Source organism: Pseudomonas sp. LLC-1, from assembly GCF_002992185.1.
GTDB classification, from domain to species: Bacteria; Pseudomonadota; Gammaproteobacteria; order Pseudomonadales; family Pseudomonadaceae; genus Aquipseudomonas; species Aquipseudomonas monteilii.
In genome coordinates, this window is record NZ_LUVY01000012.1 from 339,281 (window position 1) to 451,827 (window position 112,547).

The following is a 112,547-nucleotide window of genomic DNA, read 5'->3' on the forward strand; positions in this document are numbered from 1 at the left end:
ACCTGGGATTGTGGGTAATAGCGCTTGAGAAAATCGGCCCCCACCCGCAGGGCCCCGGAGCCGCCTACCGACTGCAGGGTAACGATGCGCTCGCTGGTTTGCCGGTCGGGTTCACCGAACAAGTAGGCCTGCACCGCGCTGCGAAATGCCGGATGGCCATCCATGGGCAGGTAAAGGTTGGCTGACGGGGCCAGGGCATCGAGTTGCGCCTTGGCGGCCTGCACGGTATCGAGCACGGGCACTTGCCCGGCTTCGTCATAATAGAAACCAATGCTGAGGTTGACCTTTTCGCTACGCGCATCGGCGTGGAAGTCATCCATCAACGACAGAATGGGGTCGCCCGGGTAGGCTTCGACCTGTTCGAACATCGGGGTTACCTCGGTAATCAGTTGGAGAAAGTGGGGTGCAGGAACTGCCAGGGGCTGCTGTCGCTGCCGCGTGGCACACTGACCTCGATCAACACGGGCTTGTCGGCGGCGAAGGCGCGCTCCAGCACCGGCCGCAGGCGGGCGGGGCTGTCCACTCGGTGCGCCTCGACGCCGAACGACTCGGCAAACTTGATGAAGTCGGGGTTGACCAGTTCGGAGCCCAGCAGGCGCCCGCCAAAGCTTTCCTGCTGGTCGCGGTACACGTTGCCAAAGGCGTTGTTGTTGAACACGATGGTGACCAGGTTGAGCTGGTACTGCACAGCCGTGGCCAGCTCTTGGGCGGCGAACATGAAACCGCCGTCTCCGCAGATCGACACCACCGCCTTGTCCGGGTGGGCTGCCTTCACGCCCAATGCCGTCGGGAAACCGAAGCCCAGGGTGCCCTGATGGCCCGAGGTAACGAGGGTGCGTGGCTTGTATACCGGGAAACCGAAGATCGAGGTGAAACCGACTTGGGAAATTTCCTCGACGAAGAAGCCATCGCGTGGCAGTACATCGCGAATCACCCGCAGGTAGTCCAGTTGCGGTTGCACACACTGGATAGCCTGCTCCGCAGCCGCCTTGGCTTCGGCCAGTTCGGCGTCACGACGCTTGGGCGCGCCCTGCTTGAGCACGGCTTCGGCCAGCGCGGCAGAGGCTTCGGCGGCATCGGCCACCAGGTTGACATCCGCCGGTATGCGCCGCACTTCTGCCGGGTCGATGTCGATCCGGATCAGCTTCAGCCCGGCCGGGCGATGGCGCCAGCGAATATCCAGCAGCTCGAAGCGTGAGCCGATGACGACGGCGACATCGGTCTTTGGCCACAGCCGCGCGCCAGCCGCCACGGTGAAACCCAGCGGATGGTCATCGGCCACTACGCCGCGCCCGCCACGGAAGCTGACCACTGGCGCGCCCAGCACCTCGGCTAACTGGTTGACCTCGGCGCTCGCGTCCAGCGCACCGGAGCCTACGAAGATCATCGGGTTGGCGGCCTGGCTCAGCAGCTTTGCCGCCACGCTCACTGCATCGCTGTCCACCGGCGGGGTTGGCTGCAGGGCCAGCGGCGGCTGAATCTGCACCGCAGCAGGACGGGTGAAGAAGTCCCACGACGCTTGCAGTGAGACCACACCAGGCCGCCCCGATTGCATGTGCTGGAATGCTTCGGCAACGCGCCAGGACGCCTCGGCAGGTTGTTCGATATGTGCAGCCCATTTGCCGATGCCTTGCAGCACTTCCAGTTGCCGTGGCAGTTCATGCAACTGACCGCGGCCACGGTCCTTGAACGGGCTCATCACGTCGCCGGTCAGTGCCAGCACCGGGGCATTGCAGCCGTGCGCAGTGAGCATCGCCGCGCTGGCGTTGAGGATGCCAGGGCCGGGTACCACAGCGAACACACCGGGGCGCCCGGAGGAGCGGGCATAACCGAAGGCCATATAGGCGCTGGTTTGCTCATGACGTGCACCGAAGATACGCAAGCTGTCGCTGTTGCGGGCCAAGGCGTCGGTCAGGCCATAGATTTGCGCACCGGGCAGGGCGAACACGGTGTCGACGTTGTGGGCTTTCAGGCTGGCGACGAGGGCATCGCCACCGGTCAGCGTCTGCACGGGTGTTGGGTGGTTTTTCATTGGGGTACCTTTCAGGCGTTGCTGGAAACGGGGTGAATGGCAGCGGGGCTGTTTTTGACTTTTTGATACGTGATGGCCATGACCAACAGCCAGCAGGGGATGAGCAGGACGGAAATGCGCATGCCCGGAATGAAGGCGATGATCAGCAACAGGCCGGCAATGAAGGCGATGCACAGGTAGTTGGTCAGCGGGTACAGCGGCGAGTGATAGGCGGTCGGTTGCCCGGCCTCGCGTTTGGCCTTGCGGAATTTCAGGTGGATGACGCTGGTCAGCGCCCAGTTCATCATGGTGGTCGCCACTACCAGCGACATCAGGGTTTCCAGGGCGCCATCGGGGGACAGGTAGTTGAGCACCACCGCAGCCGCTGTCACCAGGCCGGTGAGCAGCAGGGCATTGATGGGGATGCGCCGATCACTCAGCTTGACCAGGGCACGTGGTGCATGGCCTTGTCGTGCCATGGCGTGCAACTGGCGGGAGTTGCAGTACACCACTGCGTTGTAGACCGAAAGGGCAGCGGTAAGCACGACGAAGTTCAGCGCATGGGCGGCGTAATCCACCTTGAGCAAGCTCAGTATCTTGACGAACGGGCTGGCGCTATAGGGGTCTCCCGCCGCGCTCAGCGATGCGACCAGGTTGTCCCACGGGGTGAGCGCCAGCAGCACTGCCAAGGCCAGGACGTAGAACAGGCCGATGCGATAGAGCACGGCATTGATCGCACGCGGGATGGTTTTGCCCGGCTCGCGCGCCTCCCCAGCGGTAAAGCCGATGAACTCCAGGCCGCCAAAGGCGAACATGATCAGTGGCAGCGCCATGATCAAGCCCTGCCAGCCATTGGGCATGAAGCCGCCGTGGCTCCACAGGTTGGCGATGGTTGCCTGGGGTGGCGTATGTGGGCCGAAGAGGAACCAGGCGCCCATCACGATCATCAGCAGTACAGCGCCGACCTTGATGATGGCGAACCAGAACTCCGACTCGCCGTAGATTTTCACGTTGAGGGTATTGATGCCACTGATCAGCAGCAGGAAAAAACCGGCGGTTGCCCACGTGGGAAGTTCGGGCCACCAAAACTGCATGTATTTGCCCAGTGCGGTAAGTTCGGCCATGCCGACCAGGAAGTAAGTGACGGTATAGTTCCAGCCGGTGAGGTAGCCCATGAAACCGCCGCCGTATTTATTGCCGAAATGACTGAGGGAGCCGGAAACCGGTTCATCAACCAGCATTTCGCCAAGTTGGCGCATGATAAGGAATGCAATAAGGCCGGCGATCATGTAACCCACCAGCAGGCTTGGGCCAGCAGACTTGATAACCCCCGCACTGCCAAGGAAGAGGCCAGTGCCGATGGCCCCGCCCAGGCCGATCATTTGTATATGTCGGTTTGAAAGATTTCGCTCGAATGTAGGTTCGGTACTTTCTGTTCTGCTCATCGTTTTATTCTCGATTGTTTCAGGTGCGCGAATGCCTTCTCGCGCACTAGAATGATTTGGCAGAATAATAGGGGCTTGCGCGCGATATTATTGTTAGGCGAGGTGTCGTGTGTTTAACGTGCCACCGCGTTGGTTAACAAGTTAACAGTTATCGGCTTAATGTGAATTCCGGTTTCTGAAAGTGAATTATGCAGAGACTGGATAGTGGCTGTTGTCAGGGCGCAACGACTGCGACTGCTGGCAATGTGTGTGCACCAGGCGACGGAACCACGCTTGTTCCGGCGAGCTGTGCGTGCGGCTGTGCCATACCACCCAATAACGGAACTGGTGTTCGATGAAGTCGAGTGGGCGGTAGCAGACAGCGTCTTGTGCTGACCATTTTCGGGCAATGTGTTCGGGCAGCATCAGCAGCATGTCACTGGTCCCAAGCACGGCCAGGGCTGCGGAGTAGAACGGTACGCAAAGTTTCAGGTTGCGCTGCAGGCTGTGCCTGCGCAGGTAGGCGTCGAGGAAGCCATCTTTGTCTCCGCCAGTGGTGATCTTCACATGGCTCCATGCCAGGTAATCGTCGATACCCAGTGCCGTTCGCGTGGCCAGTGGGTGGTTGGCGCGCATGCAGCAAACGGCCCGGTCTTCACCAATGATTCTGCCGTGATAGGCCGCCGGCGTGTCCTGCAGCATGCTGACGGCGATGTCCAGTTCACCTGTGGCCAGCCAGTCGAAACGGTCGGGTTGCCACAGGCGAAAATCCACGTCGGCCTGTGGCGCGACTGTTGCCAGGTGCTCAAGCAACCCTGGCAGGATGTGTTGGGCAACGTAGTCGGAACCGGCCAGGCGAAAGCGTCGGTTGCAGGCCTGCGGGGTGAAGGTGGTGGGCCGGCTCATTTCCTGAAGCCTTTCCAGCAGGGTGCGCACTGGCTCCACCAAGGCTTCACCGCGTTCGGTCAGCACATATTCGCGTTGCTGGCGGATCATCAGCGGGTCGGCGAAGGCGTCGCGCAACTGGGCCAGGTGGCGGCTGACGCCCGACTGGCTGGTGCCCAGACGGAGGGCGGCCTGGCTGAGGTTGCGCAGTTCCAGGATGGTCAACAGTGCCGTCAGTTGCGAAATGCTCAGGTTGCTGAAGGCACTGTTCATTGGCGGGCTCAGCCAAGACTGACTGTGAAGGTGGGCTGTTTGACATCGAGGATCGCTTGCCCGACGCATTGGCCGCCGCAGTAGGTGGTCACCAGCTCGACGATATCGGCCATTGCGGCGTTGACGGTTTCCCGCGATACCGGAGGCAGGCCATCGATGTCGAAAAACACGCAATCGGTATCGGCGAGGGTGCGGGTATCACCGGCCTGTCGCCAGGTCCAGCGGCGGGTCAGTACGCGGCTGTCTGCAGCCAGCACGATTTCGCCCGGCTGGATGGCTTCTGGTTCCTCACCGGGTGTGGCGAGGAAGCGGTCATCGGCTTGAGTCTTGCGCAACGCCAGGCGCTTCGACTGAGGGCCTACCGGGTGGACGCCGGCTGGCAGCACGTGACGCAGGGACACCAGGTTACCGATATCGACCAAGGGGTTGATGTCGGGCAGGTTGTCGGGTTTGAGCACGCGCCGGCCCAGGGCCTCGATCGAGCTACGGTGCTCTGAAGGCTTGGCGCCGAACTGGCGGTAGGCGTCACGCCAGGCGGCAATATTGGGGTATTCGGCCGGGTTGCCGGTAATGCGCTGGCGCAGCTGGTTTTCGGCCTGCCGGAGCTGGGCAGTCAGTGCTTCGTGGGTTTGGCTGTTGTCCAGGTGCTTGAAGACGAGCACTCCGCGCAGGTAGTGCGGATGATCGGCAAAAACGTCCGGGCTGATGGTGTAGGTGAAAGAATTCACGCTTGCTCCTGTTCGGGACATGGACCACTTGTCTGAGGCCCCGAATATAGCACCGGCGCCATGGGCAATCGGCCCCAAGGACTGGGATGCAACTATGCGTAAACTGGATAGTCGGGAACGGCTGCTGCAGATGAGCCCGTTCCCGCAGGTGTCAGGCGAAGCGTTCGAAGCGGTAAGGGGCGGGGTCGATCAGCGGAGTGGCCTGGGATACCAGGTCCGCTGCCAGCTGGCCGGCCGCAGGCGAGGTGCCGAAGCCATGCCCGGAAAAACCGGTGGCCAGGGTCAGGCCCGGAAGACTGGCCACCGGGCCGATCACCGGGTTGGAGTCGGGGGTGACGTCGATGGTCCCAGCCCAGGCGCTGGCGATACGGGCCTGTTCGAACACGGGCCAGGCCGCCTTGAGGTTGCGCATGGCTTCGTCGTTGAGTGCCGGGTTGGCGTGCGGGTCTTGTACCCGTATGCGCTCGAAGGGGGTGACATCGGTGGCTTTCCAGCGCCGGGCCAGGGCCAGATCCTTGAAGAAGTACTTGCCAAAGCTGATGCGCAGGAAGTCCCGCTGGGCACGCAACTGGGGCAGGTAACGCTTGCCCAGCAGCAAGTGGTCCAGGGTCAGGAAGGCATCCAGCGCGCCGCGCTGGGTGATGATGTAGCCGCCGTCCTTGTGCTTGCGGAAGGAAAAGTCCGGTGCACCGACGGCGATGTCGGTGGGCCCGTCCATGGGCTCGGTGCGCAGCACGGAGCAGGTCAGCGGCAAGGTTGGCAGGTTGATGCCCAGGTTGCCGAGGAACTTGCGTGACCACAGGCCCCCGGCCAGCAACACCTGGTCGCAGCGGATTTCGCCCTGCTCGGTGACCACGCCGCTGACTCGGCCAGCAGCGGTGACCAGGGTGCGCACTGCGCAGTGCTCTACCACCACCGCGCCCTTGGCCATTGCCGCACGGGCAATGGCGCTGGCGGCCAGGGTGGGTTCGGCGCGTGCGTCCGATGGGGTAAAGATGCCGCCCGCCCAGTCTGCCCGGCCACCCGGCACCATCTGGGCAATTTCACGCGCGCTCAGCAAGCGCGAGTCCAGGCCCAGCGCTTCGACGCTTTTCAGCCAGCCTTCATGCATGCCCATCTGCGTGTCGTTGCGGCCGATGAACATGATGCCGGCCTGGCGATAGCCGACGTCACTGCCCACCCGTGCCGGCATTTCGGCCCACAGCCGGTCGGCCGCCAGCGCCAGGGGGATGTCGTGGGCGTGGCGGTTGGTCTTGCGTACCCAGCCCAGGTTGCGGGACGACTGTTCGCCAGCGATGCGCCCCTTTTCCAGCACCACCACCGGGATGTTGCGTTCGGCAAGGGTCAATGCGGCGGTGAGGCCGATGATGCCGCCGCCGATGATGACCACAGTGGTGGCGTCGGGGTGTCGGGCGCTGGTTTGCACAGGGGCGATCGTGGGAGACATGGCTTTACTCGATGCAGGTCAGACAGGGGGAGTGCTCAGGGGCAGCCAGAGCCTTTACTGGCCAAGGCGGATCATGGTCACGTGTGCTTGCCCCGCGCCGCGATAGGCCGTGACTTCCAGCTCGACCTTGTACACGGTCGAGCCAAGAGGCGGGCAGGTGACCGTGGTGGCCGGGTCGATACCTCGGAACTTCTCACCGATCACGTCCATTACCCGTGGCACATCGGCCGGGTCCTGGATGAACACGCGTGAGTTGATGACGTCAGCCAGGCTGGCATCGACCGCGGCCAGGGCGGTTTCGATGTTGGCGAACACCTGGTGGGTCTGCTCGATCACATCCTCCGGGATGACCTGGGTCTGCGGGTTGCGCCCGGCGGTGTTGGAGACGTGAATCCAGTTGTCCACCGCCACCAGGCGGGAGTAGCTGGCCATGTCTTCGAACCTGGAGCCGGTTTTCAGTTTGGTGATCTGTGTCATGGGTTTTGCCTTGTTATCCGGTAGTGGAGGGATCAGCTGAGAACGGGGGTTTCCCAGAGGTTGAGCTTTACGCCGATGCCTTGTTCGAGCGCCTTGCGGTACACCACGGTGCCCCAGGCCACGTCCTCGACGGGCATGCCGCCGACCGACATCAGGATGATTTCGTCGTCGTGCAGGCGCCCTGGTGCATCGCCGCTGATGATCTTGCCGATGTCCTCCACCTGCTCGGCGGCCAGCTTGCCTTCGGCAATCATGTCCATGAAGCGCACGCCAACCAGCGGTACGTGGTTGTGTGCGGGCTTGGGCAACTCGGCGAACCAGGCTTCGTACAGGCCGGTGTTGTCCACCACCTTGCGCACGTCCTCCTGCTCCATGCCGGCGTCGATGCTGCACGGCGCCGGCATGGCCAGGAACGCGCCGGGCTTGACCCACTCACGGCGTACCAGCGGGTACTGGCTGGGGTCACCGACTTCGCCCGAACTGCAGTAGCTGACCAGGTCGGAGCCGCGTACCACGTCTTCCAGGGTTTCAACCACCTGGATCGTCGTGATTTGCGGGAAAGTGGCTTTGACCCAGGCAACGAAGGCATCCAGGTTCTTCTGGCCGCGGCCCTTGAGCTTGAGAGTGTCGATCAGCGGGCAGACGGCCATGAACGCGGCGACCGTGGTCTTGCCCATCACGCCCGGGCCGGCCAGGCCGATGACCTTGGCGTCCTTGCGTGCCAGGTGGCGTGCGCCCACACCCGGGATGGCGCCGGTGCGGTAGGCCGACAGCAGGTTGGCCGACATGTGCGCCAGCGGAGCGCCGGTGTCGGCATCGTTGAGGGTGAACATCAGGATCGAGCGCGGCAGGCCCTTTTCGCGGTTGGCGATGTTCGAGCCGTACCACTTGGCACCTGCGGTCTGGAAGTTGCCGCCCAGGTACGCCGGCATCGCCATCATGCGCCGGTCGGCGGTGGGCTTGGGCATGGTGGGGAACGGCGAGTGCTCGGGGAAAGTGATCATCGCGCCGTGCGAGTCGCTGTTCGGGCCGGCCATGCGGTAGTCGCCCTGGTACAGCAGGCCGAACATTTCTTCCATGGTGTCGACGCAGGCGGGCATGTCGGTCACGCCGGCGCGGATCATGTCCTGTTCGGACAGGTAGATGAAATCAATTCTGGTATCGGGGGTCATGGCGGGTCTCGCGGGGCTGGCTGCCGTCGGATTTATTGTTGGTGACGTGGCAGCCAGTTTCGCTAACGACTGGTAGGTCGTCTTGTGCCTGCCTGCCAGCCGAGTTGACCGTCAGTGCCAGGGCTTCAATGGCCAGCGAGCGAGAAGCTGGCGGGGGTGTCGCGCAAGCTGAGGGCCGTCAGCAGGCACACCACCAGGGTGCACAGGGCGAGCAGCGCGGCCCATGCGGTGGGACCGTGGCCGAGTACCACGGCGGCCAGCGGGGCAGCGCTGGCCGACACCGACAGCTGGATGGCGCCCAGCAGAGCTGCGGTGGAGCCCAAAGCCTTGTCTTGCGAAGCCATGACCAATGACATCAGCGTCGACTCGGCGATACCTAAACCGAACAGCGCCACCACCATGCCGCCAGCCACTCCCGGTAGCCCCAGGCCAGTGAGCGCACCGAGCAGGCTGATGCAGGCGCCGCCAGCCATGCACAGCACGCCCAGGCGGGTGAGGTTGTTCAGGCCCAGACGGCCGATCAGGCGGCTTGCGGCCATGGCGCCGAACAGGATCGACACCCCGGTGGCACCGAACAGCAGGCCGAAGGCCTGGGCGCTCAGGCCGTAGTGGGCCTGGTACACCAGTGTGGCGCCGCCGATGTAGGCGAACAGGAAGAAGAACACGGCAGCCACGGCCAGGGTCGGGCGCAGGAAGCGGCGGTCGACGAGGATGGCCAGGTAGGTGCGGCAGGCGTGGCCGAGGTGCAGGGGAGCACGTTTGCTGAGGGGCAGGGTTTCCGGCAGGTTCAGCAAGCTGTTGACCAGCACCGCCAGACCCATGCCGGCGAGTACCAGCATCACTGCCCGCCAGCCGAAGTGCGCATCGATCACGCCGCCCAAGGCAGGTGCCAGGATCGGTGCAACGCCTTCGATGGTCATCAGCAGGGCGAACAGCTTGGTCGCGGCAACGCCTTGGCTCACGTCACGGACCATGCTCATGATCACCACCAGGGTCAGTGCGCTGCCCAGGCCCTGGAAGAAGCGCAGTGCAATCAGGGTATCGAGGCTGGGGGCTGCGGCTGCGCCGAGCGAACAGAGGATGAACAGCAGCAGGCCGGCCAGCAGCGGTTTTCGCCGGCCATAGGCGTCGACGATGGGGCCGAAGATCAACTGGCCGGCGCCCATGGCCAGCAGGAAGAAGGTGAGCGTCAGCTGCACACGGGTGAAGCTTGCCTGATAGTGGCTGGCGATTTCCGGCAGGCTCGACAGGTACATGTCGACAGCGGAAGGGCCGAGGGCACCGACCAGGCCGAGGCCCAGGGCGAAGCTGAAGCGTATTGGGGGGGAGGGATCTGCTTGCATGGTTTTCTCTGGCTGATTTTTCGCCTACCGGTCGGTAGGTTGGCGAATATTATTCGCCAGGCCAGGCAAGGTCAAACCCCTCAGGAAACTACGCGCTCCCACATCGATCGCATGTGCTTCAAGCCATGTGCTTCAAGCCATGTGGTTCAGAACGGCACGGCCACGGTCAACTGGCTGTACACATTGGTGCCATTTCCCCCCACCTGGTTGCCACCGTTACGCTCGTCCTTGCGTGGTTGGTACAGGCCCACCAGCGGGCTGATGATCAGGTGTTCGTTGACCGCCCATTCCACGTACAGGTCCAGCTCGCGGGCATCGAGATTGAGGCTGTCGCGGGTGCGCACGGTGTCGAAGTCGAAGTACAGGGCGCCGACCGTAACGTTTTCCAGCGGCGTCGCCTTCACGCCCACATGGTGGATGCCGGTGTTGCTGTTGAAGGGGCCGGCATAGTTGGCCGCGACTTCACCCTGGAACCAGGTGCCGTAACCGCTGGACAAGCCGCTGAACAGCGAGTCCCAGCCAGCCGAGTAGCGGGTATAGCGGTAGGTGATCGAGGGGGCCCAGGGCAGGTCGGCGAAGGTGTAGCCGGCCTGCAGGTACCAGGCTTGCTCTGGGCCGTCGGTCTTGTCCTGCCAGGCGTATTCGAAGGCGAAACTGGCATTGTCGATGCCGGCACTGCCTTCGCCGCGCACGCTGTACACGTCCATGCCTTCACGGGCCTTCTGGAAGTCGCTGGCCCACTGGTCGGCGACGTCGATGCCGTGGATCCAGGTCAACCCCACGGTGCCCAGCGCATGGGTGTAGTCCAGTGTGCCAGCGGCCAGTTCGGTTTCGGCCTGGGCGCGGTTGTCGGATTTCAGCCACAGCAGGCTGCCGTGCAAACCTTCGCTGCCACCCAGGCGCAGCATCGCCGTGCGGTCGAAGGCGTGGCGGGCGGCGAGGTAGTAGGCACCACCACGGTCCAGCGCACCCTCTGCCACGCCATTGCCCAGGTTCGGACCGTCATCGTTGATCAGGAAGCCGCTGCCCAGGCGAATGGTCTGGCGGCCGGTGGAAATATCCACGCCATCCTTGCCCAGCACGGGGAACAGGTCGGCCGAGCGCCAGCCGAGGAAGGCGTCCTCGATCTTGGTGGTGCGTTCGGAGCCGTCGGTGTTGCCGGCTGCATCGCCATCGCCCCAGGTGGCCGAGCTTACCCAGTTCAGGCTGCCATACAGTGTGCCGTTGCCGGCCAGGCCCTGGTCACCGCTGAGGCCATACTTGATGAAGCCTTCGCGCCAGGTTGATCCCCCCGGGGTGCCGTCGTAGTTCTTGCGGCTGTTGAACATGCCCCAAACCGCCAGCATGTCGGCGTTCAGGTGGCTGTCGTCGTCTGCGTACAACTCAACAGCCTGCGCGGCCTGGCTGGCCAGCAAGGTGGCCAGTGCCAGGGTGGACAGCGTTTGCGGTTTGACCATTACACATCCCTCGATTGTTCTCGGCCCGCTTCACGGGGGGCCTTTGTTGTTCGGGGGCACCCTCGGCTTGGCGAGGGGCCATCGCGGTTGGCGGCGATGGCCTATTAGGGCGTGTGCGGTGGGGCGGGGTCTTGTTCGTGGCTGCCAAGGCGCTTGCACGCCTTGGCCAAGGGGTGGGTCAGTAGCGGATCATCACCGATTTGAGTTCGGTGAAGTCATCGATGAACGCCGAGCCGAACTCGCGGCCGATGCCGGATGCCTTGATGCCGCCAAACGGTACCGCCGGGTCGAGCAGGGTGTGCATGTTCACCCAGAGGGTGCCGGCCTGGATTTCCGGGATCATGCGCATGGCCTTGGCCAGGTCGTTGGTCCACAGGCTGGAGCTGAGGCCGTAGGGCGAGGCGTTCATCAGGTGCAGCAGTTCGTCTTCGTCGTCATAGGGCAGGAAGGTGGCTACCGGGCCGAAGGTTTCCTGATTGAGCAGGGTGTCGCTGGCCGACCTGGCGAGGATTACCGTGGGTTCGACGAAGCAGCCCGGGCCATCGCCTACCTTGCCACCATGGATGATCTGGCTACCCTCGGCGCGTGCGATGGCGAACAGTTCGGCCAGCTTCTGCTGGTGTGGTTTGTTGGCCACCGGGCCGAACTGGGTGGCTTCGTCCAGCGGCGAGCCGATTTTCAGCTGGCCCAGGCGCTGGGACAGGGCGTCCAGCAGCGGGTCGATGCGCGAGCGGTGCACGTAGAAGCGCTCACCCGCAGCGCAGATTTGCCCCGAATGCAGGAAGCCGGCTTCGATGATGCCGTTAACGGCCTTGTCGGTTGCCACATCGGGCAAGAAGGCCACTGCGTTCTTGCCGCCCAGTTCCAGCGTCGCGCGGGTCAGCTTGGCGCCCATGGCGGCCTGGCCGACGGCGATACCTGTGGGCACGGAGCCGGTGAACGAGACCTTGTCGGTGCCCGCGTGCTCGATCAGCGCCTTGCCCACCAGGCCGCCACCGGTCAGCACGTTCAGCGCCCCGGCCGGCAGGCCAGCTTCTGTGGCCAGTTCGGCAATACGCAGCAACGTCAGCGGGGTGAACTCGCTGGGTTTGAGGATGATGCTGCAGCCGGTGGTGAGCGCCGAGGCCAGCTTCCAGATGGCGATCATGGTGGCGAAGTTCCACGGCACGATGCCCACCACCACGCCGATCGGTTCGCGCAGGGTAAAGGCGCTGTAGCGTTCACCCGCAAACGAGGGCAGCGACGGGGTGATGGTTTGCCCGGTGATCTTGGTGGCCCAGCCGGCGTAGTAGCGCAGGAAGTGTGCCGCCTGCTCTACTTCGAAGGCGCGGGAGATGCCGATGAGCTTGCCGGACTGCAAGGTTTCCAGCTGCGCCAGTTCTTCACGGTTGGCTTCCAGCAGGTCGGCCAGTTTGAACAGTACGGCGGCGCGGGCGGCTGGGCTGGTGCGCGACCACGTTGTGAAGCCTTGGCGCGACGAGCTGACGGCCTGGTCGACATCGGCCTGGTTGGCGTCGGCGATGTGGGCGATGGTCTGGCCGTTGGCCGGGTTGATCACGGCAACTTTCGCGGACGATTGGCTGGCGAGGTGCTGACCGTGGATGAACACGCCATGCTCGCGGGCCAGGAATGCCGTGACGGCAGGAAGGAGGGTAATGTCGCTCATGCAAACTCCGGGGGCAGGAAGCCAAAGCCTGCAGCTTAGTGAGCGGGCGAGAGCGGTTCTTGTGCCAGCGTGACAGCGGCATGACTGTGGCTGCCAGGTGCTGGCAGGCAGCAACAAACCCGGCGGCAGCCATTGGCAAGACGCAATGCCACCCACAGCGCAGAGTAATCACTCGTTCAACGCCACAAAAACAAGCCGGGGCACAACGATGTCACTCAATAACAAGCTCACCGAGCACCTCAACCGCGGTACGGTCGGTTTCCCCACCGCACTGGCCAGCACTGTCGGGCTGATCATGGCCAGCCCGGTGATTCTCACCGCGACCATGGGCTTTGGCATCGGCGGCAGCGCCTTTGCCGTGGCCATGGTCATTGCCGCGCTGATGATGCTGGCGCAGTCCACCACCTTCGCCGAGGCCGCGTCGATCTTGCCGACCACAGGCTCGGTGTACGACTACATCAACTGCGGCCTGGGCCGCTTCTTCGCCATCACCGGCACGCTGTCGGCCTACCTGATCGTGCATGTGTTTGCCGGTACCGCCGAAACCATCCTCTCGGGCGTGATGGCGCTGGTGAACTTCGAACACCTCAACACCCTGGCAGAATCCGCCGGCGGATCGTGGCTGCTGGGGGTGTGCTTCGTGCTGGCGTTCGCGGTGCTCAATGCCTTTGGCGTCAGCGCCTTCAGCCGTGCAGAAGTGGTCCTCACCTTCGGTATGTGGACCACCTTGATGGTGTTCGGTGTGCTGGGCCTGATCGCAGCACCGGCAGTGGAGCTGGACGGCCCGTTCGGCGTGTCGCTGGTGGGCACTGACCTGATGACCATCCTGTCGCTGATCGGCATGGCCATGTTCATGTTCGTCGGCTGCGAGTTCGTCACGCCTCTGGCGCCCGAGCTGCGTCGTTCGGCCTGGGTGCTGCCGCGTGCAATGGCACTGGGGCTGTTCGGCGTGGCCAGCTGCATGTTCATCTACGGTGCGGCGATGAAGCGCCAGGTGGAAAACGTGCTGCTCGATGCCGCCAGCGGCGTGCACCTGCTGGACACGCCCATGGCCATCCCGCGCTTTGCCGAGCAGGTGATGGGTGATATCGGCCCGGTGTGGCTGGGCATTGGTTTCCTGTTTGCTGGCGCTGCGACCATCAACACGCTGATGGCCGGTGTGCCGCGCATTCTCTATGGCATGGCGGTCGACGGCGCGCTGCCCAAGGTATTCACCTACCTGCACCCGCGCTTCAAGACGCCGCTGCTGTGCATCCTGGTGGTGGCGCTGATCCCTTGCCTGCACGCGTGGTACCTGGGCGGCAACCCGGACAACATCCTGCACCTGGTGCTGGCCGCCGTGTGTGCGTGGAGCACCGCCTACCTGCTGGTGACGCTGTCGGTGGTGATCCTGCGCATCCGCCGGCCGGACCTGCCGCGTGCCTACCGCTCGCCGCTGTTCCCGCTGCCGCAAATCGTCTCCAGCACGGGCATTCTGATCGGCATGGCGTTCATCACACCGCCAGGCATGAACCCCGCCGACGTCTATGTGCCGTTCGCCATCATGCTGGGGGCGACTGCGGCCTACGCATTGTTCTGGACGCTGTGCGTGCAGAAGGTCAACCCGTTCAAGCCGGTGCGGGTGGAGGATGTGCTTGAGAAGGAGTTCGCCGCCGAGCCTGGCCATGCCGTGGAGCACGTCGTGCATGATCAAAAGTTTGCGTAAGCAGCTGTTGGCGCCTCGGGCGCCTTCCGGCTACCGCCCAGGGGCAACGCTGGTGTGTCTGGCGCGCAACCTGGGGCAGCAGGGCATCGCGTCGGCCGGGGTGTTTCAAGACCCGGCTCAAGGCTGGCGGGCCGAGGTGCATGAGCGTGTCGAGGCACACTTGCTGATGCACATCGTCACCTGCGAGTTCCAGTTGCAGGTCGCTGCCCGGCAAGGGGGCGATGTGAGCCTTGAAGTGCGCCATGCCGGTGCGTTGCGCCGCACGGGCCTCACCTGTGTATACCGCAAGGGCGACCAGGCGCGCTTCACCCGGCTGCGTGATGGCCTGCAACAGCATGACGCATTGCGGGCGGCACTGATGCCGCTGGACTTCAAGCGCCTGACCCTGGCCTGCCACGAGGGCCAGTGGCTGCTGACGCTGGAGCACATGGGGGGCAGCGAAGTGGTGAACCGCATGCCTGCGTTTCGCCGCTACATTTCGATCAGCCCGCAACAACGGGCGCATCTGATGGCCAGCCTGGCCCATTTCAGCACCTTGCTACCCGCTCTTTGACACCGCTTGGCATACGCCTTGCTGTGTCTACCGACAAATGATGACAGTTGTGCGCACATAGATAACATGTTAACAATGTGCGCATAACAACAAATCCTGCGTCGAGGGCAGCCATGCATACTCAACAATCCAACCGTCAGGGGCTGGAACGCTGGACCACGGCCATGCAGCAGATCTGCGGCCGCTTCGAGACGGAGCTTGCGTCCAATCACTCGCTGTTCATTGGCGAGGTTTCCACCTTTTCCCGCGCCGGCTTGCCGCTGGCCAACCTGCGCACCAACGCCGGCAACATCCGCCGGCTGGGCGAAAACCCCACCCTCGACGATGACCAGCATTGCTTTCTGGTGAGCCAGCGCGCGGGCCACTCGACCGTGTCCCAAGGCGGCATGCAGGTCAGCCTGGCGCCGGGCGAGTTGCTGCTGATGGATTCGGTCGGGCGTTGCGAGATCACCCCCAGCGGCTTGATCGAGCACGTCTCGTTGGCGCTGTCACGCGAGCAGGTGCGCAAGTACGTGCAGGGCAGTGGCCCGATGTTCGGCAAGATTTCCTCGACCAACGCCTGCGGGCGCATGTTGCATGTGTTGATGGACCAGCTGTGCAAGGACGGCAATGTGAGCGGTGATGGTGCCCAGGGTGACGCGCTGCAGACCGCTTTTGTTGCCTTGCTGGAGCCAGGCTTCGAGCGCCATGGCGAAACGCCGGGTAATCTTGGGGCCTTGAGCGGCGCCAATCTGCGGGGTTACGTGCAGCAGGTGATCGACGAGTCGCTGTCACAGCCTGGGCTTACTCCCTCCAGCCTGGCCGGGCGCCTGAACATTTCGGTTCGCCATCTGTACCGGCTGTTCGAGGAGGAGGGCGATAGCGTATGCCGCTACATTCAGCGGGCACGGCTGAAGCGCAGCGCCGATGACCTGGCCAACCCGTTCTTCAAGGGCGAGTCGATTACCTCGATCGCCTACAAGTGGGGGTTTACCGACTCGGCGCATTTCAGCCGTTCGTTCAAGAAGCAGTTCGAGCGCTCGCCCAAGGACTATCGGGCTCAGGTTACCGCCAGGTAATGCTTGACGAACAACTCGCTGTCAGAAGGTTCAGCGACGGCCGTTGAAGTAGCCCGACAGCTGGTGCACGGTCTTGCCGGCGGTGAGCAGCAGCGGGCGGAAATGGTCCTTGCCGAAGATGCGCGCATGCTTGACCGCGCTGACCAGGTCATAGCGCTTCGATCCTTCCTGCATGCCCTCGGCGAGGACTTTGCAAATGATGTGGCTGGGCGTGACGCCAAAGCCCGAATAGCCCTGCACATAGAAGGCATTGGGCCGGTTGCTGAGGGTGCCGATCTGTGGGAACAGGTTGGCACTGGTGGCCATCGGGCCACCCCAGGCCAGGTCGATGCGCACGTCTTTCAGGTAGGGGAAAATCTTCAGCATCAGGGTGCGGTTCCAGGCCTTCAGGTCCAGCGGGAAGTGCTCGATAAAGGGCGTGGCGGCGCCAAACAGCAGCCGGTTTTCGCGGGTGACCCGGTAGTAGTCGATCACCGGGCGAATATCGCTGTAGGCTCCGCGAATCGGGCTGATGCGCTCGATCAGCTCGTCCGCCAATGGTTCGGTCATCATCTGGAAGGCATAGGTGTTGATGGTGCGTGCGTGCAGTTCTGGCTCCAGCTTGTTGAGGAAGCTGTCGCAGGCCCACAGCAGCTTGCTGGCGAGTACCGAGCCGCGGCCAGTGCGCACCTTGATGCGCTCGCCGTAGGTCACTTCCAGAGCGGGGCTGTGTTCGAAGATGCGCGCACCATGGCCGACCAGTGCCTGTGCCTCGCCCAGCAGCAGGTTGAGTGAGTGTACGTGGCCACCGCCCATGTGCAGCAGGGCGCTGCTGTAGGCATTGCTGCCGATGATCTGGCGCACTTCACTGCCGCCCAGAAACCGGATTTCGTTGTGTGTGTTGATCGCCTTGAATGCCTTTTCCCATTGGCGCAGGGTCTGTTCCTGGCGGCGGTTGAAACCCATGTACCCGTAACCGTGGCAGAAGTCGGCGTCGATGGCGTAGCGGGCGATGCGCGCCTTGATGATGCCGGCGCCCAGTTCGCTGATCTCGAAAATGTCCCTCACACCCTGGTCGCCGACACTGCTGCGGATCTTCTCCAGGTCGTGGCCTATGCCTGCCATGATCTGTCCGCCGTTGCGCCCGGTACCGCCATAACCCAGGTAGCGGGCTTCGAGCACGACGACATTGGTCACGCCGTTTTCTGCCAGCTCCAGTGCGGTATTGATGCCAGAGAAGCCGCCACCGATCACCACCACATCGGCCTCGATGTCGCTTTCCAGCGTGGGGAAGCTCAGGTTGTACTTCTTGGTCGCCGAGTAGTAGGTGGGGCTTTCGAGGGTGATCATGTCGCAGCCTGCTGAATTGAAAGGGTGATATGGCCGTTTCGAGGGGCGCCCGGGCGTTGCTGCAACGAAATGGGTAGAAACCATTCTATTAATGTATTAATGATTGTGCACTGGCATACTCGCCGGTTTGCTATTCTCAGCCCCACGAGCCCGCATGACCACACCAAGACCCTCCCTGACCCTGACCTTGCTGCAGGCGCGCGAAGCCACCATGGCGTTCTTCCGCCCGGCGTTGAATGCCCATGACCTGACCGAGCAGCAATGGCGGGTAATCCGTATCCTGCGTCAGCAAGGTGAGCTGGAAAGCCATCAGCTGGCCGAACTGGCGTGTATCCTCAAACCCAGCATGAGCGGGGTGCTCAAGCGTCTGGAGCGCGACGGCATTGTGGGGCGGCGCAAGTCGCCGGACGATCAGCGCCGGGTGTTCATCAGCCTGACGGACGCCGGCCAGCAGGCGTTCTTGGCGATGAGCGAGGAAATGGCGCGCAACTACGACAAGATCATCGCCCAGTTCGGCGAGGACAAGCTGCAGCAGCTGATGCAGCTGCTGGATGAAATGAGAAAGATAAAACCCTGACTCACCCGGCGTCAGGGGTTGAGCGACAGCGAATCTTCCAGCACTTTCAGCAGCGCTGCCGCGCGCCGTTCATAGGCGCCTGGGCCTGCGTACATCAGTTCCACATACAGGCTGTCGATGATGCCTTGGTAGGCATCGGCATACAGTGCCAGCCGGCTTTCTGCCCAGCCGTGGCGAGCTTGCAGGGCCTGGCAGAACCCCACACGTATGCCGTCCAGGTAGTGCTCGAAGCCCGATGTAACAACCGGCTTGATGCTTGCCGGGGGCAGGAACGCCGTGCGCAGCACAAAGCGCAGTTCGGCCGAGTCGCGATAACGGTCTGCCAGGTGCAAGGCCAGCCAGTGACCGGGTGCCAGGCCGTCGCGGGTTTCCTGGGCAAAGGCGTGCTCGACAAAGGCCGTTTCCTGCACCAGCGCCCGCTGGAACACTTCCACGAACAAGGCATCCTTGTTGGCGAAGTGCGCATACAGGGAGGCCTTGCGCATGCCGGCCAGCTGGGCGATTTCGTTCAGCGAAGAGGCGTCGTAGCCGTACTCGGCAAAATGGCCGACGGCGGCATCGCACACACGCACCGCAGAAGGGGAAAGGTCTTTCAACTGCATCGCTCCGTCAGGGGCGCGGTGGCCCGCGCGCGTCTTGAGGGGGGGATTGTGGTGATCGAAAATGCACGGGTCAATGCTTGTCGCAGGGCAATTTGACCTCGCCATGGAAAGTACAATGTTCCCCTCGTAACGTGCATTCCGCCGCCCAATTACGGCTCACATACTGATCGCGTCTTCGAATCCAATAAGAAAGAGACCGTTCATGAAAAAGCCAAACCCGCTGCTGGAAGACCTGAAGTCCATCCTGCCGACCATTGCCGCCAACGCCATGCGCGCAGAACAGGACCGCAGTGTGCCGGCAGAGAACATTGCCTTGCTGAAAAGCATCGGCATGCACCGCGCTTTCTTGCCCAAACTTTACGGTGGCATGGAAATCACCCTGCCGGAATTCGCCCAGTGCATCGCGTTGCTGGCCGGTGCCTGTGCCAGCACCGCCTGGGCCATGAGCCTGCTGTGCACCCACAGCCACCAGATGGCGATGTTCTCGCCCAAGCTGCAGCAAGAAGTGTGGGGCGCCGACCCGGACGCCACCGCCAGCAGCAGTATCGCGCCGTTCGGCCGTACCGAAGAGGTCGAGGGTGGGGTTTCGTTCAGCGGCGAGATGGGCTGGAGTTCCGGTTGCGACCACGCCGAATGGGCGATCCTCGGTTTCCGCCGCAAGAATGCCGAAGGCAGCCAGGATTACTGCTTTGCCATCCTGCCACGCAGCGACTATGAAATCCGTGATGACTGGTATGCCGTGGGCATGCGCGGCAGTGGCAGCAAGACCCTGATCGTGCGCGATGCCTTCGTGCCCGAGCATCGGATCCAGAAGGCCAAGGACATGATGGAGGGCAAGTCGGCAGGCTTTGGCTTGTACCCCGACAGCAAGATTTTCTTCGCCCCGTACCGCCCGTATTTCGCCAGTGGCTTCTCCACGGTCAGCCTGGGTGTTGCCGAGCGCATGCTGGAGGTGTTCCGCGAGAAAACCCGTAACCGCGTGCGGGCCTACACCGGTGCAGCCGTTGGCGCCGCCACCCCGGCGCTGATGCGCCTGGCCGAATCCACCCACCAGGTGGCCGCTGCCCGCGCGCTGCTGGAAAAGAGCTGGGACGAGATTGCCGAGTACAGCGCCCGCCATGAATACCCCACGCGGGCCACGCTGGCGTTCTGGCGCACCAACCAGGGCTATGCGGTGAAGATGTGCATCCAGGCCGTCGACCGGCTGATGGAAGCGGCGGGCGGTGGCGCCTGGTTCGAGAGCAACGAACTGCAGCGGCTGTTCCGCGATTCGCACATGACCGGTGCCCATGCCTACACCGACTACGACGTGTGTTCGCAAATCCTCGGCCGTGAGCTGATGGGCCTGGAGCCCGACCCGGCCATGGTCTGAGCCGCCAGCGTTGTAACCATCCCCACAAGCACAACAACAATCAGGGCAGGCTACCAGGCCTGCCCGGGAGCTTTGCATGTCCAACGAAACCTTCGATTCACGTGCCTTCCGCCGCGCCCTGGGCAACTTCGCCACGGGCGTGACCGTGGTGACCGCCGCCGGCCCCAGTGGCCGCAAGGTCGGCGTCACTGCCAACAGTTTCAACTCGGTGTCGCTGGACCCGGCGCTGATCCTGTGGAGCATCGACAAGCGCTCGACCAGCCATGAGGTGTTCGAAGAAGCCTCGCACTTTGCCGTGAACATTCTGGCGGCTGACCAGATCGACCTGTCCAACAACTTCGCCCGGCCGAAGGAAGACCGCTTTGCCGGTATCGACTACGAAACGGGGGCAGGCGGTGCGCCGCTGTTTGCCGACTGCGCGGCACGCTTCGAGTGCGAAAAGTACCAGCAGCTGGACGGTGGCGATCACTGGATTCTGGTGGGTAAGGTGGTGGCCTTCGACGATTTCGGCCGCTCGCCGCTGCTGTACCACCAGGGCGCCTATTCCATGGTGCTGCCGCATACCCGCATGACCCGGCGCGCAGAGGGGCAGGCACCGAGCAGCCATTTCCAGGGCCGCTTGCAGCACAACCTTTACTACCTGATGACCCAGGCATTGCGGGCGTACCAGGCTGACTACCAGCCACGCCAACTGTGCACCGGGCTGCGGACCAGTGAGGCGCGCATGTTGATGGTGCTGGAGAACGATGCGGGACTGAGCCTGAACGACCTGCAACGGGAAGTGGCGATGCCGGTGCGGGAGATCGAGGAGGCTGTGGCCAACCTCAAGCGCAAAGGGCTGATCGCCGATGACGACGGGCGGGTACGGTTGTCGGTGAAGGGTGTGGATGAGACCGAGGCCTTGTGGACCATTGCCCGGGAACAGCAGGACAAGGTGTTTGGGCAGTTCAGTGAAGAGCAGCTGGATACTTTCAAGACTGTGCTCAAGGCGCTAATCAATATCTGAAGTTGAAAAGCTGGGGCCGCTTTGCGGCCCATCGCCGGCAAGCCAGCTCCCACAGGGACCGCACAATGCTCAAGGGCTGCGCAGTACCTGTGGGAGCTGGCTTGCCGGCGATGGGCTGCGCAGCAGCCCCAAAGTGCCTCAGTAGACACTCCCTCCGGCACTGCCAACGACCGGGGTATCCTTGAACTTCCCCGCCAACTCGCGCAACCCGCGCATCAGCACCGTGGTATCCACTCCCACCGCCACAAACGCCGCACCCAGCTCGATGTAACGCCGCGCCAGTTTCTCGTCCGCGCTGAGAATGCCGGCAGCCTTGCCCGCCTTGCCAATACGCACGATGGCGTCTTCGATCGCTGCCTGCACTTCAGGGTGCCCAGGATTGCCCCGGTGGCCCATCGCGGCACTCAGGTCCGCAGGCCCGATAAACACGCCATCCACACCCTCCACCGCAGCGATCTCGTCCAGGTTGGCCAAGCCTTCCTTGTTCTCGATCTGCACCAGCAGGCACATCTGCTCATCCGCATGGTCCAGGTAACCGGGGATGCTGTTCCAGCGCGAAGCCCGCGCCAGTGCGCTACCCACCCCGCGAACGCCTTTGGGTGGGTAATGCATGGCCTTCACCAGCTGCTGCGCCTGCTCAGCGCTTTCCACCATTGGCACCAGCAACGTCTGCGCGCCAATATCCAGCACTTGTTTGATCAGCGCGGTATCACCGATCACCGGGCGGATTACCGCCTGGCTGGGGTAGGGCGCCACCGCCTGCAACTGCGCCAGCATGCCGCGCAGGTCGTTGGGCGCGTGTTCGCCGTCGATCAGCAGCCAGTCGAAACCGGCATTGGCAGCCAGCTCGGCACAGTAGGCATCGGCCAGGCCGAGCCACAGGCCGATCTGCGGCTCGCCGCTGCGCAGGCGTTGCTTGAAGTGATTGATGGGCATGTCCATGGGCAGGTCCTCAAACGAAGCGGCAGGCGATGGAGCCGAGCATGTCGTAGTCGACGTGGAAGGTGTCGCCAGGGCGCGCAGCGACCGGGCGGGTGAACGAGCCGCCCAGGATGATCTGGCCAGGTTGCAGGGTGACGTCGTACGCGGCCAGTTTGTTGGCCAGCCAGGCCACGCCCTTGGCCGGGTGGTTGAGCACGGCGGCGCTGACCCCGGACTCCTCGATTACGCCGTTACGGTAAAGCACGGCTGGCACCTTGCGCAGGTCGATCTCGGTAGGGCGCACGGCGCGTCCACCCATGACCACGCCCGCATTGGCCGCGTTGTCGGAAATGGTGTCGAACACTTTGCGGGTAGCCTGGGTTTGCGGGTCGACCTGCTGAATGCGCGCGTCGATGATTTCCAGTGCCGGGATCACCCATTCGGTGGCGTCCAGCACGTCGAACACCGTGACGTTCGGGCCTTTCAGCGGCTTGCCGAGGATGAACGCCAACTCCACCTCAACGCGCGGCACGATGAAGCGTTCGAAGGGGATGTCGCTGCCCTCGTCGAACAGCATGTCGTCGAGCAGGGCACCGTAGTCGGGCTCGGTGATGTTCGACGACACCTGCATGGCGCGGGAGGTCAGGCCGATCTTGTGGCCTACCAGCTTGCGGCCGGCGGCGATCTTTTTCGCCACCCAGGCGCGCTGGATGGTGTAGGCGTCTTCGATGGTAATGGCCGGTTGTTCCAGCGAGAACTGGCGCACTTGCTCGCGGCTGCGTTCGGCCTGGTCGAGGCGTTCGGCGGCGTGCTGGATGAAAGCGTTGTCTAGCATGGGGGAGGTCTCTTGATTCAAGGGTTGACGATGGCGGCCCGGGTGCGCAGCACCAGCAGGCCACCCAGGGCGATGAACACGGCCAGTACGTACAGGGCCAGGCTGGCGCTGTGGGTGGTGTCACGTACCCAGCCGATGAAGTAGGGCGTGAAGAACGAGGCAATGCTGCCCAGCGAGCTGATCAGGGCAATGCCGGTCGCTTGGGTGCGTGAGTTGAGGAATGCCGGTGGCAGTTGCCAGAACATCGGCAGTGCGGCGCTGGCGCCCATGCCGGCCAGCACCAGGCCGGCCATTACCGGTAGCGGCTGCTCTGGCGCAATTGCAGCAATGGCGATGCCGACAGCGGCCATCAGCAGCGGTACGCACAGGTGCCAGCGGCGCTCGCGCAGGCGGTCGCTGGAGCGGCCGCAGGTCAGCATGAACACGCAGCCGGCCAGGTATGGCACGGCGCTGAGCAGGCCGACGCTGGCATCGCTGCCCACCCCGGCACTGTGAATCAGGCTGGGCATCCAGAACGCCAGGGTGTTGACCGCCAGCATCACCGCGCAATACACCCCCACAAGCAGCCACAGCGCCGGGCTTGCGAAAATGGCGCTGAACGAGGTGACCGGCTTGCGCTGCTCTTCCTCGCCAAACTGGGCGCGCAGCGTGGCTTTCTGCTGATCGTCCAGCCAGCGTACCTTTTCGAAATGCTCCGGCAACACGGCCAGCACCACCAGGCCCAGCAGCACTACCGGCGCGCCTTCAAGCAGGAACATCCACTGCCAGCCACGCAGGCCGGCGGTGTCGTGCATGAAGGCCAGGATAGCCCCGGACACCGGCCCGCCAACCACCCCGGCCAAAGGCACGGCAATGGCGAACAGCGCGGTTATCTGGGCACGGCGCCCGGCCGGGTACCAGCGGTTGAGGTACACCAGAATGCCCGGGAAGAACCCGGCCTCGGCCGCGCCCAGGGCAAAGCGCAGCAGGTAGAACGCGCTGCTGCTTTCGATCAGCAGCATGCTGGTGGACAACAGCCCCCATACCACCATCAGGCAGGCGATCCAGCGGCGCGGGCCGACGCGGTCGAGCATCAGGTTGCTGGGCACGCCGAACAGCGCATAGGCAATGAAGAACAGCCCGGCGCCCAGACCGTAGACGGTGTCGGACAAGTGCAGGTCCTGGCTCATCTGCATCTTGGCGAAGCCGATGTTGATGCGGTCCAGGTGGGCGAACAGGTAACACACCAGCAGCAACGGCATCAGCCGCCAGGTGACTGCCCGATGGGTACTGTCGGCCCGTTCAGCGTGGGCCTCGCGCGGCGAGGCGTGTTCGAGTGTGCTCATGTTTTTGTACTTGTTCTGTAATGAGTCAGGGAGGGCGTGGTTTTGAACCGGCGCGCTAGCGGTTGAACAGCGGGTGCAAGGTGCTGTGCTTGGCGTCGTAGACCTGGGCGGTGCTGTGGTCGATCTGCACGGTGATGCCGATCGGGCGCTGTTGCAGCAGTGGGTCCAGGCGGGCTTTCAACACCGCCAGCAGGTTGTCGCCTACTGCCTTGTGCACCTCGGCGCTGCGGCCGGTGGCCATGCGCAGGTTGGCGTACAGGAACCCGTAATCGCCCTTGCCGTCAGCCACCGCGCAATGGGCGGCGGGGTAGGCCAGCACGCGGGTGCCGCCGGTGGGGAACACCGCTTTGCCTTCGGCATCGCGCTGCTCCAGCATGGTGTCGGCCAAGGCACGGCACAGGCCGGGGATGTCGGCGTCGGTTTCCAGGTCGGGGGTGTAGAGCAGAACCAGGTGTGGCATGGGCGCTTCCTCGGTGAGGCGCGGCTGGCCATCCGTGGGCGGCCAGCCACAGACAGGTGAGTTACAAGCGGCTGGTGGACACCACCGCAGCCGGGTTGGCAGCCTGCGCCGCCGGGATGGACTTGCCATCCTGAGGGGTGACCGGGAAGATCGCGTTGATCTGGCCGGTGCCGGACGAGCCGAAGTAGGGCGTAACCACTTCAGCCTTGCCGTCGTAGTCGGACCAGCCCAGCGCACCCAGCAGCATGGCCGTGTCGTGCATGAAACCTTCGCCGTGGCCCTTGGCGGCGTACTCCGGCAGCATCCCGCAGAAGGCATCCCACTCGCCGTCCTGCCACATTTGCACCACGCGGTGGTCGAGGGTTTCCAGGAACGGGCTCCACACCTTGGTGGCGAAGTCCGGCGCCTGGCCGTTCTGCGCGAAGCGGTGCGACAGCGAGCCGCTGGCCAGGAACGCCACGGTGCCGTCGTAATGGTCTTCTACCGCCTTGCGCATGGCCCAGCCCAGGCGGGCGCTGTCGGCCAGGTAGTGCGAGGTGCACAGTGCCGAAACCGAGACCACCTTGAAGTGCTGGTCCTGGTTCATGTAGCGCATCGGCACCAGGGTGCCGTATTCAGGGGCGAGGGTGGTGGCGTGGTGGGCCATGGTCTCGACGTTGAAGCGGTTGCATTCCTCGGCCAGCAATTTGCCCAGCTCGGGGTTGCCGGGAAAGGCGTAGGGCATGTTGCTGATGAAGTGCGGCAGTTCGTTGCTGGTGTACAAGCCCTCGAAGTGCGGGCCGCAGAGCACGTGGTAGTTGGCGTTGACCAGCCAGTGGGTGTCGAACACGACGATGGTGTCCACGCCCAGCTCGCGGCAGCGGCGGCTGATTTCGTAATGCCCGTCAATGGCTGCCTGGCGAAAGCCCTGACGTGGGCCTGGCAGTTCGGACATGTACATGGAGGGGACATGCGTAATCTTGGCGGCGAGTGCCAGCTTGCCCATGGTTTGACTCCTTATTCTTGTGAGGCCGCCGGGCCGGCCCGCAGGCGCTGGCCCGGTGGCAAGTGGGTCACACGCCCCAGCGCGGGATGTGGTGGCTACCCATGGAAATACACACGTTCTTGATCTCTGCAAAGACCTCGAAGCTGTACTGCCCACCTTCGCGCCCGGTGCCGGAGCCTTTCACGCCGCCGAACGGCTGGCGCAGGTCGCGCACGTTCTGGCTGTTGATGAACACCATGCCGGCTTCGATGCCGCGTGCCAGGCGGTGGGCCTTGCCGATGTCCTGGGTCCAGATGTACGAGGCCAGTCCGTACTCGGTGTCGTTGGCCAGTTGCAGCGCTTCGGCTTCGTCCTTGAACGGGATCAGGCACACCACCGGGCCAAAGATTTCTTCCTGGGCAATGCGCATCTTGTTGTTCACGTCGGCGAACACGGTGGGCTGGATGAACTGCCCTTTGGCCAGGTGCGCCGGCAGGTTGGCCGGGCGCTCCAGGCCACCGGCGACCAGGCGTGCACCTTCTTCGATGCCGATGCGAATGTAGCCGGTGACCTTGTCGTAATGCTGCTGGGTAATCATCGAGCCGACCTGGGTTTTCGGGTCGGTCGGGTCACCCACGATCAGGCGCTTGGCGCGGGCGGCGAACTCGGCAACGAACTGCGGGTACACGCTTTCCTGGATGAAGATACGGCTGCCGGCGGTGCAGCGTTCGCCGTTCAGCGAGAAGATGGTGAACAGTGCGGCGTCCAGTGCGCGTTCCAGATCAGCGTCTTCGAAAATCAGCACCGGCGACTTGCCGCCCAGTTCCATCGAGTACTTTTTAAGGCCGGCGGTCTGCATGATCTTGCGACCGGTAGCGGTGCCGCCAGTGAAGGAAATCGCGCGCACATCCGGGTGGCGGACCAGCGCGTCGCCGGCGGTAGCGCCGTAACCCTGGATCACGTTCAACACGCCGTTGGGGATGCCGGCTTCAACCGCCAGGCGGCCCAGTTCGTTGGCGGTCAGCGGCGACAGTTCGCTCATCTTCAATACTGCCGTGTTGCCCAGTGCCAGGCACGGCGCGGTCTTCCAGGTGGCGGTCATGAACGGCACGTTCCACGGGCTCACCAGGCCGCACACACCCACTGGCTGGTACAGGGTGTAATTGAGCATCTGGTCGTCGACCGGGTAGGTGTGGCCGTCCATGCGCGTACACACTTCGGCAAAGAAGTCGAAGTTGTGCGAGGCACGCGGGATCAGCACGTTCCTGGTCTGGTGAATCGGCAGGCCGGTGTCGAGGGTTTCCAGCTCGGCCAGTTTCGGCACGTTCTGGTCGATCAGCTCACCCAGCTTGCGCATCAGCCGTGCACGTTCCTTGGCCGGGGTGTTGGCCCACTTGGGGAAGGCTTCCTTGGCCGCAGCCACGGCCTGGGCGACTTCTTCGGCACCGCCGCTGGCGACTTCACAAATGGCATCGCCGGTGGCCGGGTTGTAGTTGATGAAGGTGTCTTTGCTCTCGACCTCACGGCCGTTGATCCAGTGCTTGATCATGCTGCTCATGCCTTGTTGTTCTTGAAGAAGTCAGCTTCGCTGACGATGCGGTTGACCAGGCGACCGACGCCTTCCACTTCCACCACCACTTCGTCGCCCGGCACCACATCGGCCAGGCCTTCCGGCGTGCCGGTGGCGATCATGTCGCCCGGTTGCAGGGTCATGAAGCTGGAGAAGTATTCGATGAGGTGCGGGATGTCGAAGATCATGTCTGCGGTGGTGCCTTCCTGCTTCAGCTCACCGTTGATCCAGGTGCGCAGCTTCAGGTTGCTCACGTCCGGCACATCGGCGGCATCGACGATCCACGGGCCGACCGGGGTGGTGGCGTCGCGGTTCTTCACCCGCAGGTTGGGGCGGTAGTAGTTTTCCAGGTAGTCGCGGATGGCGTAGTCGTTGCACACGGTGTAACCGGCTACGTAGTCCAGGGCGTTTTCACGCTTGACGTTTTTTGCCGCCTTGCCAATGACCGCGACCAGCTCGCACTCGTAGTGCATGTATTCAACGTTGTCCGGGCGCCAGGTGACCTGGTTGTGGCCGGTGTAGGTGCCTGGCGATTTGATGAAGGCCAGGGGCTCGGTGGGCGGTGCGAAGGCCAGCTCCTTGGCGTGGTCGGCGTAGTTCAGGCCCAGGGCGAACATGCTGCCGGTGGCGGGCGGCAACCAGGTGACCTGGTTTTGATGGACCAGGCGGCCGTCGGCCAGGCGCAGGTGATCGTCTTCGACGGTAACGTCGTGAACCTGGCCGTCGAACTGGATACGGGCGTGTTTCACAGGTAATTCCTCACTCGGCGACGATGTGGTTGGTCAGCTTGCCCAGGCCGTCGATCTCGATATCGACGCGGTCGCCTGGCTGTACATCGACGCGGCCCTCGGGGGTGCCGGTGATCAGGATGTCGCCAGCGTGCAGGGTCATGAACTCGCTGATTTCGGCAATCAGCTGGGCCACCGTGCGCACGCAGTTGGCCGTGTTGTTGTGCTGGCGCAGTTCGCCATTCACATACAGGCGCAGGCCCAGGGCATCGGGGTTGGCCACCTGGCTGGCCGTTACCAGTTCGGGCCCGAACGGGCAGAAGCCGTCACGGCACTTGGCTTTGACTGCCGGGCGGTAGTAGCTGTCTTCGGGCAGGCTGACTTCGTTGACGATGGTGTAGCCCGCCACATGTTTCAGGGCATCGGCCACGCTGACGCGGCTGGCGTCCTTGCCAATCACCACACCCAGCGCCGGGCCAGGTTGCAGGCGCTGCACGCCGGCCGGGAATACGACCTGGCCTTCGTGCTGGTTGCGGGTGTTCGGGGTTTTCACGAACAGCACCGGCTTGACCGGCAACTGCTTGTACGGTGCTTCGACGAACGCCGCGTGGTGCTGCTGCAGCAAACCCTGGTAGTTCAGCGCGACGCCGAACAGGGTGCCGCTGGCAACTTCATGCAGGGCATGGCTCATGCTCTTCTCCTGGCAGTGCAGGGCGGTGGCCGTCCTGCGGATTTTGTTAATGTGTTAATGTTATAGTTAATATGTTAACGATGGTCAAGGGGTGGCCAGTGGCGCCTGCCGACAAGGCGGTGCACCATGGGCCATCGTCAACAGGGTCAAGCGATTTGCGAGCAAGCAGCCATGAGCGACCGGCATCCGATACCGAACATCAACATCGGCCAGGTCTACGACCAGCGCTACAGCGACAGCGAGGTGCATTACGACCGGCTGGGCAACCTGGCGGGCTTTTTCGGGCGCAACATGCCGGTGCACCGGCATGACCGGTTTTTTCAGGTGCATTACGTGAAGTCGGGCACGGTGCGCGTGTATCTGGATGACCAGCAGTACATCGAATCGGGGCCGATGTTTTTCCTCACGCCGCCGACGGTGGCCCATGCTTTCGTCACCGAGGCGGACAGCGACGGGCATGTGCTGACCGTGCGCCAGCAACTGGTGTGGCAACTGATTGAAGCCGATGCCAGCCTGCTGCCGGCAGGCATGCAGGTGCAGCCGGCCTGTGTGGCGCTGGGCAATTTGCCGACTGAATACCAGGCCGAGGCGCAGCGCCTGCAAGGTTGGCTGGAAGCGTTGAGCGACGAATTTGCCACGCAACAGCCGGGGCGCGAGGCGGCAATGCAGTCGCTGACGCGGTTGATCATGGTCAGCCTGTTGCGCTTGTGCCCCCACTCGCTGGAGTCGACCCCGGCGCGGCACGAAGACCTGAAAATCTTCCACCGTTTCAATGCACTGATCGAAGCGCATTACCTGGAGCACTGGCCGCTGGCCCGCTACGCGCAGCAAATTGGCGTGACCGAGGCGCGGCTGAACGACGTGTGCCGACGCATCGCCGACCTGCCGTCCAAGCGCCTGGTGCTGGAGCGGCTGATGCAGGAAGCCAAGCGCCTGCTGTTGTTCTCTGGCAGCACGGCCAACGAAATCTGCTACCAGCTCGGCTTCAAGGACCCGGCCTATTTCAGCCGCTTCTTCAACCGCTACGCCAAGCTTACGCCGGGTGAGTACCGCCAACGGCAGACGGGCTTGCAGTGAAAGGGCCATGGCAGGGCACCCGGAATGTGTTGTTGTTTGCAACGGATGGTCGCAGCCCGCGCGCCGGGCTTGAATGGGTTTTCCGTGGAACAGATTGCACTTTCCATCGCGCATGCCCTTAAATTCGTGAACAGAGAAAAACCACAGGCTTGACCATGACCAAGACGCAACCTTCGCTCACGCTGAGCCTTCTGCAGGCCCGGGAAGCCGCAATGGCATTTTTCAGGCCGCTGTTGAACGAGCACGACCTGACCGAGCAGCAATGGCGGGTGATCCGCATCCTCAAGCAGCATGGCGAGCTGGAGAATTACCAACTGGCAGAGCTGGCCTGCATCCTCAAACCGAGCATGACCGGGGTGCTGGGGCGGCTGGAGCGTGACGGGCTGGTGCGGCGACAGAAGGCCGCGCAGGACCAGCGACGTGTTTTCGTGACGCTGACCGAGGGCGGGGAGGCGTGCTTTGCCTCGATGAAGGAGGGGATGGAAGCCAATTACCAGAAGATTCAGACGCAGTTTGGCGAAGAGAAACTGCAGCAGCTGATGGGGTTGCTGAATGACCTGAAGCGCATCGCGCCCTGAGCCCTCCCAAGGCAGCGTAATGAAGCCCCCAGAGCCGGCGTGCCGGCCCTGAGGGCGGAACGATCAATACTCCCAGAAGATCCGCTGCAGCTCTTTGCTGTCCTGGGTCTTGGTCATCGCCACCATCGCCAGAATCCGCGCCTTTTGCGGGTTCAGGTCATGGGCCACGACCCAGTCGTTCTTGTCATCCGGCTGTTCGGCGTTGCGCAGCACGAAACCACCTTGGTTGACGTGCGACGAACGGATGATCTGCACACCATTCTTGCGCAGCTCCTGCAGCGCCGGCACTACCCGCGACGATACCGAGCCGTTGCCCGTACCGGCATGGATCAGCGCCTTGGCACCGTTCTGCGCCAGCGCCTTGTAGGCAGTGTCCGTCACGTTGCCATAGCCATAGGCGATGTCCACCTGCGGCAGGCTGCTGATCTGCTTGATGTCGAACTCGGAATTAACCGTATGGCGCTTGGCCGGCAGGCGGAACCAGTACGACTTGCCTTCCACCACCATGCCCATCGGGCCCCAGGCACTCTTGAACGCTTCGGTCTTGATGTTCACCGACTTGCTCACGTCACGGCCAGACTGGATCTCGTCGTTCATGGTCACCAGCACGCCCTTGCCGCGCGATTGCTTGTCGCTGGCCACGGCCACGGCGTTGTACAGGTTGAGCATGCCGTCGGCAGACATGGCAGTGCCCGGACGCATCGAGCCGACCACCACGATGGGCTTGTCGGTCTTTTCCACCAGGTTGAGGAAGTAGGCCGTTTCTTCGAGGGTGTCGGTGCCGTGGGTGATGACGATGCCGTCGACGTCTTTGCTTTCGGCCAGTTCGGCAACGCGCTTGCCCAGCTTCAGCAGGTCTTCGTTGGTGATGCTCTCGGATGCAATCTGCATCACTTGCTCGCCGCGTACGTTGGCCAGGTCGGCCAATTCAGGCACGCCGGCAATCAGCTTGTCGACGCCCAGCTTGGCGGCCTGGTAGGTGGCGCTGTTGGCGGCGCTGGCGCCGGCGCCGGCAATGGTGCCGCCGGTGGCGAGGATGACCACGTTGGCCAGCTTCTGCTGGGTTTCGGCTTCTTTGGCCGAGGCGGTGGCGGGCAGGATCAGCAGCAGGGCGAGGGCGCTGGGGGCGAAGGTTTTAAGTGCAGCATTCATCGTTATTGTTCTCTCTCTTCCTAATGAGATTTTTTGTATGTCGCACAAGGCTTGAGGCATGTTTCATACCAGCTTGTGCAAACGCGTGCAGGCGCGGTCTTGAGCCGCGACAGGGGGCAGTATTCCATTCGAAAATCCGAACGGGCGTAGGAAAAGGTGTTCGGTTTTCCGGAAAAATTCTGGATAATCGGCACCAGCAGTGCTCAGGCCACCGAACGCCAAACGGATTTGACAAACCCCGGTCTTGTTTCCATAGTTAGGCAACGCAAACGTTTGCGATCCGATAAAAAACACAAGATTCGGAGTCATCGTCCATGAAACTGCCGTTCCCCGGTCGTCTGCTGGCCCTCGCTGTCGTTTCCACCCTGTCTCTCGCCCTGCCGTTTTCCGCCGCCCACGCCGAAGACAAGCCCAAAGTCGCCCTGGTGATGAAGTCACTGGCCAACGAATTCTTCCGCACCATGGAAGACGGCGCCAAGGACTACCAGAAAACTCATGCCAACGAGTTCGACCTGATCGCCAACGGCATCAAGAACGAGACCGATACCGGCGAGCAGATCCGCATCGTCGAGCAAATGGTCAATGCCGGCGCCAAAGCGCTGGTGATCGCCCCGGCGGATTCCAAGGCACTGGTTTCCGCAGTGAAGAAGGCCATGGACCAGGGTGTGGTGGTAATCAATATCGACAACCGCCTGGACCCTGAACTGCTCAAGAGCAAAGGCATCAGCGTGCCCTTCGTCGGCCCCGATAACCGCAAAGGCGCGCGCCTGGTCGGCGACTACCTGGCCAACGAGAAACTCAAGGCCGGTGACCAGGTAGGCATCATCGAAGGCGTGCCGACCACCACCAATGCCCAGCAGCGAACCGCCGGCTTCAAGGACGCCATGGACGCCGCGCAGATGAAGATCGTCTCGGTGCAAAGCGGCAACTGGGAGATCGACAAGGGCAACGCCGTCGCTGCCTCCATGCTCAACGAATACCCCGACCTGAAAGCCCTGCTGGCCGGCAACGACAGCATGGCCCTGGGCGCTGTGTCGGCCGTGCGCGCTGCCGGCAAGACTGGCCAAGTGCAAGTGGTGGGTTATGACAACATCAACGCCATCAAACCCATGCTCAAGGATGGCCGCGTGCTCGCCACCCTCGACCAGGCGGCCAGCCAGCAGGCGGTGTACGGCATCCAGGCGGCGTTGAAAATGGTCAAGGGCGAGAAGCCGGACGTGGATGCCGACAACGTCATCCAGACCCCGGTCCAACTCATCACCAAGCCCTGATTGCTGGCAGGAGAAACGGCCATGCCTGCATCGGCCAACGAAGTGGTACTCGCCGCCAGCGGGCTGGGCAAGACCTACGCCCAGCCCGTGCTCGGCGAGGTCAGCCTGAACCTGCGGGCCGGCGAAGTACTGGCCCTGACCGGTGAAAACGGTGCGGGCAAGAGCACCCTGTCCAAGCTCATCAGTGGCCTGGAAACCCCGACCACCGGGCGCATGACCTACCGCGGCCAGGCCTACGCGCCTGGCAGCCGCAGCGAGGCCGAGCGCCTTGGCGTGCGCATGGTCATGCAGGAACTCAACCTGCTGCCCACGCTGACCGTGGCGGAAAACCTGTTCCTCGATAACCTGCCCAGCCGCTTCGGCTGGATCAGCCAAAAGCGCCTGCGCCAGCTGGCCACGGCCGCCATGGCGCAGGTCGGGCTCGATGCCATCGACCCGGACACGCCGGTCGGTGAGCTGGGCATCGGCCACCAGCAGATGGTCGAGATCGCCCGTAACCTGATCGGCGACTGCCGTGTGCTGATTTTCGACGAACCCACCGCCATGCTCACCGCCCGCGAGGTGGAGCTGCTGTTCACCCAGATCGAGCGTCTGCGTGAGCGTGGCGTGGCCATCGTCTACATCTCGCACCGCCTCGAAGAGCTGCAGCGGGTGGCCCAGCGCATCGTCGTGCTGCGCGACGGCAAGCTGGTGTGTGACGAGCCGATCCAGCGCTACAGCAGCGCCGAGCTGGTCAACCTGATGGTTGGCCGCGAGCTGGGCGAGCATATCGACCTGGGCCGCAGGCAGATTGGTGCGCCCTTGCTCAAGGTCGACAAGCTCAGCCGTGCCGACAAGGTGCGCGACGTGTCGTTCGAAGTCAGGGCAAGGGAGATCTTCGGTATATCCGGCCTGATTGGCGCCGGACGAACCGAATTGCTAAGGCTGATCTACGGCGCCGACCGCGCCGACAGCGGCAGCATTGCACTTGGCCAGCCACCCCAGGCCGTTAACATCGATTCGCCCAAGGCGGCTGTGCGGGCGGGTATCGCGCTGATTACCGAAGACCGCAAAGGCGAAGGCCTGCTGCTGACACAGTCGATCAGCGCCAATATCGCCTTGGGCAACCTGGGCGCGGTATCGCGTGCCGGCATACTCGATGGCGAGGCAGAAAAAAACCTGGCCGAGCGCCAGATCCAGGCCATGCGCATTCGCAGTGCCGGCGCGCAGCAAGTGGTGGGCGAGCTGTCGGGCGGCAACCAGCAGAAGGTGGTGATCGGCCGCTGGCTGGAGCGCGACTGCCAGGTGCTGCTGTTCGACGAGCCCACCCGTGGCATCGACGTCGGCGCCAAATTCGACATCTACGGCCTGCTGGCCGAACTGGCACGTCAGGGCAAGGCCTTGGTGGTGGTGTCCAGCGACCTGCGCGAGCTGATGCTGATTTGCGACCGCATCGCCGTGCTGTCTGCCGGTCGCCTGATCGACACCTTCGACCGCGATCATTGGAGCCAGGACCAGCTGTTGGCCGCCGCCTTTGCCGGTTATCAGAAACGTGACGCACTGCTGCAAGACGCAGCCCCCAGGATGGATGCATGAAAACCACCCCGCTCGATAGCCAAGGCGCCACCCCCGTGCGCCGCAGTGGCACCTATTTTGGCCTGGGCACCTACCTGGGCCTGGCCGGCGCCTTGCTGGCGATGATTGTGCTGTTCTCGTTCCTCAGCAGCCACTTCTGGTCGTATAACACCTTCAGCACCCTGGCCAACCAGATCCCCGACCTGATGGTACTGGCGGTGGGCATGACCTTTGTGCTGATCATCGGCGGCATCGACCTGTCGGTGGGCTCGGTGCTGGCGCTGGCGGCTTCCACGGTGAGCGTGGCGATTCTTGGCTGGGGCTGGGGCGTTTTGCCCTCGGCGCTGTTGGGCATGGCCGTGGCCGCGCTGGCCGGCAGCATCACCGGTGGCGTCACCGTAGCCTGGCGCATTCCGTCGTTCATCGTCTCGCTTGGCGTGCTGGAGATGGCCCGTGGCCTGGCCTACCAGTTCACCGACTCGCGCACCGCCTACATTGGCGATGCCTATGCCTGGTTCTCCAACCCGGTCGCCTTTGGCATATCGCCCGCGTTCATCATTGCCTTGCTGGTCATCGTGCTAGCCCAGCTGGTGCTGACCCGCACCGTGTTCGGCCGCTACCTGATCGGCATCGGTACCAACGAAGAGGCCGTGCGCCTGGCCGGTATCGACCCGCGCCCGTACAAGGTGCTGGTGTTCGCCCTGATGGGCCTGCTCGCCGGCCTGGCCGCACTGTTCCAGATTTCTCGACTGGAGGCGGCCGACCCCAATGCCGGCTCCGGCCTGGAGCTGCAGGTGATCGCAGCGGTGGTCATCGGCGGCACCAGCCTGATGGGCGGGCGCGGCTCGGTCATCAGCACCTTCTTTGGCGTACTGATCATTTCGGTGCTGGCCGCCGGGCTGGCGCAGATCGGTGCCAGCGAACCGACCAAGCGCATCATCACCGGGGCGGTGATCGTCATCGCCGTGGTGCTCGACACCTACCGTAGCCGGCGCGCAGGCCGGCGGAACTGACAACATGGCAACCATCAAAGACGTCGCGGCACTGGCGGGCATTTCCTACACCACCGTGTCCCATGTGCTGAACAAGACCCGACCCGTCAGCGAACACGTGCGGCAGAAGGTCGAAGCCGCCATCCTCGAACTGGACTACGTGCCCAGTGCCGTGGCGCGTTCGCTCAAGGCGCGCAGCACGGCCACCATCGGCCTGCTGGTGCCCAACAGCGTCAACCCGTACTTCGCCGAGCTGGCACGGGGTATCGAAGACGCCTGCGAGCGCAACGGCTACTGCGTGATCCTGTGTAACTCCGACGACAACCCGCAGAAGCAACGCAGTTATCTGCGCGTGCTGCTGGAAAAGCGCATCGACGGCCTGGTGGTGGCGTCGGTAGGCCAGGACAGTGACCTGTTGCAAAGCCTGGCCAGCGTGCGCACGCCAATGGTGATCGTCGACCGCGAGCTGGAAGGCGTCGATGCCGACCTGGTGCGCATCGACCACGAGCAGGGCGCCTATCTGGCTACCCAGCATTTGCTGGAACTGGGGCATCGGGATATCGCCTACATTGGCGGCCCCGCCGAAACCGGGGTTACCCAGCTGCGCCTGAGCGGCTTCCGTCGGGCCATGGCCGAGGCCGGGGCGCAGGTGCAGGGCAATCGTGTGCTGCATTGCGACTTCACCAGCCCCGGCGGGCACGCAGCGGCAGCGCAGGTGCTGGAAGGCAAGCGGCCAACGGCGATTTTTGCCGGCAACGACATGATCGGTTTTGGTGTGCTGCGTGCTGCCGCCGAGCGCAATATCAATGTACCCGGTGAGCTGTCGGTGATCGGCTTCGACGATATCGAACTCAGCCGCTACGTGTACCCGCCGCTGACCACTGTGGGCCAGTCCATCCGCGAGCTGGGCGAAAACGCCGCCTCGCTGTTGCTGTCGCGCATCGCGGCACCCCGGCAAGGCGCGGCAGAGCAACGCATCGTCGCCCCCCGCATTGTGCTGCGCGAGTCCACCGGGCCACGCCCGGACCTGTTCAACGATTACCGCTAACGCTAAGGAAATGTCATGAGTGCCAAGGTCGTGGTGGTGGGTAGCCTGAATATGGACCTGGTGGCCCGCGCCCAGCGCTTGCCCCGGGCCGGCGAGACCCTTCCCGGCGAAAGCTTTTTCACCGTGCCGGGCGGCAAGGGCGCCAACCAGGCTGTGGCCGCGGCGCGGCTGGGCGGCAGCGTGGCCATGATCGGCAATGTGGGTGACGATGACTATGGCCGGCAGTTGCACCGCGCCTTGTATGTCGAGGGCATCGACTGCCAGGGTGTCAGTACCTGCCCTGGCGTATCCAGTGGTGTGGCGCTGATTACCGTGGATGCGGCCAGCCAGAACTGCATTGTCATCATCCCCGGCGGCAACGGCCTGCTGACGCCGCAGTCGGTACAGCGCTTCGATGCCCTGTTGCAAGCGGCCGAGGTGGTCATCTGCCAGCTTGAGGTGCCGGTGGACACCGTGGCCTGGACCTTGGCCAGGGCGCGTGAGCTAGGCAAGCAAGTCATCCTTAACCCGGCGCCTGCCACCGGCCTCTTGCCGGCGGAGTGGTTTGCCCGCATTGATTACCTCACGCCCAACGAAAGCGAGGCTGAAACCCTGACCGGCATGCCGGTAACCGACCAGGACAGTGCCCGGCGCGCAGGCGAACGCTTGCGGCAGATGGGGGCGGGCAAGGTGATCATCACCCTGGGGGCTCAAGGGGCCTTGCTGGTGACTGAACAGGGCCACCAGCATTTCCCGGCGCCTGTGGTGCAGCCGCTGGATACCACTGCCGCCGGCGACACCTTCATCGGTGGTTTCGCCGCCGGTCTGGTTCGGGGCATGGGGGAGGGCGAGGCCATCGCCTTTGGCCAGCGTGCGGCGGCATTATCGGTTACCCGCGCCGGTGCACAGCCATCGATTCCCTATCTGGCGGAGCTAACGCCATGAAGAAAACCCCGTTGCTGAACGTTGCCCTGTCGCGGACCATCGCGGGCATGGGGCATGGCGACATTCTGGTGATCGGCGATGCCGGGCTGCCGGTACCGCCAGGCGTGGAGCTGATCGACCTGGCCGTTACGCCAGGCCTGCCGGATTTCGCCAGTGTCTTGCGGGCGGTGCTGAGCGAACTGCAGGTAGAGCGGCACGTACTGGCCGAAGAAATGCAGAAAGTGGTGCCACCGGCACTGGTCGAGATCGAGCGGTTGAAAGGCAAGCTGGGCAAGCGGGAATGGCTGAGCCACGAAGACTTCAAGGTGCTGTCGCGCAGTGCCCGCGCCGTGGTGCGTACGGGCGAGTGCCAGCCCTACAGCAATATTGCGCTGATCTCCGGCGTTACCTTTTGAAGGCGGGGGCTTTGCCCCCGATCGCCGGCAAGCCAGCTCCCACAGGGATGTCATCAGCCTTGAGGGCGGCGCTGTACCTGTGGGAGCTGGCTTGCCGGCGATTGGGCTGCAAAGCAGCCCCGGAAATCACTACTCAGGCAACAGGAGTGCCACCCCATGCTCAAACCGCTGCTTCAAGGACTCGCCCTCATGGCCACCGCCACCACCCTCCAGGCTGCCCCGATCGATCTGATCATCGACACCGACCCCGGCGCCGACGACGTGGTCGCGCTGTTCCTGGCCATGGCCTCGCCCGACGAACTCAACATCCGCGCCATCACCACCGTGGCCGGCAACGTGCGCCTGGACAAAACCTCGCGCAACGCCCGCCTGGCCCGCGAATGGGCCGGCCGTGAAGACATCCCCGTCTACGCCGGTGCCGCCCGCCCGCTGGTACGCACGCCCATCTACGCCGCCGACGTCCACGGTGAAGAAGGCCTGACCGGCGTCCCCGTGCACGAACCGAAGAAGCCCCTGGCCCAAGGCAACGCCGTGCAATATCTGGTCGACACCCTCGGCGCCGCCAAACCGCACAGCATCACCGTGGCCATGCTGGGCCCACAGACCAACCTGGCCCTGGCACTGGTCCAGCGCCCGGAAATCGCCAAAGGCATCAAGGAAGTGGTGGTCATGGGCGGTGCCCATTTCAACGGCGGCAACATCACCCCGGCAGCGGAATTCAACCTCTACGCCGACCCGCATGCAGCCCAGGTGGTGCTGGCCAGTGGTGTACAGCTCACCTACCTGCCGCTGGACGTCACCCACAAGCTGCTGACCAGCGATGCTCGCTTAAAGCAACTGGCCGCAGTGAACAATCAGGCCAGTAAACGGGTGGTGGATATCCTCAACGCCTACATCACCCACGACATGGACCTGTACGGTATGCCCGGTGGTCCGGTGCATGACGCCAGCGTCATCGCTTACTTGCTAAAACCCGAGTTGTTCAGCGGCCGGCGCATCCACATGAGCATCGACAGCCGCGAAGGCCCGACCTTCGGCCAGACCCTTGCCGACTGGTACGGCGTGCTTAAGCAGCCCGCCAATGTGATGTGGGTGGAGCAGGGCGATGCCCAGGGGCTGTTCGACCTGCTTAGCGCCCGTTTGGCGCGATTGGAATAGCCGCGTGCGGCGCGTAGCGCTCGAACACCTGGTCGATGAAGCTGCGTGCCGCCTCGGCGCCGTTGTCGCGCACCAGCAGGTCGATAGCGATCAGCAGCAGCTCTTCCGGCGTGCCAGGGCTGTACGCGCTTTGGCCTTCGGCCCATTTGACCTTGATATCGGCATCGATGCTGTGGCTGCTCATGAAAGGCTCTCGCTTGGGCCCGGGGCGGAGGGGCGAATACCGGATCCTGGTATTCGGGGAGGCACTGTGCCTTCACTTCCTAAAGTAAATCATGACTTTGCAGCGCAAACCAAGCGCCTCGTCGGCTGACTGGTAAAATTCGGTCACGATTGCCTTTCGCTCAGGGCGCTCGGTTCAGGCAGACTTGCGCGGTTTTGCAACGAATTCTTGGTGGAGCTGTCGGAACAGACAGTTCCCAGATCGATTTAGGAGGCTTCATGTTCCGTACCCGTGCAATGTTGGCAACCCTGGCGGTGGCTGCTGTCCTGGCTGGTTGCAGCACTGGCGGTAACTCAGGTGGTGGCGGTGCACCAGCCGCAGCGGCTGGCAATGATGGCCGTTGCGAGGCCAGCGGTGCCGATTTCGCCATTGGCAAGCAAGGCAGTGCCGAGCTGCTGGAGCAGGCGCGCAAGGCCAGTGGCTCGCAGATGGCACGTATTCTCAAGCCGCACGACGTGGTCACCCTGGAGTACCGCTCCGAGCGCCTGAACCTGAATGTAGACGAGCAAGGCAAGGTCACCCGCGTTAACTGCGGTTGATGCAAAGCCTGTACAGGCGGGTGCAACACCCATAAAAAAACCCGCCACAAGGGCGGGTTTTTTTACAGCTATCCGAATTACTCCGGACGAACCTGTGCAGCCTGCATGCCCTTCTGGCCGCGCTCGGCGACGAAGGAAACAGTCTGGCCTTCTTTCAGGCTCTTGAAGCCGTCAGATTCGATGGCTTTGAAGTGAACGAACAGGTCGTCGCCGCCGCCTGCTGGGGTGATGAAGCCGTAGCCTTTCTCATCATTGAACCATTTGACGGTGCCTTGTTGGCGATTGGACATGGGTGAATCTCCAGAACATTTAGTTTTTTCAGTGGTGCAATGCGGCCGAGGCTACGGAGCACGGGACACATCATAGTCTAATTCTGCGCATCTAGCGCCTTTTACCTTCGCAGGATATTGATCCAGCTCAAAGAATGGCTGGCTGATCCTGGCTTTAAGGTTTCAGCTCTTAGGCTTGCACGCCTGCTGAACGACCGTCTGGGCCTTCTGCATCAGCTTGGCGTCCACCCCGTCGTTGCTGTCCAGGTCGGCAATCTCCGCGTCGGTGAAATTCTTTTTGATGGCCTGGGCGCCGCAGTCGCAGTGTTTTTTCGCGGTCGCGGCGTCAACGCCCTGGCCGCTGGCCACTTGCGTGCACTGGGCCATGTAGCCAGCTTCCTTGCCTGGTGGGAAGTTGCCAGCGTTCGCCGCCATCGGCAGCAGCAGGGCCCCAGCGGCCGCCAGGACCAGAAGAGACGGAACTCGCATAACCAGTTACTCCTTGGGTTAAGGTCTCATCAAGAGTAGGTTGCTTCCCAAGGTCTGATAGGAATTTTTCCGCGTTAGTTCAGCCGAAGTCCGTAATTTCCAAATATTTCTGCCTGGCGTGCAACCCGCGTGCTAGCATGCCCGGCTTGCAGCTGACAACTTTCAGCTTGCAGCTATCTTTTTTCTTTCCAGTCACTCTGGTTCGTCCCTCGCAAGCCGAAAGGCTTCTGCCACTGTGAGGCAGGCTTCCTGTAAAGGAGGGCAGGTCGGATCTTGTACTGGCTCATCCCAACCCACGTGACCTTTGGTAGGGGTCACCACTAGGAGAGGAGGCGCCATGCCCGTTATTACTCTTCCCGATGGCAGTCAACGTTCGTTTGATCACGCCGTATCCGTAGCCGAAGTCGCCGCATCCATCGGCGCCGGCCTGGCCAAGGCCACCGTGGCCGGCAAGGTCGACGGCAAGCTGGTCGACGCCTGCGACCTGATCAGCCACGACGCCACCCTGCAGATCATCACCCCTAAAGATGCAGAGGGACTGGAGATCATTCGTCACTCGTGTGCCCACCTGGTTGGCCACGCCGTGAAGCAGCTGTACCCGACCGCCAAGATGGTGATCGGCCCGGTCATCGATGAAGGCTTCTATTACGACATCGCCTACGAGCGCCCCTTCACCCCAGAAGACATGGCCGCCATCGAAAAGCGCATGATGGAGCTGATCGACAAAGACTACGACGTGGTCAAGAAAGTGACCCCGCGTGCCGAAGTCATCGACGTGTTCACCGCCCGTGGCGAAGACTACAAGCTGCGCCTGGTCGAAGACATGCCGGACGAACAGGCCATGGGCTTGTACTACCACGAAGAATACGTCGACATGTGCCGCGGCCCGCACGTGCCGAACACCCGCTTCCTCAAGGCATTCAAGCTGACCAAGCTGTCCGGCGCCTACTGGCGCGGCGATGCCAAGAACGAACAACTGCAACGCGTGTACGGCACCGCCTGGGCCGACAAGAAGCAGCTGGCGGCCTACATCCAGCGCATCGAAGAAGCCGAAAAACGCGACCACCGTAAGATCGGCAAGCAACTCGACCTCTTCCACCTGCAGGAAGAAGCCCCGGGCATGGTGTTCTGGCACGCCAACGGCTGGACCGTGTACCAGGTGCTTGAGCAGTACATGCGCCAGGTTCAGCGCGTCAACGGCTACCAGGAAATCAAGACCCCGCAGGTTGTCGACCGCATCCTCTGGGAGCGTTCCGGCCACTGGTCCAACTACGCCGAGAACATGTTCACCACTTCGTCGGAAAGCCGCGACTACGCGGTAAAACCGATGAACTGCCCGTGCCACGTGCAGGTGTTCAACCAAGGCCTGAAGAGCTACCGCGACCTGCCACTGCGCCTGGCCGAGTTCGGTGCCTGCCACCGTAACGAGCCGTCCGGCGCCCTGCACGGCATCATGCGCGTGCGTGGCTTCGTGCAAGACGACGCGCACATCTTCTGCACCGAAGAACAGGTGAAGAAAGAGGCCGCCGACTTCATCAAGCTGACCCTGGACGTGTACAAGGATTTCGGCTTCACCGACATCGCCATGAAGCTGTCGACCCGCCCGGCCAAGCGTGTGGGCTCCGAAGAGCTGTGGGACCGTGCTGAAGGTGCACTGGCCGACGCCCTGAACGAATCCGGCCTGGAGTGGGAATACCAGCCAGGCGAAGGCGCCTTCTACGGCCCGAAAATCGAGTTCACCCTGCGCGACTGCCTCGGCCGTAACTGGCAGTGCGGTACCCTGCAGTACGACCCGAACCTGCCAGAGCGCCTGGATGCCAGCTATATCGCCGAAGATAACAGCCGAGTACGCCCGGTCATGCTGCACCGCGCCATCCTTGGTTCGTTCGAGCGCTTCATCGGCATGCTGATCGAGCACTATGCTGGCGTGTTCCCGGCCTGGCTGGCGCCAACCCAGGCTGTGATCATGAATATCACCGACAAACAGGCCGATTTTGCCCTTGAGGTAGAAAATACCCTGAACGGTAGCGGTTTCCGTGCCAAGTCGGACTTGAGAAATGAGAAGATCGGCTTTAAAATCCGCGAGCATACTTTGCTCAAGGTCCCGTACCTTTTGGTTATAGGGGATCGCGAAGTCGAAACGCAGACCGTCGCCGTACGCACCCGTGAAGGCAAAGACCTCGGCTCCATGCCGGTGGCTGAATTCACGCAGCTGCTCAACAGCGCTGTTGTCCAGCGCGGTCGCCTAGAATCGGAGTAATGACTATTAAGCGTGAAATGAGAAACGATAAACGAACTGCACCGAAAGCCCCGATCAACGAGAATATCTCGGCACGCGAGGTTCGGTTAATTGGCGCTGACGGCGAGCAGATTGGCATCGTCTCGATTGATGAAGCGCTTCGTATCGCTGATGAAGCGAAGCTGGATCTGGTGGAAATCTCTGCAGACGCGCAACCGCCCGTCTGCAAGGTGATGGACTACGGCAAGCACCTCTTCGAGAAGAAGAAGCAGGCCAACGAAGCCAAGAAAAACCAGAAGCAGATCCAGATCAAAGAAATCAAGTTTCGTCCAGGGACGGAAGAAGGGGATTACCAGGTAAAACTACGCAACCTGGTACGTTTCCTTACCGATGGGGACAAGGCCAAGATCTCTCTGAGATTCCGCGGCCGTGAGATGGCCCACCAGGAGCTGGGCATGGAGCTGTTGAAGCGGGTCGAAGCCGACCTCGCCGAATACGGCGCCGTTGAGCAGCATCCTAAGATGGAAGGACGCCAGCTTATGATGGTCATCGCCCCCAAAAAGAAGAAGTAATCTCCCGGGCACGGCAGGCCTGATGATTATTGTGTAATTTTTATCGAATGCGGAGTTCCAACATGCCAAAAATGAAAACCAAGAGCGGTGCTGCGAAGCGCTTCCTGAAGACCGCTTCCGGCTTCAAGCACAAGCACGCTTTCAAGAGCCACATCCTGACCAAAATGTCGACCAAGCGTAAGCGTCAACTGCGCGGTGCCAGCCTGCTGCACCCGTCTGACGTGGCAAAAGTCGAGCGCATGCTGCGCGTACGTTAATTCTGGTTTAGATAGAGGAAGTTACTCATGGCTCGTGTTAAGCGTGGCGTCATCGCTCGTAAGCGTCACAAGAAAATTCTGAAACTGGCTAAAGGCTACTACGGTGCACGCTCGCGCGTATTCCGCGTTGCCAAGCAGGCTGTCATCAAGGCTGGTCAATATGCCTACCGTGACCGTCGTCAGAAGAAGCGTCAGTTCCGCGCACTGTGGATCGCTCGTATCAACGCCGGTGCCCGCACCAACGGTCTGTCCTACAGCCGTCTGATTGCTGGCCTGAAAAAGGCTTCGATCGAAATCGACCGTAAGGTTCTGGCCGATCTGGCAGTGAACGAAAAAGCGGCGTTTGCTGCGATTGTCGAGAAAGCTAAAGCCGTTCTGGCTTAAGTACCCGAGGCAATCACCCGGCGGCGCTAGCGCCGTCGGGCATTGAACGTCATCGATAGGGGAAGAGCCTTCAAAGCTCTTCCCCTATTTTCGTATCTGGAGTCTGTACATGGAAAACCTGGATGCGCTGGTCTCTCAAGCCCTGGAGGCCGTGGAGCGCGCTGAAGACATCAATGCCCTGGAACAGATCCGGGTAAATTATCTCGGCAAGAAGGGCGAGCTGACCCAGGTGATGAAGACCCTGGGCAACCTGCCAGCCGAAGAGCGCCCGAAAGTCGGCGCGCTGATCAACGACGCCAAAGAGCGCGTCACCGTTGTGCTCAATGCCCGCAAGGCCGCCTTTGAAGAGGCAGAGCTCAGCGCTCGCCTGGCTGCCGAGTGCATTGACGTCACCCTGCCAGGCCGTGGCCAGGCCACCGGTGGCCTGCACCCGATCACCCGTACACTCGAGCGCATCGAGCAGTTCTTCACCCACATCGGCTACGGCATTGCCGAAGGCCCAGAGGTGGAAGACGACTACCACAACTTCGAAGCGCTCAACATCCCCGGCCACCACCCGGCCCGGGCGATGCACGACACCTTCTACTTCAATGCCAACATGCTGCTGCGCACCCACACCTCGCCGGTGCAGGTGCGGACCATGGAGTCCACCCAGCCGCCGATCCGCATTGTGTGCCCGGGCCGCGTATACCGCTGCGACTCGGATATCACCCACTCGCCGATGTTCCATCAGGTCGAAGGCCTGCTGATCGATCGCGATATCAACTTCGCCGACCTCAAGGGCACCATCGAAGAATTCCTGCGCGTGTTCTTCGAAAAAGAACTGGCGGTACGTTTCCGCCCATCGTTCTTCCCGTTCACCGAGCCGTCCGCTGAAGTCGACATCCAGTGCGTGATGTGTTCCGGCAATGGCTGCCGCGTGTGCAAGCAAACCGGCTGGCTCGAAGTGATGGGCTGCGGCATGGTGCACCCGAACGTGCTGCGCATGTCTGGCATCGACCCGGAAGAGTTCCAGGGCTTCGCCTTCGGCATGGGCGCCGAGCGCCTGGCCATGCTGCGCTATGGCGTCAACGATTTGCGTCTGTTCTTCGACAACGACCTGCGCTTCCTCGCGCAATTCCGCTAGGTCAATGCCCGACGCAACTATCAGGAGAACAGCATGAAATTCAGTGAACAGTGGCTGCGCGGTTGGGTAAACCCGCAAGTCTCCCGTGACGAACTGGTCGCCCGCCTGTCCATGGCCGGCCTCGAAGTCGACAGCGTAACCCCCGCTGCCGGCCAGTTCAGCGGCATTGTCGTGGGCGAAATCCTCGCCACCGAACAACACCCGGACGCCGACAAGCTGCGTGTGTGCCAGGTAAGCAACGGCCAGGAAACCTTCCAGGTCGTGTGCGGCGCCCCTAACGCCCGCCCAGGCATCAAGATCCCGTTTGCCATGATCGGTGCCGAACTGCCAGGCGACTTCAAGATCAAGAAGGCCAAGCTGCGCGGCGTCGAATCTTTCGGCATGCTGTGCTCGGCTGCCGAGCTGCAGATCAGCGAAGAAAACGACGGCCTGCTGGAACTGGCCGTCGACGCCCCGGTTGGCGAAAACATTCGCACCTACCTGAGCCTGGACGACGCCAGCATCGAAATCGGCCTTACGCCAAACCGCGGTGACTGCCTGTCCATCGCCGGCCTGGCCCGCGACGTCAGCGCCCTGTACGACACCCCGGTCACCCGCCCGGTGGTGCCAGCCGTACCGGCTGCCCACGACGAAGTGCGCCCGGTTGAAGTCAGCGCCCCGGCCGCGTGCCCACGCTACCTGGGCCGCGTTATCCGTAACGTCGACCTCAGCAAGCCGACCCCGCTGTGGATGGTCGAGCGCCTGCGCCGCAGCGACGTGCGCAGCATCGACGCCGCCGTCGACATCACCAACTACGTGATGCTCGAACTCGGCCAGCCGATGCACGCCTTTGACCTGGCAGAAATCAACGGCGGCATCCGCGTCCGCATGGCTGAAGAGGGCGAAAAACTCGTCCTGCTCGACGGCCAGGAAGTTGCCCTGCGCGCCGACACCCTGGTTATCGCCGACCACACCCGCGCCCTGGCCATCGCCGGCGTCATGGGTGGCGAGCACAGCGGTGTAAACACCGAAAAAACCCGCGACCTGTTCCTGGAAAGCGCCTTCTTCGAGCCGATTTCCGTCGCTGGTAAAGCCCGTTCCTACGGCCTGCACACCGATGCCTCGCACCGCTACGAGCGCGGCGTCGACTCGCAACTGGCCCGCGAAGCCATGGAGCGCGCCACCCAGCTGCTGCTGGATATCGTCGGCGGCGAAGCCGGCCCGATCGTCGAAGCCGTCAGCGAACAGCACCTGCCGCAAGTGGCCCCGGTCACCCTGCGCGACGAGCGCATCACCCAGATGCTCGGCATGCAAATGGACCCAGCCCAGGTCGAGCAACTGCTCAACGCCCTGGAGCTGACCACGACCCGTGATGGGGAAGGGCAGTGGACCGTCAACGTCCCAAGCCACCGCTTCGACATCAGCCTGGAAGTGGACCTGATCGAAGAGCTGGCCCGCCTGTACGGTTACAACAACCTGCCGGTACGTTACCCGCAAGCCCGCCTGGCCCCACAAGGCAAGCCGGAAACCCGTGGTGACCTGCCAACCCTGCGCCGCCTGCTGGTTGCCCGCGGCTACCAGGAAGCCATCACCTACAGCTTCATCGACCCGAAACTGTTCGAACTGTTCAGCCCGGGCGTACAGCCGCTGCTGCTGGCCAACCCCATCTCCAGCGACATGGCCGCCATGCGTGCGTCCCTGTGGCCGGGCCTGGTCAAGGCGCTGCAGCACAACCTGAACCGCCAGCAAGACCGCGTGCGCCTGTTCGAAAGCGGCCTGCGCTTCGTCGGCCAACTGGGCGACCTGCAACAGCAGCCGATGATCGCCGGCGTTATCACCGGCAGCCGCCTGCCAGAAGGCTGGGCCAACGGCCGTGACGGTGTCGACTTCTTCGACGTTAAAGCCGACGTGGAAGCCCTGCTGGGTTACTCCGGCGCGCTGAGCGACTTCACCTTCAGCGCCGGCAAGCACCCAGCCCTGCACCCTGGCCAAACCGCCGCCATCGAGCGCGACGGCAAGCTGGTCGGCTACCTTGGCGCCATCCACCCGGAGCTGGCCAAAGCCCTGGACCTGGACCGCCCGGTGTTCCTGTTCGAGCTGGTGTTGGGCGACGTGGTCGAAGGCCGCCTGCCGAAATTCAGCGAACTGTCCAAGTTCCCGGAAACCCGTCGTGACCTGGCGTTGATTGCAGGACGTGATGTCGCTTCTAGTGCGGTGCTTGAATTAATTCGTGACAATGCAGGCGAATGGCTCACAGACCTCAGGCTGTTTGATGTCTACCAAGGTAAAGGCATTGATCCTGATAGAAAAAGCCTTGCCGTCGGCTTGACCTGGCAGCATCCATCGCGCACTCTTAACGACGATGAGGTGAACACTACCCTGCAAAACATCCTCACCTCGCTCGAACAAAGGTTGAACACCACGTTAAGGAAATAACGGCATGGGTGCTCTGACGAAAGCTGAGATGGCCGAAAGGCTGTACGAGGAGCTGGGGCTTAACAAGCGTGAGGCCAAGGAGCTGGTCGAGCTGTTTTTCGAAGAAATTCGGCACGCACTTGAAGAGAACGAGCAGGTGAAGCTGTCCGGTTTCGGCAACTTCGACCTCCGCGACAAACGCCAGCGGCCGGGCCGCAACCCCAAGACAGGGGAAGAGATCCCGATCACTGCACGGCGCGTCGTCACCTTTCGTCCAGGGCAGAAGTTGAAGGCCCGGGTTGAGGCCTATGCTGGAACCAAGCCATAACGACGAACTGCCCCCCATACCGGGCAAACGCTACTTCACCATTGGTGAAGTGAGCGAGCTGTGTGCCGTAAAGCCACACGTGCTGCGGTATTGGGAGCAGGAGTTCGACCAGCTTAACCCTGTGAAGCGGCGGGGGAACCGGCGGTATTACCAGCGGCAGGACGTGCTGATGATTCGCCAGATTCGTGCGCTGCTTTATGATCAGGGGTTCACCATTGGCGGGGCGCGGTTGCGGCTTTCCAGTGATGAGGCTAAGGATGAATCCAGCCAGTACAAGCAGCTGATTCGGCAGATGATTGTTGAATTGGAGGATGTGTTGGTGGTTTTGAAGAAGTGAGCTGGGCTTTTCTGATGAGTGAAAATTTTTTGAGAAAAAGCTTTCATTTATCAGGGGGTTAGGGTAAATTCTTCAACGTTCTCGGCAAGATTGAGAACATGCTTCAAAGCCCAGTCGGGGCGTAGCGCAGCCCGGTAGCGCACTTGCATGGGGTGCAAGGGGTCGAGTGTTCGAATCACTCCGTCCCGACCATTATTTGAACGATTAAGCCACCTTCGGGTGGCTTTTTTGTTTCTATGGTTAGTGACTTTTCGAGTGACTTCGCCTTTTCCTCATCCGATTCTCCTCTTCAAGATGTCAGTACTGGCCCGGGAGAGTCGGCGGTCGATACCTTGCATTCACCTTCGCTCTTGGGCATGCGCCGCCTTCCGTGACCGGATGCGACATGATGGCAATTTGCGGTGGGATGGGATATTGGTATTGGTTTGATAAGGATGCGGTGACTTTTCTTGGAAAATTTGAACTTGGATGTATATGAGCGGCCTTTGCGGAGCGCTAGGCTAAACTTCGTACTATGGTGCTTCCTGGCTACCATTACTCCAATCGCAGCTATTGCAATCTGCTACTGGTGCGGCAAACCAAACTCTTGGATTTCCCGATCAGGAGCGATAACGACCGGATTTGCCTTTTTAGCTAGTATTAGCGTGCAGAGAATGGGGGATGTTTTTATTCCTAGCGGCTACGTAGGCCAGACTTTTGGAGATTTGCCCCAAAAGTATGCAATCCAGATCAGTTGGTTCAAGAGGGCATCGGTGGCCCTAGGATTGGTCGGTACAGGTATATGGGGTTTCGGAGACCTGATACCGATCGACTTGCCTATCTGCCAGCTCACTCGTTAAAGATAATCCGAGGTCTTCGCACGCTCGGAATTCTCTAGCGCCACAACAGGTGTTACCGTGATTTCGTGGCGCGGAGGTGTCAACAGCGGTAGTGTGCCATCAGGTCCAAGCCTGTGCAGATGATGAATCATCAGCGTCATTGCCTCGCCTGTTCCTCGATCTCGGCCCACTCCGTCAGCTCCTGCAGGGCCGGTTTAGTCCTTGGTTGAACCTTCAAACGCAGGTCTTCTCCCTGATGCTTTGCTGCCTTCGCGCGTCGGCCGGTCGCATTCTGCCTAACCCATCGCCACACGGTACCTCGTGGTTTGCGGAGAGGGCAGTACATCCCGATGTTCCACCACTTGCGACCGGTGAGCCGCCGCATCGTGACACGTTTCGACAAGCTCGCGAAAAACTATGCCGCTATGGTCTCACTGGCTAGTTTTCCGTGCGGTGTTTGCGACATCTCTTTTCGTATAGAACCTATAAGCATGTGGCGCATGCACCGATTCCGGATTGCAGGGACGACTACTGAATATTCTGGTTTTACCAGTTACTGTTGGTGGTTACCTCAATCCAGCTGCGCCGCCATGGTGGCCACATGGCCTGCCAGACTGGTAACAAAGGTCTTGAAGCTGGTGAAATCCGAAAGAGACGCACTCTCCCCTGATCCCACAGCCTCACGCGGCGAGGCGATCAGTGCGGCGGAGGAGTACAGCTGCTCCTGCATGAGCCGCTGGCACAGAATGTCGTACCGGCTCAAATAAGAGGCTCCGTTGAACTCTTTGAATGTCGGGAAATGCGGAGACTTGTCACGAACGGGAGTCCGCGAGCCTGCTGCATCTTCAACGACCATCAGCCAGCCGATGAAAGGCCGGGCCTGTTTGCCAAACGCACCTTCGCGGTAGGCTGTCCACAGGCAATGCGCCGTGCCGATAGCTTCCTCGGTACGGTTGTTGAAGTTGTTACCGAAGGACGGCCCCACCTGGCTCTTTAGCTCGATGGCAGCAATCAGCTGGCCCTTATGCATGACGAGGATGTCCCACAGCTTGGTCGGCCTGAAATAGCCCGGAAGCGTCAGTGCAGCTTTCTGCAGATGAATCTGGGCATGGGCGAGGCCGTTCTTCCGGACGATTTCAGCAATGAGGTCAGTGAAGCCGTCCATGTTCTTGCCGCCTGTGACACCGGCGCGCTCTCCTTGGTCCACCTTGCCAGATTCCAGTTGCTTCTTCTTGGCATCTTCCCGGCTTTGCCAGAATGTTTTAACGGCTTCAGGCGTTTTTTCTTCGTAGTTAGCAAGATCCAGCGGCACAATTAATCTCCATTTCCACCGAGGGTGGCGCACTCATCGGGAGTGAGTCCATATAGCTTGAATACAGCGCAGTTGCAGGCATTAATATCTTGTTTCTCAGCGGCCTCGGAAAGCTCACTCCTTAAGTTCTCAGGAATATTCTTCCAGAGCGGAACCCTGATACGACGCAGATATTGCGCTTGGAAGCGCAGATACCCACCACGCATTTTGGTCGAGTAGACAGATACAAACAGTTTCGCTATGCCGGAAAGCAGTACAGCTTGAAGGGCTCTCATATTCCAATCCTCAGAGAGGATGAAGTACAAATTATGGTGGGGGTACAAGGTCCCGTCGTCGTATACGACGTGAGCGTCTCCCTTGATATCCGGGATCAGAAGCTTAGGCTTTTTCGCAAGCGAAGGTGTGATGCGATCGATGGTGCGATACCAGGAGGACGGTTGTTTCTTGGCAACGTGTCGATTGCCAATAGTCTCTTTGTGATCTTCAAGATAGCGCCGGAGTCGTGGGTATTGCGCAAGATCGACCAGACCCCCTTCCTCCTTGAAGGGATTGATGACGCCGTAGCCGCGCCACTCAATCCGCCCGCTGATGATATCGCGTGTCATGGCGAGCGGCAGCTTGCGATCCGGTTCTACATCCAGTGCGTCAAAGGGCGCGATGAAGACTTTATCCGCGCCGGTCGCCACGCCGATCCCGACTTTGCATCCGGCATCCTCCAGGAGCGGGAATGCCCCTTCAAGGCGGCGCACAAGGTCCATCTGGTCCGAGGATTCTAGAATCCAGGGCTCGTCACCTGAAGTGGCACAAGCCATCTCACGGATGCCGCCCTCGCCCTTAGGCAGGGTTTTCCCAGCGATGAGAGTGGCAAGCCGCTTCAGGTTTGCATCATTCATCTCAGGGCTGTGCACGATGCGCGTGGAGCCAGGCTTTTGCCGAGAGATAACGGTAATGGCTGGATAGGCAATGACATCGCTATGAAATGCCTGCGTGGAGGTCATGTCGATGTAGACCTTCAGGTGGAAGCCTGTGGCGACCATATGGCGCAGCGGCCCGCCATAGCGGTTTTTCATCCAGCGGTCTGCGCAGATGAAGCCCAGGTTGCCGCCCTTTGTGAGGTGGCTCAGCGAGCGCTCAATGAAGGGAATGTAGAGGTCTGCCCGGTCGTAGATTGTCTTGTAGCGTGCCCTGTATTCGGCCATCAGCACATCCGGGATCAGCTCTTGCCGGACATAGGGCGGATTGCCTACGACAAAGTCGAACTGACCGGGAATATCAGCCAGCAGGTAGTCGCCTTGGATCAGCCAACAATCGGCGAGGGCCTGCGCATCATTGCTTGAGATTCCAGCATCTTGCAGCGCTACGATGACCAAGGCCTTTGCCTGGATGAAGGTTTCATAGTGCAACTCGACGGCACGGATACAGTTGCTTAATGCACTGAAAGCACCCTTACTTCCGTCAGCAGACCGCCAGGACTTCAGCAGGCGCTCGATGGCAGGAATGAGAAAGTCGCCGCCACCGAAGGATGGCTCCAGAAGGCGCAAGGTGTGCAGCGGAGCATCAGTGGTGTAACCGCTCAAGTCCAAGATGAAATCGACAACCTCCCGACGGGTAAAAATAGCCCCGCGCGCTTCCACGCCCCCCGTGGTCGCCAGCACGTGAATGGCCGCCGTAATAGGGCAAAGCTCAGGAAGTGAAAGCTGGTGGAGCTTAAGAGATGGTGTCATGAGGCCCTGGGTGGTTAACAAATTGAATATAAGCTTTCGGTTGAATATTAATTGACCGAACCTTGATGGCGTTGCTGGGCTTCCTTGCCTCGGCCAAGTCGAACCTTATCTGGTGCTGGAGCCAGATTTCGGCACCTCCCTCGAATAGCAGGTCGAGGCGTATGGCCATCTCGGGTGCAAGCCAGGACTTACCTGGTAACAGGTTCGTGCGTGCCTGTCGGCTAACCCCTAAAATCTCGGCTCAGGCTGTCACGGACAGGCCGCTGCGTTCGAGGCACTATTGCCGGACCAGAGATCCGGGATGTAGATCTTCGACGGAGGTAGCCATCGCTCCCGCTCTTTCGTCTGGATCGGCATGGTCAAGCGTCAAGCGATGCTTGTCAACGAGCCATCTCAAGCCTTGGACGAACGTTCCGCGTCTTTCGTCGACTGACAGAGATGGGGCGTTTTTGCAGGCCAGACTGATTCGTTCGCCGCAAGCTGAAAACGTCCGTGGCGGACAATGGCGGATTTCTGCAGGTTTCAGCGTATGGGATTTAGTGGCAGAAAACGCTCAAAGCGCTTCTCCTTAAGCTCGATAACGGCGTCGATGATGAGTCGGGTCTGGTTCACGGCGTAGTGATCACGGCGGCCAACGTTGCCACTTTACTCAGCTCGACAAACTGCTGCACGGCAAAGAAAACGTGGTCTGTGCTGATGTGAGCATCCTTTTCGGGTGATCAAGCGCCAGTTCGGCTATGCGAAAGTACGCTTTCGAGGATTGGCCAAGAACACCGGGCAGATGCTGACGTTATTCGCTTTGTCGAACCTGTGGATGGCACGCCGACATTTGTTGGCGGGTGCAGGAGAGGTGCGCGCCTAAAGCAGGAAATGGCTGCTGCGAAGTACCTTGCAATGGTCGATGGGGCCGAAAAACAGAGAATGCTGATCAGGTTTCTACGTGCGTCGCTTTTTGAAGTATTGGGCTGCCCGATAGCCGGAAAATATCCGGCTATTACAGACCATCCCTCGACGATTGGGCTGTGCCCATTGACAACAACCAGGTCGAGAACCAGATACGGCCATGGGCACTCGATCGCTCGAACTGGTTGTTTGCCGGGTCACTGCGCAGCGGCAAGCGGGCAGCTGCAATCATGAGTTTGATCCAGTCAGCACGTAGAATGGACATGATCCGTATGCTTGCTTCAAAGATGTGCTGACGCGGCAGCCGACGCAGCGGGCCAGTGAGGTCAGGCAATTGCTGCCGCATCAGTGGGTGCCAGCCTGACTTACGCAAGGTGAGTTCGCCGGACGCTTACGCTTCTTCGCTACCCTGATCCGAACCTTCTTCCAAGGGGATCCTTCATTCGACAAGTCGGTGTCGCCTTACAATAGCAGTCGACTTCATCCAGCACTGGGCTATCGTCAACCAAGCGAGTATTCAAGGGCCTTCATGCGGATGACTCGATAGACAGCTTCTCGGGATCCGCCGCCACGGACGCGCCAATGGATGTGCTCGGCATGTTGATGAAATAGAGGGGCCAGAGGAGCGATGATCATGCGAGGGCTCGTGCGTCATGCCGGTGCGTTCACGGCGTTGGCTCGGGCTTCTTCGGGGCTATCCCAAACACTATCCATAAAGGTCACTTTGATGCAGGCCTTTTGCCTTCATATACTATAGGATATCGCCTCGTAGGGGCGTTGTGAGCTGATCTCGCGACGGCCGAGAAGATCGATTGCTGTCGCAACGTGTGAGGTTGTTCTTGCTCCTCGCAAAAAGGGATTTGGCTGATTCAAGGAATTTCTTGGCCATGGACATTGCTGAAAGTACTCTGATGGAGTCTGACTGGGATGCAGATCAACTCCGAGTGATCGAGGGGGATCCAAATTCCCGGCTCATCGTAGAGGCGGGCCCAGGAACCGGAAAGACGGCCGTCGCGTGCGCCCGCCTGGCGTATCTGATCAACGAAGAGGACATCGAACCCAGCAAAACATGGATGATCAGTTTCACGAGGACCGCAGTAGCAGAAATTCGCGCACGATTACATTCGTACGTCGGTGACACATCTTTTGCTATCCGGATTGCGACCATCGATTCACATGCATGGTCCATCCACTCCGGGCATGATCCGAATGCCAGTCTGACCGGCTCATACGAAGAGAATATTGCGCGAGTCATTGAGCTGTTGAAGAACGATGAGGATGTAGCAGATGAGCTGCTGCAGATCGAGCACGTCGTTATTGATGAAGCGCAGGATCTTGTCGGACAACGAGCTGACCTCATCGAGGCTCTAGTGGAGAGGCTGCCGTCGGACTGTGGTATCACGGTGTTCGCCGATGAGGCCCAGGCAATCTATGGCTTCTCTGACAACAGTATTGGAAGTCGCGGAAAAGAGGCCGGCTGCAAATCTGATTTACCCTTGCTTGGTCGTTTGCAGGTTGGAGAAAAATTGGGGTTCACTCAGCTGGCCTTGAAGGAGATCTATCGCACGTCCTCTCCAGGTCTTAAGAAGATTTTTTCGGAGTTGCGGCAGGACATTCTCGACAAACAAAAGCACGGCAGTGGATTGCACGCCGAGACAGCGCAAAGAATTCGAGAATTAGCCGATGAGAGCGGATTAAAGTGGAGTGATATGAAAGTTGCTAACTTTACCAGCGACGACCTTCTGCTTTTCAGAACGCGTGCCGAAGTGCTCATGGCGTCTCAGTTCTGTGATCTTCCCTATCGGTTGCGCGTGTCAGGGTTTGGCGCAACCCTGCCAGCATGGCTGGCGATTTGTTTCTCGGACTTTGTCGAACGCTTCCTCGTTGAGCGATACTTTCTCGACCTCTGGGCGGCGCGTATAGAAAACAAGGTTGCGCCTCCTTATGGGCCAGCTGAAGCTTGGCAGAAGCTCATGCGTGTTGCAGGGCTCCAAGATGGCTCCATCGATATGCAGAAGCTCAGGCGGCGGTTAGGCCAGACTCGCCCCCCGGTCGAGCTAACTCTCCCAGAATATGGTCTGTATGGACCGATAGTCGGGACTATTCACGCGAGCAAGGGACGCGAAGCTAGCAATGTTGTTCTCATCCTGCCGAGCGTTTCGGAATTAGAGAGCGTCGAGGATGAGATTGAAGAGGCTCGCGTACTGTTTGTCGGCGCCACGCGCGCGCGCACGTCTCTAGTCGTGGGAGAGCGTAGTCCCTTTAGAGCATCAACCCTGGCATCAGGCAGGACTCATCGCTCAACCAGAAAAGGCCAATCAACGATGGTCGAGATTGGTCGTAGCGGTGATCTCACGGCACGTGGTCTCGTCGGTCACAGCGAGTTACGTGAAGCCGATGCTTTGGCAGGGCAGGCTTTTCTCACCAAGGTCGTTGATATAGTCACCACCTACAAGCTGGAGGCCGATCCTGACCTAGATTGGCGCTACAGGATATATGCCGGTCACGAGGGGCTCTGCGTCGGTGTGCTATCGCGCAAACTCACGTACGACCTTTGGGAGATACTCGAGAACAGGAACCAGAAACGCAGCCACAGGCCACCAACCTACGTAAATTATGTGAGAGGTCAGGGGTGTGCAACGATCGTACTAAGCCCGGATGACAATGAGCTTGAGACGCTTCATGAGCCTTGGGCTTCTTCCGGTTTCGTCCTGACACCCAGAATTGCGGCGTTCCCTCCCTTCTCCTTTTTCGGCCGGAGTTAGTCTCATGCAGGATAAATCACTCGATAGGGATATCGTCGCCTGTCGGCTCTTTGAGGACCTGATTGGACCACGTGTAGAGAATGAGGAGCTGACCGCGCGCCCATCCGATGTCTATCTCACCGGCATCCTTTGGCCTCAGCGTACGGAAATGGCGGGGGAGGACGATGATCGCCTCGGAACCGCGGGGGCGAGTTCGGTAGAGGGCAGCGACAGTGAGGGCGATGCAGTCAGAACAGGATCGATTCAGAAACCATCTGTAGCAGGCATCTCGTTCAGCGTTACATCCTCCGGCGTACCGCAAGTACAGGTTATATGCAGCTTTGCTACGTACCGGATGGAGCAACGCGCCCGTGGTGACATCTGGATTCGCCAGCCGTACAGAATAGAAATTCCGGTCCTTGACCTGACAGCCGGACCGCCCCACCAGATTTCGCTTGCGATATACGGTAAAGGTGTCCCCAACGTTTCACTCAGTGTCCGATGCATTAATGCTGGCGGGGCCGTTCTTGTTACTCTTTCGCTCGTGAATTCGATAGTTCCGCAGCAGAATCGAAATGAGATTGAGGCCGCGTCGCTTTTCCAGACATCGCTTCGCGTTCAGCCATGTAAAGGCACATTGTTGGTTCCGAAACCTTCCCGTCGTGGGTTGTTGAGACACCAGGATGAAGCCAACGGGAGCGCCTCGATCAGCGATGAGGAGAGTGGGGCCCTGCTGTATAGAAATGTGGCAGAGTTTGCTGTTGGGCATGTCTGCTCCGCTGAATGGGAATGCTCCGAACAGATGGTAGGGCCTCTTTCCACTGCGCGTTGGGTTGGTACGACTTGGCTGCCATCAGCAATTGTTGAGGGTGTTGACCCGAATGGCCATGTTTTTTTCTCTGAGCTGGGCAATGAGAGCGGCGCGCTCGATCCTCTCTCAGCCGAGGCATTGGCCTTGGCTGATACAGTGTCTCTCCAAAAGGCCTTGCAACTTTTCTGCGACGCCTATGATCGATGGGTACAGTTACAGCTGAAGCGGCTTGATGACATGACAGAGGTGAGTCGTGAGCTTAAGTACATCGCTGAGATACATCTGGTCCGCTGCGAAGAGGCGCTCGGGCGTATGCGGACATCAGTCCATGAGCTTCTCACGAATCCGCGGCTCCGGCGTGCCTTTCAGCTGGCGAACTTCGCAATGCACCTGCAGCACTCATGGGATAGTTCCAAGAGCCGCCATGGTCATCTGCGGTGGAGACCTTTCCAGCTGGGATTCCTACTTCTGAGTGCTCCGTCATCAGTAACGCGTGACCACGAGCATAGAGGGGTCATGGACCTCCTATGGTTCCCCACTGGTGGAGGCAAGACCGAAGCATACCTTGCGCTGATCGCATGCACCGCCGTCTATCGCCGCCTCTCCGATGATACGAATGAGCACGGGGGTGTGTGCGCCTTGATGCGATACACGCTTCGCTTGCTGACCACCCAGCAGTTTGCACGGTCTGCCGCAATGATCGTGGCCTTAGAGGCGATACGATCCGGGAAAGTATCTTCTCCCGCTGGCCTACCCTTGCAAGGGGATGAGCCGTTTTCGATCGGACTTTGGGTGGGTGGAGACGCTACACCGAACAAGCGTGCGGTTGCCTTCGCCTCACTTCAAGGGGCTTTGGAGGTTTCATCTCCGAAACAGCTCTCCCGATGCCCGGCCTGTGGCGAGAAACTGAAATGGTCAATGGCAAGCGCGATCTCACCTGTTGATGTTGAATGCACGAACAGGTCATGCAAAATGTTCGGGCTTTTGCCCGTCTTCACAGTCGACGAGGATGTCTACGACAACCGGCCGACCCTGCTTATAGGTACGGCTGACAAGTTTGCCCAGGTCATCCGCGAGAAAAGAACCAATAGCCTATTCGGTGTTAGGGATGGCGCTCCGCCTGATCTCATCATCCAAGATGAGCTACACCTCATCTCGGGCCCCTTGGGGACAATCGCTGGCACCTATGAAGCGGCATTTGACCTGATGTTCGCTGCGCGCGGGCATCGGGCAAAGATTATCGGCTCGACGGCGACGATCCGCAGAGCGTCGGAGCAGGTGTTAGCTCTTTTTGACCGCGAAGCATTCCAGTTCCCTCCGCCAGCGATCGATCACGACGACTCTGGTTTTGCGGTTCGTGATCGTCGACCGAAGGCAGTTGGAAGGCGATATCTCGGTGTCACGACGGCGGGTCGATCGGCAAAGTTTACCCTGCAGGCCGTCGCAGGTTCCCTACTGCAAACGGCTTTTGGGGCATTCAGCGACGATGTTCGTCGAGACGCCTACTGGACGCTCGTTGGATACTTCAACTCACTTCGCGAGCTTGGCGGAGCACTCGTCCTCATGCAGGACGACGTCACCGACAGCATTGCGCTCTATGCTGATGCTCGCTCTGAAGAAAGAAGGCCTCTCAGCAACGTTGAGGAGCTCACATCCCGGAGAACACAGGAAGAAATTCGCGGGATGCTCGACCTACTCGACATCAAAGTCGGGCTTCCCGGATCTGTCGACGCTGTTCTTGCTACCAATATGGTCAGCGTAGGTGTGGACATTTCACGACTGGGTCTCATGTTGGTCAATGGACAACCCAAGACTATCGCAGAGTACATCCAATCGACTAGCCGCGTCGGGCGGGGAGATGTTAGCGGTCTTGTTGTCCCAGTCCTCAACAACGCTAAGGCTCGTGATCGTTCGCATTTCGAAACGTTCTGCGGCTGGCACCGCACCCTTTACAGAGACGTTGAGGCAACTAGCGTTACTCCCTTTGCATCACGCGCTCGAGACAGGGCGCTGCATGCGGCGCTAGTGGCTGCAGTACGTCACCTTGTACCAGGCATGCTCGACTCTCCACAAATGGATGACGACGCAGAGGATCTGGCGATGGATCTCATCGACCGAATCGTCGAGCGTGCGGATCGGATCGATCCAGAAGAAATAGCTGTTCGGGAAGAGCTTGAACGTCGTCTCGATACATGGAGGGCAAGATCCCCTACTTTCTACTGGAGCGACTACAAGGGAGGGAAATCCCTTCTTCAGAGCGCCGAGCGTGCAGCCGCTCGCCGAGCAGCCGGCCGCGATACCGGCGCATCTTGGCCGACCCTTAATTCCATGCGGACTGTTGAGGCTGGAACCCCTTTCAGGATGGCCCCTGCCCTCAGGGCTAAGGATAATACAAATGAAGAATGACCTTCAGGATCTGCGGCGCAGTGCAGTTGTTTCGACATTTGGTCCTGGCTCGGTAGTAGATTTCCGGGCGGGGGGGGGGAGCCGTCTCTGGAATTGCAGCGGGACTTGAGGAATGGGATCGATCCTTTCCTCCTGCTGGTTTGGCCCACCCACAGGTGATACGTGAGACACGCTTGCAGAAGAAGCTCGGTGTTAAGGGCTTCAGAACGCCACCTGTGGCACTGGAGCGTAGGAAGGACGATGATCCGGATAATCGACGTCTCGTTGCTGTGCGCTTCCCTAAATGGCTGCAATGCCCTGGCTGCGACGTTATCAAGCCGGAACGGCGTTGGAAGGACGATCCGGGTCATGCTTATCGTTACTGTCCGACGTGCACGGAAAAAGCCCCTGGCAGCAGCAAAGTTTTCGTCATTCCCGTCCGCTTCGTCATGGCCTGTAAGCATGGCCATATAGACGAGTTTCCCTGGGACTGGTGGGTGGGGCACAAACCTGAGTGTCGGGTAGCGCAGCGTGAGAACGTAGACCGTCACCCTGGGCTGAAGCTGCAATCCGAGAGTCCCGGTCTCGCTGGGCTTATCCTCAGTTGCCCGAAATGTGGTGCACGCCGGTCAATGGACGGAGTTTTCTCAAAGAAGACTTGGGAGCATGGACCGAAATGCCGGGGGTATCGACCATGGCTAGCCGACGGCGATGAATTCTGTGGTAAGGAACAGAACGCGGTCCAGCGCGGCGCATCCAACTTGTACTTTGCGGTGACGGAATCAGCACTCAGCATCCCACCGTGGTCTGATCGTCTACAGGAAGCCTTGGGCGATTGGTGGAGCTCTCTCACGAGTCTCGATGATTTATCAAGGTTGGAGGACTACATCACCTTTCTTGCGAAAGGTGATCTGGAAAACATTTTGAAGGACCTGGAAATGTCGCCAGTGGACTTGGCAGAGGCGATCAGAAACCGCCTTGCATCGTATGGGCAGCTCAGAACCGACGATTTGCGCCCGGCAGAGTATCGACAGTTCGTCACCGAGCCAGGTCGTAGTCGGATTCCAGACATCGACTTCGAAACCCGAAGAGAAGTCGTATCTCGGGAAATCGCTCCATGGATCTTTCGAGTTGTACGAGCGGTCCGTCTTCGGGAAGTTCGCGCTATTAAAGGATTCACTCGGATCAATCCGCCTGGCGATCCCGATTCGCCCGAGGTAGCGCGGCTCTCAAAGGAACCACTTGAATGGCTACCTGCTATCGATGTTCGTGGCGAGGGCATCTTTCTTGCTTTGAACCTAGAGCGGCTATCAATTTGGGAAAACCGTACTGATGTCATTGCCCGTGCCTCCGAGTGCGATATTCGGCATCAGGCGGACTGGAAGGAGCGGTACGGCGACAACACCAAACCTCTGCAAGAGATCACGCCTAGATACATGCTCTGCCACACGCTTGCGCATGCACTCATGCGCCAACTTACCCTGGAGTGCGGGTACTCGTCAGCATCTCTTCAAGAGAGGATCTATGCTGGGAGTGGCGATGAGCAAATGGCTGGGCTTCTAATTTATACGGCGACACCGGATTCGGACGGAACGCTTGGCGGGCTTCAGCGGCAGGGAAAGACAGGGCGTATAGAGGGCATTCTTCAACGCGCGATTGAGGCGATCGAGTGGTGTTCATCCGACCCTCTTTGCATCACAGATATGATGGCAGCGATCAACAGTTACTCGCACTCAGTTTGCCATGCTTGCTGCCTCGCTCCAGAGACTTCATGCGAAGCTTTCAACAGCTTTTTAGACCGTGCCCTTTTGACCGGTGACGGTACAGGCTCAGGACTCGGATATTTCGAAGACATGCTTAGGAGAGACTGATGGCAGTGCTCTGGCCAAGGAAACTCCCACGATCGGTATTGGATGACCCAAGGCGCCGCGCTGAGGTTCGTGTCTACAACCGCCTGGCAGAGGTTCTCAACGATACCTTTCATGTCTTCTACTCAAGTCCATGGCTGGGTACCGACAGGCTGGGAGGCGAGAAGGATGGCGAATGCGACTTTCTCGTTGCACATCCTGATCACGGTATCCTTGCGATTGAGGTCAAAGGGGGGAAGGAGATTTCCTTCGATCCAAAGGACTCTCAGTGGCGCAGTACTGATCACGGAAATTTTGTCCACAAGATCAAGGATCCAGTAGCGCAGGCCCGAGGCGCTAAGCATGAGATCCTCAGTCGCCTTAATAGGTCATCCAGATGGCCAAAGCGTTTCATACATGCCGCCCATGGTGTGATCTTTCCGAGTGCCGGATCTCCCCGGGGTGACCTAGGCGCTGATCGCCCGGCCAGGTTGTTCTGCTGCTCACTTCAGTTTGAGCAGAGGCTGGGCGAATGGATCGCGGACCGTTTGAAGGCGGGACATAGGCCTAACAACTGCCAACCGCTTGGTCGTGACGGCATCACAGCGCTGGAAAGGCTTCTGGCGTACCCCTTCACCCTTAGTTTCCGGATTGGCGCTGCTCTAGCGGAAGCCGATACGGAGTTTCGCGTGCTTGAACCGTCGCAGTACCATGTATTGGATATCATCCGTGATATACCGAGAGCTCTAATCCGAGGTGGGGCAGGGACTGGCAAGACTGTGGTGGCGATCGAGGAAGCGCTCAGGTCCGCTGCAGCAGGTCGCAGGACTCTACTGACTTGCCATAGTCGCCCGTTGGCAACAAACCTTGAGCGAAAACTGAAAGACGTTGAAAATCTAACAGTTGCAGGATTTCATGCGCTGTGCGGGCGCATCTCGCGTCAGGCGGGAGTCCCGACACCGTTCGATACCTGTGAGCAAGATCTCTATGAGAGCGCTCTTCCAAACGCGCTCTATCGTGCGATGGAGATCCAACCTGCGCTAAAGTGGGATACCATTATTATCGATGAAGGCCAAGATTTCCGTGCTGAATGGTGGATCGCGATCGACGCCTGTCTCACTAGCAGTGGGAGTCTTCGCGTTTTTTTGGATAGTAATCAGAAAGTTTACGAAAGCGCCGGAAATGGTGTTCATGATCTGAGCTTGGTTCCGGTTAGGCTTTCTCGAAATCTCCGCAACACGAAGAACATCCATCAGGCCGCATCGACACATTATTTGGGTCCTGAGATAATTGCCGATGGCCCCGATGGTCTTGAGGTCTCTTGGCTCAACGCTGATAGCCCTGATTCGAAAATCGCGGCTGCCTACAGAGAGCTTAGACGACTTGTACACAACGAGGAAGTAGCTCCAAGTGACATTGCAATCCTTGTCAATGGGAGCCTTGTCCGCACAAGCTTTCTTGAGAAAAGTATTGGGACAAGCATTCCCTTTACAGACGCCGAATCCATGGTGCTTGAAGATGTTGTCGTAGATACCGTACGGCGGTTCAAGGGGCTGGAGCGGTCCGCAATAATTTTTATAGTAAGCGGCGAGGAAATGGAGCGGCGTGAGCTTGCCTATGTCGCGCTTTCAAGACCTCGGGCCTACTTGTGTATCGTGTGTTCCGAAGACGATGAGCGATGGCTTTCAGGCAAGGACAATCGCGACACTTGACGCGTTCCCCATTCACTGTCGTATTGATACTACGGAATAGCCAAACTTCTTCCATTAACGAGAGCTATTCGGAAGGGCGTGCAGCCTCAGATGCTATAGGTGTACTGGTGAGTTCGCTGTGGCTAATTTTTCTGAGCTTCAGCGAACTGCATACGATACTCAGTAGGCTTATGCTTCTCTTGTCTAGTAGCTTGTCCTATTTTACTTGATGGCCTAGCTAATTTAAGAATTCGTTATATACCCAATCGGTGCCCTTCGGTCGCTGAAATTCTATAGGTCTCAACCATTTACGACATGAAATTCTGTGATAGCAAAGCGTTACGAAACCTCATAGGAGTCCTCGACTGAGGCGTTGATCTCTTCGCTAAATCCCATGGCCGGGACGGCCCCGTCTGAGCGACCGCTTGATGGTGTGCTCTGGGCACTCTTCTCTGATGCGTGGCGAGGATACCGTAATGTTTCGGCCTTTGGTCAACGGTAAATCAATTAATTATGGGTGGCGAAACCAAGGTGCATTCGATCAGATGCTTGAGCGCTTGCCCGACGAGCTGGTTAAAAGAGAACCGCCGGATCGTGGCGCGCTTTCGACAACGGCAAACTGTGGTACGCAGATTGAAGTGGAGGCAGGAGAACCGGTTGCGGAAGAGAGGGCGTCTTGCCATCGAAAAGAGTTTTGTGCGTTGTATTGTAACTTTTTTAAGTATTGATCAATTTTAAAGGAATAAGAATGATGGCGCAGCGAGTAAATTTAGATGCAATGATTCCACGAGAGGATTTTGAGGTGTCAGACGAGGAGGCTTTTGAATTGGGACTGCTGGCGGACTTCCCAATTACGAGCCTGACAAGTGAATCTCCAGTCTTGCGTCTGCTTCGAAAGCCGGACTTTCAGCGTGAGACAAATCACTGGGCTCCAGAACAGGTCGCGGTTTTTATTGCAAGCTTTCTTGATAATGAGGTAATACCCTCGTTGATTTTGTGGAAGTCTCCAACCTATATATTTGTTATTGATGGAGGTCATCGTTTGAGTGCGCTGCGGGCGTGGATCCATAACGATTATGGTGATGGGGTTATTTCGCGTGAATTCTATAACGGGGAAATTTCTCGTGAGCAGCGGAAAGTGGCTGAACGTACTAGGAAACTAGTGGAGGCTAAAGTAGGTAGATATGCGAGCTTGAAAGATTTAGTGGGGAAGAAAATTGATGGCGATCAATTGTCGGTGCGAAGGGGTAATCGATTATTTACTCGCTCGCTTACGTTGCAATGGATTCAGGGTAATGCAAATGTAGCTGAGACTTCTTTCTTTAAAATTAATTCCCAAGGTACTCCACTTGATGATGTAGAGGAGATGCTTATAAAAAACAGAAGAAAGCCTTATGCAATAGCTGCTAGAGCAATTCTTAGATCTGGAACTGGGCACGAGTATTGGTCATCTTTTGCTGGTGAGAACAAAGGGAAAATTAAAGACCTTGCATTGGAGTTTCATGATCTGCTATTTGATCCGGAGTCAGAGTCTCCTCTTAGAACCCTTGAAATACCTCTTGGCGGATCGGCGTCTCCTGTGGATGCTTTGGCTCTTTTGATTGACTTCCTTACACTAGCTTCCTCAAGTGGCCCTGAGTCCTCAATGATAGATCAATACGAAGATGATGAAAGCGGTGAGATGACTATCTCAGTGATGAAGCGCTCTCTCGAAATATTGCAACGTATAACAGGGAACTCTCCAGGTAGTTTGGGTTTGCATCCGATGATCTATTTCTATAACGAAAGAGGTAAATATAGTCGATTCCTGTTTTTAGGAATGGTCCGTTTGATAACTTTGCGAGTTTCTAATAATGATAAGGGTTTTTTTAAAAAGTTTGTGAAGGCTCGAAGATATGTCGAAGGTTTCCTGGTTGGACACAAGAATATTATAACGCTTGTGCTTCAGAACTTGAGCAGGAAGCAACGAGTTCCAAAAATGGCAGAGCTATTTTCTCACCTTATCGATATAGGGGGGACGGGGCGAGATGAGGCCGATATTTGGCAGGACTTGGAATTTTCGCGGGTAGGTGAAAGCATTGGATTGTCGGGGCGGATTTTGGATATGGGGGAATCCGAAGAGGCATCTCGCTTTAGTGATGAGGCTAAGTCATCAATATTTGTTAGAGATGCCCTTCCTAGTATTCCGAAGTGTGCAGTTTGTCAGGGTTTTTTGAATATTAGGAAGTCGGTTTCCTATGACCATGTAGTCCCGATCAGAGAAGGCGGGAAGGGAGGTGTGAGTAATGGGCAGCTAGTTCATCCTTATTGCAATACTGCGGTTAAGTGCTGACGAAAATTAGTTGCATTATAAGGGGGCGACCATATGGCGCCTCCAAGAAAGTGAGTGAAATGGAACGGGCTGGTTGTTGCTATGATGTTAACTGTTCTTTTTGGCGGGGTGGTAGCTCGTGATTTTTTTCGGATTTACGCAAGTGAAGGTGAGTATATCGATGCTGGGAGGAACCTTAAAAAATGATATTTCGGATCTAGATGTCTTTTAGCTTTTCGTTTCCTGTCGTTGCTCCTCTGGTCGTGGTGTTCAAAATAAATAAGGCTCATGCATATGAGCCCTTGGTGTGTTAGCTTCTTTGCCTGATTAATTGATAGGTGATGTCCTTAGTTTTTTCTGGCATTGTTATTTTTGTCATGATTTTTTATTCTATCGAAGAGAATGCGAAATACGACTTTTGCTATTTGGAAAGCGAGTAATGGGGGGACTGCGTTGCCAACTTGATGAAATTGCTCAGTCCTGTTTCCTTGGAAGAAGTAATTGTCAGGGAACGTTTGAAGTCGTGCGGCTTCGCGTACTGAGAGGCTGCGGCACTGCGTTGGATCGTAATGGATGAAATAGTGCCCGTCTTTTGAAATGTGACTAGTGATTGTTGTTGCCGGTGAGTTCTCGGATTGCACTCGGAAGCGATCGCTAAAAACACCGCTTTTCCAGTTGGCGTGATCGGGGGCAAGGCCTTTGAGATTAAAACCTTTGTGTCCTTTCGGGGAGAAACCATGAAGCTTCGCATAGGAGGCTGCGAAAACATATCGGCGTAGATCTGTTAGCATATGCCCACGGACTTGATGGTTAAGCCAGTAATGAAGGTTTTCATCACGGTACCACTCGTCTAGTTGAACGTTGCCTGTCTTGCCATCAATTCTGTTAATATCTCTCTTTACACGCCTGCCACCTGCAGTTTCAGGAGGAGTAAAGTCCCGTGTTACGTCTCCAAGAACTCGCCACATTTCATCAGATACATCAATTTGTTCGCGTAGATAATTAATTTGCTCTTGCACAACAGAAGCCCAGCCCTCTTGGCTGTCTACCATTTTGGTAAGACTGCTACGCAATTTTGGAAGATTTTTCAATACCTGTCCAACGGTTGCGCCGGGCCTGTTCGTGCTCATCTTTACTTGGCTTGGGCTATGCGGGAGACTGTCTTCTGAGATTCCTAAAAGAATAACACGATGCCTGGCTTGAGGAATTCCATAATTTTCGGCTCGAATTATGAAAGCCCGTGGATCTATTTTTCCCACATTGTCGCCGGGGGCAAAGTGCGCGCCAGTTACTAGAGAGTAGATATGGTAGCGCTTCCCTGCACCACCTTCGTGCAGAGCTTGGTGTGGGTCGGATAGGTCGCGTAAGATGCTGGAAAATATCCGTTCGCCGTTAACTTTGGATGATAGGATGCCTTTGACATTTTCCATTACAAAAACTGTTGGTTGTTTTTCTCTAATTATTCGGAGATATTCTTTGTACAAGAAATGGCGGTGATCTTCTTCAGCCTTGTAGTCGGCTTTAGCTTGATTTCTAGCCCGTCCAACAACTGAGTAAGCTTGGCAGGGAGGTCCGCCAATTAGTACCCAAGGGCGCTTTTCATTAAGGCCTTGCTCCTTGTGATTTAATGCGCTATCTAAGATTTGATTGCCTGTTTCATTTCCTAGTGTAATGCACTTGGCCTCTTCTGCGGCTTCATTCCATAGTTCTTCTGTTTCATCGGACGGTACAAATTCACCGCTCGCAGCTGGATTGTTGCAATAATCATAGTATTCGAATAGATGCGTCGGTTTTTTCTGTTTCAATAGGCGGAAAAAGGCTCTCAGCCTCAGTGTTTGCCATGCTTTAGAATCCTTTTCAGCTGAAACAACGATCTTGAAATGTTGACCATCGCCGAAAGAAGTGAAGCCTTCTCCTAAGCCCCCTGGTCCAGCAAAGAGATCAACCACTTGGATTGGGTAATCGAGCTCACCTGTCGGTTCTTCGGGTGTAGACTCGGGGAGAAAGGTCATTTGGTCTTGAGTCATGGACATAGTCAGTAAGGAAGTGAGGTCTCGCATGATGGCGGGGATCCGGAGGGGCAATACCTCCCCGGAGATCAAGGTCAGGCGCTTCTTGCACCGGCATGGTTTCCGATTTCGGCTTCATGGGAAAATGCTACCAGGTACGCCTGATCTGGTGTTGCCTCGCTATCGATTATGTATTTTCGTTCACGGTTGTTTTTGGCATAGGCATCCAGGATGCCGCTCCGCCGCCGCCCCTAAGACCCGAGCAGATTTCTGGCAGCACAAATTCGACCAGAACGTGAGCCGTGATGCCAGGGTTAAAATCGAGTTGTTGGCGTTAGGCTGGAGGGTGTTTGAGCTTTGGGAATGCGGTATCCGAGGCCCTGAGCCAGAAATGGGCTGGCTCTTGGAGGCGATCCGTGATTCTAATCAAAAAACCTTGTCTTGGCCCAGCTTTCAAGTTGAAGGCGTGGTCCAGCAGGCTATAAAGTCGAGTGCGGACTAACTCTGCGCTGATGCGATGGATGCTCAGTGGCACCACTTGATAGCCGATCAGATACCACCGATAACGGCGCTTTGGTGTCGGAGCGTACATCTGCTTCTGTTCTTGAAAGGTATGAGCCCAGGGCGCCGATAGCGTTTGATTTGAAAATGCACCGATCTGTCGTAGGTTTCCAGTTCAGGCCGGCTCCGAGTTGCCAGCATCCAGCGGTCGTTTTGCGTCAGACGGTTTCCCGGCCATGCCATGGGTAGCGCTGACGTAGGCCATTTGTCCCTGAGCGGGGCATGGTTCTCCAACTCAGTGCATTTAGGTTCAACCTTGCTGTTTCAGATGATGAAGCTGGATCTGGGAGGGTAAAGCAGTCCATATCTGATCGCCTCCGAGACCCGGATTTGAATTAGGCCTCGAAGACATCCGTTGAAGAGTCGGCAATTCAGCGCATCATGCCCAGCTCGGCATCATCCATTAGCGCCTTGGCTAATGCGCAGAGATAGTGGGATGCCCAGATCAACTGCGGTTTGTCTTCCATCAAGCCGTCCAAAGTCATATCCCGAGCATAGCCCATTAGCTCCGAAGCCTGTTCACGCGCGCTCTGGCAAGGAATGCCGGCTTCGATGCGGAAGAGGGGATGCGTCTGGTTTTCCCCTTGGTAGAAGGTGGTTTTGCCGACGGTGAATTTGGTTTCTTCTGTAGACATGGTTCAATCTCCCCGAAATCTCTAGGGCCTGGGCTAGCGTCATCGCCAGCAATCCCTCACAGCTGCTGTACCAGTGCCAAGGTCTGCGGCGTAGCACAGAGCATTGTGAGGGCCTGGCTTGCCAGTGAAGCGCCGAGCCCAGGCGACACAATCAGTTAGGTCTCAGTGCGACGTTCTCGGCACACCGGGCATCTGTAGCTGAACCAACGCGGTCTCAAGCAAAGCTCGCAGCGTCTCCAGTTCATGCATCGAGGCCATCATCAGGATCGATGCAGGTGACTTGGGCTGCAGAAGCATTGCCTGATGCACGACGGTCGCGGCGCATAACGCGTAATCCGTGGCTTGGATCAAAGTGTCTTCAAGGCAGAGAGTTTTGTGGGGTGGATCAGGAACGATCTTCAGCATTTTTTGGTCCTCAATGGAGCGACCAGCGCTTGCTGTCAAACAAGTGGTGGCAGCCGTGTATGGGTTGACAGACCGGTGAAGACCAAACCGGCGCACACGAGGTGCCCCACACACAGCCGCCATAGGCAAAGCCGCGTGTTTGGTCGTCAGTCAGCCTGTCAAAGCTAGTCGTTGATGCGCAACGACGGGACCGAGACTAGAACGCTGAAAAAGCGACCGCAACGAAAATCAGGCGCTGGGAGTATCTTTGGGAAATGCCCTACAAGGAAGCGCTTTTTTCTGATTTTTTCCCGCGTTAGCCGTCAAAATCTGCAGCGCTCGCTGCTCAGTCAACGCGTCAACGCTCTCAAAAAGCAAGCCACTCCCTCACCCCGTATCCAGCCATTCCGCGATGATGTCAAACGGTCACCATGGACTTCCTCCCCCCATCCCCTGAAACTGCCCCTCTCGCACCCAGACCAAGGCAGGTCATGATCAACCTCAAACGCACCACCTCCCTCCTGCTCCTGCTGGCCACCGCCTCACTAACCGCCTGTCTCCCCTGGAAGCGCGAACGCGCCGCCTACGCGGACCTCTGCGATTCCGAATTCCAGTTCAAAGTCCCAGGCCCAAAAGGCGAAACCACCCTCTATCTGGAAACCTACCTCTACGACCACGCCGCCCAATGGGGTGAAAAGCGCTACGAGCAAGGTCTGCACGTGCAATACCCGGGCGAGGAATACCCACGTCCGGAATTCTTCGTGCAGATGATCGCCTACAACAAGGACCGCCAGCGCCCGTCGACCGATTCCAAACGTGGCGAGCCGCCAATCCCGGTGTTCTACGACAGCCGCCAGGCCTACATCACCTTTGAAGACGGCTCGCGCCTGAATGCACGGCCCGAGGTGTACGTGGGCCTCAACGATATCTACGACTTCCCGTCTGTGACCGAGCGGGCTGCCAGGCCATCGCCGTACGACATCAACAGCGATGAAGTGCACCGGCACATTCCCAAGCTCACCAACAACAAACGCTACGGCTCGGCTTATGTAATCTTCCAGACGGACAAGCTGAACGCCGATTCCAAGTGGACCATTCACTTGGGCAGCCTGCGTGTAGAGGGGCGGAAGGTGGAGATTCCGCCGTTGCAGTTGTGCTATCACCCAGTCAAGAAATGGATCGGGATCGAGCCTCTGATGCGGCCGTGATCGCAAGGTTTGAAAGTTGGCGGGTACCTTATTGGTTTTGCAGCGCAAGCCCGGCCCACCCGTCCCGTATGCCAGCGAACACGTTCAAGCTTGGGCATACCAGGCGCACCATGCGGTTCGCCTTGTTTGCAAACGGGTGGGGTAATGTCGATTTGAAGTCTCACGATGAAAGTGGAATGTACCCACGATGACTAACGAAGTTTTCGCCCCTTTCCAGCGCTTGGCCGCTGACCTGCTGAAGCATTTACCCGCTGACCACCCAGACGGCTCCCACGACCTGTCCCACATCCATCGCGTGTGGGTCAACGCGCAACGGATACAGCGCGTAGAAGGCGGCGACCTGGAAGTGCTGCTTGCAGCGGCTCTGCTGCATGATTGTGTCGCAGTAGAAAAGAACTCGTCCTTGCGCGGGCAGGCGTCAACGCTGTCGGCAGAGAAGGCGATGTCAATCCTGGCTGGCATGGGATGGCCCATGCAGCGGATCGAACAGGTGGCGCATGCAATCAAAACCCACAGCTACTCGGCTGGCTTCGAACCACTCACCCTTGAGGCCAGGATTCTTCAGGACAGTGATCGCCTGGACGCCATCGGCGCAGTGGGTATCGCCCGGTGCTTTTACGTATCCGGGCGCATGGGGGCGGCGCTGTACGATTTTGAGAACCCCACTGCATTGGGCCGGGAATATCAGGATACGACGTATGCGATCGAGCACTTCCATACCAAGCTGCTCAAGCTCGCTTCAGGCTTTAAAACCCGCGAAGGGGCTCGCCTTGCGGCTGAGCGACATGCAAGGCTTCAGGCGTATCTTGCGGACTTTATGGATGAGGTCGGGACTGGAACTGCCGGCAGAGGTGCGTGAGCCTCTGTGAGTTTTGGTGTGCCTCTGCAAAGTGCTTGCCCGAGAAGCAAGCTGCTGCGCGGTGGCTGTGCAGGTCAGTACTTATCATCTGCTCCTGATTCTTCATCCTGATGCGCTTCCATCGCTGCACGTTTGGCAGCAAGCACCTGCTGTGTCGTCATCTCGATAAAGCCGAACACTGCTTCAGGCACCCTGTACAGGTATTGCTTGCGCCGATTGTTGGATACGACGCCGCCATTGCTCAGGCACATCATCACCAGGTTCGCGAGGTCGCTGCCGCGAACATCGAATCGCTCATCCACGGCCTTGTAGACGGCGTCATAGCTTTCCAGAAAGGCGGTCTCATCACGCAGCTCAACTTCCAGCGCACGTTTTGCCATCAGGCAAGTGAACACCACGCTGGGCGTTGCGTCCCAAAACCGATACACAGCATCCGCGCCCTTGAACTCAAAGCTGAACTGTTCGTAATCGATCCAGTTCACACGCCAAAACTCCCGCACCGGTCTGGAAAATGCCTGTAGCGTTTCCAGATAACGGTGTTCTTCTCGTTTCATGGCGACCGAAACAGGCAGTAGCAGGCCGTTCTCAAGCGCCCCTGAATGGCACAAGGCCTGGTGAATCAAGAAACGCGACAAGCGACCATTGCCATCCATGAATGGGTGCAGGAACACGAAACCAAAAGAGATGATGCCAGCAACAACCAGCGGATCGACCTGGCTTGGGGCTTCATTGGCAAAGCGCATCAGGCTTTCCATCAGCTCGCGGCACAATTCGGGAGCAGGGGGCACGTAGGTTACGCCGGCAGCGCCGTGCATGCCGTTGCTCAGGTGGTTCTGCTCATGCCGGAACGCTGCGGCCAGGTCCAGAGGGTTGGCCACGGTGGCGTTTTGCAGCGTGACCAGGTAGTCCTCGGTCAACGGTTGGCGCTCATGGGCCTGGCGCAGAAGCTGGATAAAGCGGCGGGATTTATCTTCTGTTGGCGCTTCTTTCTCGATGGCGAACGAGTCTTGGGTTTCGTGCAAGTATGCCCAGTTGATCGCCCGGTCCATCATCACCGGTGGCAGCGACTCGATGAACACCTTGGCTTTGCCCAGAATGTCATGCGCCAGCAGCGCTGAGACCTCTGGCGTTCGCTCGACGGTGGCGCAGTAGGTCAGGTCTCCCAAGCCATTGAACTCCACCCGCCACTTGGAGTTACGTTCGCCCGGCCGTGTAATGTATTGCTGCGGATCGAACAGCGGAATGAATGCACCGCGCACTGGCGAGGGCTGCACGATTTCTGCGCCAGTGAAGGCTTCCCTCAGGTAGCAGGCCTTACGGATATAAACGCCGTTGGGCGATGCCCGCAGCGCTTCCAGAAAATGCTCAGCAGGGATTTGTGGTAACGCTTGGGCGAGAATCGAAAGGTTGGTACCTTCATGTTTCAGTGCGAAAAGCACATGCCCCAGTAGGTCGTCCTCGGCAGGAGCGAGCTTTTGGGGCACTGCAAGCATGCGGTCGATTACTTTGATTCGGGTGACCGGCTGCACCCTTGCCGGGCGGTTTAGCGGCACCGCGGTTAACTGCAGCCTGTTGTGTAGTAGCGAATATCCGGCTGCCCGCATGCACATTTCCTTCTGTTTGATCGTGAGCGATGAGATTTTCTTCACTGGGCTCACAAAATCTTGAGATCTGGGGATTATGCCGACTTTTTCTTCAGTTTCCAGTTTCAAGGGTAGGTTTTGGGGCGCGCTTGGCGCCCAGGGCGTGGCTTGGCAGTTAATAGTACGCTTGGAAAACACACACACACTTCTGCAAGGATGGAACAGATGACTCAACCACCGGATGGGCTGCCGATTTACCGGGTGCTGACTGGCCCCGATGACGCTTCTTTTTGCCACAGGGTCAGTGATGCCCTGAAGCTGGGGTACCAACTCCATGGCGGGCCTGCGCTCACGTTCAATGGCAAAGATGTGATCGTAGCGCAGGCTGTTACCTGGCCCGGGGCGCAGGATGGCGCCCGTGACTAAGCGCTCAAGGCCCGTTTCAACACTTCGAAGATTCTGGCGTCCCCCGACTGCGCAACGTTGAACCGCAGAAAATCCCCCGCAGTCATGGACTGGCTAAAGGCATTCCCGGGCGCCAGCACCACGCCTTCATTCAAACAAGCCCTGGCCAGCGTTGCGGCATCCTTGCCTTGCGGCAGCTGGCACCAGGCGTACAGGCCAGCCTGGGGAATGATCCAGGGTTTGATACCAATCGCCTGAAGCCTGGCTACCGTTTTGTCCATTTGCTCGGCCAACCGAAGGCGCACGCTCTCCATGTGCTTTCGGTACCCGCTATCGGTAATCGCGTGGTGGATGATGTCCGCCGCCAGTCGCCCACCGCCGAAGGTGGTCGCAATCTTGAGGTCGACCAGGCCCTCGATCCATTCACCGCGCGCAGCGATGTAGCCGCAGCGGATTGAAGCGGAGATGGTTTTGGAAAAGCTGCCGATCTGGATGACCCGTGAGAGGCCATCGAATGCAGACAGGCGTGGCGCGGGCGTATGTTCGAAATCGCCGAAAATGTCGTCCTCGACAATCACCAGGTTGGAGGTGTCGGCCAGCTTCAGCAGCCTGTGTGCCGTGACCGGCGACAGGGTGGCACCGGTCGGGTTGTGGATGCCGGAATTTGTAATGTACAACCGGGGCGCATGCGCGAGCAGGGCAGCGCCGAATGCATCGATGTCCGGGCCGGTCGGCGTGTAGGGCACGCCCACAACGTTCACCCGGTGTGCTTTCAGCAGTGCGTGAAAGTTGAAATAGCAGGGGTCGTCCACCAGCACCGTGTCGCCCGGTTCCAGCAGAAAACGACAAATCAGGTCGATGGCGTGGGTGCCGGACTCGGTGAGCATGATCTGTTCAGGTGGGGCTTCGACCCCGATGCCTGCCAGCCGTCGCGACAAGAACTGCCGGAGCGGTGGATAGCCAAGCGGTGAAGCGTACTCCGTCAGTTTTGACGCGTCAGAACGGGCAACCATGCGAAGCGCTTTACGCACACCCGCTTCGTACATCCAGGAAGGCGGTAGCCACCCGCAACCGGGTTTCAACGCATCGAGGGAGGTTTCAAGCGATTGGCGCGAGATCCACAGCGGGTCGACGACACGATCCAGCTTGGGGCCAAGTTCGGTCAGTGCCAATGGCGCCACTGGCCCTGCGACGTAAAAGCCGGAGCCGGGGCGAGAGCTGAGTACACCCTCGGCCATTAACCGTTCATAGGCCTCAAGCACGGTAGAAACCGACACCTGCATGGCCTGGGCCATGGCGCGGACGGATGGGATTCTTGCGCCGGGTGTGTAGGTGCGAGAGGCGATCCTGGACTGGATCTCGGCCATGACCGTTCGAATTCGCGTGCCGCTGCGTTTCATCGCGCCCTCAACTGTGCTGGATTAATGTGCATAACAGTTCGGTTGAACTGTATTGGATTGTACATGGCCTGGGTGAGCCCGTCAGTGATGTACTTACGCCTGGCTTATCGAGGAATGAATGATGGAAAGAACAACAAGCGGGTGGGTCAACGGCTTCATAGGCGTCGCAATTTTTGCGGGCTCGTTGCCGGCAACCCGCGTGGCCGTGGCGGACTTTGAACCGACGTTTCTGACCTGTGCCAGGGCCACCATTGCCGCCTTGTTGGGTGCGCTGTTCTTGATCGTGCTGCGCCAGCCTCGGCCGAAGCGAGGTGACTTGGCGTCATTGGCGGTAACAGCGCTGGGCGTTGTCATCGGGTTCCCGCTGCTGACGGCACTGGCGCTCCAGCATGTCACCTCTGCCCATTCCATTGTTTTTGTCGGGCTGCTGCCGCTGTGCACCGCTGGGTTTGCCGTTTTGCGGGGCGGTGAGCGGCCTCGGCCGTTGTTCTGGCTGTTCTCGTTCATGGGGGCCGGGCTGGTCGCGGGCTATGCGTTGATGAATGGCGGCGAAGGGTCGTTGGTAGGCGACCTGCTGATGACGGCAGCGGTGGTTGTGTGTGGCCTGGGGTATGCAGAAGGGGCGCGGCTGTCGCGCACATTGGGCGGGTGGCAGGTGATCAGCTGGGCATTGCTGGTGGCGTTGCCGTTCATGCTGCTGCTGACGGTCGTTAATTTTCCGGCACCTGATGCCTTTGCCAAGGTAAGTGCGCCGGCGTGGTTCAGCTTTGGCTACGTTTCGCTGTTCAGCATGCTGATTGGCTTCGTGTTCTGGTACCGGGGGCTGGTCCAGGGTGGTATTGCGGCAGTCGGGCAACTGCAACTGTTTCAGCCGTTCATGGGGCTTGGGCTGGCGGCGTTGCTGCTGCACGAGCAGGTCAGCTGGTTGATGCTGGTGGTGACGCTGGGGGCTGTGATCTGTGTGGCCGGGGCCAGGAAGTACGCCCAATAAGCGAGTACAACGGTGGCTGGCGCTCGCCTTGGTCGTTGCCAGTACAAACAGGGCGAGCATACCGCCACACAGCCCGGATCGTGCTCGTCTCAACAAGGCGGCGCTACATAAACAACCCGGTCACGCCCGTTCTGTTTGGCGGTATAGAGCCCCTTATCGGCGCGCTCCAGTGCATTATCCAGCGTTTCACCATTGGCAAACAGGGTGCACCCTATGCTCAGGCTCACCTTCAATTGACCACTGGGCAACTGCATCGCCCCTGCACCCACCTGTTCCCGAATGCGCTCAGCAATCCGCTGCAGTTCTTCGCTGTCCTTGACCTGCAAAATCGCGACGAATTCCTCACCCCCATGGCGCACGAGCAGGTCATCGGGGCGCAGTGCAGCGCGCAGGCGGCGGGCAGTTTCGCACAGCACCTTGTCACCACCGCCATGGCCGTACTTGTCGTTGATGGCTTTGAAATGATCCAGGTCAGCATAAACCGCCCCCAACTGTAAGCCGTTCACCTCGGCCAGGCGCCGTTCATGTGCTTCAAACGCCGACAACGCGCCGCGGTTCCAGAGTTGTGTCAAAGGGTCGAGCAGGGCTTTGCGCTGCTCGCGATCCATTTCAAGGCGCAGGTCGCGGTTCACCTGTGCCAGGGTGCGCAGTTGCAGATACCCCTCGGCGAGCGTGGCCAGGTCCCTGAAGTTCGCTTGTTGGGCCTCGCTGAGCACGCGTGGCTGGGGGTCGAACATGCACAGCGTACCGATGGCTTTGCCGTTGCCGGCGCGCAAGGGGTGGCCGGCGTAAAAGCGGATATAGGGCGCGTTGAGCACGAGCGGATTGTCGACGAATCGCGTATCGCACATGGCATCGGGGATCATCAAGGTATCGTCGCCGAGAATGGCGTAGCCGCAGAAGGAAACACTGCGCGTCGTCTCACTTGCCTCAAGCCCTATCCGCGCCTTGAACCACTGCCGGTCCTGGTCGATGAGGCTGATAAGCACGGTGTCCACATGGGCCAGGTCCTGGGTGAGCCGTACCAAGGTATCGAGGTAGTGCTCGGCGGGTGTATCGACCAGGTTCATGTCATCGAGTGTGCGCTGGCGAAGCACTTCGTCAGCGGGTATGGGGCAAGCTGGCATCGTTGGTCCTCCATTCCTTGGTTAGCGGCCACTGCACCTGGCGGTGGCACGTTCTCTATACCGTCGAAGCAACCACAGCATAGGTTATGGCATCGAGCCATGGGCTGCCGGGTAGAGCGGCATTTCTTGCCGAGTGTGTGATTTCTTCCGCTCGACCTTCGTCAAGAAGGCTACCCCTTAGCCGTCGTCTGGGGACTGATACAGGGCCTTCCATGCAAACGCTGTTGAACGAGATTCTTGAAGAAGTACGTCCCTTGATCGGCAAGGGCAAAGTGGCGGATTACATTCCCGCGCTGGCCGATGTGCCGGCGAACCAGTTGGGCATCGCAGTCTATGGCAATGACGGCAGCTATCACTGCGCGGGCGACGCCCTGGTGCCATTTTCGGTGCAGAGTATTTCCAAGGTGTTCAGCCTGGTTCAGGCGATTGGACACTCGGGTGAAGCCATTTGGGAGCGGCTTGGCCATGAGCCCTCGGGGCAGCCGTTCAACTCGCTGGTGCAGCTGGAGTTCGAGCGCGGTCGCCCGCGCAACCCCTTTATCAATGCGGGTGCGTTGGTGATCTGTGATATCAACCAGTCGCGCTTTGCAGCACCCACGTTGTCGATGCGCGATTTCGTCCGACGGCTCTCGGGCAACCCCCACATCTCTATCGATGCCCGTGTTGCGGATTCTGAATATCAATTCCGCGCGCGCAACGCAGCCATGGCTTACCTGATGCAGTCCTTTGGCAACTTCCATAACGAGGTGGAGGCTGTGCTGCGCAGTTATTTCAGTTACTGCGCGCTGCAAATGAACTGCCTGGATCTGGCCCGGGCGTTCTGCTTCCTGGCCAACGATGGGTTCTGCAAGCACAGCGGTGAGCAGATTCTGACCCGACGCCAGACGCAACAGGTGAACTCGATCATGGCCACCAGCGGGCTGTATGACGAAGCAGGGAACTTCGCCTATCGGGTGGGGTTGCCTGGCAAGAGTGGCGTGGGGGGCGGGATTGTGGCGATCGTGCCGGGGCAATTCACGGTGTGCGTGTGGTCGCCGGAGTTGAATGCGGCAGGCAACTCCCTCGCCGGGATGGCGGCGCTGGAGTTGCTGAGTTCGCGGATTGGCTGGTCGGTGTTTTGATCAGTGGGCGGGGTTGTCTGTAGCGGAGCCTGCTATCGCCTTAGCAACCCAACCCTTGAACGTCTCCGCTACCGGCGATGGGTGCATCATGCCTGATTGGGCCAACACCACTTTTTGCGGGGATACCGCTTCCAGCAAGGGCCGGCATAACAACGGTGTGCCGTCATAGCAGTGGTCCCCGGAGGGCCGGGTGCAAGACAGGGCAACGCCGTAGCCATGCGCGACCAGGCCCCGCTGCATTTCAAAGGTCTGGGTGTATTGCTGGCTACGCGGTTGCAGGTTATGCGCCCAAAACAGTGAAAGGAAATACTCACGCGTTTGAGCGATGTCCTCAAGAATCAGGCATTCCTGCGCCAGTTCATGCAGCGGTATCGCAGCCAGGTGGGCCAGGCGGTGGTCTGTGGCGATGAGCGCGTAAGGTTTCAGCTCAGCCAGCACCTGGCGCGGCAGCAAAGGATCAAGGCCTATGTCGTACGTCAGCGCGAGCTCGGCTTTACCGGCGCTCAGGTGGCGGTGCACGCCTGCCAGGTCTGTCTCGAACAGGGTGACCTCGACATCGGGATACTGCTTGCGAAAGCTCGATAGCAGGCGTGGCGCGTAGTAGGGGCCCAGGTCTTGAAAGCAGATAAGCGACAGGTTGCCGCGAAGCGAGCCTTGGGGGGTATCTGCGTTCTGGTTCATGGCGATGGCCATGCCGATGATATCGCGTGCCTGGGCTAGCAAGCGCGTGCCTGCAGACGTCAGCTCCAGCCCGCGACTGACCTGACGCCGGAAAAGCCGCTCGTTCAGCGCCTCTTCAAGCTGGGCAATCGCAACCGAAACCGAAGGCTGCGAAACGTGCCTGGCTCTCGCCGCAGCGCTGATGCTGCCGTGTTCGGCCACGGCGACGAAGTACTCAAGCTGCCTGAACGAGAAACCTATCATGTTTTCCTATACTCGGGATTAGGAAATATATTCTTTTCCTATTGGTGCCAAAAAGCAATACTCGCTGTGCACCTTGCTTGTTCCACTTAAAACACTGGCAGTGGTGCTGTTGCCCAATAAAAAGACCAAAGGGTGCGTTATGAAACAGTCCGCCGAATTTCAACTCAGTGATGAAACCATCGAGGCTTTTCAGCGTGATGGTGCTGTTTGCGTACGTCATTTATTCACGCCGGAAGAAGTTGCACTGCTGGAGGCCGGCATTGAACAGAACCTGAAAGCGCCAAGCGAGCGCGCCAAAGTGGCCAGCCGCCCGGACGACCCGGGTTGGTTTTTCGAAGACTTCTGCAACTGGCGCGATATCGCGGCTTATCGCCAGTTCATCTTCGAGAGCCGGGTGGGCAGTGTGGCTGCACAACTGATGAGCAGCGAAACAGCCCGGCTTTATCACGACCACCTGTTGGTGAAAGAGCCGAACACGCGCCAGCGCACGCCTTGGCATCAGGACCAGCCCTATTACAACATCGACGGGCGCCAGAACTGCAGCATGTGGATGCCGGTCGACCCGGTCTCAAGAGCGTCCACCCTTGAATTCGTGGGGGGCTCGCACCTTGGGCCGTGGCTGATGCCACGCAGCTTCCTCGACAGCCAGGCGCAGTGGTTCCCGGAAGGCAGCCTTGCGGATTTGCCGGATATAGAGGCCGATCGCAGCGCCTGGAATATCCTCGGCTGGGACCTCTCCCCAGGCGACGCCGTGTTCTTCCACATGCTCACCTTGCACGCCTCCGGCGGTGTCGGGGGCAATCGTCGGCGTCGTGCCTTCTCGGTTCGCTTCCTGGGTGACGACATCACCCACGCACCGCGCCAGTGGAAAACCTCGCCACCGTTTCCCGGCCTTGAAACGCAACTGGCCAGCGGCGCCCAAATGGACCATGAGCTGTTCCCGGTGCTGTGGCCACGGGCTTGATGAATGTAGAAATGCGTGCCTGATAAAACCGCACGGCATCAGCGTTGTGCGGACCTGATAATAAAAGCAAGAAGGTATCTATGAACGCTCAATCTTCGCATCAGCTGAAGCGGGGTCTCTCTACCCGGCATATTCGTTTCATGGCGTTAGGCTCTGCAATTGGGACGGGCCTGTTTTATGGCTCGGCGTCGGCAATAAAACTGGCAGGGCCTTCGGTTTTACTTGCTTATCTAATCGGCGGTGCAGCCATTTACATGATGATGCGCGCCCTTGGTGAAATGGCGGTTCATAACCCGGTATCCGGTTCTTTTGGCCACTATGCCAGCCAATACCTGGGGCGCTACTTTGGCTTTCTGACAGGCTGGAGCTATGCGTTCTCGATGCTGGTGGTGTGCCTGGCAGACGTGACGGCGTTTGGTGTTTACATGGGGCTGTGGTTCCCTGAAACACCTGCGTGGATCTGGGTGCTCGGGATTGTGTTGTTTATCGGGGCGCTTAACCTGTGCAGTGTGAAAGTGTTCGGGGAGATGGAGTTCTGGCTGTCGCTGCTGAAGGTGACCGCTATCGTTGCCATGATTGTGGCAGGTGGGGCTGTGCTGCTGATGGGTATCCAGTTGAATGAGGAGGCAGGCACGGTTGCCGGCGTTTCCAATCTATGGAGCCATGGCGGGTTCTTCCCCAATGGCATCAGCGGGATGATTGCGTCCTTCACCGTGGTGATGTTCGCCTTTGGCGGGGTCGAGATGATCGGCATCACCGCAGGTGAGGCGAGGGACCCTAAGCGTGTGCTGCCAAAGGCCATCAATTCAGTGCCGCTGCGTATCCTGTTGTTCTACATCCTTACGCTGTTCGTACTCATGGCCATTTACCCATGGACCAGTATCGGCAGCCACGGTAGCCCGTTCGTTCAGATCTTCAGTGGCCTTGGCATCAGCTCAGCGGCAACCGTGTTGAACATCGTGGTGATTTCAGCGGCTGTTTCAGCAATCAATAGCGATATCTTCAGCGCCGGGCGCATGATGTACGGCATGGCGCAGAACGGCCAGGCCCCCGCTGGTTTCGCCTCACTGTCGCGGTTTGGGGTGCCGTGGATGACGGTCGCGGTGATGGGAGTCGCGCTACTGCTGGGTGTGGTACTGAACTACCTGGTGCCGGAAGACTTGTTCCTGATACTCGCTGCGGTGGTCACGTTCTCGATTGTGTGGGTCTGGTTGATGATCCTGTTGTCTCAGGTGGCCATGCGGCGTGGCATGAGCAAGGAAGAGGCTGCTGCACTGGATTATCGGGTGCCACTGTGGCCCGTAGGGCCAGCTTGCGCGATTGCCTTCATGGTGTTCATTTTTGGTGTGCTCGGTTGGTTCCCGGCGAGCCGCACAGCCATGTATGTCGGGGTTGGCTGGTTGGTCCTTCTCTCCTTGGGCTACTGGCTGTGGGGCGTGCGTGGCCCGCGCCCGGTGTCAGCCGTTACGTGATGCAGAGCGGGCCGTTCGACCGAGCAGTGCTGAACCATCCCGCCCAGGCTTGTCAGCGCCGTCGCAGTACCGTGGCCAGGCCGACGGTCAGCGCCACGGCGCAGAGCATGGCCAGGCTGATGGCGACGGTAACGCCCCACGTGTCGAGCAACGCGGCCAACACCAGGTAAAACGCAATCACCCCCACCGCCCCAATCGCATTGCCCCGTACCATGGCCGCCATGCCGGCCCGGCCATTCTGCACATGGGCGAACACCACCAGCGGCCAGGCAATCACTGGAATCGGCGCCAGCATCCCGCTGGTTGCCGGGCCCAGCCAGCTGGCCAGGCGAGTGGTGATCATCAGCAGGGACGTGGCAGATACCATTCGCAGCGGGATCTCCCAGTACCGGTGCCGGGGGCGGGCCAGGGTATCGGGTTTGGGCTCTTGACCGCTGGCGCGTATCAGTACGCCGATCAGCACCAGCGCCACGGCAATCGACAGGTACAGGTTGCCCCAGTGCGTAAACGCATAGGCAGCCAGCCCGTAAAACAGCAACGCCAGCGGCACGGCCTGGGCGATGCCGAGCCTGCGTGTGGCCAACAGGTAAAACATATAGGTGGCTTGCACTGCCGCCAGGCCGCCCAGTGCGCCGGGCAATGCACCCAAGGCGAAAGCCGTGCCCTGTTCCAGGCACAGGAAGGTCATCACCAGCGCGGAGGTGATCGGCAGGCCGGACAGCAGCCCACCCAGCAGGCCGCCCCAGCGCCGCGAGGCAAGGGAAATGGCCCACATCAGCAGGGGCGTGACAATCAGCTTGAGGTAGAACAGGGTCATTGCGGGGGTGTCCAGGCTCGGTGAAGGTGCGCCCGCCGTCAGCATTGGGTGGGGCGCGGATGAATCAGGTGCGGCTGGCCTCCAGGGCCTGGGCCAGGTCGGCGATGATGTCGTCGCTGTGCTCGATGCCGATCGACAAACGCACCATGTCCCGTGGCACGCCGGCCTTTTCAAGCTCTTCATCGTTGAGCTGGCGGTGGGTGGTGGAGGCGGGGTGGCAGGCCAGCGACTTGGCGTCGCCGATGTTCACCAGGCGCACCACCAGTTGCAGCGCATCGATGAAGCGCGCACCGGCCGCCTGGCCTCCCTTGATGCCAAACGACAAGATCGAAGCGGGCTTGCCACCGGTGTAGCGTTGGGCCAGTTCATGCTCGGGGTGGTCGGGCAGCCCGGCGTACTTCACCCAGGCCACCTGTTCGTGAGCCTGCAGGTAAAGGGCGACCTTCAGCGCGTTTTCGGTGTGGCGTTCCATGCGCAGGGCCAAGGTTTCCAGGCCTTGCAGGATCAGGAAGGCGTTGAACGGCGACAGCGCGGCGCCGGTGTTGCGCAACGGCACCACGCGGCAGCGGCCGATGAAGGCGGCGGGGCCGAAGGCTTCGGTATAGGTGACGCCGTGGTAGGAAGGGTCGGGCGTATTTAGCAAGGCGAAACGTTCCTTGTTGTCCGCCCAAGGGAACTTGCCGGAGTCGATGACGATGCCGCCGATGCTGGTGCCGTGGCCGCCGATGTACTTGGTCAGCGAATGCACGACGATGTCCGCGCCATGCTCGAACGGTCGGCACAGCACTGGAGTGGCCACGGTGTTGTCGACGATCAGTGGCACACCATGGCGGTGGGCGGCTTCGGCCAGTGCGGCGATATCGACGATATTGCCGGCAGGGTTGCCGATGGACTCGCAGAACACCGCCTTGGTGCGTGCGTCGATCAACGCTTCGAGGGCCGCGATGTCGTCATGGGCGGCGAAGCGGGTATGGATGCCCATGCGTGGCAGGGTATGGGCCAGCAGGTTGTAGGTACCACCGTACAGCTTGGCCACCGAGACAATGTTGTCGCCGGCCTCGGCGACCGTCTGGATGGCGTAGGTGATGGCTGCCATGCCCGAGGCCACCGCCAGCGCGCCAACCCCGCCTTCGAGGGCGGCCATGCGCTGCTCCAGCACGTCGTTGGTGGGGTTCATGATGCGCGAGTAGATGTTGCCGGCCACCTTCAGGTCGAACAGGTCGGCACCGTGCTGGGTGTCGTCGAAGGCGAAGGAGGTGGTCTGGTAAATGGGTACGGCCACCGCCCGGGTGGTCGGGTCGGGGCTGAAGCCCGCATGGACGGCGAGGGTTTCCAGCTTCATGCAATCGTTCCTTGAGCGTGGGTGGAAGCGTTCGAGCATGCGGTGGTGCGAGGGCGTGGGTCAAGGGCGTCGTGCCGGCGCTCACTGGGCCTGGGCAGATTGTAAAGATAGGCAAAGATTCCCCGGGCCATCACACCGCCGCTCTAGAATCCGCCCGCTGCCGTACCGGCCCACGGTGGGTGGCAGATCTAGCCTTGTGGAGCGTTCCAATGAAGTCGAAACACCTTTTCCGCGCAGCCCTGGTTGCGGCGCTGGTATCCGCGTTGTCGGGTTGCTGGATGTTCATGCCGCCGGGTGGTGGCGGTGGTCATGGGGGGGGTGGCCATGGCGGTGGCGGTGGCTTTGGTGGCCATCAGGGCGGCGGCCCACGCTAAGCTGACCCCGCGATGGAACGCACTGCCTCGGCCGGGCTGCAACAGTGCACCCGGCGCGAGCGCACTCACCACGCCGGCCCCGTCCAGGTCACTGGCTATCTTGCGCTGAATGATCAGCTTGCAGGGTTTCAGCAGGTGCTGTGATTGTGTGAGAAAGCTTCGGCGTCGTGTGCCTGTTCGCCACCCCGAATGGCACATGCACCATTGGCAGATTCCCGGCTGGCGATTGCAAGTGAGAGCGCTGGTCGTCAAAGAACACATGCGGCTTGAGGATCGACAGCACCCTGGGCTTTTCCATCCCGCCTAGAAAGAAGCATTCATCCGGCGACACGCCCCAATCCTTCAAGGTCGTCACCACACGCTCATGCGAGGGGGCGTTGCGCGCCGTGACGATGGCAATGCGCAGAATCCGCTTGTAGTTTGGGTCTTCTGCCAGCTTGCGATCCTCCAGCATGCGAATCAGTGAAAGTTTGCGGTACAAGTCGGCCAAGGGCCCTGGCGAGTGCGGGGTGCCTTTGTGTACGCGCTCATGTTCCTGAAAGTCGTTCAGGTTGTCGTTGCGCTTGTACACGCTCTCTGCTTCATCGTCGGCAATCACGCCATCGAAGTCGAAGGCCACCCGCAGCTCTGTGTCTATTTCATCGTCGTAGATGCGTGTAGGCAGCACCCGCCCGGCCGGGTAGTTGGCGTCGATGGCCTTTTGCACATCTTCTTCGTTGGCACTGAGGAACAGCGACGCATTGAACGCCGGGATGTATTCATAGGGCGAGCGGCCCGACATGAACGCCGCGCGGGTAATGTCCAGCTGGTAGTGGCTTATCGAGCGGAACACCCGCAGGCCGGTTGCCGGCGAGTTGCGTGAGAGCAGCACCACTTCCACTGGCAATTGGTCGGGGAAGGCCTGGTTGATGCTCAGGAAGCGGCGAATGAACGGGAACGCCACTCCCCTGGGAAACGGTTCGTCCAGGTTGTCTTCCTGGTGCTGGCGGTAGGCTTCGACCCCTTGGGTCTTGTAGATGTCGTCCGAGACGGTGAGGTCGAACAGCGCACTCGAGGCAACGCCGATGACGAGTTTCTGTTCAATGGGATAAGGCATGAAGCTGCTCCTGCAAGTGGCCTGGGGCAAGTGTACGCGTACGCTGTGTGTAAAGCCCTCAGGCTTCCGGGGTCAGCCCGAGCAGCACTTGAATCTGGTACTGCAACTGGCTCACATGTTCGCGCTCTGCGCGCAGGGCCGCGTGCAATGTGCTGTTCTCCTGTTTGTGGAGGCGGGCGGTTTGCTCCAGTTCACGGTCGCTCTGCAACAGGTTCCACATCTCGCCTTGGCGGACGGATTGCAGGCATACAAGCAGCAGGGTGATGCCGCAGACACACAGCAGGGAGATTTCCAGCGCTTCCATTTAACGTTTCCTTGGGACGTGGCAACAAGCCGGTAAGCGAGACGATATGTCTATTATTAATACATGTCGATATTGGTTACCTGTACAGGTAAAAGAATGGTGCAGGTTCCTCGGGGCTTGCCTGGGTACGGCAGCACGCAAAATCAAGGCAATTTGACATCACGCTTCGGATGCAGCGCCGTTCTGGCAAGGCTTTGCCTGCAATCGGCCTGTTGTTGGCAGAAGAAGGGTGGTTTTGCCCAAATATGGCTGGTTAGTTGACATATGCGGAAGGCTTTACTTGGCTGTGAGCAAGCCGGTCAGGCATCTCAGATGCTGACCAATCACTCAATTGCGCGACGCATCAGTGGATCCGGTGATGCCATTTTGATAGCTTTCCGCCCATTGCCGCTGTATCCGGATAGGTATTGATGAACCAGCCACACGAACACAGCACTTTGACCCCGCTCGCGGAGCCGACGGTGGACAAGGTGATCGAAAGCACCCCTCAGGCAGATGCTTCGCCTCAGCCGGCCTCCGAGCAAGGCACGTTGCAGGCCAGTATCGATGCACTGAACCAGAAGCTTGTGGCAAGTACCCTGGCCCGGGTGCAGAAGGAAGGGGCTATCCGCAAGCGCCTTGAACAGCACCAGCAACAACTGGCAGAAGGCAACCTGGCCAGGGAGGGCCTGTCGAGCACGGTGACCACGGCGCTGAAGAAGCTCGCACTGGCGACCAATACCCAGGCAGACCGCGTCGACAGCGTGGAGGCGCGGTTGGCCAGCCTGGCCGAACGCCAGTGTGAGTGCGAAAGCCAGCAAGCGCACGGTTGGCCAGCGTATCTGGAGCGTCATGCCGTGTCGTTGGTGGCCTTGGCCGTGGCGGTGTTCACGCTGGGGCTGCACGTGCTTGGTTAATGCACCGCTATAGGAGCGTGCGCCGGCTGCCAGACAGCTGCTCTACCAGAAAGTCCACAAACACCCGCACCCGCGCCGGCATCGCCGAGCCGCCAACGAACACCGCATGAATCGGCTCGCGATCGTCAGGGTTGTACGCCTCCAGCAGCGGTACCAGCTGCCCGCTGGCCAGGTCATCGACCACGGTGAAGGTGCCGATGCGCGCTATGCCGGCCCCCAGCCTGGCCAGTTGTGCCAGGGCTTCACCGCTGCTGCATTCGATATTGCCGGTCACCTTCAGTGAAAACACTTCGCCATTGCGACGAAACGGCCAGTCGGGTGCGGCGCGGCGAAAGTTGAAGCGCAGGCAGTTGTGCCGGGCCAGGTCCTCTGGCACCAATGGGGTACCGCAGCGTTGCAGGTACTCGGGCGAGGCGACCACTACCTGGCCGGTTTCGCCAATGGCACGCGCACTCAATGAGCTGTCTGGCAGGTGGCCGAAGCGCAGCGCCACGTCGGTCTGGCCGCCGAGAATATCGGCAACCTCGTCGCTGAGGGTCAGGTCGACCAGCACTTGAGGATAACGCGCGCTGAACGCTGCCAGCAGCGGCACCACGGTCAGGCGGCCATGGCCCAGCGCCGCGCTTACCCGCAAGCGGCCGCGTGGCACGCCTTGGTCGGTGATGGCGTCCTCCAGTTCCAGCATGTCGGCCAGCACCCGTCGCGCACCGCGCAGGTAGGCCTCACCCTCGGGGGTGAGGGTGATCGCCCGGGTTGTGCGAAGCAGCAGGCGCGTGCCCAGGCGCTGTTCGGTACGGGCGAGGATGCGGCTGACGGCAGAAGGTGTCAGGCCCAGTGCCCGGGCAGCGGCGGACAGGCTGCCTTCTTGCGCCACCCTGGCAAAAATCTCCATCTCTCCGGATCTTCCACTGAAGTCCATTTGTGTCTCGCAGGCAAAGGTGATTCGCAAAAACGCAGTCTAGTGCGTTTTTTAAACAGTTTGTAGCATTTGCGGCATAGATAAGGAGCTTGCCATGCGTATCAATCCACCTCTGGTTGCACTCGCCATCGGTGCCTTCGGCATCGGTGTCACCGAGTTCGCCCCCATGGGCATGTTGCCCAGTATCGCCACCGACCTTGGCGTTTCCATTCCTGCTGCAGGGCTGTTGGTCAGTGCCTATGCCATCGGTGTGCTGATTGGCGCGCCGCTGATGACCCTGGCCACGGTGAAGATCCCGCGACGATACCTGTTGATCGGGCTGATGGCCATTTTCACCTTGGGCAACCTGATGTCGGCGCTGGCCAGTGACTACGCCAGCCTGCTGGTGGCCCGCGTGGTCACTTCGTTGAACCACGGCGCATTTTTCGGCATCGGCTCGATCGTTGCGGCCAGTGTGGTGCCGCCCGAGAAGCGCGCTGGCGCCGTGGCGGCGATGTTCATGGGCTTGACCCTGGCCACCATCGGCGGGGTGCCGCTGGCGACCTGGTTTGGTGAAATGCTGGGCTGGCGCACAGCGTTCTGGGGTATTGCCGGGCTTGGCCTGGTGGCGATGACCACGCTCTGGTATGCGCTGCCCAATGTCGCATTGCCGAAGGGTGACGGCGCCATGGCAGAAATCCGCGTGTTGGGCCGCGGGCCGGTATTGGCGGCCTTGCTGCTGACCGTGGTGGGTTCCAGTGCAATGTTTACCGTGTTCACCTACATCGCGCCAATCCTGCAGAATGAGGCGGCGGCGTCTACCACCTTCGTGACAGTCATGCTGGTGCTGTTCGGGGTTGGCTTGACCCTGGGCAATGTGTGGGGTGGCAAGGCAGCGGACCGTTCGATCGATCGCACCCTGATCCTGTCGTTGGCGGTGCTGATTGCGGTGCTGCTGGTGTTTCCGCTGGTTCTGGCCTGGCCACTGCCGACGGCTTTGGCGGTGCTGGTCTGGGGTGCCGCCAGCTTTGCCCTGGTGCCGCCGTTGCAGATGCGGGTGATGGAAGCGGCCAAGGATGCGCCCAACCTGGCGTCGGCGGTGAACATCGGCGCGTTCAACCTGGGCAATGCGATTGGCGCGGCGCTCGGTGGCGCGGTGATCAATGCAGGGTTGGGTTACCCGGCGATTGCCCTGGCAGGCGCGGCGATGGCGGCGTTGGGGCTGGTGATGGTGCTGCTGTTTGCCTGGCGTGGTCGGATGGTGGCGGGCCAGGTTGCGGCGTAACAAGCCTGTATCGCCGGGGCTGCACGCAGCCCCGGCGTCTTCCTTTTGGCTGTTAGGGCGTGCCGTTGCGACCATGCAGGTGATAGGCCGGGCGCTCGCTCAGGCGTTCGTAGTAATCACGTACGGCCGGCAAGTGCGGGTGCTCGAACGGTGTTTCGAACCAGCGGTTGACCGACAGGCCGATAGGGATGTCGGCCAGGGTGAACTGGCTGCCGGCCACATAGGCACCGGTGCTGGCCAGCTGGCGGTCAAGGATGTGCATGTAACGCGACCACTCGGCGCAGCCGGCGGCAAGCGCCTGTGGGTCCTGGTGGGCGGGCGAATGCCTGACCAGCGACATGAATGCATAGCTCCAGGAGCGGTTCAGGTCCGAGGCCTGCCAGTCGATCCACTGGTCGATCCTGGCCCGTGCCTGCGCCTCGCTCGGGTAGAACGCAGTGGCACCGTAGCGGTTGGCCAGGTAGCGGATGATGCTGTTGGACTCCCACAGCGTAAAGTCGCCATCCTGGATCACCGGGATCATGGCGTTGGGGTTAAGCGCAAGGAACTCGGCACGGTCGGTAGGCTGGAAGCCCGAGCCCCAGTCTTCACGCTCGAATGCGACTTCGAACTCGGCACAGGCCCACAGGACTTTCCGCACGTTGATGGAAGAGGCTCGGCCCAGTATCCGTAGCATGGTATTCGTCCTTGTAGAGGGGGAGTTGATCGTCCGCCACTGCCCAGGGGCTGGTCAAGGGGCAGATCAGCGACCGAGCGCCCCTTCAGCCGGGTTCTTGTAGGCCATTTCCGAAAGTAACCCTTTCCACCCCATTGGCCATTGTGGTCGCGCCGGCAGCCCCCTAGTCTCGGCACGCTCGTAACCCCGAGGAATGGACATGGACAACGACACGCCCCAAAACAGCAGCAAGCTCAATGTCGTGAGCGCGGCAAGCCGGTTTGGCAATGCCAATGCCGAACTGGTGCAAATGAAACCTCAGCTGCCATTGCGCACCGCACTGATGGAAGCTTCCAGCATCATGGGTTGCATCACCGAAATCACCCGCAAGGCCATCGACAGGCCAGGTGACCGCAAGGCGATGATGCAAGCCACGTTCTATCTGGCAGGCATGGCCAAGGCACTGATCGATGGCCAGTTGCTGCAGATGCGTCAGGCGCGCGAAGGCGAAGGTGACGCCTAGCCAGGCTTGCCTGGGGGCCACGAACTTGGCAACCTTGGGCGGTTTGAATCGCGTATCACCACAGAAGGAAGCATGCATTGAGCTGGGACAAGGTGGGGAAGCTTCTCGTCGCCGTGCTGATTGGCCTGATGGTCCTGTTGGCCGCCTACGCGCTGCTCAGGGGCAACCCGCGCCTGGAGGCGTCACTGACCTATGCCTACCTCACTTACCCCAGCCAGTTCAGCGAGCGTATCAGCAAGGCCAGCGAGCAGCTCAAGTACGAGCAGTTGCAGGGGCGTATCAACAGCATCGACCAGGGCGAGTTGAGCCATGACCAGGTCGAGCGGCTGATCGAAATGGCCCAGGCACCGTATGCCCAGCTGTTCGCCAAACCGTTCGAGGCCGGGCTGGTCGATCACCGTACGGGGTTGCTCATCGAGTTGCTCAACAGTGGCGACGCCCAGGTACGCCAGGTGCGCATTCGCTTGCCAGCCAAAGGGCTGGTGCAAGTGCGCGATGCTGCCGGTAACGACACGCTGCTGGAAAACGCCACCGCGCAGGTAGATATCCCGGCCATCGAGCCTGGTGGTACATGCAAGGTATGGGTGTATTTCGACGCCGACTTTTCGCAGATCCGCCAAGGCGGGGTCAGCATCAGCCACGCCGACGGTGTAGCCAATGTGCAGGTGTACCACCAGGTCATCGGTTTTCCTGCCACGGTGGCCCGCTACAGCCGTGAGCTGATGGTGTTGCTGGGGGTGTTGGCATTTAGCGTGCTGGCCCTGGGCTATGCCTGCCTGGCACGGCGCCCAACGCCATAACCTACCTGTTGGATGCATGTTCTTGCGGCAAAGGTTATTTGCCGCAAACTCAAAAATCACCCGTTGATGACGCTCTATAGTGCTCGGCATTACAAGACCTATGCCGAGCCTGCCTGATGATCCCCACCCTGGATTCCATTTTTTCTCGCCTGCGCCTGCGCCAGTTGCGCCTGCTTATCGAGCTGGACCGCTGCGGTTCGCTGCACAAGGCGGCCGAAGCCATGGCCATTTCCCAGCCTGGGGCCACCAAGGCCTTGCAGGAGGTGGAGGAAGTGCTGGGTGTGCCGCTGTTCCAGCGTTTGCCCAGTGGCTTGGTGGCCAACGATGTAGGCCGTTGCGTCGTACGTTATGCGCGGTTGATCCACAGCGACGTGGGGCACTTGCGTGAAGAGGTGCTGGGTATCGTTCAGGGTCAGGGTGGGCGGCTTGCGGTAGGCAGCATCATGGGGGCCATGCCGATACTGGTCAGTGCGTTGGGGCGCTTGCGCCGCAAACAGCCGCTGCTGGCAGTGGAAATCGCCGAGAACACCAGCGCCAACCTGCTCGCCCAACTGGACGAGGGGCGCCTCGACCTGGCTATTTGCCGGCCGGGCCTGGGCCGCAATGCGGCAGACTATGCCTTTGTCGAAATGGCCCATGAGCCGCTGACGGTGGTCGCGCACCCCCAGCACCCGCTGGCCGGGGCGGGGGCACTGAATATCAGCGACCTGAGCCCGTACCGCTGGGTGGTCTACCCGGCCAACATGCCCATGCGCCAGGCGCTGGAGCGTGAGTTGAGCGAGGCAGGGGTGGAGGTACCGCGGTATCCGTTGGAAACCTTCTCCACCTTCGCCACGTTCATGCTGCTGGAGGATGACCCTGCGCTGGTGGCGGTAATCCCCAGTGCGGTGGCGGCCTTTGCCGAGCAACGCGGGTTGCTGGTAACGCTGGCGGTCCGCTTGCGGGCCTTGAGCGAACCGTTTGGCATCGTGCACCGGGTTGCCGCACCGCTGTCACCGGCGGCGCAGTTGTTGGTGCATGAACTCGCGGCAGGTTGAAGCATTACGCGGCTCCCACAGGCAACTTGCAATACGGCCTTAGAACTGCCGCTTGCGGTAATCGATGAGGCTGGAAAACACCGTAATCAATGCCGCTGCCGCGACAAAGAAGATCAACGCATAGAAGTAGTCTCCGGTGAGCTGCACGATCAGCCCTATGACGATCGGCACCAGCACGCCGGCCATGTTGCCGCAGAAATTCATCGTACCGCCCAGTACCCCGGTGCGCGACGGGCCTCCGATGATTGCCGGCAGGCACCAGTACATCCCGCACCAGCGAATGAAGAACATCGCCACGCACAGCAGGCTGATCACCGCAACGGTTTCGCCCACGTAGGCTGCCGCCAGGATGCACAGCGCTGCCACCAGGGCCGAGCCGCTGAACAGGCTGCGCATTACCAGGTTTGGCGAGGCACCGGTGGCACGCCAGCGATCACCGATCCAGCCGCCGATCAGCTCGCCGACAAACCCGCACATGAAGATCAGGAAGGTTGCCCCGCCCATGGCCGAGATGTTCAGGCCGTGCGCCTTGTGCAGGTAGCTGGGCATCCAGGTCAGCAGGCCGTAGAACACGGCCAGGATGCAGCTGTAGCCGGCGAACATGGCAAAGATCGAGCGGTCTTTCAGCAGTTCGCGCAGCGGCAGGCTGGATTGGGCCGCTGCAGCATGGGCACTGGCGTTGCCTTCGGTGATGTGGCGCAGTTCCGCCTCGTTCACCCCTGGGTGTTCGCTGGGGTGGTTGCGGATGTACCTGTACGCCAGGATGCCGGCCAGCACGGTGCCGACCCCGGCCACCACAAAGGCCAGGCGCCAAGAGCCCAACCAGGCGATCAGGCCGGAAATCAGGATCGCCCCCAGTGCGCTGCCCAGCGGCGCGCCACCATCCACCAGCACGGCACCGCGGCCGCGCTCGTTGGGTGTCAGCCAGGCGCCGTTGAGCTTGGCACCGGCGGGCATGATCGGCGATTCGGCCACGCCCAGCCCGATGCGTGTCAGCAGCAGCACCAGCCAGCTGTGCGAGGCCGCCCCCAGCGCCTGGAACAGCCCCCAGGCGACGGTGGCAGCACCGATGATGCCACGGGTGTGGAAACGGTCCAGCAGCATGCCACCAGGGATTTGCATCAGGGCATAAGACCAGAAGAAGGCACTGAGCATCAGCCCCTCCATGGCCGGCGTCAGGTTGAATTCGGGGGCAATCAGCGGCAGTGCCACCGACAGCGAGGCGCGGTCGATGTAATTGATGGCGGTCAGCAGCAACAGGATCAGGAAGATGCGCCAGCGCACCGTGGTCATCGGGGCCGCCGTGGGCAGCGCCAGGGCAGACGGGGAGGGTGAGGTCTTCATCGCAGGAGCTCGTTGTTGTGATTATCGGGAGGCGTAGCGGCTACGCAGGCCGATTGTTGGAGCGCTGCCGATGGGGCGGGTAATGAAAAGAGCTGATACGCCAATAACACCGCCTTATTGCCCCGGTCGGGGATAAGCACTGGTTATTGGCGTATCAGCTCTTTTCATTATCGACGGTGCAGGCCCGCGCTCTAGATTGCTCCGGCACGGCCCGCCAGCGCCACGGTGGGCACAACAAGAACAACGCAGTTGCCCAAGGACATCTCATGAGCCAATTTCAGTTTCACTTCCCCACCCTTGCCAAATGCGGCGCGGGCCTTGCCGACCAGGCGGGTGCGCTGCTCAAGCCCTATGTGGACGGCCCCTTGCTGGTGGTCACTGACCAGGGTTTGCTTGACGCAGGCATCCTTGCGGGCTTCTTTGCCTCGCTGGAGCAGGCGGGCATCGACTACCAACTGTTCTGCGCCGTTGAAGCCAACCCCGGCACCGACGTGCTGGATGCCGCCGTGGCGCTGCTGAAGCAGTGCGGCTGCACAGCGGTGATTGGCGTGGGCGGTGGCAGCAGCATCGACACCGCCAAGGGCGTGGCGGCAATGGCCACCAACCCCGGTAATATTCTCGACTACGAAGGTTACGACAAGCTGACCCAGCCGCCGCTACCTATCTTCGCCATCCCGACCACTTCTGGTACGGGGAGCGAGTGCACGGCGTCGACCGTGTTCACCAACAAGCGCACGCTGTTCAAGACGGTAATCGTCAGCCCGAGCCTGTTCCCACGCCTGGCCATCCTGGACCCGGCTCTGACCCTGAAACTGCCCGCAGCCATCACGGCTGCCACTGGCATGGATGCGCTGACCCACGCCATCGAATCGTATGTGTCGCGTCAGGCCAACCCGATCAGCCAGGCGATGGCCCTGCAAGCCATCCGCCTGATCGCAGGCAGCCTGGAAAAAACCTACTTCGTCGGCACCGACATCGCAGCCCGCGAGCAGATGCTGCTGGGCTCGTTCCTGGCGGGTGTGGCGTTTTCGCAATCCAGGCTGGGCAACGTACACGCCATTTCCCACACCTTCGGAGGGGTATTCAACATCCCCCATGGCATCGCCAACGCTGCGCTGCTGCCGTACGTGATCAAGTTCAACCTGCCGGCCTGCCCGGAGCGATTCCGCGATATCGCCGTAGCCCTGGGCGCTGATGTGACCGGGCTTTGCGTGGAGCAGGCGGCGGCACGTGCCGTGGACGCGGTGGTGGCGTTGAACCAGGCCATCGGTATTTCCGCCACCATTCGTGAGCTGGGCGTGGACCTGGCGTTTCTGCCGCAGATGGTCAGCGATTCGATGCGCAGCGGCAACGTGCTGGTCAACCCGCGGCTGACCACGGCACGCGATGTCGAGCGCCTGATTACCGACGCCTACCACGGCACCCTCTGATCCTGTAGTGGAACCACGACTATGTTTTATGAAATGCGTACCTACACCCTGCACATCGGCAAGATGAAGCAATACCTCGAACACTTCGAAAAGGAAGGCTTGCCGGTGATCTCGCGCTACGCCAAGCTGGTGGGCTGGTGGTACACCGAGATTGGCGAACTGAACCAGGTGGTGCACATCTGGGCCTACGAGAGCCTTGACGAGCGCATCGAGCGCCGTGCTGCGTTGTACCGCGATGCACAATGGCTGGAGCGTTTCATCCCCGTGGCATTCCCGATGCTGGTGCGGATGGAGTCCAAGCTGCTGATGCCTGCTGCGTTCTCGCCGATCCAGTAACCTGTTAACCGCATTGCATCAAGGAGCAACCGGATGGATCTAGGCATTACCGGCCGCTGGGCCATTGTCTGCGCGGCCAGCCAGGGCCTGGGCAAAGGCTGTGCCGAGGCCCTGGGCAAAGAAGGCGTCAACCTGGTCATCAATGCGCGCACCCAGGCCACACTGGAGCAGACGGCCAGTGAGCTGCGCGCGGCTTGCCCAAGTATCGAAGTACGTACCGTAGCGGGTGATGTGACCGATGCCGAGGTGCGTCAGGCGCTGTTGGCGGCCTGCCCGCAGGTCGACATTCTGGTCAACAACGCGGGCGGCCCGCCACCGGGGGATTTCCGTGACTGGGGGCGTGAAGACTGGCTGACGGCGCTGGACGCCAACATGCTCACCCCCATCGAGCTGATCAAGGCGGTGGTAGATGGCATGGCCGAGCGCGGTTTCGGGCGGGTGGTGAATATCACCTCAGGCGCGGTAAAGGCGCCGATCGACATACTGGGTTTGTCCAATGGCGCCCGCAGTGGCCTGACCGGTTTTATTGCTGGTCTCGCCAGGCAGCAGCGCCTGGTGGGTAGCAATGTGACCTTGAACAACCTGCTACCAGGGGCCTTCGACACGGCGCGCCTGCAAAAGACCTTGAAGGCGGCGGGTGGTGATGTGCAGGCCACGGCCCAGGCGCGGCGCAAGGCTATTCCAGCGGCGCGCTTTGGTGATGCCGGGGAGTTCGGCGCGTATTGCGCGTTCCTGTGCAGTGCCCATGCCGGATACATCACCGGGCAGAACCTGCTGATTGATGGCGGGGCGTTCCCCGGTACGTTCTGAGCGCGACTGACTGACGTGGGAGCAACTGTCTTCTTGTGGAAGCTGGCCTTGCCGGCGATGGGCCGCTTTGCGGCCCTTCGCGGGCAAGCCCGTTCCCACCGGTACCCTGTCAGCCTTCAGGTGTGGTGATCAGTGAATCGCCACCGGGTTGATGTTCACCTGGGTCGAGCCTTTGTACAGCGGTTGCCCCAGCACGAACAGGAACTCGAACGCCTTGTCTTTCACCAGCGGACGGGTGTCGATCAGCTCCAGGTTGTAGATACCGCGCTTGGCCAGCATGAACTGGTTGACCGGGAACTCTTCACCGCTCGGGTTTGGGTACACCTCGGAGGCCCAGGTATCGCCACCAAAGGCGACAATGCCTTGATCTGCCAGCCATTCGGCCGCCGGCAGGTCGATGCCCGGCTCGGTGGCGAGGAACTGCTGGTTGTCCTTCCCGATCAGTTCTAGCCAGCCGGTGTTGAACAGCACTACATCACCTTTGCGCAAGGTAATGCCTTCTTTCTTCAGTACCGCCTTGATGTCAGCGACGGTAAACGCGGTGCCGCCCGGTACGATGGCCTTGCCGTAGTAAGCCGTCATGTCCAGCACCACACCACGGGTGACCATCGGCGGCACTTTCTCCACACCCAGTTTGGTTACGCCTTCGACGGTGACGAAATCGGCTGCCTTGTTGCCGTTGTAGTAGACATTGTCGATACCGATGTGGCCGATGCCGTTGAGTTGGGTGCCAACGCCGGTCCAACCGTTGACCAGTTCATCGTTGAAGCTGAACTTGTTGTGGCCCAACGTTTGGCCGGCTTGCTCGCCGGGCTGGATGTTGTACAGGTGGAAGCTGCGATGGCGGAATGCCGGCAGGTCCTTGCTCACGGGTACGGCCAGCGGGTAGGTCTTGCCGGTTTTGACCAGGCCGACAGCCTGCTTGACCACTTCCGGGGTAAGCAGGTTGGCGGCGCCGATCTCATCCTGCTTGCCGTAAGGCGAGGTCTGCCAGTCGGCAGCGAGGGCGGCCTGGGCGGTGGTCGCCAGCGCGACGGCGAGCAGCAGGGGCTTGAAGCGTTTCATGGTGTACTCCTGAACGAAAATGTTGTCAGGAGCGAATTTTGCGCAGGGCCGGCAAGGTGAAAAAGCGGCCGGCGGGACAATGACTTTTGCCTGCCGGTCAACAACCGCCATCATGCAGCGCCAGGCTCTGGCGCAACTGTTCGAGCATGGCCACGCGCAGCGCCAGCGGAGCCTGCACGCGGATTGACCCTGCCTGGGACAGCAGCCAGCCCATCAGTGCCCGGTTGTCGTCGACGGTGGCCACCAGTGCGGCACCGCCGCTCGCTTGTGGCGTCAGGCGCATGTCTGCCGACAACGGTGATTGTTCCAGGCGGCGGGCCAGCGTGTCATCGACCCAGGCTTGCAGTTCAACCTGTGCCGGGGGCGTGAGCACATCAGGTTGCAGTCGCTGCGCTTCGCCCAGGCTCAGGCCTGGTTGCCAATACCATCCGTAAGGCATGCCTTTGCTGTTGCACTGCAGCGGGAACAGCGCGGCGAGCTCGACCAGGTCGCGCTCCACGGTGCGTTTGCTGGTGGTATGGCCCACGGTTGTCAGTGCGGCCTGCAACTGGGTGGAGCTCATCCCCGGGTGGCGACCGGGCAGCAACTTCAACAGCTGCCACTGACGGGCGATGGTATGGCGGGTAGGGTGGCTGGGCAAAGGGCTCGTCCTTGAGAACAGGTGCCACACATAGTTGGTGGTGGCGTTTGGCTATTGCGCGAGCATACCTTTTCGCTGAATGGGATCCAAGTTTTCGCACCTGCACAGCGCTGTCAAGCGCCGGGGTTGAAACCGACAACGTTGTAACAGGGCAACGGGTTACTGGCAAAAATGTTGGGTAGCGATGTAGTGGCGCTTAATTCATGCATGTCACCCATTTACCTGTTCCCGTGCCTTCTTTCAGCTGTCGCAATGCCTGTGGCAGTGCTGTAAAGGCGAACTCGCGGCGTTCTGGTGCGATCAGGCGGCCGTCAGCTACCGCCTGCAGCAGTTGTTCACCCGCCACGCGCAGGGCCTGGCGATCTGCCAGTCGGCCGTAGGCATGAATGCTGTTCAACGCCACCTCATGCAGTGAAATTGCCGTGCTGAATGCCACTGTTGGCGCGCTTTCCTGGCGGTCCTGGATGCACACCAGGTGCCCGTTGTAGCCAAGCAGATGAGCAAGGCTGCCGGCGTGATGGCCGCTGACGGTATCGAACACAGCATGCAGTGGGCGCTCGCCCAAGGTGGCTTGCAGTTGCTGCTGCCAGTCGGCATCGTGGTAGTCGTACACGCCGCTTGCGCCAAGCGTCTTGAGCGTAGGGTGGTGGGCTTGCCCGGCAGTCGCCCAGACACGCAGGCCCCGTTGCACGGCCAGCTGTGCCAGGTAGAAGCCCACTGCACCACCGGCACCGATCACCAGTACATCTCGGCTGGCGCCTGCGGGTATTTTGGCCAGGGCCTGCCAGGCGGTCAGGGCGGGGCAGGGCAGGGCAGCGGCGGCGCTGTCGCTGAGTGTGCCGGGGATAGCCATCACCAGGCTGGCATCAAGCAGGCAGTGCTCGGCGAAGCTGCCGTCGCGGGCCAGCGATTGATGGTAGGCCACGCGGCTGCCCAAGGGCAGGTCGACACCTGTGCCTGCGGCGACTACCACGCCGGCACCATCCACACCCGGGACTGTGCCTTGCTGCCAGGCCGGGTGGCCCCACTCGCAGATTTTCCAGTCCACCGGGTTGAGGGCAATGGCGCGGTTGGCCACCAGCACCTCACCGGGGCCGGGTTGCGGCAGGGGTTTACGGAGCAGTTGCAGGCCGTCGAGGCCGGCGTTCGGGGTCCAGGCCCAGGCTTGATGGTCGGTTGGCATGGTGCGGGTCCTTGTGAGACGGGGGGGGGCGGCAGGCTAGCGGGGATCGGGCGGGGGAAACAGGTAGAGGTGGGACAAGGTGTTTTGACTCAGGGGCAAAAAAGCGGGGTTGCAGTGCAACCCCGGTTCACTCAGCCCAGGGTTTTTGCCAAGGCTTGCAGGCCACCTTCATAGATGCCCTTGAACAGCGCCTGGGCCTCGGCATCGTTTACCCCGACCGGGGTGAACTCGCCCGACCACTCCACCAGGCTGCCCTGGCCATCTGCCTTGACCTGCAGGGTCGACAGGTAGCCGGTGACCGGGAACGGGCTGGTCATGATCGCGTAGCTGTAGCTGCGCGCGTTCTCGTCAAAGGCCATCAGGCGCTCGACGATGCGGTTGCCGTCCGGGTCTTTCAGCGAGCGCACGCGGCCACCTTCGCTGGCAATGCTCTCGGGGATGAACGGCAGCCAGTCGGGCAGGCTGTCGAAACCGCCGATCAATGCCCAGACATGTTCAGGGCTGTGTTTGGTTTGCAGGGAAGCATAGGCAGTTGCCATGAAGTAGTTCTCCAGTTGGATTCAGATAGCGAGGCTGTCGACCACACCGCCGTCGACCCGCAGGGCCGCGCCGGTGGTGGCGGAGGAGTAAGGGGAGGCGAGGTACACCACAAGGTGGGCGACTTCGTCGACATCGGCGGCGCGCTGGATGATCGAACTCGGCCGCGCAGTGCGCACGAAATGGTCGGCCTCTTCACGAATGCTGCGCCCGGACGCCTGGGCCGCATCGGCTACCAGCGCGGCCACGCCATCGGTCAGGGTGGGGCCGGGCAACACCGCGTTCACGGTAACCCCGGTGCCGGCCAGGCGCTTGGCCAGGCCATGCGACACTGCAAGGTTGGCGGCCTTGGTGACGCCGTAGTTGATCATGTCGGCAGGGATGGCGATGCCCGATTCCGAGGAAATGAACAGGATTCGCCCCCAACCTTTCTCGACCATGCCCGGGGCATAGTGGCGGGCCAGGCGTACGCCACTCAACACGTTGGTGTCGTAGAAGCGTGCCCACTCGCTGTCGGCCACGTCGAAAAAGTCGACGTCGTCATAGATGCCCAGGTTGTTGACCAGAATGTCGGCCTTAGGGTGGGCGGCAAACAGGGTTTCGGCACCGGCGGCGGTGCCCAGGTCGGCGACTACGCCGTGAATCTGCCCACGGCCGCCTTGCCCGTGCAGTTCGGCCAGGGCTGCATCCAGCGATTTCTGGGTGCGACCGGCAATGACCACGTCGGCGTTGGCGCGAGCCAGGCCGCGAGCGATGGCCAGACCAATACCGCCGGTCGAGCCGCTGATGATGGCGGTGCGTCCGCCGAGGTCGATGTTCATGGAATGGCTCCTGTGGATGAGTTGCATCGATAGGAGCCATACTAGTAAAGCGCGTTAAGACTGTAAAAGACGTAATTAGACTTAGTTCAGACCTTTGGCGACTTATTGGCCAGCGCCAGTACCCGTTCACGGAAAATACCCACGATTGGCCGCAGGTCGACCTGGTGCCAGGCCGCCCATAACTGCACGCTGGGCTGGAACCACGCCAGCTGGCGCAGTACCACGGTAGGTCCGGCACTGGCTGTCAGGCTGCTTTGCACCATCGCCAGGCCGAGGCCTGCCGAGACAAGGCCGAGCACGCTGAGCGGGTCGGTCGCTTCAAGCGACAGGCGCGGGGTAAAGCCGGCATCGCCACAGCGGGCAATGAAGTCGTCGCGCTTGTTCACCTGGTCGGGCTGGCCACCCGTAATGATCCACTCTTGCTCGTGCAGGTCGGCCGGGGCCAGTTCGGCCTTGCTGGCCAGCGGGTGCGCGGCCGGGATGGCCAGCAGCATCGGGTCGTCCAGCACCGGCTGGGCACGCAGATCGGGGTCGTGCGTTGGCGGCGGTTCGCACACCAGGGCAATGTCCAGACTGCGTTGGCGCAGGCCCTCGAACTGCTCACTGGGAGGCATGTTGTATAGCGCGATGTGAATGTTCGGGCGCTCACCACGAATGGTCCGCACCGCACCGGGTAGAACGCCGGCATGGATGGCATGGTTGACGTAACCGATGCATAGCCCGCCTTCCTCACCCCGCCCGAGGCGTTTACCCAGCGATTCCAGGCGCTCGGCGTGCTTGAGCAGGCCGCGCGCCTCGGCCAGGAAGGTGCGCCCGTCGTTGGTCAGGTACAGGCGCTGGTTGCGCCGTTCGAACAGTGCCAGACCAAGGTTGTCCTCCAGCTGGGCGATCTGCCGGCTGAGGGGGGACTGGGAAATGTGCAGCTGTTCGGCGGCCCGGCCGACGTTTTCGCATTCGGCGACGGCCACAAAGTAGCGCAACTGACGTAGATCCTGCATGAGACCTCCAGGGACTTAACTATGACGAATTATGACTTGGACGGTCTCGACTTGGCCAGCCTAGGATGTGTCCACGTCGTCGGTTGACGACCTTGCATACCTTTTCTGGAGACATTTCATGAGCTTGAAAGACCTGATCGCCAACCCCTTGGGCTTCGGTACCGCGCCGCTGGGCAACATGTTTCGCAACGTGCCGGACGCCGAAGTACAAGCTTCGGTAGATGCCGCCTGGAACAATGGCGTGCGCTACTTCGACACCGCACCGTTCTACGGTGCCGGCCTCTCGGAAATTCGCCTGGGCAAGGCCCTGGCCCGGCGATCACGCAATGAGTACGTACTCAGCAGCAAGGTTGGCCGTGTCATCCTCGACGAACTGGAGGATCCATCATCCCGTGAACTGGGCGAGAAGAGCGGGCTGTTCGAGCATGGTAACCGTAACCGCATCGTCAATGACTACAGCGCCGATGCCACCCTGCGCTCGATCGAGGGCACGCTCGAACGCATGGGCACCGACTACCTGGATATTGTCTGGATTCACGACATCGCACAGGACTTCTACGGTGATGAATGGTTGAGCCGTTTCGAAACCGCGCGTACCGGTGCCTTCCGCGTGCTGACCCGCTTGCGTGAAGAGGGGGTGATCAAGGCTTGGGGCCTGGGTGTGAACCGTGTCGAGCCGATCGAGCTGACCCTGGACCTGGAAGAAGCGCGCCCGGACGGCTTCCTGCTGGCTGGCCGCTACAGCCTGCTGGACCACGAACGTGCCCTGCAACGGGTAATGCCCGGCGCGCTGGCGCAAGGCCTCGGGATTGTCGTCGGCGGCCCTTACAACTCGGGGGTGATTGCCGGTGGAGAGCACTACGAGTACCAGAAGGCCAGCCCGCAGGTCCGTGCCCGTGTGCAGCACCTGAATGAAGTGGCGGCGCGCCATGGTGTAGACATCAAGGCGGCGGCATTGCAGTTTTCGTTGGCGCACCCGGCAGTGGCGGCCGTGATCCCGGGGGCGACCCGGCCGCAACATGCCGACCAGGACCTGGCGGCGCTCAAGGCGGTCATTCCGGCGGCGTTCTGGGCCGAGTTGCAAGCGCTGGGACTGATTGCCCAGCATGCGCCACTGCCCAAGGGCTAAGCGTGCAATGAGCCGCGCCTTCCTGACCGCGTAACGTCAAGTAATTGCCGGCTGAATGCCGTGCTGGCCCGCGCCGCCCCTTGTGTCGCGACAATTAAGGCGGCGCATCGCGAGCGTTGCTCGCTATGTTTGTTTCGGGCCAGTTTTGCCTGGAGGTTTCGTGCGCGAACGCCTTGGCGCATGCCTCTTCGATGTGGATCGATACCGTTTTTTTGGATGTGCAAGTGCTCCCGATAACAGATAAAAACTAGCATTTTTATCAGTTGCTGCTTTACCACGAACAATGGGAATCTTCTGGCGTAGTTCAACCGACCAGGTTATTCAGGAGTTTTTGAAATGGACAGTGAAAGCCGCAAAGCTACACCTCAGGCAGCTCAGAAGGCCACGCAAGCTGATCCGAGAGCTGAGGTTGTAGCAAATATCCTCAAACAGTTGGATCTCGATGGCAATGGCAAAACTTCACATAAGGAAGCCTTGGCATTCATTGCAGGCAACATTAAATATCTCAGCGAGTTAGCAAGGGAAATTGCACACGCTGCCCGATGCATCGCGCCATCCCCGCACGCACAATCTATCGCGCACTACGCGGACGTTATCGAATACTCCGCAGGTAATAATGCCGTGCTGATAACAGCTATCCTTGAGGATAAAAGTAAAGATAAGACCCTGATCGTCAAGGACGTGCTGAAGGTAATGAAGTAGCCCGATCAATAACGGAGCAGGCGTGAGGCACGAAGAGGCCGATCCCGGTTCCGCCTTGTCAAAAGCCGATTCAGTGGCATGGCGGTCGGGGGGAGGATGCCATGGCGAGCACGCTTGCCATTCTCACACCCCACCCCGCCGCACATGCTTCACCAGCACCTTCTCCAACAACTCCCACATCGCAGGCTCGGTACTGAACGCCACATTGAACCGCATCCACCCGGTCGCCTTGGCATCCACCATGAACAACTGCCCAGGCCCGAGCATGATGCCTTTTTCCAGCGCATCATCCAGCAGCGCTGCGCTGTCCGGAATGGCCGGATGGCGGGTCCAGATGTACATGCCTTCATCCGATTCGATGAACAGTTCAAAGCCCAATCGATGCAAATGCCGGCCAACTTCCTGATGCGCCTCGGCCAGGCGTTGGCGCAGGCGCTTGAGGTGTTTGCGCCAGCGGCCGTCGATGATCGCGGCGTACACCACGCGCTCCATCACCTGTGAGGTGGTCAGGCCCGAACGCATCTTCAGGTGCAACAGTTTCTGCATCAGCTCGGGGTTGGCCAGCATGTAGCCGACCCGCACGTTGGGCGAAATGCTCTTGGAGTAGCTGCCCACGTACACCACCTGCTGCAGGTGGTCGAGGCTGGCCAGGCAGGGCTGCGGTTCGGCGACCATGTCGGCGTACAGGTTGTTTTCCACCAGGCGGAAGCCGTGCTGGCTGGCCAGTTGCAGCAGGCGGTGCAACTGCGGCAGCGGGGTGCGGGAGCAGGTGGGGCTGTGCAGGTGCGGCTGGGTGAAGAACGCGGTCGGGCGGTGGTGGGTGAGCAAGTGCTCCAGCTGGTTCAGGTCGTAACCGGCCGGGGTGCGTGGCACGCCGACCAGGGTGGCGCCCTGCGTGCGCAGAATGCTCATCAGGTTGGGGTAGCCAGGGTCGTCCACCAGCACCACATCGCCTGGGCGCACCAGCGTGCGGGCGGCCAGGTCCAGGGCCTGGCTGGCGCCGTGGGTGAGCATCAGTTGCGCAGGGTTGGCGACGATCGACAGCTCTTGCTGCAGGTTCTGCGCGGTCAGTGCACGCAGCTCCATCAGCCCCATGGGGTCGCCGTAGCCGGACAATTCCAGCGGGCTGCCGGCCACCTGGCGCAGGCCGCGACGCAAGCCGTCTTCGTACATCCAGTCGTTGGGCAGCCACCCGCACCCCGGTTTGTACGGCAACTGGCGGATCTCGAAGATCTGCTGCAGGTACCACTCGGAGTTGAACGTTGGTCGACTGGTATCAGCCTCGGCGTTGTGCGTGTCCAGCAGTTCGCCCGCCGCACGGTTGACGAAGAACCCCGCATTGCCACGGCTTACCAGCAGCCCTTGGGCGACCAGGCGGTCGTAGGCCTCGACCACGGTGAAGGTGCTCACCGAATAGCTCGCGGCAAAGGCGCGGATCGACGGCACCTTGGCGCCTGGCTTGAGGGTCTGGTTGTCGATCAGCTCGCGCAGCCCGTCAATGATCTGGTTGACCAGCGGGGTTGAGGAGTCTGGATGTAATTCGAACATTCGGGGCCTTCAGGGTGCGTATCGCCTGGCGTTTGCAGGGTGTACTGCATGGGCGACCTGTACAGTGCAGTGCGAGTTTCATGCCACTGTGCATGGCTCTCTGCGTCGGACATTTTTACATTAGGTGTCGGATATCGCCACATAAAGCATGTTCAGTTCGCTCCAGGCAGCCGCCCTGGGGCGCGTCAGCAGGCCGCCATGGAAGGCCTGCGTGTGTTCGTTCACACCTTCCTGCCCGCATTAGCACTGATGTACAGGTGAAACCGCCAGCCATCGGGGTTTCACAGTTTTCCTTGGATAAAAAGAAGCACGGGGTACACAACTGATGGACGCAACATCCACAACCACCACCGCGAAAAGCGGGCACGAGAGCAAGCTCAGTGCCTCGCTGAAGTCGCGCCACCTGACGATGATGTCCATCGCCGGGGTTATTGGCGGCGCCTTGTTCGTCGGTTCCGGCAGCGTGATCCACAGCGCCGGCCCAGCCGCTGTCCTGGCCTACCTGGCGGGCGGCATCCTGGTGGTACTGATCATGCGCATGCTGGGTGAAATGGCGACTTCCTCGCCAGACACCGGCTCGTTCTCCACCTACGCCGACCGCGCCATCGGCCGCTGGGCCGGTTTCACCATCGGCTGGCTGTACTGGTGGTACTGGGTCATCCTCATGGCCTGGGAAGCCTATGTGGCGGGCAAGATCCTGCATGGCTTCTTCCCCGACGTCAGCGTCAACGTGTTCGTGCTGGCCACGACCCTGTTGCTGATCACCGTCAACTTCTTCAACGTCAAACACTACGGTGAGTTCGAGTTCTGGTTCGCCTTGATCAAGGTGATCGCGATCGTCTGCTTCCTGATCGTGTGTACCGCTGCCGTGCTGAACGTCTGGCAGTTCGGTGAAGTGCGTGGCATCAGCCACCTTACCGCCGAAGGCTTCATGCCCAATGGCATCACCACCGTGATCGGTGCCTTGCTCGGGGTGATGTTTGCCTTCCTGGGTGCTGAAATCGTTACCATCGCTGCCTCCGAAGCCAAAGACCCGGCCGCGCAGATCGTCAAGGCCACCAACTCGGTCGTCTGGCGTGTGTGCCTGTTCTACGTGGGTTCGATCTTCCTGATCGTCTGCCTGGTACCGTGGAACGACCCGCACTTGGGCGTTTCCGGCTATGGCGCCTACCGCCGTACCCTGGAGCTGCTGGGCGTGCCGTATGCCGAGCTGCTGATGAACTTCGTGGTGCTGACCTCGGTAAGCAGCTGCCTTATCTCCGGCCACTACACTGCTTCGCGCATGCTGTTCTCCCTGGCCCAGCGTGGCGATGCGCCGTCGTTCTTCAAGATTACCCGCGCCGGCACCGGTGTACCGGTGTACGCGATCATGGGCTCGTGCGCCGTGGCCGTGGTGTGTGCGCTGATCAACTTCAGCGAGACCCTGCGCCCGAAAGACGTACTGGAAACCCTGATGAACACCACCGGCATGATTGCCCTGCTGGTGTACCTGGTCATCGCCTTCTCGCAGCTGCGCATGCGCCGCAAGCTGATTGCCGAAGGCAAGGAAGTACGCCTGAAGATGTGGCTGTTCCCGTGGCTGACCTACCTGGTGATCGCGTTCATCGTGGCTGCCCTGGTGACCATGGCCTTCATGCCTGACTACCAGATCCTGGTGATCTCCACCGGTATCGCTGCGGCGATCGTAGTGGCGATGGGCGTGGTGCACCAGATCCGTTCTGGCAGCAAGCAGCACTAAGCGTCACTTGCTTTTCGAAACGGCCGGCTCCCCTGGGGACCCGGCCGTTTCGCGTTGTTGGGCCTGGGCTTTTTCTGCGGGCATGTGGAAGCGCTGGTTCATCCAGGGCGAGCCGAGCAGGGCGGCGGCGGCGATCAGGGCCAGGATGGCGAGGGCGATGTAGGTTTTCATGGGCGTGCGCATGCAGGAATGACCTGAAGCATAGCCAGTCAGTTCCGGCGCGGATGCTGGCCCTTGGCTGACAAATGCATGAGTCGCCCTCTACAATGCGAAGCATTATCACTTGGCATTGGCTCGTCATGTCCACCACACCGCCCAACCAGGAACTGCTTGACGCGCTGGCGTTGCACTATGACGACCTGGTTCGCTACATCAAGCAGCGCTTTCGCGACCGGCATTTTGCCCGCGACCTTGTGCATGACGTTTACCTGCAGATCCTCGACAAACCGCCACGCCAGCGCATCTCGCTGCCGCTGGCCTTCCTGCGCAAGGTTACCTTCAACCGGGCCATCGACCGGGTGCGCGCCGAGTCGCTGCGTGCGGCTCACTTGGCCGCCGCCAGCCATGACGAACCGGCCCTGGACAGCTGGGACGGCGCCCGCGAGCTGGACTTCGAGCAACAGCTGCATGCCCTGCTGGCGATTATCGAAGCCTTGCCTGCACGTCAGCGCCAGGTGTTCCTGCTGCATCGCATCCACGGCATGGCCCAGCGAGACATCGCTGCCGAGCTTGAAATTTCGACCAACATGGTGACCCAGCATTTCAACCGTGCGCTGCACGCCATCGCTAGCCGTTGGGAACCGGCCCGGCGTGTGCGTGGCGAGGGGCGGGCATGAGCCAGGACAAGCGTGAAAACAAGCCTCAGGCCGACCCATTGGACGCGTTCAGCGAAGCCCTACGCGCGCGGGTAGCCTCCCGCGAGGCATTGATCGCTGAAGGCAAGGCCATGACTGCACACCGGCGCAAGGCAGCCAAGGCGGCCAAGGCAAGCCTGTTGTCGCTGTTGCTGGCAGGTGGCCTGTGGTGGGTGGACCCGGCCTGGCAGACCGAGCACGTGCAGGTGGCTGTTGGCGCAACGCACGAGCTGGTGCTGGCGGACGGCAGCCAGGTGCTGCTGGACTCCGGCAGCAGCCTGCTGATCGAACGGCGCCTGCGCAGCCGGCAGCTGGAGCTGGTCGAAGGGCAGGCGCGCTTTACCGTAGTGCATGCTGATGCGCCGTTCATTGTCCGCAGCCAAGGCGTGCGGGTGCGTGATATCGGTACGGTGTTCGACGTGCGTAGCGATGCGCGTGGCGTGCGGGTAGGGGTGCAGGAAGGTGCAGTAGAAGTCGGCAGTGCGCACGGCGCCGTGCAGCAACTGACGGCCGGGCAGCAACTGCTTGCGGTCGCCGGTGAGCTGGGTGCGGTGCAGGCAGTGCAGCCGAGCGCGATGGCAGCCTGGAGCAGCTCGGTGTTGCGCTTTGACGGTACACCGTTGCGCGATGCGATTGTGGATTTGCAGCGCTACAGCGAGGTGCCGTTGCGCTTGGCGGACGAGCGCACCGGTAGCTTGCGCTTGTCGGGTGAGTTCGACAGCCGGCAGATGCGGGCGTTGCTGGAGCACTTGCCGGCGGTGTTGCCGGTGACGGTGGTGCGCGGTGCTGATGGTGGCCTGGTCATTGGCCGGACTGATTGATCGCCTGTTCTGGCCCTTTCGCGGGCACGCCCGCTCCCACAGGAATCACATAAATTCTGTGGGAGCGGGCGTGCCCGCGAAAGGGCCAGAACAGCCAACCAATAATTATTTTCATTAGCACATCAACATCCGCCCATGCCCAATCGCCATTCCCATGAAGTCACTTGAATCGTATGGGGAACACATGGGTAACCACCTCTCACCGCTGACGCTTCTGGCCGCCAGCCTGTTTACTTGCGCCAGCGTCCAGGCGCAGGACGCCATCTTCGCCCTGGATATCCCGGCACAACGTCTGGACCGCTCGCTAAACGCCCTGGCCCAGCAAACCGGCACCCGCATCCTGTTTTCCACCGATGCCGCCGAGGGCCGGCAGGCCGGCGCCGTGCAAGGGCGCATGAGTGTCGCGCAGGCCTTGCAACAGCTGCTGGCAGGCTCGGGCTTGCAGCTGCAGCGTGCCGGGGAGGGTTACCTGATTGGCGCGCCGGCCAGTGGCACCGCGTTGGAGCTGGGTGCTACCAACATCGACAGCCAGCGCTACAGCAACAGCACAGACGGCACCGGCGCCTACACCCTGGGCACCACGCGCGCCGGTACTGGCCTGAACCTGTCGCCGCGTGAAACACCACAGTCGATCAGCGTGGTCACCCGCCAGCGCATGGACGACCAAGGCCTGAACGACCTCACCGAGGTCTTGCAGCAAACCCCAGGTCTGTCGGTGCAAAGCCTGGGCAGCGAGCGTTTCAATATCTATTCGCGTGGCTACTCGGTCGACAATTACCAGTTCGACGGCATCCCCACCACCCTTGATATCGTCAGCCAGGTATCAGCCCAGAGCCTGGCCGACATGGCCATCTACGATCATGTCGAGGTATTACGGGGGGCCACCGGCCTGCTGACCGGCGCAGGTGACCCGTCGGCCACCATCAACCTGGTGCGCAAGCGGCCCACCGCTGAATTCAAGGGGCATGTCAGTGCGGGGCTGGGGTCGTGGAACAAGTACCGCACCGAGGTCGACCTGTCCGGTCCGCTGACGCCTACCGGCAATGTGCGCGGGCGCATGGTCGCCGCCTACCAGCAGAACGACAGCTTCGTTGACCACTATCACCAGGAAAAGCAGGTGTTCTACGGCATCCTTGAAGCCGACCTAAGCGACAGCACCTTGCTCACTGTGGGGGCTGACTATCAACGCAACCGCCCGGAGGGTTCGTCGTCGGTGGCGTTCCCGCTGTTCTACAGCAACGGCGAGCAAACCGATTTTTCCCGTTCCACCAACAGCGCCGCACGCTGGAGCAGCAACCCTCAGGACGCGTTGAACACCTTCGCCAGCATTGAGCAGCAACTGGGCCACGACTGGAGCCTGCGGGTGGCGGTGAACCAGATGTACATCAACCGCGACGACTACCAACTGGCGACCGCCAGCTGGGGCTTCCCCGACAAGCAGACCGGCGAAGGCGTGCGCCTTTACGGCGGTGCCGGCAGCACCTGGCAGAAGCAGGTTGGCGTGGATGCCCAGCTCAAGGGCCCATTCCAGGCGTTCGGCCGCGAGCACGAGCTGGTGCTGGGCTACAACTTCTCCCGCTACCAGAACCACCACGACCCACTGCGTGGCACCGCCATCGAAGGTACGCGGGTCAATTTCTACACCTGGGACAACTACACCACCAAGCCCAACACCGGTAACGGCAAGCTGTACGACGGCGACACCAGCATCTACCAGAGCGGCACTTACCTGGCCACGCGTCTGCGACCCACCGACGATTTGTCGGTCATCCTTGGGGCCCGGGTCAGCAATTACCGTTACCGCTACGACCTCACCACCCAGCCGAACAAGATCCCGGGCAACCGTGAAAGCGGCGTAGTAACGCCCTATGCCGGCGTGGTCTACGACCTTGACGACATCCATTCGGTGTATGCCAGCTACACCAGCATCTTCAAGCCGCAGACGGTGCGTGATGCCAGCGGTGCAACGTTGGCGCCGCGTGAAGGCGACAACTACGAAGTCGGCCTGAAGAGCGAGTACTTTGGCGGGCGCCTGCAAACCAGTGTCGCGGCGTTCGAGATCAAGCAGGACAACCTGGCCGTGGTCGACCCGGGGCAGGTCGTGCCAGGTACCACCACTGCCGCGTATCGCGCCATTTCCGGCGCTACAACGCGTGGCTTCGAGGTGGAGGCCAGTGGTGAACTGCAGCCAGGCTGGAACCTCAGCGCCAGCTACAACCACAGCATCATCAAGGATGCTGATGGTGAGCGCATCAACACCGTGTTTCCGGCCAACATGGTCAAGCTGTGGACCACGTACCGCCTGCCGGGTGAATTGGAACGCCTGACCGTGGGGGGCGGGATGAACTGGCAGAGCGGCACCCATTTCACTGCCACACCAAGCGAGTTGGGCACCGTCAAGGCCAAGCAAGGGCAGTTCGCCGTGTTCAACCTGATGGGCCGCTACCAGATCACCGACCAGCTTTCGACCACGCTGAACGTGAACAACCTGCTCGACAAGAAGTACCTCAGTGCGCTGGATACCACGTTCTACAGTGGCTATTACGGCGAACCGCGCAACGTCATGGTGACCACCCGCTGGGATTTCTGATTGCAAGTGCGGCCCTATTGCCGGAGATAGGGCCCTCACCGGCGACAGATGGCATATGCTGAGAACATTGTCCGTCCCAAGGAGCCTCACATGGCCTGGTCCGCCACCCAGTATTCCCTGTTCGAAGATGAACGCACCCGCGCTGTGCGCGACCTGCTTGCTGCCATCCCGACCCCGCCGCGCCCGGTACGCCACGCCACCGATCTGGGCTGCGGCCCGGGCAATTCCACCGAAGTGCTGCTGCAACGCTACCCCGATGCCCAGGTAATCGCCCTGGACAGCGACCCGGACATGATCGACAAGGCCCGTGAGCGCAAACGGCTGTGCATCCCCCGGGTACGCACGGCCATCGCGGACATCGCCGGCTGGTCCGCCCCGGAACCGCAAGACCTGATCCTGGCCAATGCCTCGCTGCAATGGGTACCCGACCACGCCTCGCTGTACCCGCACCTGGTGCGCCAGTTGAGCGAAGGCGCCAGCCTGGCCGTGCAGACCCCGGACAACCTCGACGAACCGGCGCACCGGCAATTGCGCGAGATTGCCAGCCAAGGCCCCTGGGCGGCCAAGTTCGCCGATTTCCAGCTGCCACCACGGCACAGCGCAGCGTTCTACTACGACCTGCTCAGCCCGCTGTGCGCGCGGGTGGATGTGTGGCGCACCACCTATCACCACCCGTTGCCGGGTGGCGCCGAAGCGGTGGTGGAGTGGTTCAAGGGTTCGGCCCTGCGGCCTTATCTGGCCAGGCTTGATGAACAGGAGCAGGCCGACTTCCTGCAGATGTACCTGCAGGCCATGCAGCGAGACTACCCACCGGCCACCGATGGCAAGGTGCTGCTGCCGTTCCCGCGCTTGTTCGTGATCGCTACCCGCTAGGGTGGCGCCAGCGCCAGGCCACGTAACTGTAAACGCCAAGGTTGAGCAGCAGCACAACGCAACCCAGCAGCAGCTGAATGTGCGGCGTCAGCCCGGCGGGGTAGATCAGCGGCCAGATATAGTGCTCGACGAAACCGCCTTGGTAGCCTGCGTCACCCGCCGCGCTACGCATGCGGTTTTCCCAGGTGGTGAGCGGGCAGCCCAGGTGCAGGCACTCCACCGCAAGGCCCCAGGCCAGGGCTGGCAAGTGGACGAGCAGGGCGGGGCGCCACTTGAGCACCAGCAGGCCGCCGAACAGCACCAGCAGGATGAAGGCCAGATGCAGGAGGACCAGGGCGTCGGCGGCAAGGCGGTAGAACATGGGCAGTGTGCCAGGGGTTGAAGTTACCCCAGCATAGTTGGTTGCCTGTGCCGGCCTCTTCGCGGGCTTGCCCGCTCCCACAGGATCACCGCAGGTTTTGAATGCTGTGCAGTACCTGTGGGAGCGGGCAAGCCCGCGAAGAGGCCGGCACAGGTTTACATCCCTTCCTCGACCATTTGCAAAAAGGTCGCCACCACCCGTCGCGTGCGCTGTTCGCTAAGGCAAACCAGCGTCTCGGTCAAATGCCGTTGGCAATCCACAATCGGCAGCGCACACACCCGCGCATCGGCGCCAAACTCCGCCGCCGACACCACCCCCACGCCAATCCCCACCACCACCGCTTCCCGCGCCGCCTCGCGGCCTTCCACCTGGATCGCCGGGCGAATCCGCAGCCCGGCCCGCTGCATTTCTTCTTCCAGGGTCTGGCGCGTCACCGAGCCAGGCTCGCGCAGCACCAGCGGTGTGTCGTCCAGGTCGGCCAGGCTGATCGAACCACGGCTGGCCCAGGGGTGGTGGTGGGAAACGAACGCCACCATCGGGTCGCGGCGCAGCGGCAGGCAATGCAGCCGCTCATCGTCCACATCCCGTCCCAGCAGCGCCAGGTCGGCCTGGTAGCTGAACAGCCGGGCCAGCGACTCATCGGTGTTGCCGGTCTCGATCTTCACCTGGATGCCCGGGTAGCGCTGGCAGAAGCGGGCGATCTGCGGCAGCACGTGCACCGGCGCATCCACCGCCAGCACCAGGCTGCCGGTGTGCAGGGCACGCGAATCCTGCAGCAGGTCATGGGCCTCGGCTTCGCAGGCGAACAGGCGCTGGCTGATGCCCAGCAAGCGCTCACCGAGGTCGGTCAACTGCACCGAACGTTTGTTGCGGTGGAACAGCAAAACGCCGAAGCGTTCCTCCAGCTTGCGCACCTGGTCCGACACCGCAGGCTGGGTAAGAAACAGCTTTTCCGCTGCGCGGGTAAAGCTGCCGTGCACGGCCACCGCATGAAAGGCCTTGAGTTGTGCGTGGGAAACCGACATGACCACCTCAGTAACAAGCTGAGCTTATGTGTGAAATACGATAAATCGATTTTATTTATCTTAGCGCAACTGTTTCCATGCATGTCAGCCCGACGCTGGCACCACGAATGCCGCCAGGGCCATGGTGCCCACACGGTGCCATCTGACCCGATGACAGCCTTGTCATCGCTGTGCGTAACACAAGAACAAGACAGGCGTTTCTTCACATTCTGCCGGCACACTTGAGCAAGAGGTCAGACGTACATGAATCAATCACTAGCCGCGTTCAAACGCTGGCGCATCCAGATTTTCGCCATCACCTGGCTGGCCTACGCCGCCTTCTACTTCACCCGCAAAGCCTTCTCGGTGGCCAAGCTGGGCATCGCCGAAGACCCCAACTTCATGCTCGACAAAGCCGCCATGGCCAACCTCGACGCCATCTACCTGGCCGCTTATGCCGTGGGCCAGTTCACCTGGGGCATGCTCGCCGACCGTTTTGGCCCTCGGGTGGTGGTGCTGGGCGGGTTGCTGATTTCCGCCGTGGCGGCGGTGGTGATGGGCAGTTACGCCACCTTCCCGATCTTTGCCACCTGCATGCTGGTGCAGGGCCTGGCGCAGTCCACCGGCTGGGCCGGGTTGTGCAAGAACATCGGCAGCTTCTTCCCGGCTTCGCAGCGCGGGCGGGTACTGGGGTTGTGGAGTTCCTGCTATGCCTTCGGCGGCCTGGTGGCTTCGCCGTTCGCGGGTTGGTGGGCCTACACACTGGTCGGCACCTGGCACGCGGCGTTCTTCTCCAGTGCCGCCGTGGTGGCGCTGGTGGCCGTGCTGTTCTTCATCCTGCAGCGCAACAAACCTGAAGATGTCGGCCTGCCGGCGGTAGAGCCCGAGCCGCAGAGCATGGCCCCGGCCGGCAACCTGTGCAGTGTGTGGGCGCCGCTGAAAGAGATCCTGCGCAACCGCACCGTGCTGACGCTAGGCCTGGCGTACTTCCTGCTCAAGCCCGCGCGCTACGCCATCTTGCTGTGGGGGCCGGTGATCGTCTTCGAGCAGATGCCTTCGGTGGGCAAGGTGGGTGCGGCAATCATCCCGACCGCCTTCGAACTGGCCGGGCTGCTGGGCCCGATCATCATTGGCCTGGCCTCCGACAAACTGTTCGGCGCCCGCCGCATGCCGGCTTGCGTGATCAGCCTGGTGTTGCTGACGGTGACCCTGGCGGCCTTCATGGCGGCCATGCACACCGGTAGCGTGATGCTGGTGGTGGCGTTGCTGTTCGTCATGGGCCTGACCCTGTACGGGCCAGATTCGATGATCAGCGGCGCGGCGGCCATCGACTTCGGCACCGCCAAGGCCGGTGCGACTGCAGCGGGCTTCGTCAACGGCTGTGGTTCGGTGGGGGCGGTGCTGGGTGGGCTGCTGCCGGGGTACTTCGATGGCGTCACGGTGTTTATCGTGTTCGCCGGCTGCGCGTTGTTCTCGGCGCTGGTGCTGCTGCCGCACTGGAACAGCCGCCCGGCCAGCACCCCGCAAAGCGCTGACGTGGCACCGAATACCAGCATGGCAATCAAGCCACTGCGTACCTAAAGGAAAGCGAGCGAATGAGACCCTTCTGGCTGCAACAGGCCCTGGATTCGGCGCAGGAGGCGGTGTGCCCACCGCTGCAAG

Annotated in this window: 106 protein-coding genes, 1 tRNA gene and 3 pseudogenes (2 of these 110 running past the window's edge); 58 read left to right on the top strand and 52 right to left on the bottom strand. The window is 60.6% G+C overall.

Translation table 11 applies throughout. The features are described 5' to 3' along the window. From A0O30_RS12480 to A0O30_RS12530, 11 genes are all read right to left on the bottom strand, one after another. Positions 1-368, bottom strand: the start of a protein-coding gene (locus A0O30_RS12480; RefSeq protein ID WP_105946691.1) for an amino acid aminotransferase. Its footprint begins 823 nt before the window's first position; only the first 368 of its 1,191 coding nucleotides appear in the window; its start codon is at positions 366-368; the stop codon falls past the left edge of the window. A 17-nt stretch (positions 369-385) separates the two neighbouring features. Continuing rightward, a complete protein-coding gene (locus A0O30_RS12485; protein WP_218274918.1) occupies positions 386-2,032 on the bottom strand; it encodes a thiamine pyrophosphate-dependent enzyme in 1,647 nt (548 codons plus the stop codon). 11 nt (positions 2,033-2,043) lie between these two features. Continuing rightward, complete coding sequence (locus A0O30_RS12490) at positions 2,044-3,456, bottom strand: amino acid permease (RefSeq protein WP_105946692.1); 1,413 nt, start codon at positions 3,454-3,456, stop codon at positions 2,044-2,046. 186 nt (positions 3,457-3,642) lie between these two features. Next, complete coding sequence (locus tag A0O30_RS12495; protein WP_105946693.1) at positions 3,643-4,593, bottom strand: LysR family transcriptional regulator; 951 nt, start codon at positions 4,591-4,593, stop codon at positions 3,643-3,645. Between the two features lie 8 nt (positions 4,594-4,601). Further along, complete coding sequence (locus tag A0O30_RS12500; RefSeq protein ID WP_158261457.1) at positions 4,602-5,321, bottom strand: B3/4 domain-containing protein; 720 nt, start codon at positions 5,319-5,321, stop codon at positions 4,602-4,604. Positions 5,322-5,472: 151 nt separating this feature from the next. Next, positions 5,473-6,768 (bottom strand): FAD-binding oxidoreductase, encoded by a 1,296-nt coding sequence (locus A0O30_RS12505; protein ID WP_105946695.1) that lies wholly within the window; start codon positions 6,766-6,768, stop codon positions 5,473-5,475. Positions 6,769-6,822: 54 nt separating this feature from the next. Then, a complete protein-coding gene (locus tag A0O30_RS12510; RefSeq protein WP_025752810.1) occupies positions 6,823-7,245 on the bottom strand; it encodes a RidA family protein in 423 nt (140 codons plus the stop codon). A 32-nt stretch (positions 7,246-7,277) separates the two neighbouring features. Further along, positions 7,278-8,417: a tyramine oxidase subunit B gene (locus A0O30_RS12515; RefSeq protein WP_105946696.1), complete on the bottom strand. Its 1,140-nt coding sequence runs from the start codon at positions 8,415-8,417 to the stop codon at positions 7,278-7,280. 125 nt (positions 8,418-8,542) lie between these two features. Further along, entirely contained in the window at positions 8,543-9,760 is a 1,218-nt protein-coding gene (locus A0O30_RS12520; RefSeq protein WP_105946697.1) for a multidrug effflux MFS transporter, read from the bottom strand. Positions 9,761-9,906: 146 nt separating this feature from the next. Continuing rightward, on the bottom strand, positions 9,907-11,217 hold the full coding sequence (locus tag A0O30_RS12525; RefSeq protein ID WP_105946698.1) for a hypothetical protein: 1,311 nt from the start codon (positions 11,215-11,217) through the stop codon (positions 9,907-9,909). Between the two features lie 178 nt (positions 11,218-11,395). Beyond that, the gene (locus A0O30_RS12530; protein WP_105946699.1) at positions 11,396-12,883 is read right to left on the bottom strand and encodes an aldehyde dehydrogenase family protein; all 1,488 of its coding nucleotides are present in this window, start codon (positions 12,881-12,883) and stop codon (positions 11,396-11,398) included. 208 nt (positions 12,884-13,091) lie between these two features. Here A0O30_RS12530 and A0O30_RS12535 point away from each other — a divergent pair, with 208 nt between their 5' ends. The 3 genes from A0O30_RS12535 (at position 13,092) to feaR (ending at position 16,199) form a co-directional block, all read left to right on the top strand. Then, positions 13,092-14,588, top strand: coding sequence for an APC family permease (locus A0O30_RS12535; RefSeq protein WP_105946700.1), 1,497 nt, complete (start codon positions 13,092-13,094; stop codon positions 14,586-14,588). Beyond that, positions 14,569-15,141 (top strand): DUF3156 family protein, encoded by a 573-nt coding sequence (locus A0O30_RS12540; RefSeq protein WP_105946701.1) that lies wholly within the window; start codon positions 14,569-14,571, stop codon positions 15,139-15,141. Before A0O30_RS12535 ends, A0O30_RS12540 begins: the two co-directional genes overlap by 20 nt. Before the next feature lie 113 nt (positions 15,142-15,254). Further along, positions 15,255-16,199: a transcriptional regulator FeaR gene (gene feaR / locus A0O30_RS12545; protein WP_025752803.1), complete on the top strand. Its 945-nt coding sequence runs from the start codon at positions 15,255-15,257 to the stop codon at positions 16,197-16,199. A gap of 30 nt (positions 16,200-16,229) precedes the next feature. Here the strand turns inward: feaR and A0O30_RS12550 are convergent, their stop codons facing one another. Further along, entirely contained in the window at positions 16,230-17,528 is a 1,299-nt protein-coding gene (locus A0O30_RS12550; RefSeq protein WP_105946702.1) for an FAD-binding oxidoreductase, read from the bottom strand. A gap of 154 nt (positions 17,529-17,682) precedes the next feature. On the opposite strand from A0O30_RS12550, the gene hpaR (A0O30_RS12555) reads away from it, so the two are divergent. Further along, positions 17,683-18,105 carry a homoprotocatechuate degradation operon regulator HpaR gene (gene hpaR, locus A0O30_RS12555; protein WP_105946703.1) on the top strand — a complete coding sequence of 141 codons (423 nt, stop codon included), beginning with the start codon at positions 17,683-17,685 and terminating at the stop codon, positions 18,103-18,105. An 11-nt stretch (positions 18,106-18,116) separates the two neighbouring features. Here hpaR (A0O30_RS12555) and A0O30_RS12560 read toward each other — a convergent pair whose 3' ends face one another. After that, a complete protein-coding gene (locus tag A0O30_RS12560; RefSeq protein ID WP_105946704.1) occupies positions 18,117-18,707 on the bottom strand; it encodes a TetR/AcrR family transcriptional regulator in 591 nt (196 codons plus the stop codon). Between the two features lie 202 nt (positions 18,708-18,909). Here A0O30_RS12560 and A0O30_RS12565 point away from each other — a divergent pair, with 202 nt between their 5' ends. Both A0O30_RS12565 and A0O30_RS12570 read left to right on the top strand, forming a co-directional pair. Next, a complete protein-coding gene (locus A0O30_RS12565; protein WP_105946705.1) occupies positions 18,910-20,079 on the top strand; it encodes a p-hydroxyphenylacetate 3-hydroxylase oxygenase component in 1,170 nt (389 codons plus the stop codon). A gap of 76 nt (positions 20,080-20,155) precedes the next feature. Continuing rightward, positions 20,156-21,085, top strand: a complete 930-nt coding sequence (locus A0O30_RS12570) for a p-hydroxyphenylacetate 3-hydroxylase reductase component (RefSeq protein ID WP_105946706.1) — start codon at positions 20,156-20,158, stop codon at positions 21,083-21,085. Positions 21,086-21,223: 138 nt separating this feature from the next. On the opposite strand, the gene hpaI is transcribed toward A0O30_RS12570, so the two are convergent. The 8 genes from hpaI to A0O30_RS12610 form a co-directional block, all read right to left on the bottom strand. After that, positions 21,224-22,027, bottom strand: coding sequence for a 4-hydroxy-2-oxoheptanedioate aldolase (gene hpaI, locus A0O30_RS12575; RefSeq protein ID WP_105946707.1), 804 nt, complete (start codon positions 22,025-22,027; stop codon positions 21,224-21,226). 10 nt (positions 22,028-22,037) lie between these two features. Then, positions 22,038-22,841, bottom strand: coding sequence for a 2-oxo-hept-4-ene-1,7-dioate hydratase (hpaH, locus tag A0O30_RS12580; protein WP_105946708.1), 804 nt, complete (start codon positions 22,839-22,841; stop codon positions 22,038-22,040). Positions 22,842-22,858: 17 nt separating this feature from the next. Further along, entirely contained in the window at positions 22,859-24,166 is a 1,308-nt protein-coding gene (locus tag A0O30_RS12585; RefSeq protein WP_105946709.1) for an MFS transporter, read from the bottom strand. A 55-nt stretch (positions 24,167-24,221) separates the two neighbouring features. Continuing rightward, positions 24,222-24,626, bottom strand: coding sequence for a 5-carboxymethyl-2-hydroxymuconate Delta-isomerase (locus tag A0O30_RS12590; protein WP_105946710.1), 405 nt, complete (start codon positions 24,624-24,626; stop codon positions 24,222-24,224). Between the two features lie 61 nt (positions 24,627-24,687). Then, positions 24,688-25,611 (bottom strand): 3,4-dihydroxyphenylacetate 2,3-dioxygenase, encoded by a 924-nt coding sequence (gene hpaD / locus A0O30_RS12595; RefSeq protein ID WP_105946711.1) that lies wholly within the window; start codon positions 25,609-25,611, stop codon positions 24,688-24,690. Between the two features lie 67 nt (positions 25,612-25,678). Further along, complete coding sequence (gene hpaE, locus A0O30_RS12600) at positions 25,679-27,139, bottom strand: 5-carboxymethyl-2-hydroxymuconate semialdehyde dehydrogenase (protein ID WP_105946794.1); 1,461 nt, start codon at positions 27,137-27,139, stop codon at positions 25,679-25,681. A 5-nt stretch (positions 27,140-27,144) separates the two neighbouring features. Continuing rightward, positions 27,145-27,909: a fumarylacetoacetate hydrolase family protein gene (locus A0O30_RS12605; RefSeq protein WP_105946712.1), complete on the bottom strand. Its 765-nt coding sequence runs from the start codon at positions 27,907-27,909 to the stop codon at positions 27,145-27,147. Between the two features lie 10 nt (positions 27,910-27,919). Further along, positions 27,920-28,579, bottom strand: a complete 660-nt coding sequence (locus tag A0O30_RS12610; RefSeq protein ID WP_105946713.1) for a fumarylacetoacetate hydrolase family protein — start codon at positions 28,577-28,579, stop codon at positions 27,920-27,922. Between the two features lie 171 nt (positions 28,580-28,750). Between A0O30_RS12610 and hpaA the strand changes: the two genes are divergently transcribed. Beyond that, positions 28,751-29,656 (top strand): 4-hydroxyphenylacetate catabolism regulatory protein HpaA, encoded by a 906-nt coding sequence (hpaA, locus tag A0O30_RS12615; protein ID WP_105946795.1) that lies wholly within the window; start codon positions 28,751-28,753, stop codon positions 29,654-29,656. 155 nt (positions 29,657-29,811) lie between these two features. Continuing rightward, positions 29,812-30,234, top strand: a complete 423-nt coding sequence (gene hpaR / locus A0O30_RS12620) for a homoprotocatechuate degradation operon regulator HpaR (RefSeq protein WP_105946714.1) — start codon at positions 29,812-29,814, stop codon at positions 30,232-30,234. Between the two features lie 63 nt (positions 30,235-30,297). Here hpaR (A0O30_RS12620) and A0O30_RS12625 read toward each other — a convergent pair whose 3' ends face one another. Then, a complete protein-coding gene (locus A0O30_RS12625) occupies positions 30,298-31,386 on the bottom strand; it encodes an asparaginase (RefSeq protein WP_105946715.1) in 1,089 nt (362 codons plus the stop codon). Between the two features lie 314 nt (positions 31,387-31,700). Between A0O30_RS12625 and A0O30_RS12630 the strand changes: the two genes are divergently transcribed. From A0O30_RS12630 to A0O30_RS12660, 7 genes are all read left to right on the top strand, one after another. Continuing rightward, positions 31,701-32,657, top strand: a complete 957-nt coding sequence (locus tag A0O30_RS12630) for a sugar ABC transporter substrate-binding protein (RefSeq protein WP_105946716.1) — start codon at positions 31,701-31,703, stop codon at positions 32,655-32,657. Positions 32,658-32,678: 21 nt separating this feature from the next. Then, complete coding sequence (locus A0O30_RS12635) at positions 32,679-34,232, top strand: sugar ABC transporter ATP-binding protein (protein ID WP_105946717.1); 1,554 nt, start codon at positions 32,679-32,681, stop codon at positions 34,230-34,232. Beyond that, positions 34,229-35,224, top strand: a complete 996-nt coding sequence (locus A0O30_RS12640) for an ABC transporter permease (RefSeq protein ID WP_105946718.1) — start codon at positions 34,229-34,231, stop codon at positions 35,222-35,224. Before A0O30_RS12635 ends, A0O30_RS12640 begins: the two co-directional genes overlap by 4 nt. A 4-nt stretch (positions 35,225-35,228) precedes the next feature. Next, positions 35,229-36,251 (top strand): LacI family DNA-binding transcriptional regulator, encoded by a 1,023-nt coding sequence (locus tag A0O30_RS12645; protein ID WP_105946719.1) that lies wholly within the window; start codon positions 35,229-35,231, stop codon positions 36,249-36,251. Between the two features lie 15 nt (positions 36,252-36,266). Next, positions 36,267-37,175, top strand: coding sequence for a ribokinase (gene rbsK / locus A0O30_RS12650; RefSeq protein WP_105946720.1), 909 nt, complete (start codon positions 36,267-36,269; stop codon positions 37,173-37,175). Continuing rightward, on the top strand, positions 37,172-37,570 hold the full coding sequence (rbsD, locus tag A0O30_RS12655) for a D-ribose pyranase (RefSeq protein WP_016711344.1): 399 nt from the start codon (positions 37,172-37,174) through the stop codon (positions 37,568-37,570). Before rbsK ends, rbsD begins: the two co-directional genes overlap by 4 nt. 156 nt (positions 37,571-37,726) lie before the next feature. Continuing rightward, positions 37,727-38,728 carry a nucleoside hydrolase gene (locus A0O30_RS12660; RefSeq protein WP_105946721.1) on the top strand — a complete coding sequence of 334 codons (1,002 nt, stop codon included), beginning with the start codon at positions 37,727-37,729 and terminating at the stop codon, positions 38,726-38,728. On the opposite strand, the gene A0O30_RS12665 is transcribed toward A0O30_RS12660, so the two are convergent. Further along, a complete protein-coding gene (locus tag A0O30_RS12665; protein WP_105946722.1) occupies positions 38,700-38,912 on the bottom strand; it encodes a hypothetical protein in 213 nt (70 codons plus the stop codon). The genes A0O30_RS12660 and A0O30_RS12665 overlap by 29 nt on opposite strands. A gap of 257 nt (positions 38,913-39,169) precedes the next feature. On the opposite strand from A0O30_RS12665, the gene A0O30_RS12670 reads away from it, so the two are divergent. Next, positions 39,170-39,490 carry an I78 family peptidase inhibitor gene (locus tag A0O30_RS12670; RefSeq protein ID WP_105946723.1) on the top strand — a complete coding sequence of 107 codons (321 nt, stop codon included), beginning with the start codon at positions 39,170-39,172 and terminating at the stop codon, positions 39,488-39,490. Positions 39,491-39,567: 77 nt separating this feature from the next. Here the strand turns inward: A0O30_RS12670 and A0O30_RS12675 are convergent, their stop codons facing one another. Beyond that, complete coding sequence (locus tag A0O30_RS12675) at positions 39,568-39,780, bottom strand: cold-shock protein (protein WP_003250656.1); 213 nt, start codon at positions 39,778-39,780, stop codon at positions 39,568-39,570. A 162-nt stretch (positions 39,781-39,942) separates the two neighbouring features. Continuing rightward, positions 39,943-40,248 (bottom strand): hypothetical protein, encoded by a 306-nt coding sequence (locus tag A0O30_RS12680; protein WP_105946724.1) that lies wholly within the window; start codon positions 40,246-40,248, stop codon positions 39,943-39,945. 337 nt (positions 40,249-40,585) lie between these two features. Between A0O30_RS12680 and thrS the strand changes: the two genes are divergently transcribed. The 9 genes from thrS to A0O30_RS12725 all read left to right on the top strand — a co-directional run bounded on the left by thrS (position 40,586) and on the right by A0O30_RS12725 (position 48,077). After that, a complete protein-coding gene (gene thrS / locus A0O30_RS12685; RefSeq protein WP_105946725.1) occupies positions 40,586-42,508 on the top strand; it encodes a threonine--tRNA ligase in 1,923 nt (640 codons plus the stop codon). Continuing rightward, positions 42,508-43,059: a translation initiation factor IF-3 gene (gene infC, locus A0O30_RS12690; protein ID WP_177337068.1), complete on the top strand. Its 552-nt coding sequence runs from the start codon at positions 42,508-42,510 to the stop codon at positions 43,057-43,059. The genes thrS and infC overlap by 1 nt, the downstream gene beginning before the upstream one ends. 62 nt (positions 43,060-43,121) lie before the next feature. Further along, the gene (gene rpmI, locus A0O30_RS12695) at positions 43,122-43,316 is read left to right on the top strand and encodes a 50S ribosomal protein L35 (protein WP_003250667.1); all 195 of its coding nucleotides are present in this window, start codon (positions 43,122-43,124) and stop codon (positions 43,314-43,316) included. Between the two features lie 27 nt (positions 43,317-43,343). Next, complete coding sequence (gene rplT, locus A0O30_RS12700) at positions 43,344-43,700, top strand: 50S ribosomal protein L20 (RefSeq protein WP_003250671.1); 357 nt, start codon at positions 43,344-43,346, stop codon at positions 43,698-43,700. A gap of 109 nt (positions 43,701-43,809) precedes the next feature. Continuing rightward, positions 43,810-44,826: a phenylalanine--tRNA ligase subunit alpha gene (gene pheS, locus A0O30_RS12705; protein ID WP_003250674.1), complete on the top strand. Its 1,017-nt coding sequence runs from the start codon at positions 43,810-43,812 to the stop codon at positions 44,824-44,826. Positions 44,827-44,859: 33 nt separating this feature from the next. After that, positions 44,860-47,241 carry a phenylalanine--tRNA ligase subunit beta gene (pheT, locus tag A0O30_RS12710; protein ID WP_105946726.1) on the top strand — a complete coding sequence of 794 codons (2,382 nt, stop codon included), beginning with the start codon at positions 44,860-44,862 and terminating at the stop codon, positions 47,239-47,241. A 4-nt stretch (positions 47,242-47,245) separates the two neighbouring features. Next, positions 47,246-47,548: an integration host factor subunit alpha gene (ihfA, locus tag A0O30_RS12715; protein ID WP_003250679.1), complete on the top strand. Its 303-nt coding sequence runs from the start codon at positions 47,246-47,248 to the stop codon at positions 47,546-47,548. Next, positions 47,529-47,885, top strand: a complete 357-nt coding sequence (locus A0O30_RS12720; protein WP_003250681.1) for a MerR family transcriptional regulator — start codon at positions 47,529-47,531, stop codon at positions 47,883-47,885. Before ihfA ends, A0O30_RS12720 begins: the two co-directional genes overlap by 20 nt. Before the next feature lie 115 nt (positions 47,886-48,000). Beyond that, positions 48,001-48,077, top strand: a tRNA-Pro gene (locus A0O30_RS12725). 643 nt (positions 48,078-48,720) lie between these two features. Here the strand turns inward: A0O30_RS12725 and A0O30_RS28015 are convergent. The 3 genes and pseudogenes from A0O30_RS28015 to A0O30_RS12740 form a co-directional block, all read right to left on the bottom strand. Next, a pseudogene (locus tag A0O30_RS28015) lies at positions 48,721-49,049 on the bottom strand (hypothetical protein). Positions 49,050-49,274: 225 nt separating this feature from the next. Next, on the bottom strand, positions 49,275-50,015 hold the full coding sequence (locus tag A0O30_RS12735; RefSeq protein ID WP_105946727.1) for a PaeR7I family type II restriction endonuclease: 741 nt from the start codon (positions 50,013-50,015) through the stop codon (positions 49,275-49,277). Positions 50,016-50,017: 2 nt separating this feature from the next. Next, positions 50,018-51,739: an Eco57I restriction-modification methylase domain-containing protein gene (locus A0O30_RS12740; RefSeq protein ID WP_177410274.1), complete on the bottom strand. Its 1,722-nt coding sequence runs from the start codon at positions 51,737-51,739 to the stop codon at positions 50,018-50,020. A gap of 567 nt (positions 51,740-52,306) precedes the next feature. Here A0O30_RS12740 and A0O30_RS12750 point away from each other — a divergent pair. From A0O30_RS12750 to A0O30_RS12780, 7 genes and pseudogenes are all read left to right on the top strand, one after another. Then, positions 52,307-52,601 (top strand): annotated as a pseudogene (locus A0O30_RS12750) (transposase); the annotation flags it as partial. A gap of 145 nt (positions 52,602-52,746) precedes the next feature. Continuing rightward, positions 52,747-53,006 (top strand): annotated as a pseudogene (locus A0O30_RS12755) (transposase domain-containing protein); the annotation flags it as partial. A 523-nt stretch (positions 53,007-53,529) separates the two neighbouring features. After that, entirely contained in the window at positions 53,530-55,407 is a 1,878-nt protein-coding gene (locus A0O30_RS12760) for a UvrD-helicase domain-containing protein (protein WP_105946729.1), read from the top strand. Between the two features lie 4 nt (positions 55,408-55,411). Then, positions 55,412-58,603 (top strand): helicase-related protein, encoded by a 3,192-nt coding sequence (locus tag A0O30_RS12765; protein WP_105946730.1) that lies wholly within the window; start codon positions 55,412-55,414, stop codon positions 58,601-58,603. A gap of 92 nt (positions 58,604-58,695) precedes the next feature. After that, positions 58,696-60,453: a DUF1998 domain-containing protein gene (drmB, locus tag A0O30_RS12770; RefSeq protein WP_256589667.1), complete on the top strand. Its 1,758-nt coding sequence runs from the start codon at positions 58,696-58,698 to the stop codon at positions 60,451-60,453. Beyond that, positions 60,453-62,141 carry a nuclease-related domain-containing DEAD/DEAH box helicase gene (locus A0O30_RS12775; RefSeq protein ID WP_105946731.1) on the top strand — a complete coding sequence of 563 codons (1,689 nt, stop codon included), beginning with the start codon at positions 60,453-60,455 and terminating at the stop codon, positions 62,139-62,141. Before drmB ends, A0O30_RS12775 begins: the two co-directional genes overlap by 1 nt. A 727-nt stretch (positions 62,142-62,868) precedes the next feature. After that, positions 62,869-64,452 (top strand): DUF262 domain-containing protein, encoded by a 1,584-nt coding sequence (locus A0O30_RS12780; RefSeq protein WP_105946732.1) that lies wholly within the window; start codon positions 62,869-62,871, stop codon positions 64,450-64,452. A gap of 326 nt (positions 64,453-64,778) precedes the next feature. Here the strand turns inward: A0O30_RS12780 and A0O30_RS12785 are convergent, their stop codons facing one another. After that, complete coding sequence (locus A0O30_RS12785; RefSeq protein ID WP_256589662.1) at positions 64,779-66,458, bottom strand: DNA cytosine methyltransferase; 1,680 nt, start codon at positions 66,456-66,458, stop codon at positions 64,779-64,781. Positions 66,459-66,492: 34 nt separating this feature from the next. Between A0O30_RS12785 and A0O30_RS12790 the strand changes: the two genes are divergently transcribed. Next, positions 66,493-66,942: a very short patch repair endonuclease gene (locus tag A0O30_RS12790; protein WP_371921623.1), complete on the top strand. Its 450-nt coding sequence runs from the start codon at positions 66,493-66,495 to the stop codon at positions 66,940-66,942. Between the two features lie 430 nt (positions 66,943-67,372). Here A0O30_RS12790 and A0O30_RS12795 read toward each other — a convergent pair whose 3' ends face one another. Beyond that, a complete protein-coding gene (locus tag A0O30_RS12795) occupies positions 67,373-67,636 on the bottom strand; it encodes a DUF3077 domain-containing protein (protein ID WP_003250694.1) in 264 nt (87 codons plus the stop codon). Positions 67,637-67,798: 162 nt separating this feature from the next. After that, on the bottom strand, positions 67,799-68,041 hold the full coding sequence (locus A0O30_RS12800; protein WP_105946734.1) for a hypothetical protein: 243 nt from the start codon (positions 68,039-68,041) through the stop codon (positions 67,799-67,801). 470 nt (positions 68,042-68,511) lie between these two features. On the opposite strand from A0O30_RS12800, the gene A0O30_RS12805 reads away from it, so the two are divergent. After that, positions 68,512-69,228, top strand: a complete 717-nt coding sequence (locus A0O30_RS12805) for a hypothetical protein (protein WP_105946735.1) — start codon at positions 68,512-68,514, stop codon at positions 69,226-69,228. A 187-nt stretch (positions 69,229-69,415) separates the two neighbouring features. Beyond that, the gene (locus tag A0O30_RS12810; RefSeq protein WP_105946736.1) at positions 69,416-70,087 is read left to right on the top strand and encodes an HD domain-containing protein; all 672 of its coding nucleotides are present in this window, start codon (positions 69,416-69,418) and stop codon (positions 70,085-70,087) included. A 74-nt stretch (positions 70,088-70,161) separates the two neighbouring features. Here A0O30_RS12810 and A0O30_RS12815 read toward each other — a convergent pair whose 3' ends face one another. After that, the gene (locus tag A0O30_RS12815) at positions 70,162-71,691 is read right to left on the bottom strand and encodes a Fic family protein (RefSeq protein WP_105946737.1); all 1,530 of its coding nucleotides are present in this window, start codon (positions 71,689-71,691) and stop codon (positions 70,162-70,164) included. A gap of 204 nt (positions 71,692-71,895) precedes the next feature. Here A0O30_RS12815 and A0O30_RS12820 point away from each other — a divergent pair, with 204 nt between their 5' ends. Further along, positions 71,896-72,096 carry a DUF1737 domain-containing protein gene (locus tag A0O30_RS12820; protein ID WP_105946738.1) on the top strand — a complete coding sequence of 67 codons (201 nt, stop codon included), beginning with the start codon at positions 71,896-71,898 and terminating at the stop codon, positions 72,094-72,096. Here the strand turns inward: A0O30_RS12820 and A0O30_RS12825 are convergent. Further along, on the bottom strand, positions 72,093-73,475 hold the full coding sequence (locus A0O30_RS12825; protein WP_105946739.1) for a PLP-dependent aminotransferase family protein: 1,383 nt from the start codon (positions 73,473-73,475) through the stop codon (positions 72,093-72,095). The two genes, A0O30_RS12820 and A0O30_RS12825, sit on opposite strands and share 4 nt — an antisense overlap. Positions 73,476-73,596: 121 nt before the next feature. Between A0O30_RS12825 and A0O30_RS12830 the strand changes: the two genes are divergently transcribed. After that, positions 73,597-74,466: a DMT family transporter gene (locus tag A0O30_RS12830; protein WP_105946740.1), complete on the top strand. Its 870-nt coding sequence runs from the start codon at positions 73,597-73,599 to the stop codon at positions 74,464-74,466. Between the two features lie 89 nt (positions 74,467-74,555). Here A0O30_RS12830 and A0O30_RS12835 read toward each other — a convergent pair whose 3' ends face one another. After that, positions 74,556-75,593, bottom strand: a complete 1,038-nt coding sequence (locus A0O30_RS12835; protein ID WP_105946741.1) for a sensor domain-containing diguanylate cyclase — start codon at positions 75,591-75,593, stop codon at positions 74,556-74,558. A 212-nt stretch (positions 75,594-75,805) separates the two neighbouring features. Here A0O30_RS12835 and glsB point away from each other — a divergent pair, with 212 nt between their 5' ends. Continuing rightward, the gene (gene glsB / locus A0O30_RS12840; RefSeq protein ID WP_016711224.1) at positions 75,806-76,714 is read left to right on the top strand and encodes a glutaminase B; all 909 of its coding nucleotides are present in this window, start codon (positions 75,806-75,808) and stop codon (positions 76,712-76,714) included. Here glsB and A0O30_RS12845 read toward each other — a convergent pair whose 3' ends face one another. Continuing rightward, positions 76,715-77,638: a LysR family transcriptional regulator gene (locus tag A0O30_RS12845; RefSeq protein ID WP_105946742.1), complete on the bottom strand. Its 924-nt coding sequence runs from the start codon at positions 77,636-77,638 to the stop codon at positions 76,715-76,717. Between the two features lie 139 nt (positions 77,639-77,777). Between A0O30_RS12845 and A0O30_RS12850 the strand changes: the two genes are divergently transcribed. Together A0O30_RS12850 and A0O30_RS12855 are read left to right on the top strand one after the other, a co-directional pair. Further along, complete coding sequence (locus A0O30_RS12850) at positions 77,778-78,602, top strand: phytanoyl-CoA dioxygenase family protein (protein WP_105946743.1); 825 nt, start codon at positions 77,778-77,780, stop codon at positions 78,600-78,602. Between the two features lie 80 nt (positions 78,603-78,682). After that, positions 78,683-80,074 carry an amino acid permease gene (locus A0O30_RS12855; protein ID WP_105946744.1) on the top strand — a complete coding sequence of 464 codons (1,392 nt, stop codon included), beginning with the start codon at positions 78,683-78,685 and terminating at the stop codon, positions 80,072-80,074. A gap of 52 nt (positions 80,075-80,126) precedes the next feature. On the opposite strand, the gene A0O30_RS12860 is transcribed toward A0O30_RS12855, so the two are convergent. Both A0O30_RS12860 and A0O30_RS12865 read right to left on the bottom strand, forming a co-directional pair. Then, complete coding sequence (locus A0O30_RS12860; protein WP_105946745.1) at positions 80,127-80,891, bottom strand: hypothetical protein; 765 nt, start codon at positions 80,889-80,891, stop codon at positions 80,127-80,129. Between the two features lie 64 nt (positions 80,892-80,955). Further along, complete coding sequence (locus A0O30_RS12865; protein WP_105946746.1) at positions 80,956-82,233, bottom strand: bifunctional O-acetylhomoserine aminocarboxypropyltransferase/cysteine synthase; 1,278 nt, start codon at positions 82,231-82,233, stop codon at positions 80,956-80,958. A 209-nt stretch (positions 82,234-82,442) separates the two neighbouring features. Here A0O30_RS12865 and A0O30_RS27860 point away from each other — a divergent pair, with 209 nt between their 5' ends. After that, positions 82,443-82,607 carry a hypothetical protein gene (locus A0O30_RS27860; protein ID WP_177410275.1) on the top strand — a complete coding sequence of 55 codons (165 nt, stop codon included), beginning with the start codon at positions 82,443-82,445 and terminating at the stop codon, positions 82,605-82,607. Between the two features lie 88 nt (positions 82,608-82,695). Here A0O30_RS27860 and A0O30_RS12870 read toward each other — a convergent pair whose 3' ends face one another. Together A0O30_RS12870 and A0O30_RS12875 are read right to left on the bottom strand one after the other, a co-directional pair. Further along, positions 82,696-83,703 (bottom strand): 5'-nucleotidase, encoded by a 1,008-nt coding sequence (locus A0O30_RS12870; RefSeq protein WP_105946747.1) that lies wholly within the window; start codon positions 83,701-83,703, stop codon positions 82,696-82,698. A 58-nt stretch (positions 83,704-83,761) separates the two neighbouring features. After that, positions 83,762-84,007: a hypothetical protein gene (locus A0O30_RS12875; protein ID WP_060497252.1), complete on the bottom strand. Its 246-nt coding sequence runs from the start codon at positions 84,005-84,007 to the stop codon at positions 83,762-83,764. 410 nt (positions 84,008-84,417) lie between these two features. On the opposite strand from A0O30_RS12875, the gene A0O30_RS12880 reads away from it, so the two are divergent. Further along, positions 84,418-84,903: a hypothetical protein gene (locus tag A0O30_RS12880; protein WP_105946748.1), complete on the top strand. Its 486-nt coding sequence runs from the start codon at positions 84,418-84,420 to the stop codon at positions 84,901-84,903. Positions 84,904-84,910: 7 nt separating this feature from the next. Here the strand turns inward: A0O30_RS12880 and A0O30_RS12885 are convergent, their stop codons facing one another. Next, entirely contained in the window at positions 84,911-85,822 is a 912-nt protein-coding gene (locus A0O30_RS12885; protein ID WP_105946749.1) for a LysR family transcriptional regulator, read from the bottom strand. 94 nt (positions 85,823-85,916) lie between these two features. Between A0O30_RS12885 and A0O30_RS12890 the strand changes: the two genes are divergently transcribed. Further along, positions 85,917-87,086: an MFS transporter gene (locus tag A0O30_RS12890; protein WP_105946750.1), complete on the top strand. Its 1,170-nt coding sequence runs from the start codon at positions 85,917-85,919 to the stop codon at positions 87,084-87,086. Positions 87,087-87,138: 52 nt separating this feature from the next. On the opposite strand, the gene A0O30_RS12895 is transcribed toward A0O30_RS12890, so the two are convergent. After that, positions 87,139-87,762 carry a glutathione S-transferase family protein gene (locus A0O30_RS12895; RefSeq protein WP_060497248.1) on the bottom strand — a complete coding sequence of 208 codons (624 nt, stop codon included), beginning with the start codon at positions 87,760-87,762 and terminating at the stop codon, positions 87,139-87,141. Positions 87,763-87,961: 199 nt separating this feature from the next. On the opposite strand from A0O30_RS12895, the gene A0O30_RS12900 reads away from it, so the two are divergent. The 3 genes from A0O30_RS12900 (at position 87,962) to A0O30_RS12910 (ending at position 90,101) form a co-directional block, all read left to right on the top strand. Then, positions 87,962-88,264, top strand: a complete 303-nt coding sequence (locus A0O30_RS12900) for a DUF3077 domain-containing protein (RefSeq protein WP_060497247.1) — start codon at positions 87,962-87,964, stop codon at positions 88,262-88,264. 77 nt (positions 88,265-88,341) lie between these two features. After that, on the top strand, positions 88,342-89,064 hold the full coding sequence (locus A0O30_RS12905) for a hypothetical protein (protein WP_105946751.1): 723 nt from the start codon (positions 88,342-88,344) through the stop codon (positions 89,062-89,064). Positions 89,065-89,180: 116 nt separating this feature from the next. Beyond that, positions 89,181-90,101, top strand: a complete 921-nt coding sequence (locus tag A0O30_RS12910; RefSeq protein WP_105946752.1) for a LysR family transcriptional regulator — start codon at positions 89,181-89,183, stop codon at positions 90,099-90,101. 39 nt (positions 90,102-90,140) lie between these two features. On the opposite strand, the gene A0O30_RS12915 is transcribed toward A0O30_RS12910, so the two are convergent. Beyond that, positions 90,141-91,445, bottom strand: a complete 1,305-nt coding sequence (locus tag A0O30_RS12915; protein ID WP_105946753.1) for an MFS transporter — start codon at positions 91,443-91,445, stop codon at positions 90,141-90,143. Between the two features lie 266 nt (positions 91,446-91,711). Between A0O30_RS12915 and A0O30_RS12920 the strand changes: the two genes are divergently transcribed. The 3 genes from A0O30_RS12920 to A0O30_RS12930 are packed head-to-tail and all read left to right on the top strand — an operon-like array spanning position 91,712 to position 94,021. Then, positions 91,712-92,875 (top strand): iron-containing alcohol dehydrogenase, encoded by a 1,164-nt coding sequence (locus tag A0O30_RS12920; RefSeq protein WP_105946754.1) that lies wholly within the window; start codon positions 91,712-91,714, stop codon positions 92,873-92,875. Positions 92,876-92,896: 21 nt separating this feature from the next. Further along, a complete protein-coding gene (locus tag A0O30_RS12925) occupies positions 92,897-93,211 on the top strand; it encodes an NIPSNAP family protein (RefSeq protein WP_105946755.1) in 315 nt (104 codons plus the stop codon). A 33-nt stretch (positions 93,212-93,244) separates the two neighbouring features. Further along, on the top strand, positions 93,245-94,021 hold the full coding sequence (locus A0O30_RS12930; protein ID WP_105946756.1) for an SDR family oxidoreductase: 777 nt from the start codon (positions 93,245-93,247) through the stop codon (positions 94,019-94,021). Between the two features lie 129 nt (positions 94,022-94,150). Here the strand turns inward: A0O30_RS12930 and A0O30_RS12935 are convergent, their stop codons facing one another. From A0O30_RS12935 to A0O30_RS12960, 6 genes are all read right to left on the bottom strand, one after another. Next, positions 94,151-95,086: a cyclase family protein gene (locus A0O30_RS12935; RefSeq protein ID WP_105946757.1), complete on the bottom strand. Its 936-nt coding sequence runs from the start codon at positions 95,084-95,086 to the stop codon at positions 94,151-94,153. A 97-nt stretch (positions 95,087-95,183) separates the two neighbouring features. Beyond that, the gene (locus tag A0O30_RS12940) at positions 95,184-95,726 is read right to left on the bottom strand and encodes a WYL domain-containing protein (RefSeq protein ID WP_105946758.1); all 543 of its coding nucleotides are present in this window, start codon (positions 95,724-95,726) and stop codon (positions 95,184-95,186) included. Between the two features lie 196 nt (positions 95,727-95,922). Further along, entirely contained in the window at positions 95,923-96,909 is a 987-nt protein-coding gene (locus tag A0O30_RS12945) for a zinc-binding dehydrogenase (protein WP_105946759.1), read from the bottom strand. Between the two features lie 131 nt (positions 96,910-97,040). Continuing rightward, positions 97,041-97,448 (bottom strand): SRPBCC family protein, encoded by a 408-nt coding sequence (locus tag A0O30_RS12950; RefSeq protein ID WP_105946760.1) that lies wholly within the window; start codon positions 97,446-97,448, stop codon positions 97,041-97,043. 21 nt (positions 97,449-97,469) lie between these two features. Beyond that, entirely contained in the window at positions 97,470-98,267 is a 798-nt protein-coding gene (locus tag A0O30_RS12955; protein WP_105946761.1) for an SDR family NAD(P)-dependent oxidoreductase, read from the bottom strand. An 86-nt stretch (positions 98,268-98,353) separates the two neighbouring features. Beyond that, positions 98,354-99,265: a LysR family transcriptional regulator gene (locus A0O30_RS12960; protein WP_105946762.1), complete on the bottom strand. Its 912-nt coding sequence runs from the start codon at positions 99,263-99,265 to the stop codon at positions 98,354-98,356. A 118-nt stretch (positions 99,266-99,383) separates the two neighbouring features. Between A0O30_RS12960 and A0O30_RS12965 the strand changes: the two genes are divergently transcribed. Both A0O30_RS12965 and A0O30_RS12970 read left to right on the top strand, forming a co-directional pair. Next, positions 99,384-100,394 (top strand): aldo/keto reductase, encoded by a 1,011-nt coding sequence (locus tag A0O30_RS12965; RefSeq protein WP_105946764.1) that lies wholly within the window; start codon positions 99,384-99,386, stop codon positions 100,392-100,394. 336 nt (positions 100,395-100,730) lie between these two features. After that, positions 100,731-101,096 (top strand): hypothetical protein, encoded by a 366-nt coding sequence (locus A0O30_RS12970; protein ID WP_105946765.1) that lies wholly within the window; start codon positions 100,731-100,733, stop codon positions 101,094-101,096. A gap of 123 nt (positions 101,097-101,219) precedes the next feature. On the opposite strand, the gene A0O30_RS12975 is transcribed toward A0O30_RS12970, so the two are convergent. Further along, positions 101,220-102,644, bottom strand: coding sequence for a PLP-dependent aminotransferase family protein (locus tag A0O30_RS12975; RefSeq protein WP_105946766.1), 1,425 nt, complete (start codon positions 102,642-102,644; stop codon positions 101,220-101,222). 325 nt (positions 102,645-102,969) lie between these two features. On the opposite strand from A0O30_RS12975, the gene A0O30_RS12980 reads away from it, so the two are divergent. Next, a complete protein-coding gene (locus tag A0O30_RS12980; RefSeq protein ID WP_019097820.1) occupies positions 102,970-104,382 on the top strand; it encodes an amino acid permease in 1,413 nt (470 codons plus the stop codon). Positions 104,383-104,385: 3 nt separating this feature from the next. Here A0O30_RS12980 and A0O30_RS12985 read toward each other — a convergent pair whose 3' ends face one another. Continuing rightward, positions 104,386-104,565: a hypothetical protein gene (locus A0O30_RS12985; RefSeq protein WP_105946767.1), complete on the bottom strand. Its 180-nt coding sequence runs from the start codon at positions 104,563-104,565 to the stop codon at positions 104,386-104,388. A 116-nt stretch (positions 104,566-104,681) separates the two neighbouring features. Here A0O30_RS12985 and A0O30_RS12990 point away from each other — a divergent pair, with 116 nt between their 5' ends. The 4 genes from A0O30_RS12990 to tam all read left to right on the top strand — a co-directional run bounded on the left by A0O30_RS12990 (position 104,682) and on the right by tam (position 109,520). Then, complete coding sequence (locus A0O30_RS12990; RefSeq protein ID WP_105946798.1) at positions 104,682-105,218, top strand: RNA polymerase sigma factor; 537 nt, start codon at positions 104,682-104,684, stop codon at positions 105,216-105,218. Further along, complete coding sequence (locus tag A0O30_RS12995) at positions 105,215-106,057, top strand: FecR family protein (protein WP_177410276.1); 843 nt, start codon at positions 105,215-105,217, stop codon at positions 106,055-106,057. Before A0O30_RS12990 ends, A0O30_RS12995 begins: the two co-directional genes overlap by 4 nt. Before the next feature lie 184 nt (positions 106,058-106,241). After that, the gene (locus A0O30_RS13000; RefSeq protein ID WP_105946768.1) at positions 106,242-108,647 is read left to right on the top strand and encodes a TonB-dependent siderophore receptor; all 2,406 of its coding nucleotides are present in this window, start codon (positions 106,242-106,244) and stop codon (positions 108,645-108,647) included. A gap of 90 nt (positions 108,648-108,737) precedes the next feature. Then, positions 108,738-109,520: a trans-aconitate 2-methyltransferase gene (tam, locus tag A0O30_RS13005; RefSeq protein ID WP_105946769.1), complete on the top strand. Its 783-nt coding sequence runs from the start codon at positions 108,738-108,740 to the stop codon at positions 109,518-109,520. On the opposite strand, the gene A0O30_RS13010 is transcribed toward tam, so the two are convergent. Together A0O30_RS13010 and A0O30_RS13015 are read right to left on the bottom strand one after the other, a co-directional pair. Next, complete coding sequence (locus A0O30_RS13010) at positions 109,510-109,881, bottom strand: DUF2784 domain-containing protein (protein ID WP_105946770.1); 372 nt, start codon at positions 109,879-109,881, stop codon at positions 109,510-109,512. The two genes, tam and A0O30_RS13010, sit on opposite strands and share 11 nt — an antisense overlap. 155 nt (positions 109,882-110,036) lie before the next feature. Further along, a complete protein-coding gene (locus A0O30_RS13015) occupies positions 110,037-110,906 on the bottom strand; it encodes a LysR substrate-binding domain-containing protein (protein ID WP_025752728.1) in 870 nt (289 codons plus the stop codon). 243 nt (positions 110,907-111,149) lie between these two features. Between A0O30_RS13015 and A0O30_RS13020 the strand changes: the two genes are divergently transcribed. Next, entirely contained in the window at positions 111,150-112,466 is a 1,317-nt protein-coding gene (locus tag A0O30_RS13020) for an MFS transporter (RefSeq protein WP_019097816.1), read from the top strand. A gap of 14 nt (positions 112,467-112,480) precedes the next feature. Continuing rightward, on the top strand, positions 112,481-112,547 hold the 5' end (the start) of the coding sequence (locus tag A0O30_RS13025; protein WP_105946772.1) for an FAD-dependent oxidoreductase. The gene runs 1,325 nt beyond the window's last position; the window shows 67 of its 1,392 coding nt (coding positions 1-67); it begins with the start codon at positions 112,481-112,483; its stop codon lies beyond the right edge, outside the window.

Bases quoted from the DNA above. Each gene is read 5' to 3' on its own strand.
- A0O30_RS12540 (WP_105946701.1), top strand. From the start codon at position 14,569: ATGATCAAAAGTTTGCGTAAGCAGCTGTTGGCGCCTCGGGCGCCTTCC.
- A0O30_RS13010 (WP_105946770.1), bottom strand. From the start codon at position 109,881: ATGTTCTACCGCCTTGCCGCCGACGCCCTGGTCCTCCTGCATCTGGCC.
- A0O30_RS12640 (WP_105946718.1), top strand. From the start codon at position 34,229: ATGAAAACCACCCCGCTCGATAGCCAAGGCGCCACCCCCGTGCGCCGC.
- A0O30_RS12935 (WP_105946757.1), bottom strand. From the start codon at position 95,086: ATGAAACGCTTCAAGCCCCTGCTGCTCGCCGTCGCGCTGGCGACCACC.
- A0O30_RS12560 (WP_105946704.1), bottom strand. From the start codon at position 18,707: ATGCAGTTGAAAGACCTTTCCCCTTCTGCGGTGCGTGTGTGCGATGCC.
- A0O30_RS12740 (WP_177410274.1), bottom strand. From the start codon at position 51,739: ATGACACCATCTCTTAAGCTCCACCAGCTTTCACTTCCTGAGCTTTGC.
- A0O30_RS12795 (WP_003250694.1), bottom strand. From the start codon at position 67,636: ATGTCTACAGAAGAAACCAAATTCACCGTCGGCAAAACCACCTTCTAC.
- A0O30_RS12810 (WP_105946736.1), top strand. From the start codon at position 69,416: ATGACTAACGAAGTTTTCGCCCCTTTCCAGCGCTTGGCCGCTGACCTG.
- feaR (WP_025752803.1), top strand. From the start codon at position 15,255: ATGCATACTCAACAATCCAACCGTCAGGGGCTGGAACGCTGGACCACG.
- A0O30_RS12855 (WP_105946744.1), top strand. From the start codon at position 78,683: ATGAACGCTCAATCTTCGCATCAGCTGAAGCGGGGTCTCTCTACCCGG.
- A0O30_RS12550 (WP_105946702.1), bottom strand. From the start codon at position 17,528: ATGATCACCCTCGAAAGCCCCACCTACTACTCGGCGACCAAGAAGTAC.
- pheS (WP_003250674.1), top strand. From the start codon at position 43,810: ATGGAAAACCTGGATGCGCTGGTCTCTCAAGCCCTGGAGGCCGTGGAG.
- A0O30_RS12995 (WP_177410276.1), top strand. From the start codon at position 105,215: ATGAGCCAGGACAAGCGTGAAAACAAGCCTCAGGCCGACCCATTGGAC.
- A0O30_RS12985 (WP_105946767.1), bottom strand. From the start codon at position 104,565: ATGCGCACGCCCATGAAAACCTACATCGCCCTCGCCATCCTGGCCCTG.
- A0O30_RS12585 (WP_105946709.1), bottom strand. From the start codon at position 24,166: ATGAGCACACTCGAACACGCCTCGCCGCGCGAGGCCCACGCTGAACGG.
- A0O30_RS12890 (WP_105946750.1), top strand. From the start codon at position 85,917: ATGCGTATCAATCCACCTCTGGTTGCACTCGCCATCGGTGCCTTCGGC.
- A0O30_RS12975 (WP_105946766.1), bottom strand. From the start codon at position 102,644: ATGTTCGAATTACATCCAGACTCCTCAACCCCGCTGGTCAACCAGATC.
- A0O30_RS12520 (WP_105946697.1), bottom strand. From the start codon at position 9,760: ATGCAAGCAGATCCCTCCCCCCCAATACGCTTCAGCTTCGCCCTGGGC.
- A0O30_RS12875 (WP_060497252.1), bottom strand. From the start codon at position 84,007: ATGGAAGCGCTGGAAATCTCCCTGCTGTGTGTCTGCGGCATCACCCTG.
- hpaR (WP_105946714.1), top strand. From the start codon at position 29,812: ATGACCAAGACGCAACCTTCGCTCACGCTGAGCCTTCTGCAGGCCCGG.
- A0O30_RS12680 (WP_105946724.1), bottom strand. From the start codon at position 40,248: ATGCGAGTTCCGTCTCTTCTGGTCCTGGCGGCCGCTGGGGCCCTGCTG.
- A0O30_RS12825 (WP_105946739.1), bottom strand. From the start codon at position 73,475: ATGAAACGCAGCGGCACGCGAATTCGAACGGTCATGGCCGAGATCCAG.
- A0O30_RS12535 (WP_105946700.1), top strand. From the start codon at position 13,092: ATGTCACTCAATAACAAGCTCACCGAGCACCTCAACCGCGGTACGGTC.
- A0O30_RS13015 (WP_025752728.1), bottom strand. From the start codon at position 110,906: ATGTCGGTTTCCCACGCACAACTCAAGGCCTTTCATGCGGTGGCCGTG.
- A0O30_RS12805 (WP_105946735.1), top strand. From the start codon at position 68,512: ATGATCAACCTCAAACGCACCACCTCCCTCCTGCTCCTGCTGGCCACC.
- A0O30_RS12670 (WP_105946723.1), top strand. From the start codon at position 39,170: ATGTTCCGTACCCGTGCAATGTTGGCAACCCTGGCGGTGGCTGCTGTC.
- A0O30_RS12780 (WP_105946732.1), top strand. From the start codon at position 62,869: ATGATGGCGCAGCGAGTAAATTTAGATGCAATGATTCCACGAGAGGAT.
- pheT (WP_105946726.1), top strand. From the start codon at position 44,860: ATGAAATTCAGTGAACAGTGGCTGCGCGGTTGGGTAAACCCGCAAGTC.
- hpaE (WP_105946794.1), bottom strand. From the start codon at position 27,139: ATGATCAAGCACTGGATCAACGGCCGTGAGGTCGAGAGCAAAGACACC.
- hpaA (WP_105946795.1), top strand. From the start codon at position 28,751: ATGAGCGACCGGCATCCGATACCGAACATCAACATCGGCCAGGTCTAC.
- A0O30_RS12485 (WP_218274918.1), bottom strand. From the start codon at position 2,032: ATGAAAAACCACCCAACACCCGTGCAGACGCTGACCGGTGGCGATGCC.
- A0O30_RS13020 (WP_019097816.1), top strand. From the start codon at position 111,150: ATGAATCAATCACTAGCCGCGTTCAAACGCTGGCGCATCCAGATTTTC.
- A0O30_RS12850 (WP_105946743.1), top strand. From the start codon at position 77,778: ATGAAACAGTCCGCCGAATTTCAACTCAGTGATGAAACCATCGAGGCT.
- A0O30_RS12980 (WP_019097820.1), top strand. From the start codon at position 102,970: ATGGACGCAACATCCACAACCACCACCGCGAAAAGCGGGCACGAGAGC.
- A0O30_RS13000 (WP_105946768.1), top strand. From the start codon at position 106,242: ATGGGTAACCACCTCTCACCGCTGACGCTTCTGGCCGCCAGCCTGTTT.
- A0O30_RS12960 (WP_105946762.1), bottom strand. From the start codon at position 99,265: ATGCAGGATCTACGTCAGTTGCGCTACTTTGTGGCCGTCGCCGAATGC.
- A0O30_RS12895 (WP_060497248.1), bottom strand. From the start codon at position 87,762: ATGCTACGGATACTGGGCCGAGCCTCTTCCATCAACGTGCGGAAAGTC.
- A0O30_RS12865 (WP_105946746.1), bottom strand. From the start codon at position 82,233: ATGAAGCTGGAAACCCTCGCCGTCCATGCGGGCTTCAGCCCCGACCCG.
- A0O30_RS12800 (WP_105946734.1), bottom strand. From the start codon at position 68,041: ATGCTGAAGATCGTTCCTGATCCACCCCACAAAACTCTCTGCCTTGAA.
- A0O30_RS12885 (WP_105946749.1), bottom strand. From the start codon at position 85,822: ATGGACTTCAGTGGAAGATCCGGAGAGATGGAGATTTTTGCCAGGGTG.
- A0O30_RS12785 (WP_256589662.1), bottom strand. From the start codon at position 66,458: ATGACTCAAGACCAAATGACCTTTCTCCCCGAGTCTACACCCGAAGAA.
- A0O30_RS12815 (WP_105946737.1), bottom strand. From the start codon at position 71,691: ATGCGGGCAGCCGGATATTCGCTACTACACAACAGGCTGCAGTTAACC.
- A0O30_RS12645 (WP_105946719.1), top strand. From the start codon at position 35,229: ATGGCAACCATCAAAGACGTCGCGGCACTGGCGGGCATTTCCTACACC.
- A0O30_RS12950 (WP_105946760.1), bottom strand. From the start codon at position 97,448: ATGGCAACTGCCTATGCTTCCCTGCAAACCAAACACAGCCCTGAACAT.
- A0O30_RS12635 (WP_105946717.1), top strand. From the start codon at position 32,679: ATGCCTGCATCGGCCAACGAAGTGGTACTCGCCGCCAGCGGGCTGGGC.
- A0O30_RS12775 (WP_105946731.1), top strand. From the start codon at position 60,453: ATGGCAGTGCTCTGGCCAAGGAAACTCCCACGATCGGTATTGGATGAC.
- thrS (WP_105946725.1), top strand. From the start codon at position 40,586: ATGCCCGTTATTACTCTTCCCGATGGCAGTCAACGTTCGTTTGATCAC.
- A0O30_RS12870 (WP_105946747.1), bottom strand. From the start codon at position 83,703: ATGCCTTATCCCATTGAACAGAAACTCGTCATCGGCGTTGCCTCGAGT.
- A0O30_RS12830 (WP_105946740.1), top strand. From the start codon at position 73,597: ATGGAAAGAACAACAAGCGGGTGGGTCAACGGCTTCATAGGCGTCGCA.
- A0O30_RS12625 (WP_105946715.1), bottom strand. From the start codon at position 31,386: ATGAATGCTGCACTTAAAACCTTCGCCCCCAGCGCCCTCGCCCTGCTG.
- A0O30_RS12675 (WP_003250656.1), bottom strand. From the start codon at position 39,780: ATGTCCAATCGCCAACAAGGCACCGTCAAATGGTTCAATGATGAGAAA.
- A0O30_RS12925 (WP_105946755.1), top strand. From the start codon at position 92,897: ATGTTTTATGAAATGCGTACCTACACCCTGCACATCGGCAAGATGAAG.
- glsB (WP_016711224.1), top strand. From the start codon at position 75,806: ATGCAAACGCTGTTGAACGAGATTCTTGAAGAAGTACGTCCCTTGATC.
- A0O30_RS12570 (WP_105946706.1), top strand. From the start codon at position 20,156: ATGTCCAACGAAACCTTCGATTCACGTGCCTTCCGCCGCGCCCTGGGC.
- A0O30_RS12920 (WP_105946754.1), top strand. From the start codon at position 91,712: ATGAGCCAATTTCAGTTTCACTTCCCCACCCTTGCCAAATGCGGCGCG.
- A0O30_RS12990 (WP_105946798.1), top strand. From the start codon at position 104,682: ATGTCCACCACACCGCCCAACCAGGAACTGCTTGACGCGCTGGCGTTG.
- A0O30_RS12590 (WP_105946710.1), bottom strand. From the start codon at position 24,626: ATGCCACACCTGGTTCTGCTCTACACCCCCGACCTGGAAACCGACGCC.
- A0O30_RS12565 (WP_105946705.1), top strand. From the start codon at position 18,910: ATGAAAAAGCCAAACCCGCTGCTGGAAGACCTGAAGTCCATCCTGCCG.
- hpaH (WP_105946708.1), bottom strand. From the start codon at position 22,841: ATGCTAGACAACGCTTTCATCCAGCACGCCGCCGAACGCCTCGACCAG.
- A0O30_RS12765 (WP_105946730.1), top strand. From the start codon at position 55,412: ATGCAGGATAAATCACTCGATAGGGATATCGTCGCCTGTCGGCTCTTT.
- A0O30_RS12900 (WP_060497247.1), top strand. From the start codon at position 87,962: ATGGACAACGACACGCCCCAAAACAGCAGCAAGCTCAATGTCGTGAGC.
- A0O30_RS12860 (WP_105946745.1), bottom strand. From the start codon at position 80,891: ATGACCCTGTTCTACCTCAAGCTGATTGTCACGCCCCTGCTGATGTGG.
- A0O30_RS12530 (WP_105946699.1), bottom strand. From the start codon at position 12,883: ATGAGCGACATTACCCTCCTTCCTGCCGTCACGGCATTCCTGGCCCGC.
- A0O30_RS12970 (WP_105946765.1), top strand. From the start codon at position 100,731: ATGGACAGTGAAAGCCGCAAAGCTACACCTCAGGCAGCTCAGAAGGCC.
- A0O30_RS12910 (WP_105946752.1), top strand. From the start codon at position 89,181: ATGATCCCCACCCTGGATTCCATTTTTTCTCGCCTGCGCCTGCGCCAG.
- A0O30_RS12915 (WP_105946753.1), bottom strand. From the start codon at position 91,445: ATGAAGACCTCACCCTCCCCGTCTGCCCTGGCGCTGCCCACGGCGGCC.
- hpaR (WP_105946703.1), top strand. From the start codon at position 17,683: ATGACCACACCAAGACCCTCCCTGACCCTGACCTTGCTGCAGGCGCGC.
- A0O30_RS12490 (WP_105946692.1), bottom strand. From the start codon at position 3,456: ATGAGCAGAACAGAAAGTACCGAACCTACATTCGAGCGAAATCTTTCA.
- A0O30_RS12610 (WP_105946713.1), bottom strand. From the start codon at position 28,579: ATGAGCCATGCCCTGCATGAAGTTGCCAGCGGCACCCTGTTCGGCGTC.
- rpmI (WP_003250667.1), top strand. From the start codon at position 43,122: ATGCCAAAAATGAAAACCAAGAGCGGTGCTGCGAAGCGCTTCCTGAAG.
- rplT (WP_003250671.1), top strand. From the start codon at position 43,344: ATGGCTCGTGTTAAGCGTGGCGTCATCGCTCGTAAGCGTCACAAGAAA.
- A0O30_RS12515 (WP_105946696.1), bottom strand. From the start codon at position 8,417: ATGACCCCCGATACCAGAATTGATTTCATCTACCTGTCCGAACAGGAC.
- A0O30_RS12760 (WP_105946729.1), top strand. From the start codon at position 53,530: ATGGACATTGCTGAAAGTACTCTGATGGAGTCTGACTGGGATGCAGAT.
- A0O30_RS12930 (WP_105946756.1), top strand. From the start codon at position 93,245: ATGGATCTAGGCATTACCGGCCGCTGGGCCATTGTCTGCGCGGCCAGC.
- A0O30_RS12660 (WP_105946721.1), top strand. From the start codon at position 37,727: ATGCTCAAACCGCTGCTTCAAGGACTCGCCCTCATGGCCACCGCCACC.
- A0O30_RS12880 (WP_105946748.1), top strand. From the start codon at position 84,418: ATGAACCAGCCACACGAACACAGCACTTTGACCCCGCTCGCGGAGCCG.
- tam (WP_105946769.1), top strand. From the start codon at position 108,738: ATGGCCTGGTCCGCCACCCAGTATTCCCTGTTCGAAGATGAACGCACC.
- A0O30_RS12945 (WP_105946759.1), bottom strand. From the start codon at position 96,909: ATGCCAACCGACCATCAAGCCTGGGCCTGGACCCCGAACGCCGGCCTC.
- rbsK (WP_105946720.1), top strand. From the start codon at position 36,267: ATGAGTGCCAAGGTCGTGGTGGTGGGTAGCCTGAATATGGACCTGGTG.
- A0O30_RS12845 (WP_105946742.1), bottom strand. From the start codon at position 77,638: ATGATAGGTTTCTCGTTCAGGCAGCTTGAGTACTTCGTCGCCGTGGCC.
- infC (WP_177337068.1), top strand. From the start codon at position 42,508: ATGACTATTAAGCGTGAAATGAGAAACGATAAACGAACTGCACCGAAA.
- rbsD (WP_016711344.1), top strand. From the start codon at position 37,172: ATGAAGAAAACCCCGTTGCTGAACGTTGCCCTGTCGCGGACCATCGCG.
- A0O30_RS12835 (WP_105946741.1), bottom strand. From the start codon at position 75,593: ATGCCAGCTTGCCCCATACCCGCTGACGAAGTGCTTCGCCAGCGCACA.
- A0O30_RS12790 (WP_371921623.1), top strand. From the start codon at position 66,493: ATGGCGGGGATCCGGAGGGGCAATACCTCCCCGGAGATCAAGGTCAGG.
- A0O30_RS12965 (WP_105946764.1), top strand. From the start codon at position 99,384: ATGAGCTTGAAAGACCTGATCGCCAACCCCTTGGGCTTCGGTACCGCG.
- A0O30_RS12955 (WP_105946761.1), bottom strand. From the start codon at position 98,267: ATGAACATCGACCTCGGCGGACGCACCGCCATCATCAGCGGCTCGACC.
- hpaD (WP_105946711.1), bottom strand. From the start codon at position 25,611: ATGGGCAAGCTGGCACTCGCCGCCAAGATTACGCATGTCCCCTCCATG.
- A0O30_RS27860 (WP_177410275.1), top strand. From the start codon at position 82,443: ATGAAGTCGAAACACCTTTTCCGCGCAGCCCTGGTTGCGGCGCTGGTA.
- A0O30_RS12665 (WP_105946722.1), bottom strand. From the start codon at position 38,912: ATGAGCAGCCACAGCATCGATGCCGATATCAAGGTCAAATGGGCCGAA.
- ihfA (WP_003250679.1), top strand. From the start codon at position 47,246: ATGGGTGCTCTGACGAAAGCTGAGATGGCCGAAAGGCTGTACGAGGAG.
- A0O30_RS12495 (WP_105946693.1), bottom strand. From the start codon at position 4,593: ATGAACAGTGCCTTCAGCAACCTGAGCATTTCGCAACTGACGGCACTG.
- A0O30_RS12525 (WP_105946698.1), bottom strand. From the start codon at position 11,217: ATGGTCAAACCGCAAACGCTGTCCACCCTGGCACTGGCCACCTTGCTG.
- hpaI (WP_105946707.1), bottom strand. From the start codon at position 22,027: ATGGACATGCCCATCAATCACTTCAAGCAACGCCTGCGCAGCGGCGAG.
- A0O30_RS12820 (WP_105946738.1), top strand. From the start codon at position 71,896: ATGACTCAACCACCGGATGGGCTGCCGATTTACCGGGTGCTGACTGGC.
- A0O30_RS12720 (WP_003250681.1), top strand. From the start codon at position 47,529: ATGCTGGAACCAAGCCATAACGACGAACTGCCCCCCATACCGGGCAAA.
- A0O30_RS12630 (WP_105946716.1), top strand. From the start codon at position 31,701: ATGAAACTGCCGTTCCCCGGTCGTCTGCTGGCCCTCGCTGTCGTTTCC.
- A0O30_RS12505 (WP_105946695.1), bottom strand. From the start codon at position 6,768: ATGTCTCCCACGATCGCCCCTGTGCAAACCAGCGCCCGACACCCCGAC.
- A0O30_RS12510 (WP_025752810.1), bottom strand. From the start codon at position 7,245: ATGACACAGATCACCAAACTGAAAACCGGCTCCAGGTTCGAAGACATG.